The sequence below is a fragment of the Bacillus cereus group sp. MYBK222-1 genome (genome assembly GCF_051916425.1).
GTDB lineage: Bacteria > Bacillota > Bacilli > Bacillales > Bacillaceae_G > Bacillus_A > Bacillus_A paranthracis.
In genome coordinates, this window is sequence record NZ_JBQAGP010000003.1 from 401,281 (window position 1) to 516,623 (window position 115,343).

Sequence of the window (115,343 nt, forward strand, 5' to 3'; positions counted from 1 at the left end):
TACAGGCGAAGGAGTACAAGATTTACAAAAGCAATTTTTACATGACTGGTTTGATGATACAAACCAAAATTTATTGGACGCTTCTCTTTATTTTCCGAAACAGCAACCCGGTACTATCGAACATCAATTTATTCCAACTGATGGTGCCTATTTACAACATACTTTTTTACATTTAATTGAAGGTGCAAAAAAGGAACTCTTTATCGGTACACCCTATTTCATTCCTGGAAGAAAAATTATGAACGCATTATTAGAAGCACGAAAACGCGGGGTTCAAATCACGATTCTCGTTCCAGAAAAAGCGGATCACCCCCTTGTTCGAGAAGCAAAATTCCCATATTGCCGAAAGTTAATACAAGCTGGCTGTAATATTTACGCATTTCAACAAGGTTTTTTTCACGCTAAAGTTATTATAGTTGATGACTATATCTGTGATATCGGAACTGCAAACTTTGATATGAGAAGTTTATATATTAACCATGAAATCAACTGCCTTTTATATGATGAACATTTTATACAAACAGTAAAAAATAAATTCCACGAAGATCTAGAAAATGCGTCATTACTTTCCTTGAAAGATGTTAGTCCGAATTCTCTCATTAATAGAGGCAAAGAATGGATAGGAACAATACTTGCTTTCTTCCTATAGGAAAGATAATGCATAAAGGAGATGTATTCATTATGATTATGCGTTTCGGATATGTCTCACATGCAATGGCACTCTGGGACTGTTCTCCGGCTAAAACGATGACATTTACAAGCTTTCAAAAGCTTAGTAAACAAGAACGAGAAGATAAATTATACGATGTTACGCGGCAGAATCTTGAGCATACAATACGTATTCTTCATTACAATATAGCGCATGAAATTCCATTATATCGCTTATCTTCTTCCATCGTCCCACTTGCAACACATCCCGAAGTCGAGTTTGATTACATCGGATTGTTCACACCGCTTTGGCGTACAATTGGGGCATTAATTAAAGAACATAATTTACGAGTAAGTTTTCATCCGAATCAATTTACACTATTTACAAGCGACAAACCACACATTACGACTAACGCTATTACAGATATGACCTATCATTATAAAGTATTAGATGCAATAGGCATTGCAGATTCTTCTTATATTAACATCCATGTAGGTGGTGCCTACGGAAATAAAGAAAAAGCGGTTGAACGTTTCCATGACAACATAAAAAAACTTCCTGCACATATAAAGAGGCAAATGACACTTGAAAATGATGATAAAACATATACAACTGCTGAAACTTTATCTATTTGCCAAAAAGAAAAGATCCCATTCGTATTTGATTATCACCATCACATGGCAAATCTTTGCGAAGAACCGTTAGAAGAGTTACTTCCTGCAATTTTTGAAACTTGGTCACATACAAATATCGTTCCTAAAGTTCACATTTCCTCTCCTAAATCAAAAAAAGAATTTAGGGCTCACGCGGAATATATTGATTTAGAGTTTATTAAACCTTTCTTACACGTTGCAAAAAAAATCAATCATAATTTCGATATTATGATTGAAAGTAAACAGAAAGATTTAGCGATGCTGCAATTCATACATGAATTATCCTCTATAAGAGGGGTAAAAAGAATAAGTAGCTCAACATTACAATGGTAAATTGTAATGTTGAGCTATTTTTTTCAAAAAAAGTAATTTTTTTAGTAAAAAACACCCTATTTTATATGCTATGATTGGAATTAGCATTTTCCACCTGTGATTCAACTTTATTGAAACGGAGTCATAATATGATTAATCAAAAAAAATACGTACACTTTGTCACGATGTACATAATTATATTTTCTCTTTGGATATTTCTTATCCCTAAGGACTTAAATATAAAAGAAATTGGAATTCTCTTCTTATTTTTTTTCGCTACACTCTTTTCTTGCTATTGCCTATATAAAGCAATTAAGAAAATGAAGCGCGGTGACAAATTATTTTGGGTTTTAGTACTATGCACTTGCCTATGTGGATTGACAATGGAGATAACTCTATTTCTTCATTCACTTTCTATATATGACCAAGTCATATTCTCGTATAAGGCATTGCCCTTTTTTATCGTACAATATATTTTGCTCTTTTCTGGCTTTGCTATAAAGTTCATAAAGCATTACTCTATTAGAGGACTAGCTCAATTTTCATTCGATAGCATCTTTATCGTTATTATGAATATTTATTTTACCTTAACTTTTATTTTGGACATTTCAAGCTTTCGTATGTTAACAACAGATACCTGGGTTTTAATTGGATATTTTATTGCACAATCATTAGTAATCTACGCCGTAATTAGTCTATATAGAAGAGAAGAATATTCTTCTAGCAGAATTTCATTAATTATTGGCTTTACTATTATACTCGTGTACGGATATATACACCTGTTTCAATTAAACGCAGGGATAAAACCTTCTTCTGAAGTCTCTTACTTAATACATACTGCTTCGATTTTATTAATTGGTTTGTCATCCATACTATATATTTTAGATAAACCAATACAGCATGAAACGAAAACAAAATATTATCGGTTTGATTATGTGCGCTTTATATTACCTTATTTTAGTATAATCATTACTTTTTCTTTTATTATCTTTCAACCTTGGGATGATAAGTTCATGTTGATCGGTCTAGTATTATCTCTTATCTTATTATTCTTACGACAACTTTATATGTGGAAAGATAATCAGGCACTAATCGATACATACGAGCAGTTGACTACACAACTAGAAGATAAAGTAGAAGAAGGTGCATCTGCTTTATCAAAAAGTGAACAACGTTATAAATCTTTATTCGAAGATCACCCGGATGCTGTTTTCTCTTTAAATATGTATGGTATTTTCCAGCAGTCTAATACAGCTTGCGAAAGCTTATTTACTGCCTACTATTGTGAAGTAGAAAGCTATTCCCTTTTACACTTTATTGACTCAAAAGACCATGATTTACTAAAGAAAGCTTTACAACTAACGAAAGAAGGTAGACCACAAACTTTAGAAGTTCGCACAAAGGAAAAAGAAGGTTACTACTATTACCTTCACATTACACTCATCCCTACTTTCATAAACAAGGAAGTTGTCGGGATGTTTGGCATAGCACGTGATATTACAACTTTATATGAAAAACAAAAACAAGTAGAACATTTAGCCTTTCATGATGCACTTACCGGATTACCAAATCGCCGTAAATTTGAAAAAGATTTAAAAAACATTTTAAATACCGCTCAGGCTAGCGCAAATGATGTTGCCGTCATATTTCTTGATTTAGATCGATTCAAAAAAATTAACGATAGACTCGGTCATGACGTCGGAGACTTGTTATTAATTGAAGTAGCAAAACGATTACGCAGTTGCCTACGTTCAAAAGATGTCGTTGCTCGCCAAGGCGGAGATGAGTTTACAATTCTATTACCAGATATGTACTCAGAAAAAAGTGCGGCCTTTATAGCTGAACAGATTTTAAATATTTTAAACAAACCATTCTTCATTAAAGATGAAGAACTGTCTATTACACCAAGTATCGGAATTGCAATGTACCCTGATTGTGGAACTGATGTAACAGCATTAATGAAAAATGCTGATATGGCTATGTATCGCGCGAAAGCAAATGGAAAAAACCGATTTGTTTTCTTCTCAAAAGAAATGAGTATCGCTCAAAATGAGAGTAACTTCTTAGAAGGAGAACTTTCAAAAGCATTACAACAAAATGAATTTTTCCTTGAATACCAGCCACAAGTAAGCACAAAAACAAAACAAGTTATTGGTTTTGAAGCATTAATTCGTTGGAAACATCCAAAGCTCGGTATCGTATCCCCAGCCCAATTTATCCCTCTAGCAGAGGAAACTGGATTCATTATTGAACTTGGAAATTGGATTTTACGTACTGCTTGCTTAGAAGCGAAAAGATGGCATAATCAAGGTTTCTCTCACTTAAAAGTCGGTGTAAATTTATCTGTAGTTCAATTTAATCATGCAGATTTAATCCCAACTATTTCAAAAGTTTTAGAAGAAACAGAGTTACAACCAGAAGCACTAGATATCGAAATTACAGAAAGTATCGCCATTAACCAAAATCAATCTGTAGTTGCAAAACTAGAACAACTTCAAAATCTCGGTATTCAAATTTCAATTGATGACTTTGGAACTGGTTATAGTTCTTTAGCTTATTTAACAAAATATCCAATTAACACATTAAAAATTGCTCGAGAATTTATTTGCGGAATTACAACTAGTCCTTTAGAGGAAGCGATTATTTCTTCCATTATTACACTATCAAAAGAACTAAATTTAGAAGTTATCGCAGAAGGTGTAGAAACCGAAGAACAATGGAAGTTTTTATATGAGCAAAACTGTGACCACATTCAAGGATTCTTTATTAGCAAGCCCGTTTCTAGTAAAGACGTTTGGAGGTTACTCCACAAAAAAACAACCGTCTAAGTAAGACGGTTGTTTTTTTAATATTCAAAAGGTAGGTCCGAAGCTAATTGTACCTCTTGATCATTATGAGAAATTACTTGGCTTTTCTCTAAAGCTGTATCTGTTAATGAAATACCCCATGCCATTGCTAACGTTAATAAACTACCAATAAGTAATTTTTTCATATTCCATCACCCACATTTTTTCTTTTAATATATCATGAAAGTTTATCCATGCCGTATGCAATTATGCATATCCATTTTTTAGGGTTATTCATTCATTGATTTTATTTACGATTGCCTCTTTATATGCATGCATTTCTAATATATCAAAAAAGAAACTTGCTTTCTTATATGTATCTTCAATCTCTGCCTCATCATACTCCAACCTTTCTAGACATTCACCTCTTTGATAGTACAGCTGCCCAATTAATGCCATACTATTAATTCGGCAAGATATTTCAATCGCCTTATTCACTTGATATAAGGCTTGTTCATATTGATTATCTAAGTATAGTGCTTTTGCATGATTATATCTTACCTTCACGTCGAATTCTTCATTATCATGCAATGACTCTAATTGTTTCAATATACCTTCAAATAACTCAATACTCTTCTTAAAATAGCCATTTTCAGCATAAATATTTGCGATTGCATTTTCTATATAGAGGTTTTGGTATACATCTATTCCAGCTAGTTGTTGGTTTAACAATTTTTTCAATTCTAAAATACAATATTCGTAATCAATTTTCTTCAACATGTAAGCTGCTACATGATATTGCCATTGAAGAAACTGCTGGAATTCGGGATGATATTCTTCCTTTTTCAGCTCATTCCATACTCTATTATAAATCTCTTTATATTTTTTTTGCTTACATAGCGTAATGACTTGATCTTTAAACTGCTTTTTTCTCTCAATATCTGAATAAATGAGTACCTCATAAAAATGAATAATGGGAACTTGTAACTTTGCTGCAATACCTTGCAATATATCCATACTTGGGTATACTGCGCCTGATTCAATTCGGCTCACTTCCGATTGATGACATATGTTCTCGGATAACTGTTTTTGTGTTAATCCCCGCATTACCCTAATTTTCTTAATTTCACTTCCTAATTTTTCTGCGTGCATACTTACTCACCATCCCATTATAACAATATAATTTGTTAAGTTGTCATACCACTACAATAATGTGAGTTCGACAATTTTTGACATGAAATAATGCATAATATATATAAAATTCGGCAAATTCTTCATACAATTCGTCTCACATATAATAATAGATTAGTAGTTTTATAAATAAATTATAGAAGATTCGTCCGTGCCTTCGTTACATTCGGTCTTCTTTTTCCTTTATTAGCAGTAGCAGAAGTTATTCACACCCAAGAATTAGACAGAAATGAAGTAAAATTTGAAATTACTTAGCCTAATTTAACGCTTAAAAAATTACACAACCTCAAAATGATACGAAAAAAACATACTGAAAAAGTATTTAAAAGGTGAGATAAATGAGGCAGAAGCTCAACAAAAGTGAATGACAACTGAAATGAATATCGATTCCCAACCTACAAATAAAGCAACAAAAGAAAATCAAACCGAAGCTCGCCTTGCACAAACATATAAAAACTATAAAGTATATGGCCAAGATCTCATTGTAAAAGTAGATAAAAATGGAGTAATCACAACTATTAGTGGTAAAGTTGTCCAAAACTTAGATCAACAACCTAATCTTACTATAACAAATTTTTTGTCGAAAAATGAAGTAAAATCTAAATTACACGATATACTTCAAATCCTGAGCGATGCGACTGTGACGAAACTCTCTATTGAAATACTTGTTTATAAGAAAAAAGAAGTTTACCATTCATAGGTAAACTTCTTTTCATATCCATCCCTTTTCTTCCGCAATTGTAATTGCCTCAATTCTATTTTTCGCATCAAGCTTCGTTAATACTTCAGAAATATAATTACGTACTGTACCTGGCGAAAGATAAAGTGCCTTTGCGATTTCATTTGCCGTCTTTCCCTCTTTCGCAAGTAGCAATACTTCTTTTTCACGATCTGATAACGGATTTTGCTCCTGCCATAAGCCGAACATTAAATCTTGAGAAATCTCTCGTTTACCTTTCATTACGTTGCGAATCGATGCAGCTAAATCCTCGCTTGGGCTATCTTTTAATAAATATCCGTGCACACCAGCTTTCATTGCTCGTTCAAAATATCCAGGACGCGCAAATGTCGTTAAAATCATTACCTTGCACGCTGAATTTTCTTTCTTTAACGTTTCCGCAACATCTAATCCACTTTGAATTGGCATTTCAATATCCATAATGCTTACATCAGGCTTTAACGATTCAATTAGTTTTAGCGCCTCTTCCCCGTTTGCAGCCTGCCCAATTACTTCAATATCATCTTCTAGATCGAGTAGGGCTCCTAACGCACCACGAAGCATTCGCTGATCTTCTGCAATAATAATTCGAATCATGCCTTCACCTCATCTTTTCCTGTTCTAATAACAACTGGAACTTTTACTGTTAATAGTGTTCCTGGATTAATCGTACCCAGTTCAACAAATCCATCAATAAGAGCGATTCGCTCCTTCATACCACGAATACCATTCCCATCGTGATTTTGATCCGCTAAACCAATTCCGTTATCTTCTACTGTCAAAATCAATTCACCTTGTAATTCTCGTACAGAAACTATGCACCGCGTCGCCTTACTATGCTTTACAACATTCGTAACAGCTTCACGTAAACACATTCCTAAAATATTTTGTTCAATGGGTGATAGCGAACTTGCACTCGTTTCTTGTTTGATCTCTAATTCAATATTAGCAGCTTGTAAGATCGCTTTTATTTGCTCAAGCTCTTCTTCTACCGTAATCATGCGCATATCAGAAATTAATTCCCTTAGCTGTTTTAAAGCAGTTCGAGATGTTTGTGTAATCTCCTTCGCTTCCGTACTTGCGCGCTCTGGATTTTTGACGATTAGCTTTTCAACAAGCTGACTTTTCAACGTAATAAGAGATAGCGTATGCCCGAGCGTGTCATGAAGATCCCTTGCAATACGCTGCCTCTCTTCACGTTTTACTAAGTCCTTAATTTGCTCATTCGCTTCGTTTAATTGATTTCTTAACATCTTTTTCTGGTTAAAATTGCGCATACCAAATGGTGTAAGAAGCATTAAAATAAACATCGGAACGATATTTACTAAACTTGTCGGTGTTAGTTGATTCATATTTATAAATACAAATACTCCAAGCATTACAACTAACAAACATAGTAATATCCGAAATACTTTCTTACTTGGTGCAAACCCCATTGCACTTGCTGTGAAAAAGCCAAAGAATATCATGAAGGGATTATAAAATAAAGCAAATAAAAGCGTAAGTATCATTTGAATACAAGCCCACAAAATGAACGTCTTCTGAACAAAATAAAGTTGACGGTATGTGATCATGAAAACTATCAACATACCGCTTCCTATTACAAGCTTCCATCCCGATACTTGTGTTAAATTATAAATTGGAAATAACAAATAAACGAGCCACATATACGGAAAGAATCCCATATGTTTCGGAAAAATCTCAATCCTCTTCTTCTCTGTCATTTATACCGCTTCCTGTCTTTTTCTTATATATATTGATACTACAACAAATATAAGGAAATAACCTCCTAGTACCGCGATATTTTCCCATCCAATTGATTTTCCAGCTACAATGTCCCACGCACCACTTCCGAAATGATATGTCGGTGTCCATTCACCAATTGTTCTCAATATTTTTGGAAATACTTCAATCGGCATCCATAGCCCACCAATTACAGCTAAGCTCATATTTAAAATATTCGCTAAGCCAGCAGCTGCATCAGCCTTCTTAATAGAACCTATTACTGTTCCTAATGCTAAAAATGGTGTTACCCCTAACAATAACCATAATCCAGCACCAATCCACTGCCCTACCGTTAACTCCACATGATTAATTAATATCCCTGCAATAAAGATAACTAATATTGAAAAAGCATTTACTACTGTTTGAGCAATGATCTTTGCTGTTAAATATGCACCTTCTGGAAGTGGCGTAATTTTTAAAAGATGTGTCCATCCCTGCCCTTTTTCTTGAGAAATTCTTACACCGAAACTAAACAACGCAGTCCCTACAATACTGAAAGTTGCCATTGAAATTAAATAATGCGCCTTCCATGCATCACCGTTTTGCGGTACTTGAATAACGTTTGTGAAAATGTAATAAAACATAACTGGCATTAATAATGAGAAAAAGATAAATAATTTATTACGGAATGTACGTAAAATTTCTATTTTGCATTGCATCCATAGTGCTTTCATGCTATTTCTCCCTTCTGATTTGCGACAAACTGTTCAAATGCTTCATCAAGCCTTCCACGTTCAACGGAAACGTCTGTTACAGGTAAATTCTTTTTATAAATTGCTTGTAAAGTTGCATCGGTATCCTCAGTTGTTAAGATGAAACGCCCTTCATTTGACTGTACTTCTGTTACATTCGGCAACTCCTTTAGTACACTCTTAGGAATTTTTTCTTTCGAATAAAACGAAATCGTTTTTCGAGAAATCGTTGCTTTCATCTCATCTGGTGTACCGTCTGCGATAATCTTTCCATTCGCAAACAGTAAAATACGATTTGCCAATACATCTGCTTCTTCTAAATAGTGCGTCGTTAAAATAATTGTTTTCCCTTCACTTGCTAACTTTCGAATCGTTTCCCAAAACGTTCTTCGAGACGTAATATCCATTCCAACTGTCGGCTCATCTAAAAATAACAAGTCTGGATTTCCTGCAAGTGCGAGTGCAAAGTTTAACCTTCTCTTTTGACCTCCTGATAATTTCTCACATCTTTGCTTTCGCTCCGATTCTAAATTTGATAACTGTAGTAACGTTTCTTTCGCTACCGGATTCGTATAATAGCTACGGAATAACTCAATTGCTTCTTCCACTGTAATGCTATCAATGACACTTACTTCTTGTAACATCGCACCGAGGCTATTACGAACATCTCTATGCTTTGGACTCTTTCCGAATATAGAAACCGTTCCTTCCGTTGGATCCTTTAATCCAAGCATCATCGACATCGTCGTCGTTTTCCCTGCACCATTCGGTCCAAGCAATGCTACGATTTCTCCTTTATTCACATGAAATGAAACGTTATTTACTGCTTTTTTATGTTTAAATGTTTTAGAAACACTATTTACTTCAATAATCTTTTCCATCTCTCCACCCCCGCTGTTTCTTATATTTACATTGTATTCCTTGGAAAACTTAGGAAACAGTATGATGCGTCATGACATCGATATGACAATTGTCATGTATTCTTTATGAGAGGAATCAATCCACCATACTGCAAGCGAGTAGCAGGACGAAAATAAACATGATACAATCGGGTAAGATATATATTCGAGGAAGGACAGTGGTTTTCATGATTATTCGTAATGAACAAGATTTAGAAGGCTTACGAAAAATCGGCCGCATCGTTGCGCTTGCACGTGAAGAAATGAAAAAAGAAGCGAAGCCAGGTATGACAACGAAAGAGCTTGATTTGATTGGCAAAAAAGTATTAGATGAGCATGGTGCTATTTCTGCGCCTGAAAAAGAATATGATTTCCCTGGCGTAACTTGCATCAGTGTAAATGAAGAAGTTGCTCACGGTATTCCAGGTGATCGTGTATTAAAAGAAGGCGACCTTGTAAATGTCGACGTATCTGCAGCACTTGATGGTTATTATGCAGATACAGGTATTTCATTTGTACTTGGAGAAGATGAAGCAAAAGAAAAGCTTTGCCAAGCAGCTGTTGATGCCTTTTGGGCAGCAATGAAAAAGGTGAAAGCTGGTTCAAAACAAAACCAAATTGGTCGTGCCGTTTCAAACTTTGCACATAAAAATGGATACAATGTTATTCAAAATTTAACTGGTCACGGTATTGGTCTTAGCTTACATGAAGCACCAAACCACATTTTAAGCTATTTTGATCCAATGGATAATGCGCTTCTAAAAGACGGTCTTGTTATCGCTGTAGAGCCATTCATTTCTATGAAAGCTGATCACATTATCGAACGTGGCGATGATGGTTGGACATTCGTTACACCTGATAAAAGCCTTGTTGCACAATGTGAACATACAGTTGTCGTAACACGTGGCGAACCGATTATTTTAACAGAAGTATAAAAAAGAACCGCTTCTTACTAAGAAGCGGTTCTTTTTACATACTTTTTTGAAAAGAAGCAATACGGTTGAACTCTTTTTCATTTACGTATATAATTTTTAACGAAGGTTTGATGATTATCTCTTATAGAAGATAATCAAGGGAGTACCTTCTTTTTTTATTTAACAGCATCGATTAAAGTAATGCGTTCTATTTATTATAAGACGCTGTCTTCACTTTAATCTACGAATTGTATACTCCTTTAGATAGTACATATTTTCTTCATTCTGACCAAATTCAAGCTACATGTTATCACTACCTCAATACGAAAGAACTTTTTACAATGAGATACATTATTTTGGTTAGTATGTATCGTAAAACTCACCTTTATAACGATTCTTTACACATTGCAAGAATACAAATCCTTATAAAATAGTTTAAGCATTTCACTGCATATTTTTTGTATGTACCTATTTTATAAAGAACCACATAACAACTCGCATTCTATAAAGGTCTGATATCATTCCTTATCAGCACTTCATTCGACATTTTTTGTCGAAATTTGTATATTAACTCCCTATATTATTAAAATATACATTTGTTTTACGTTACAAGACATCAATATGAACACTTTTTCTATAAGGGTATACGTAGTAAAGGAGGCATCACATAAAGCACATTGATCTATGACAAATAATCTCTTCATAAAGCATTGTTATGCAATAGAAGGATTCATAAAGGAGGCACAATGAAAAAACTTTTCAATATATGTTTAATTGTATTCGTACTATTTTCGCAACTTGCTAGTTTTCCATACAATCAAGTAAAAGCGGAAACCTTAGCAGGGAATTCATTATTTGACACTGTTGAAATGAAAGATGCAACAAATCATATTATTGACGAAGCATTAAATCCTAAAAACTTAATACAAGTAGGATCAACCATTCACCTAGAATATGCTTGGTCAATAAAAGATCAACAAACAGACTCAGCAGTGCTCCAAATACCTAACGCATTAAAAGTAAAAAGTGACCAACAGGGAAATCTGATGGCAGAGCAACAAATTATTGGTCAATATTTTGTTAAAGCAAACGATAACAAAATGAAACTAGTATTTAACGACCAAGTAAAAGATTCCAAAGGTGCTAACGGAAAAATCAGTATTGATGCAGTATTCAATCCAGATTTAAAATCTGGTGCAAAATCTGTTCAACTCTCTTTCCCTTTAGGTGCAACAGCTAAGCCTATTTCAGTTCCTGTTCAAGTAGATAACCCGGCTTCACCTACTGCGGATAAGGATACTGCTCAACAACCTGCAGAAGAGCAAAAAGATGGTGATGCTCAACAACCTGCAAAAGAGCAAAAGAATGGCGATACTCAACAACCTGCGGAAGAGCAAAAGAACGGTGATGCTCAGCAACCTACGGAAGAGCAAAAAAACGGTGATGCTCAGCAACCTACGGAAGAGCAAAAAAACGGTGATGCTCAGCAACCTACGGAAGAGCAAAAAAACGGTGATGCTCAACAACCTACGGAAGAGCAAAAAAACGGTGATGCTCAGCAACCTACGGAAGAGCAAAAGAACGGCAATGCTCAACAACCTACGGAAGAGCAAAAAAATGGTGATAACACAACAGAACAGCCTGTTGATAATCCAGACCCATCACCTAAGCAAATTACAGAAAATATTTTAACAGGTGTCACACTAACGGACAAAGACGGTAAGCCATTCAATGATACGGATAATCGTCCAAGTCCAGATTCTATTACTAAAATTGATTTTACATGGGAAATTTTAGAGTCCCTAAACGTCAAAAAAGGTGATTACTACACTTTCCAACTCCCAGAATACTTTATTGTCCACAATACCATTACAGAAGATTTAATAGATGGTGAAGGACATACGATTGGATCATTCGTTGTTACGCCTGATGGCAAAGTAACGATGACTTTTAACGAATATGTTGAAGATCATCCTAATATAGCTGGAGATTTAAATATTCGTACGGAGTTTAATGAAGTAAAAATTACAGGGACTACCGAAAAACAAATTCCATTCCCTATTAAAGAAAAAGACGTTATTATTCAGCTTGATTTCAAGCCTAAAGTAACAAAATCTATAGATAAAAAAGGTGTACCTGATAGACCAATTAATACGAATCAAATTAATTGGAAAGTAGAAATGAACAAGACAAAAGATAAGCTTACAAATGCCGTCTTTGAAGATGACATTCCAAATGGGGCTAGTCTCAACGAAGATTCTATTAAGGTCTACTATTTGGAAGTAGATATTAACGGGAAAACAACTCGTGGTGCAGAAGTTCCTAAAGAAGAATATGAACTTACTTCATCCTCTAATAAATTAAATATCGCTTTCAAAAAAGAAACGAATAAAGCATATGAAATTGAATATGCAACAAAGATTACAGATGAAAGTGTTACTAGTTTCAAAAACAACGCAAAAGTATCCAGTGATAATCAAGGTAGTGTAGCTGCGAATGCCACTGTAACTGTTTCACGCGGTACACATCTTGAGAAAACTAGTAAGTACAATCCAAAAACACAAACAATCGAATGGACAATCACTTATAACGGTGATCAGAGAGATATTAAAAAAGCTGATGCGCTTTTAAAAGATGTTTTGGATAAATCTCATAAAGTTGATAAAAATTCTATCGTGGTAAAAAATGCTTCTTATGATGATGCAGGAAAACTTGTTACAGGTGACAACGCCACAAACTTTACTGTAAAAGAAACTGATGAGGGATTTGATTTACAGTTTAATGAAGATATTAATAGTGCCTATGTGATTACTTATACATCGAAAGCTACGAATGATGTCATAAAAGATGGCGAAATCGAAAATAAAATTATTGCAGATGGTAAATGGAATCAAACAAACAAAGTTACGTTAAAACAACAAAATATCATAAAGAAACATAATAAAAAAGATACAGATTACAATAAGAAAACAACAACATGGACAATTATTGTAAATGATAACAACTACGTGTTAAACGATGCTGTTATCAAGGATACGTTTGACTATGGTGGCTTAATGTTACAAAAAGATAGTTTCAAAATTACAGACGGCTCGAGAACGCTTGATCCAAATTTTGATTACACACTTGATGTAACAGATAAGGGATTTGAAGTGAAACTAACTGGTGATTATAAGTCTAATATGGATAAAACTTTAACTATCACATACACAACAGACTTTAATTATGAAAATTTATCCAAAGAGAATGATAATAAATCATTCAAAAATACAGCAAATTTATCATGGATAGACATAAATAATAAAAAGAACAACAGTTCATCTGATGATACATTTGATCCTGATTACTACACAAAAGGAAACGGATTTAAATACGGTTCTTACAATGCCCAAACGAAAGAAATTAAATGGGACATAGGGTTTAACTATAATAATAGACCGATTAAGGATCCTTCTATCGTTGATATATTAAGAGATAACCAAAAATTAATACCGGAATCTATTGAAGTTCGACATATGAAATTAACTGGTGGTGCACATGGATTTGAAGTAGGCGATCCTGTTCCTCCTAGCGAATATACGATAGAAAATCCAACAAAAGATAACAACAATACATTAACGGTGCATTTTAAAAACGAAATTAATTCTGCATATTATATTAGCTTTAAAACTTCACTTGCAGGTGAACAAATTAATAAGCGCTACGATAATTATGCCGATTTAAAAGATGGATCGAAAACTGTTACTACTATCCATGGTGCATTTGAGATCAAAAACGGTGGTAGCGGTGTTACGAAAACAGCAAAACAAAATGACAAGTATATTGATTGGAGTGTTTCCATTAATCCGAGTCAATCAACTATTGAAAATGCTGTCGTAACAGATAACCCAACAGACAATCAAATTCTTGATGAAAAGTCCTTCCACCTATATCCAACAACAGTAGCCGTGGATGGCACTTTAACAAAAGATACAGCAAATGAATTAAAAGAAGGAACAGACTATAAACTCAAAGTAACAACAGACAACGATACAGGAAAACAACAGTTTAAAGTTGAATTTCTTCATACCATTAATCGAGCTTATATTTTAGAATATCGCTCACTCATTAATGCAGACAATAATGAACGAGTAAGTAATAAAGCGACGATTACTGGTCATCGCTTAACATTAGAGAAAGTGGAAGATGTTAAGTTTGTTGAAGTTAAAGTATCTTCTGGATCTGGGGGTGGTTCTGCTAATAAAGGACGCGGAAGTCTTCAAATTATAAAGGTTGATGACAAAGATAGAAAAGCACCATTAGCCGGAGCAGAATTTACTTTATATGATCAGACAGGCACAACCGCTATTCGTTCAATTACAACAGGTGATGACGGCGTCGCCAAGTTTAACAACTTACGACGTGATAAATATTTAATTAAAGAAACAAAAGCACCTCAAGGTTATGTAATTAGTAAAGAATTAAAAGAAGGTATACTTGTCGAGCTAGGTTCTGAAGAAATTACAAAATATACTCTTACAAATAAAAAGTTTGTTGGGAAAGTAGTACTTACAAAAACTGATGCTACGAGTAGAGAGAGACTTGAACATGCTGTTTTCTCTTTACTGGATCAAAACAAACAGGTTATTCCTGAACATAAAGAATTAATAACAAATGATAAAGGACAAATTACTGTAGATCATTTAAAACCAGGAACTTACTACTTACAAGAAACAAAGGCTCCTGAGCATTATAAATTAGATGATCGACTGATTGAGGTTAAAATCGCGGAAGATCAAACAACAGTAATAAACCGCACTGCAACAAACAGCTTGATTCCAGGTTCGGCCATTTTAACAAAAGTCGATAAAGATGGAAAAACTTTAGCAGGTGCGGAGTTCAGTGTACGGGACCGAAAAAACAAAATAATCCCCGGCTATGGAAAATTAACGACAAATGATCAGGGACAAATCGAAGCAACAAATTTACGTCCTGGAGACTATCAATTTGTTGAAGAAAAGGCTCCTAAAGATTACGACATAGATAAAACACCAATTGAGTTTACAATTGTAAAAAGTCAACAGAAGGCAGTTACTGTTACTGCGACGAATCAACTCATTAAAGGTGGCGTCACTTTAACAAAAACTGATGATATCGATGGTACAGCTCTTGCAGGTGCTATATTTAAAATTGTCGATGCTAATGATGAAAAGAAAGTCATTCGCGAAAATGTAACAACTGGTGCGGATGGTAAAGTAACTGTTAAAGACTTAGAGCCTGGTACGTATAAATTTATTGAAACAGAAGCTCCTAAGGATTATGTGTTAAATACAAATCCTATCGAGTTTACAATCGATAAAAGCCAACAGTCTTTTGCTACTGTTACGGCAACTAACAGTTTAAAAACAGGAGAAGTTGAATTATTAAAAGTTGATGAATTCGGTGATAAAAAACCTCTTGCAGGTGCCGTATTTAAAATTGTTGATGTAAATAATAATGATGTTCGTACTGACTTAACTACAGATGCTGATGGAAAAACAAAAGCTGATAAGCTACGTCCTGGTACGTATAAATTTATTGAAACAGCTGCTCCTGAACATTACGTTTTACGAGCAGAACCTATTGAATTTACAATCGATAGAAGTCAGAAAGAAACTCTACTTGTGAAAGCTGAAAATGCTTTAAAACCAGGAGATGTTGAATTAACAAAAGTTGATGATATCGATGGTACAGCTCTTGCAGGTGCTGTATTTAAAATTGTCGATGCTAATGATGAAAAGAAAGTCATTCGCGAAAATATAAAAACTGGTGCGGATGGTAAAGCTATCGCTACTGGCTTACGCCCTGGCGATTATAAATTTATCGAAGTAACAGCACCGAAGTATTACGATAAAAATACAAATCCGATTAAATTTACAATCACAGAAAGTCAAACGACGTCGGCTACTGTTACTGCTAAAAACAGCTTAACAAAAGGCGGTATTGAATTAACAAAAGTGAATGCTGCAGATGAAAAGGAAACACTTGAAGGTGCGGTATTTAAAATTGTTAATAGAGATACAAATGAAGATGTTCGTGCGGAACTTGTTACGAATAGTGAAGGAAAGTTAGTTGTAGACGACTTACGTCCTGGTAACTATAAACTTATCGAAACAAAGGCCCCAACTTATTACGATGTAAATGTAGAACCAATTGAATTTACAATCGAAAAAGGACAACAAAAACTTCTTCCACTTACATTTAAAAATAGTTTAACGAAAGGAAAAGTTAAACTTATTAAAGAAGATGATGTGGAAAGTAGTATCGCTCTTGCTGGAGCAGTGTTCACATTACAAGACGCAACTGGCAAAGAAATTGCGAAAGATTTAAAAACAGATGATTACGGAGTACTAGTTATTCCTGATTTAGCACCAGGAGATTATCAATTTATTGAAACATCAGCTCCTGAACATTATAAATTAGATCAAACACCTATTAAGTTCACAATTAAAAAAGGTAGCAAGGATGATCTTCCAGTCCCTGTCACTGTAACAAATAGTTTACTTACAGGTGGCGTTACTTTAACAAAAGTTGATGACATTGATGGCGTTACTCTTGAAGGCGCAGAATTTATCATTGTTGATGCTCATGATACGAAAAAGGTAGTTCGTAAAGGATTAACTACCGATGAACATGGTAAAGTTTCTGCTTCTGATTTACGTCCAGGTGACTATCAATTTATTGAAGTAAAAGCTCCAAAAGACTATGACTTAAGACAAGATCCTATTCCATTCACTATTGGAAAAAGTCAAAAAGAAAATATTAGCGTTACCGCTACTAACAGCTTAACGAAGGGTGGCGTCATTTTAACCAAAATCGATGACATCGATCGTACAATGCTGAAAGGTGCAATCTTTAAAATTGTTGATATGAATGGTAACGACGTTCGCACAAACCTTGGTACAGATAAAAATGGAAAAATTTCCGTTTCTGATTTACGTCCTGGAGACTATCAGTTCATTGAAACAAAGGCTCCTGAGCACTATGTATTAGACGAAACACCGATTCCATTTACAATTGAAAGAAGTCAAACGAAAAAAATTACTGTTACGGGTAAAAACACGTTGAAAAAAGGTAGCGTGGAATTAACAAAGATTGATGATATCGATACAAACACTAAACTTGCTAATGCTGTATTTGATTTATTAGATGCAGACGGACAGCTAGTTGAAAAAGGTTTAAAAACAAATAATGAAGGGAAAATTGTTGTTGAAAACCTACGTCCTGGCACGTATCAATTCGTTGAGACAATCGCTCCTGAACATTACGATTTAAATAAAAAACCGATCAAATTTACAATTAAGAAAAGCCAAACTGAAACGCTTCATGTTACGGCTAAAAACGCTCTAACAAAAGGTGGCGTTGAACTTTCTAAAGTCGATGACATCGATGATACTAAACTTGAAGGTGCTGTATTTAACATTGTTGATATGAACGGTACTGTAATTCATAAAGATCTTGTTACAAATAATAAAGGAAAAATCGAAATCGATGACCTACGTCCGGGTGATTATCAATTCATCGAAACGAAAGCACCTAAGCATTACGTTTTAGATGAAACGCCAATCCATTTCACTATTGAAAAAGGACAGAAGAAAGCTATTTCTTTAACTGCTAAAAATAGCTTACAACAAGGTAGTATTGAACTACTTAAAGTAGATGATCTAAACGATCAAATGAAACTTTCTGATGCGGTATTTAATTTACTAGACCAAAACGGAAAAGTGCTTAAAACAGATTTAAAAACAAATAATGAAGGAAAGATCGTTGTTGAAAATTTACGTCCTGGTACGTATCAATTTGTCGAAACAACCGCTCCGAAACATTATGATTTAGACAAAAAGCCAATTGTAGTTACAGTTGAAAAAAGCCAAAAAGATATTGCTACTGTTACTATGAAAAATAGTTTAACTAAAGGTGGCGTTGAACTTTCTAAAGTCGATGACGTCGATGGTACTACTCTTGAGGGTGCTGTATTTAACATTGTTGATATGAAGGGTACGGTAATTCATAAAGACCTTGTTACAAATAGTAAAGGAAAAATTGAAATTAACGACCTACGTCCAGGTGATTATCAATTCATCGAGACAAAGGCTCCAAAACATTACGATTTAAATAAAGAACCAATTCCTTTCACTATCGAAAAAGGGCAAGCTGAACCGATTTCTGTTACTGCTAAAAATAGTTTAACAAAAGGTGCGGTAGAACTTTCTAAAATGGATGATATCGACGGTACGGCTCTTGAAGGTGCAGTATTTAAAATTGTTGATATGAACGGCAATGACGTTCGCACTGGCATTACGACAGATGCGAAAGGAAAAGTTTCTATTCCTGATTTACATCCTGGAGACTATCAATTTATTGAAACAACAGCTCCTAAGCACTATAAACTAGATGCTACACCAATTAAATTTACAATTGAGAAAAGCCAAACAGAGAAGTTACAAGTCACTGCTAAGAATAGCTTAATTGAAGGTGCTGTAGAGTTAATTAAAGTGGATGATATAAATCCAGATACAAAACTTTCTGATGCAGTATTTAACATCATTGATGCGAAAGGTAAAATTGTTCGCACGAATTTAACTACTGATAAAGACGGGAAAGTTTCTGCTTCTAATTTAAGACCAGGAGATTATCAATTCGTGGAAACGAAAGCTCCGAAACATTATGATTTAAATAAAACACCGATTCCTTTCACTATCGAGAAAAGCCAAACAACTCACGTTTCTGTTACTGCTAAAAACGGCTTAACTAAGGGTGGCGTTGAATTAACGAAAGTTGACTCTATAGATGCGAAGGACACGCTAGAAGGTGCTGTATTTAAAATCACTGATATGAACGGTAATGATATTCGTACGAATTTAGTTACCAATAAAGACGGAAAAATCATCGCTAAAGACTTACAACCTGGAGACTATCAATTTATTGAAACGAAAGCTCCGAAACATTATGACTTAAATGAAACACCTATTAAGTTCACAATTGAAAGAAGTCAAACAAAACATGTCTTCGTTACAGCTACTAACAGCTTAACGAAAGGTAGTGTGGAGTTAATTAAAGTTGATGATGTTGAAGAAAACACAACACTCGAGGGTGCGGTATTTAAAATTGTTAATAAGGATGGACACGACGTCCGTACTGATTTAACTACTGATAAAAATGGCCGTTTAGTTGTGGATGGATTACCGCCAGGAGACTATGAGTTTATCGAAACAAAAGCTCCTAACCATTATGATTTAAACGAAACACCTATTAAGTTCACAGTTAAAAAAGGACAAGAAAAAATCGCTTCCGTTACTGCTAAGAATAGCTTAACGAAAGGTGCTGCGGAACTTTCTAAAGTGGATGATGTCGATGGTACTGCTCTTAAAGGTGCTGTATTTAAAATCGTTGATATGAACGGCAATGACGTTCGCACTGATTTAACTACTAATAAAGACGGAAAAATTTCTGTTTCTGATTTACGTCCGGGTGACTATCAGTTTATTGAAACGAAAGCTCCTACTCATTACGACTTAAATCAAACTCCTATCAACTTTACTGTTGAAAAGAGTCAAACCGCTACAGCTTCTGTTACCGCTAAAAATAGCTTAACGAAGGGCGCTGTGGAATTAACGAAAGTTGATGACGTCGACGGCGCTACTCTTGAAGGAGCAGTATTTAAAATCGTTGATATGAACGGCAATGACGTTCGTTCTGATTTAACTACTGATAAAGATGGAAAAATTTCTGTTTCTGATTTACGTCCAGGAGACTATCAGTTTATTGAAACGAAAGCTCCTACTGGATACGATTTAAACGCTAAGCCAATTCCTTTCACTATTACGAAAGGACAATCTCATGTTACTTCTGTGACTGCTTTAAATAGTTTAACAACAGGTTCAATGGAGTTAACTAAAGTTGATATGGATCACAATGGAACACTTGAAGGTGCCATTTTCAATATTTTAGATCAAGATGGAAAAGTAGTACGAGAAGGTTTAAAAACAGATGGGCATGGTAAATTAATCGTAAATGATTTGAAACCTGGTAATTATCAATTAGTGGAAACAAAGGCTCCTACAGGCTATCAATTAGATGCATCACCAATAAGCTTTACAATTGAAAAAGCGCAAGCTACACCACTACAAATTACAGTTTCAAATAAAAAAATCGATTCTTCATCAGGTGGAGAGGAAAAACCAGTTACTCCTCCTAATAAAGAAGAGGAAACAGGAAAAGAAACTTCTGAAGAACTAGAGAAAGGAAATCCTGAAGCACACGGTAAAGGAACTTCCGAAGAACTAGAAAAAGGTAACCCTGAAACACAAATAAACAAACAGCAAGATGACCGAAATACAGGTAAAGAACTTCCAAATACAGGTCACAAAAAAGATCCTACTCAAACAGTAGGCATCGTACTTCTACTAGCTGGATTGTTAAGTATTTTAGCTACAAAACGAAAAAAATATTATTAATAGTTTTTCACACCCAATCAAGTGAACATTTGATTGGGTGTTTTTTTATACAAAAAAGAACGATACATAAAGTATCGTCCTTTTAACGGGGTGAGGCTGTCCAAAAGTACGGAAAACCTTTGAACAGCCTCGTATTTTCATATGGATGCCTTACATATATCACTGATGATAATTATGAAATGCGGAAACATATTTATCATCACATGATTCAAACACGAGAAAAGAAACCCTACAGTGGATTCTTTTCTCTACATAATCTAAAGTTTGGGTACACTAGATTCATGCAATGTAGGAGCTTTCCAAATAGAAAGCGAACCTTCGTTTAAAATGATAGCATACATATCTCCGTCAAAAATATGCAAATGTGCATATAGCGTTTTTTATTTCTCAATGTCAGAATATTGAAAAATAATAAAGGTAAGGGTAAAATGAAGTCGTTATCCGTCTTCTTTTGTCAGTCAGAGAGAATAGAAGAATAGGAGAGGAAAAAATGAAAAAATCTTTGAAACAAAAAATAGTAAGCTCTTTGCTTGCTGTATCACTCGCTGTTAGCTTAGCTCCGATTGGACAAGCCAAAGCTGATTCCACTTCAGAAATCACACAGACTTCATCTATTACAAAACAAGTTGATGCAAGCCGCGCTATCGAACACATCCGTTTCTTATCCGAAACAATTGGTCCTCGACCTGGCGGGACAAAATCAGAAGAATGGGCTTCTCGCTACGTCGGTATGCAGCTTAAATCAATGGGCTACGAAGTAGAATATCAACCATTCCAAGTGCCGGATCAATACGTTGGATTTATTGAATCACCATTATCCACAAAGCGTAATTGGCAAGCTGGTGCTGCCCCTAACGCACTAATTTCTACAGAGGCTGTTACAGCTCCTCTTATCTTTGTTCAAGGTGGGACAAAATTAGAGGATATCCCAAATGAAGTAAACGGAAAAATTGTTCTATTCGAAAGAGGAACAACAGTAGCAGACTACAATAAACAAGTTGAAAATGCCGTTAGCAAAGGAGCAAAAGGTGTTCTTTTATACAGTTTAATTGGTGGACGTGGAAACTACGGACAAACTTTCAATCCCCGCCTAACGAAAAAGCAATCTATCCCTGTCTTCGGTCTTGCTTATGCGCAAGGAAATGCATTTAAAGAAGAAATCGCTAAAAAAGGAACAACAATTCTTTCCCTAAAAGCGAGACATGAATCTAATTTAACATCATTAAACGTCATCGCTAAAAAGAAACCAAAAAACAGTACAGGTACTGAAAAAGCTGTCGTCGTAAGTTCACACTACGATAGTGTCGTTGGAGCACCTGGAGCAAATGATAATGCTTCTGGTACAGGGTTAGTATTAGAATTAGCTCGTGCTTTTCAAAATGTAGAAACTGATAAAGAAATTCGTTTTATTGCTTTCGGTTCTGAAGAGACTGGCTTACTTGGCTCCGATTATTACGTTAATAGTTTATCCCAAAAAGAACGCGATCGAATTTTAGGTGTCTTTAACGCAGACATGGTCGCAACAAATTACGATAAAGCAAAGAATTTATATGCTATGACGCCTAACGGTTCTCCAAACCTTGTAACAGATGCAGCCTTGCAAGCAGGTAAACAGTTAAATAATGACCTTGTACTGCAAGGAAAATTCGGCTCTAGTGATCACGTACCATTTGCTGAAGTTGGGATTCCTGCCGCTCTATTTATTTGGATGGGTGTCGATAGTTGGAATCCATTAATCTATCATATCGAAAAGGTATATCACACACCTCAAGATAACGTATTTGAGAACATTTCACCTGAACGTATGAAAATGGCATTAGAGGTTATTGGAACAGGAGTTTATAATACACTTCAAAAACCTGTCACTCAAACTGAACAAAAAGCTGCTTAGTCATTTAAAAGACCACCGATTTTTATCAGTGGTCTTTTATTGAGAAAAAATATATATGCATAAAAGCATATTTTCTCCTACTCATTATCGTATACAATATTAACTGTAACAAAAATGATTACAACAATTAAGGAGGCTTTTCTACTATGAAAAAAATAATTTTAGCCGGTGTATTAACTTTAGCAGGAATTACTGGTGCTACCGCGTTTATTCCTGAAACAAAGGCCGCTGCCGCTACTCAAGAACAAAGCTTTACAAAATTTTATTCTTTGCAAACTGGAAGTAGTTCTGAACAAGAACCTGTTTTCCTTCAAAAGGGACAAGAGTTAACAATTCAACCTAACAGCAAAACCCCTAGTTACAGTGTTTATGACTCAAATCATAACCTTATTGGACGTTATTCTGATGGCTACGGCCGAATTTTCACTGCAAAAACAGATGGGAATATGTACGTTCAATTTCATGCACCTTATGTTTACTATAGTCCTGTTAGCTTTTCGGTTACGTATACAATCCGATAAAATAAAGGGCCCTTCCCAAGGGCCTTTATTTTGTTTCCCAATTCACTTTTACAAAACCATCTTTCACCATTAAACCACTTATACTAAATACATACTTTTCATTCGCTTTCAATGTAGCTTTAAAAGTACCTTTTTTTGATTCACAGATTTCTTTTAACTCCCTTATACCTTCTCCTTTCCTTTCATACAAGCTAAAGCATAAATTCCCACGTTTTGCATCCGTCTCATAAGAAAATGTTACTTCTGTGTCTTTGGCATACTCAAGTTCAATACCTTTCCCAGCAATATCCCATGATGAGAATTTTGCCTCATAGCTTGTCTCTCCTTGTTGCTCACTCTCTAAATATATATCACCAGCTCTCCACATATCATCTAACGTTTGAAGAAAAGCAAAGCCGCTCAGTAATACAAACATCGCACTTGCAAATATGACAACTAATGTTATCTTTTGTTTTTTCACAGCATTCATCGTATGCTCTCCTTCTATTTCCTTGTTACTTCTTCGTATCATATATAACAAAACTCCAATAAAAAAAGGCAATCACAACATCGTGTGATTGCCTTTTACTAAAAGCGAAAATCGACTAGAATACTCGGTGGCTTCGCGCCTTCCCCCTCCTATTCTGAACGAGCCGCTTCCGCTTTTCTTTATGTCTAGCTCTGCCTCCTAGCCCCTTCCGTCTAAGAACCTTCCCCACGAGAAGATAAAATGCATCTTCTGTGGGAAAGAACCTTAGCCTTCGGGACTAAACAGTCGGCTCCGCTTTTCTTAATTACATTTTTTCTGGCGCAGATACTCCTACGATTGCTAATGCGTTTTGAAGTGTAGTGCGTACTGCTTTCATTAACTCGTAGCGAGCTTTACTTAATTCTAAGTTATCTTGGTTTAATACTTTTTCTGCATTGTAGAAACTGTGTAATGTTGCTGCTAATTCAAATGCATAGTTTGTAATACGGTGTGGTAAACGTTTTTGTGCTGCATCTGCAACTACTGCTGGGAATTCACCAAGTTTTTTCAGTAACTCTACTTCTTTCTCAGAAGTAACAAGTTTGTAGTTCACGTCTCCGCCTGTAGCTAATCCTAATTCTTCACCTTGACGAAGGATACTACATACGCGAGCATGAGCGTATTGTGCATAATATACTGGGTTTTCATTAGATTTTGATACAGCTAAGTCCATGTCGAAATCTAAATGAGAATCGCCACTACGCATTGCGAAGAAGTAACGCATTGCGTCCACGCCTACTTCTTCCATAAGCTCACGAAGTGTAACTGCTTTACCTGTACGTTTACTCATCTTCATTTTTTCACCGTTTTGGTACAGTTGTACCATTTGGATGATTTCTACTTCAAGTGTTTCTTTATCGTAACCTAGCGCTTGAATAGCAGCTTTCATACGTGGAATGTAACCGTGGTGGTCAGCACCCCAAATGTTGATTAACTTATCGAAACCACGCTCTAATTTATCACGGTGATACGCGATATCTGGCGTTAAGTACGTGTAAGAACCGTCGTTTTTAATTAATACACGGTTTTTATCATCACCGTAAGTCATTGAGCGGAACCAAGTTGCACCGTCTTCTTCAAAAATCTCGTCGCGCTCTTTTAATACAGCAAGAGCTTGATCGATTTTTCCGTTTTTGTATAATGATGTTTCTGAGAACCATACATCAAATTTAACACGGAAACTTTCTAAGTCTTTTTGAAGTTTTGCTAACTCATATTTTAAACCGTACTCACGGTAAAATTCATAACTTTCTTTTTCATCAGCTTTCGCATAACGATCGCCAAACTCTTCAGCTAAACGCTTACCAATTGCAATGATGTCCGCACCATGGTATCCGTCTTCTGGCATTTCTTTCTCTAAGCCTAAAGCTTGCATGTAACGAGCTTCAACAGAAAGAGCTAAGTTATGGATTTGGTTACCAGCATCATTAATGTAGTACTCACGAGATACATCATATCCTGCTTTTGCTAATAAGTTACATAACGTGTCACCTACTGCTGCACCACGTGCATGTCCTAAGTGAAGGTCACCTGTTGGATTCGCAGATACGAACTCAACTTGTACTTTTTCACCTTTACCAGTATTCGTTTCACCGTAAGCTTCACCAGCATTAACGATCGTTGGGATTAAGTCTGTTAAGTAGCTATTATCCATGTAGAAGTTAATGAAACCAGGACCTGCGATTTCAATCTTTTCAATAGAAGCTTTTGCTTTATCGAAGTTTGCAACTAATTCTTCTGCAATCATACGAGGTGCTTTTTTCGCAACACGTGCAAGTTGCATTGCCATATTTGTAGAGAAGTCACCATTTGTTTTATCTTTTGGAGATTCTAATACTACATTTGGAATCTGTTCTTCTGTCGCTAATTCTGCCTTTAATACAGCAGCTTGAATTTCTTCTTTAATTAATCCTTTTACTTGTTCTAAAGAATTCATTATTTTGCCTCCTTCAAATTAATCGTAATTGTATATCTGCCAGCTTCTTGTTCACTTAGAAGCAATGCGTACGTTAAGAAGAGTTGTCCTTTTTTCTTTTCATCCGACCATTTAAAAAGAACGTTATCAGTCTTTGTTTGCAATGCAAACGTACCAAGTTCACTCGTGTACGTACCAGTTGTCCATTCACCTTTCACATGCGTTTGACGCATCGAAACAGCACCTGAACGCATAATGAGAACTTGTTCATCTTGAATTTTAATAATTGTTTTCACTTCGCCTTGTTCGTTCGGCTCTTGGAATGTTACATATGTACCTTGACCTTTTACATAGTATTGACCATTTGCTTCAAAAGCAACGGTTTCCTTCCTCGCCCCTTCACGGATTTCTGTTACGAAATGAACGTGTACCGGCAAGCCTGCAAGTTGTTTCTCCACGTCTTGCACACCTTTCAAATGTTATAGATATTAAATACTACTTATAATAAATCACTTTTCCTATCATATCAAAAAAAACCTCTGTCTGTCTGCTGAAAAATCAGGAAAACTCCATTTCAAAACATAATTCACTTTCACTTTATTTCATATGATAAAATATTTCTTAAATCTAAATATTCTTTCTTTTGAAGAGGTGAATGAAGTGCTACCAACAAAATTGAAAAAAGGTGATGAAATTAGAGTGATTTCACCATCTTGTAGTTTAAGTATTGTCTCAACTGAAAACAGGAAGCTTGCTGTAAAAAGGTTAACCGAAATGGGCTTTCACGTTACATTTTCAACATATGCTGATGAGATAGACAGATTTGCTTCCTCTTCTATTTCTTCACGCGTTCAAGACCTTCACGAAGCATTTAGAGACCCGAATGTAAAAGCCATTTTGACGACACTTGGCGGATACAATTCTAATGGCTTATTAAAACATCTCGATTACGATTTAATTCGAGAAAACCCGAAATTTTTCTGTGGCTATTCGGATATCACTGCACTAAATAATGCAATTTACACTAAAACAGGACTTGTTACATATTCAGGCCCCCATTTCTCTTCATTTGGAATGGAGAAAGGGCTCGAGTATACAACAGATTACTTTTTAAAATGCGTAACTTCTAATGAGCCGATTGAAGTCCTACCATCTGAAACATGGAGTGATGATTCTTGGTACATTGATCAGGAAAATCGAGAGTTTATTAAGAATGAAGGATACGTTTCGATTCACGAAGGAGAAGCTACGGGAGATATTATCGGTGGTAATATGAGCACATTGAACTTACTGCAAGGTACACCATATATGCCAGACTTAAAGGATAAAATTTTATTTCTTGAAGAGGATAGTTTAACTGGAAGAGCTACTCTTAAAACTTTTGATCGATATTTACATTCTCTTATGCAGCAGCAAGATTTTGAACATGTAAAAGGCATCGTTATAGGAAAGATGCAAAAAGGCGCAGAATGCACGATAGAAGACATTCAAGAAATGATTGCTTCAAAGCCTGAACTTGCACATATCCCTATCATTGCAAATGCAAGTTTCGGTCATACAACCCCGATTTTCACTTTCCCAATTGGCGGACGTGCAACAATCATTTCTAGCAAAGAAAAGACATCTATCACTATTTTAACGCACTAAAAAAGGAGCGAATGAGTCGCTCCTTTTATCGTTTTTCTATTTTTTCCAACGCTTTTTGTGGAATTGATTCTTTCGGGATTTCAGCCCACCCTTTTCCTTGCATACCTTTTGCATAAATTTTTATAAATGCCCCCGTATGCAATTCACGGTTCATCATTCTTTTAATAACCTGTAACTTTCCGTCTTCTGTATACCCTTTAAAAGTATACAAGTATTCTCCGTCTTTTTTCTCACCTTTATCTATAACCGCATAATAATCTTGTATTTCTTTATTTGAAAAGAAGTTGTCTACAAAAGCATGTACACCTTCTGTTTTTGTGTTCAAATAATACGCTGTTCCACCTAGAATGATGGCGAATACAACTAAAACTTTAATTACCAATTTCATACATGCGCCTCCTGTTTGCACTTCTTTTTCCCTAGTCATATATCTATACTTGTATTATACGAAAAATGGCATACTATACTCTATCTAAAAGTCTTACACTTTCCTTACATTATTGTAAGGCATTTTCACCTTATAGCAATTTCCCAAGAAAAAATTTTTCCGTTTCATACACTTTTATATTATTATTGAATGATACAAATTTTTATTACAAAAATCAAAGGAGACAGTTTTCAAATGGCTATCTTGCAAGGTTTAGCACTATTACTTGTTGTACTTTGTCTATTTACACTTTTTAGTTACCGTGCTCCTTACGGCATGAAAGCAATGGGTGCTTTAGCTAATGCAGCAATCGCAAGTTTTCTTATTGAAGCATTTCATCGTTATATAGGTGGAGAAATGTTTCATAATGACTTTTTACAATCAGTAGGAGTAGCTTCCGGTAGTATGAGCGGTGTCGCAGCAGCGATTTTAGTCGCATTAGCAATCGGTGTTTCCCCCGTATATGCTGTTTTAATCGGTATCGCTACTAGTGGATTTGGTATTTTACCAGGATTTTTCGCTGGATACGTTTGTGCCTTCGTCGTAAAATTTCTCGAAAAGAAATTACCGGCTGGTGTAGAGTTTTTAGCAATTTTATTTATCGCTGCACCAATCTCACGCGGAATGGCAATGCTTATGGATCCGCTCGTTAACGCAACACTTGGTAAAATTGGTTCTATGATTTCAGTTGCAACTACAGAAAGCCCTATTATCATGGGTATTATGCTTGGTGGATTAATAACAGTTATTTCTACCTCTCCACTGAGTTCTATGGCACTCACTGCAATGCTTGGATTAACAGGTTTACCAATGGCAATTGGTAGTCTTGCCGTAGCAGCCTCAGCCCCAATGAACTTTATTTTCTTTAAACGACTAAAGATTTGTTCAAAGAAAGACACAATTGCTGTAGCAATCGAGCCTTTAACACAAGCCGATGTTGTTTCAGCAAATCCAATTCCAATTTATGCGACAAACTTCGTTGGCGGTGCACTTGCTGGTATTATTACATCTCTGTTCCAGCTCGTTAATAATGCACCAGGAACAGCATCACCAATCCCAGGACTTCTTGTTTTATTCGGATTTAATGACGTTGTAAAAGTAACAATTGCTGCTATATTATGTGGAATCGTTACCACGATTGTTGGATACATCGGATCAATTGTGTTCCGTAAATATCCAATTCGCTCTGCTGATGACATTCGCGGCATTACTTCGGAAGAGAAGGTTGCATAAGAAAAAGAGCTATTCCCGTTGTTTAGGAATAGCTCTTTTTTGTGTGTTGCGTGACAGTAAATACAATTATATCAGCGGTTTTTCAATTATATCGGCGCAACTCGAATTATATCGGCGATTTTTTAAATATATCAGCGTAACTCGAATTATATCAGCGGTTTTTTAAATATATCGACTTACCGACACATAACGACAAAATAAGAGCCCCCTAATCATAGGAGACTCTTATTTTATCTAGCTGCAGCGGCTAGAATAATCGGTGGCTTCGCTTCTTCCTTCGAGGCAAAAAACGCCTCTATGTCTGAAGCTCCATCCCCCTCACATTCTGGGCGAGCCGATTCCGCTTTTATTACTATCCAGTTACGCCTCCTAGATCCTTGCGTCTAAGAACCTTCCCTGCCAAAAGGTAAAAAGCACCTTTTGCAGGAAAGAACCTTAGTCACCGGGTCTAAACAGTCGGCTTCACTTTTATTTCACCCAACCGAGCAGCATTTCCCGCACGAATTTGCTTGCTGCGACTGGTGTTTGATCACTATGGTCGTAGACAGGAGCTACTTCTACTAAGTCTGCTCCAACTACATTTATATTTGAATTTGCAATTGCTACGATGGAATCTAATAATTCTTTAGATGTGATACCACCAGCTTCTAACGTTCCTGTTCCTGGAGCGTGAGCTGGGTCTAATACATCAATGTCGATTGTGACATAGACTGGGCGTCCTGCAAGTTTCGGTAATACTTCTTTTAACGGTTCTAATACGTCAAATTTATATAAGTTCATACCTACTTCTTTCGCCCATTCAAATTCTTCCTTCATTCCAGAACGAATTCCGAAAGAATATACGTTTTCCGGACCAATTAAATCACACACTTTACGAATTGGTGTAGAGTGGGATAAAGGCTCCCCTTCATACGATTCACGTAAATCAGTATGAGCATCCATATGGATGATTGCTAAATCCGGATATTTTTTTGCCATTGCCTTAAAAATTGGCCAAGACACTAAGTGCTCACCGCCGAGACCTAGTGGAAACTTATCGGCATCTAAAAGTTTTGATACATATTCTTCAATCATGTCTAAGCTGCGCTGTGCGTTTCCGAATGGTAATGGGATATCACCCGCATCAAAATATTTTACCTCTTCTAGTTCACGATCTAAATACGGACTATATTCTTCAAGACCGATTGATACTTCACGAATACGTGCAGGGCCAAAACGAGATCCCGGACGGTAACTTACTGTCCAATCCATAGGCATCCCATAAATAACTACCTTCGACTCTTCAAAACTTGGATGACTTTTAATAAATACTTTACCTGAATAAGCTTCATCAAAACGCATATTCTTTTCCTCCTTATGTGGAACTTAAGGTATCCCAACCTTTCATTATTTCTCAAATTTGGAGCGAGTTGCTCCTCTTTCTCGATTTACCGGGTCTTCTATTTCATACAAAGAAGACAATTTTCTTTACAGAAGTGTAAATAGCTAGCATGTTCAAGTCTTCTGGACAAACACCTTAAATGAGCTATTTACACTTTATTTGTTCCGTGCGATTCTCTTACTTAATTAAATCGCCAACAAATTTCGGTAATGCGAATGCTGCATTGTGTAATTCTTTTGTGTAGTATTTCGTTTCGATTTCGTGGAAACGCTCTTCACTTACTTCTAATGGATCATGTTTTTTAGATCCGATTGTGAACGTCCAAAGACCGCTTGGGTAAGTTGGAATGTTCGCTGTGTATAAACGAGTAATTGGGAAAATCTCTTTTACATCTTTAAACACAGTTGTAATTAGTTCTGGCGTAAACCAAGGGTTGTCCGTTTGTGCAACGAAAATACCATCTTCTTTTAACGCTTTTGAAATTCCAGCGTAGAAGCCTTTTGTAAATAGGTTTACTGCTGGTCCTACTGGCTCAGTAGAATCTACCATAATTACGTCATATTCATTTTCGCTTTCTGCGATATGTAGGAAACCGTCTCCTACTTTTACTTCTACACGCTCATTATCTAATGCACCTGCAATTGATGGTAAGTACTGTTTAGAGTACTCAATTACTTTTCCATCGATTTCAACAAGAGTTGCTTTCTTTACGCTTGGGTGTTTTAACACTTCACGAATAACACCGCCATCGCCGCCACCTACAACTAATACGTTTTCAGGGTTTGGATGTGTAAATAAAGGTACGTGCGCTACCATTTCATGATAAACGAACTCATCTTTTTCTGTTGTCATAACCATGCCATCTAAAATAAGCATGTTTCCGAACTCTTCCGTTTCGACCATATCAAGTTTTTGGAATTCTGTTTGCTCCGTATGTAATGTGCGGTTAATACGCGCCGTAATCCCAAAATGTTTTGTTTGTTTTTCAGTGAACCATAGTTCCATCGTACAATCACGCCTTTCAATGCAAATTTATAATAGGGACATCATTAATGTCCCCTAACAAAAATAAAACAAAACATCCAAAATGTATAGTTAAAAGTACAAAAATACCGAAAATATATTTTAGTCAGAGGGTTCTAACATATACATATAAAGAAAACCCTTTCTTAAGAAAGGGCTTTTCTCTCTACTTCTACCTGTTTTCGAATCGGAATTAAAATCATTACACAACCAACTAATACAACAATCCCACCTACTAAAAATGGACTTTGCGGTGAAACAGCGTGGCCGATAATCCCTGATAAAATGGGAGCAATTGCGCCACCTAACCAACGAACGAAGTTATAAACACCAGATGTAACAGATCTTTCATAAGGTGAAATATCCATTACATAACTTGTAAATAATGCATTATTTAATCCTGATGCTAATCCTGATAGAACAATTAATACAATTTGTAACCACATAATTTTCACGAAGAATAGTGCAATTAAGAATAGCGCAAATACGAGTAAACTGCCTTTCAACAATGTTTTCGGCTCATATTTCCCTTCTAGCTTATGTGCTAAAATTGCAGAACCGTAAGCTAACGCGAGTCCCCATCCACAAAATACAAAACCTAATTGAATAGCAGATAAATGCATAATAAGTGGTGAATATGCTAACACAACGAAAAATCCGTAGTAGTATAACATTCCTGAAATGGCGCCTTGCATAAACGGCTTATACTTCACCAGGTTAAGTAATTCTCCTACGCCTGCCGCTTTACGCTTCACTTTTCGCTCTGGTTCTTTCACAAAGAAGAAAACTAAAATAAATGCTAAGAAAATTAAAATACTCGTCGCAAAAAATGGGTAACGCCAAGAATGTCCACCTAATATCCCACCTAATAATGGTCCACCTGCCATTCCTAGACCGATAGCTGCTTCATATAACCCTACTGCTTCATGAACTTCTTTACTTAATGCAATCAATAAAGTCATCGCCGTTGCGAAGAACATCGCATTCCCTAATCCCCATCCAGCGCGGAAAAGAGATAACTGAGCAATCGTTTGCGATATACCGCATATAAACGCAAATACAGTCACGATCGCAAGACCGATTGTCATCATTCGTTTATCACCAAATCTCGATGCAAATATTCCAGCTGGTAACATCATAATTGCCATCGTTAAAATATACGCTGTAAATAACATCTCTACTTGCCAATGCGATGCACCAATCTTTTCAGCAATAATTGGCAAAATTGGATCGACTACCCCTATACCTGAAAAGGCAAGGAAAGTAGCCAACACTGTAATCAATCTCCCTAGTTTTTGTTTGCTCTCCATTTTGATTACTCTCCTTTTGTATTCTCTAAAAATGTCACTGCACGATGTAAGCTGTCTTCAAGTTCTCCCTTTACACGCTGCATTTGCTCCATTTTCTCGTCTAGCGTTTGCACTTGTTTTTCAAGCATCTCTTTAATTTCTTGAATCACTTCACGATCACGGGGATTCTCACTATTTCTTCTTTGCTCCATTCTTTCTTTTAACGATAAAAAATGTTGCATTTCTTGAAGCGTAATCCCTAACACTTCTTTCGCTTCCACAATTCTTTTAATTCTAGCGATATCTTCGTCTGTATACAGGCGAATGTTCCCCTCACTACGTTCTGGGGGATGAATTAAACCAATTTCCTCATAATAACGAAGTGTACGTTTTGTTAAACCAACTTGCTTTGTAACTTCATCAATCTTATACATGTTTATTCCTCCCTTCACTCGATTATTACATTTTACGTTAACGTTAACTTTTGTGCAACTGTTAGACTTTTGTAAATGTTTGTCATATTAAATTGTATTTTTTCAAAAGCAGTTTCATAATGAAAGAAAAGAAATGATAAGGAGAATTTCACATGAGTAAACCACTTATTTTCGCTCATCGCGGCGTAAAAGGAACACATCCAGAAAATACGATGATTGCCTTCCAAGAAGCTGAACGCATCGGCGCCCATGGCATTGAACTTGATGTCCACCTATCAAAAGATGGTGAACTTGTCGTAATTCACGATGAAACAGTCGATCGTACAACGAATGATGTAGGTCTTGTCTCTGAAAAAACGGTAAAAGAGTTACAAGCTTTAGATGCCGGCAGCCATAAAGATCCTTCTTTCCATGAAGCAAAAATCCCAACGTTACGCGAAGTATTCATTTGGTTATCTACAACAAAGTTACAGCTCAACATTGAGTTAAAGACAGATGTCATTCACTATCCAAACATTGAAGAAAAAGTTGTTGCTCTCGTTCGAGAATATCATCTTTCTAATCAAATTGTATTCTCTTCATTTAATCACGACTCTGTTTCATTATTAGCAGAAATTGCTCCTGAAATCCCAAGAGCAATTTTATATGATACACCACTTGCTGATCCTATCGCTGAAGCGAAAACTAGAGAAGCAACTGGTTTACATCCAAACTTTCAACTACTAACAAAGGAATTTGTTCAACTAGCGCAAAAACAAGGGTACGTTTTCCGCCCTTATACAATTAACGAATACAAAGATTTGCAAACTATGATTGATTATGGCGTAGATGTCATTATTACCGATTGGCCAGCACGTGCATTTGAGCTCCTTTCTTAATTGAAGGAGCTCTTTATTTTCGAAATTTCATTGTTTAAAATAATCGAAAACCCTCAATACTAATACAATAATGTTTGTATGAATGAGGGGCTGAAAAAGATGGATCAAACTATGAATCCAAAACTTAAAAAATATAAACGTCTTTTCTTCACCGTAATGTTTTCTTCTGTTCTTTTTTTCGTTTTCTCCTTTTTTGTTATTATTATAGTTGCAAAAATTATGGGACCTCCTCCTGTTGCTGTCCCGCAAACAAGTGTCTTTTACGCTAATGATGACACTGTTATAGGACAAAGTAATCAGGTACAAAAACGCTACAATGTATCTCTCAATGAAATTTCTCCTTATGTAAAAGAGGCAACACTATCTATCGAAGATCAACGATTCTACAAACATCATGGCTTTGATATGAAGCGTATTGCTGGTGCCATTGTTGCTGATTTAAAAGCGATGGCAAAAGTCCAAGGTGCTAGTACGATTACACAACAGTATGCCCGTAACCTATACTTAGATCATGATAAAACGTGGAAACGTAAACTATTAGAAGCAATGTACACAATCCGTCTTGAAGTGAATTATAATAAAAATCATATTTTAGAAGGATATTTAAATACAATTTATTACGGGCATGGTGCTTATGGAATCGAAGCTGCGTCCCGTCTATATTTTGATAAAACAGCAAAAGAATTAACATTAGCGGAAGCTAGTATGCTCGCGGGTATACCAAAAGGACCTAGTGTCTACTCTCCCTTTTTAAAAAAAGATCGTGCGAAAGAACGACAATCTCTTATATTAGATGAAATGGTAGAACAAGGCTATATTACGAAGAAACAAGCAGCTTCAGCAAAGAAAGAATCACTAACTTTCGCTTCATTAGATACGAAAAAAGTCGCAGAGGTTGCGCCTTATTTCCAAGATGCTGTACAAGCTTCTCTTCTTCGCGATGTCGGATTAGATGAGCAAGCCTTACAAAAAGGCGGCTTGCGTATTTATACAACGCTAGACCCAAAATTACAATCAGTTGCAGAACAAGCTGTAAAAGACCACATACCTGACACGACAAACATACAAACTGCGCTCGTCTCTATGAATCCAAAAACAGGTGAAGTAGCTGCCCTTGTTGGTGGAACTGATTATAATACAAGTCAATTTAACAGGGCTACACAGGCCGCTCGCCAGCCTGGATCTACATTTAAGCCATTTCTATATTATGCGGCATTAGAACGAGGATTCACCCCTGCTACGCGCTTAAAAAGCGAATACACCGTGTTCACTTTAGGTGACGGTGTTTCAAAGTATAAACCGAAAAACTATAAAGACTATTATGCAGACGATTTTGTAACAATGGCGCAAGCTCTTGCGGTCTCTGATAACGTATATGCCGTGAAGACTAATTTATTTTTAGGCGAAGACATTCTTACAAAGACAGCGAAGCAATTCGGCATTAAAAGTGCATTAAAAGATGTCCCTTCCCTCGCGCTCGGTACATCTCCTGTAAAACCAATTGAAATGGTTAACGCTTATAGCATGTTCGCAAACGGGGGAAAAGAAGTAAAACCTATTTTCATTCGCCGCATTATGGATCATGAAGGAAATATTTTATACGATGCTCATTTGGAGAGTAAACAAGTTCTTGATAAGAGCAAAGCATTTGTGATGGAAGAAATGATGACAGGCATGTTTAATAAAAAACTAAGCAGTTATGCTGCTGTAACTGGTCAATCAATGTTATCTAAACTATCAAGAACCTATGCCGGAAAATCTGGTTCTACCGAAACAGATAGTTGGATGATTGGGTTTACCCCGCAACTCGTAACTGGCGTATGGGTTGGATATGATCAACCTAAATCAATTTCAAACGTAGCAGAACAAGGCTATGCGAAAAGAATATGGACTGATACGATGGAGAAAGGCTTAGATGGACAGCCTAAAAAAGAGTTTAAACAACCAAGTGACGTCGTTGCAGTCGATATTAACCCTGAAAACGGGAAAATCGCTACAAAAAATTGTCCAATTTCAGTGAAAATGTATTTTGCAAAAGGTACAGAACCAACTGAATATTGTATGGATCACGTTGATGATAAAGAGGAATTTGAAAAGACAACTGAAGAAAAGAAAAAAACAAGTTGGTGGAAAAAATATCTTCCTTGGTAGAATATCAAGCTATTTCACTGAACGTGGAATAGCCTCCTAGTCGAATCATCGATATATCTTCATACAACAAGCCAAAATAAAAAGGATGTCTCACTAGTCAACAATCGACTAGTGAGACATCCTTTTCTTTTATTCACTTAATAATGCACGGCGCAATTCTTCGCTAGACTCGTTCCAAATCGCTTCATTATGTTCTTTTAAGAATGTACCAAGTACTTTTTTAGATGATTCGTCCATATGTTCAACCATAATGTGACGCTTCAATGATTTATCCATTTTGTTTACGTGCTCTGGAAGTGACTTATATCCGCGGCGAATTTCACGGTCAACTGTCATTTCACAAGCTGTTACACCTGCGTAATACGCACCTGTTGCTGTTCTTTCAATCGTTACCCATACAAGCCAGTATGGTTTTCCGTTTGGAACTTCATCTTTATTTGTTAAAAACTTAATACCTTTTTCTACTGTACTACGTGCATGCATCGCACCGATATCAACAAATGCTGTTTTCTCTAGTACATCGACAAATACAGGTGAAATGTTTTCTAGACTTAATGCCCCAACGCCAAAACCACCATGTCCATCTGTTGAATCATTTTTCACGATATTAAAACCGATTTTTTTCTTTTTCTCTGTCATATGTAAATTCCTCCTCACTTAATGATTATAAAAGGCCAAAGATAGGCGCAATAATACTGTTTAAAAATGCAAATACGTATGGAATGACAACATTAAAAATAGGTTGGATTGTGTAATTGCTAAGCGGTGTAATAACTAGAATTAATAAAGCAATTGCCCCGTATTTTTCATACTGTGTCATTTTCGCACGAATATTTGTTGGTGCTAAATCCTCCACTACGCGATATCCATCAAGTGGCGGGATTGGTAATAAGTTAAAGACAAGTAAAACGATATTCAACATAATAAAAATCTGGAAAAATTGAGCTAGCGTATCTGCTACTGCAAATGGAATTGAGTCTAATACACCAAATGTTAATAAGCTATACCAAATAATTAAACCGATTGCGCTTAAAATTAAGTTACTAATCGGTCCTGCAATTGAAACTAATATACCTGCAAGACGAGGTCTTTTAAAGTTATATGGGTTAACAGGAACTGGTCTCGCCCAACCAAAACCAAGAATTAATACAGCAATCATCCCGATAGGATCTAAATGTGCCATCGGCGATAAAGTTAAGCGCCCTTGTCTCTTTGCTGTATCGTCTCCAAATTTATATGCTACATATGCATGCGCAAATTCATGCACTGATAATGCGATAATAATGGCCATTGCTACCAAAGGAATTTGGTGCAACGGGTATCTAAATAACTGATCCATGCTTCATCTCCTCTTCAATATGTCAAAAAAAGAAATTATTTGTTTTTTGATTGTTCTTCCACATAATCCGCTATAATAAGAGTGTAACTTACATAAAAGGAGCGATTATATATGCCATACGTAACAGTGAAAATGCTAGAAGGACGCACAGAGGAACAAAAGAAAGCTCTTGCTGAGAAAGTAACAGCAGCAGTAAGCGAAACAACTGGTGCTCCTGAAGAAAACATCGTTGTTTTCATCGAAGAAATGTCTAAAAACCATTATGCAGTTGGCGGAAAACGCTTAAGCGACAAATAATTTCAAGTTCTTTCATAAGAAGCAGCTTTTAGCTGCTTCTTATTTTTTGCCTTCGAGTAACTCGATGATTCTCTCTTTATATTTTCCTTTTCTTCCATCTTCATAGATTAAATCATGCGGGTAGAATAGCTTTTGATCCCTTCTCTTCTTACCAGTAATCGCCTCAACAATATCCGATTCACGTGAAAGCTCTCTAAGTTCTCCATTTGGCATAAGAAGTAAGATTGGTAGACGTTCTTCTTCTTCACCAGCACGGTAAAAGTCGTACGGTAAGTCTGATGTTGAATCAACTACTAAATAGTATTCTGGATCGAGTCCAATCTTTTTAAATAAGCTACTTAATTCCATCCAATTATCTAAACCGTGCTTATCTGTAAACTCTACATATTTAAATAGGTTTCGATTCATAAAACGACGGCATAAATCACTTAAAATTGGATCCTCTTCGTCTTGCCATACTTGGAAGTAATAATACATAACGTTCTCGTCTAACTTTAAATAATCCTCTACTGTTACTTCTTCTTCAAATAAAGAATAGAAATGAACCGGATGATTCTTAAATGTATAGTACTTCTCGTGCAATGATTTTGCACGGTGTAAAATCTTCGTTAAAATAACTTCAGCACTGCGTGTTACTGGATGGAAATATACTTGCCAGTACATTTGATAACGACTCATAATATAATGTTCAACAGCATGCATACCACTATTTTTAATAACTACTTGATTTCCGTACGGACGCATAACGCGCAGTATACGTTCCATATCAAAGTTTCCATACTTTACGCCAGTGAAATACGCATCTCTTAATAAATAGTCCATGCGATCTGCATCAATTTGACTGGAAATCATGCTAATCGCTAATTTATTAGTAGATGTTTTCGCAATTACATCGGCTACCTTTTGTGGGAAATCTTTATCCACACGACTTAATACACGATTAATTTCTGTATCTCCAACGATAATCTTTTGCGTAAATTTCTCATGGTCTAATGAAAATACTTTTTCAAACGAATGAGAAAACGGACCGTGACCGACATCATGAAGCAATGCCGCACATAAGCATAACAATCTATCTTCAGCATTCCAATTCGGTCTGCCATCAAACACATCATCAATCATACGACGAATAATTTCATATACACCTAACGAATGAGTAAAGCGACTATGCTCTGCACCGTGAAATGTAAAAAATGTCGTTCCAAGCTGCTTAATACGGCGCAAGCGTTGAAATTCTTTCGTTCCGATTAAATCCCAAATAACACGATCGCGCACGTGCACATATTTATGTACCGGGTCTTTAAACACTTTTGTTTCGCTGAGTTTGTCGTTTAAATATACCACTTTCCGACATCCCCCTTTCTTTACTGCATTCTTACTATATATTATAAACGAAATAGGAAACAGAAAGAAATGAAAGACTATATTAATTGCCCTTATATAAAGAAAAAATCACTTTTACCGGGGTAAAAGTGATCTCTTTTTATATATTATTTCCCTAAAACGAACTCAGCAACTTCATCTAAGATCATTTCTTTACCTAGTGGGAAGTAACCTTTGTTTAATTCTTCGTTTTTAATTGTAAATACGTGGTTGTTTTTAACAGCGTTCATATTTTTCCAAATTGATTCTTCTTGGAATTCTTTTAGGCGCTGAGAACCGTCACCAGTCGTAAATACGAATAAGTAATCTGGGTTGTAATCGATTAAAGCTTCTTTTTGTACTTGTACTAACGGTTTATCAGTTGGTGTACCTTTAACTGCTGGTAATTTTAAATCATTAAAGATTACACTACCGTAACCGTAGTCACCGTATACACGGAAAGCATTTGGATATGCAGCCATTTTCATGAATTTAGCATCGCCAGTTTTCGCAACGATTTTGTCATGTAATTTGCTTGCTTTTTCGTCATACTGTTTGAACCATTCTTTTGTTTCTTTCTCTTTACCGAAGATTTGACCTACTTCTTCGAATTTTGGACGCCATTGGTCTAATGGAGTTTTTAACATAACTGTTGGTGCAATTTTAGATAATTGATCATAAATCTTTTCTTGACGATTATTTACAAGAATTAAGTCTGGTTTTGCAGCAGCTACTGCTTCGATGTTAATTTTATCTCCCCAAGCAGAACCAACTGGTTTTACGTCTTTTAATTTCTTTTCAATATGTGCATCAATTTTTTCTTGAGATGTATTAGCAGTAATAATTGGTTTCATACCAAAGATTAATAATTCTTCTGTTGAACCACTAAGGTCAGCAATTTTCTTGGGATTTGCAGGGATTTTAATTTCCCCTTTTGCATGTTGTACAGTGCGCTCTTCAGTCTTCGCATCCTTCGCATCTGCTTTCTTCTCTTCTTTGTTAGAACAAGCTGCAAATAGTACAGAAGTAACGACTAGTACCATTGCTAATAACGCCATTTTAAAATTCTTCATGTTCCCACTCCTTCTAGCTGTATTTCTCTTATAAGTTACAGTGAACTATAAGAAACAAGGTTAACAATTAATAAATATATATTGATTAATTGTTGCTTATGCCCCCGTTCTAACGGGTGTTCAACTTCCTATTTACTAATAAGAAGCTCAACGTCCATTAGAAGCCCCCCCTCTTTACGAGGGGGATTCTACTTATGCTTTTTTACGCAATTGATTACTAATCATCGCTAAATCATACGTTAAACAAATTGGCTTACAGTTTACTGGACATGGAACAATTTGAGCTTCAATCTCAAATACATTACGAAGTGTTTCACTCGTCATCACTTCATCTGGCGTTCCTTGTTTCATTAACTTACCAGCTTTTAATGCAATCATATGATCTGAGAAACGAGAAGCATGGTTTAAGTCATGGATAACCATAACAATCGTTCTACCTTCTTCTTCATTTAACTTTTTCAATAAGTTTAATACTTCTAATTGATGGGCCATATCTAAGTACGTTGTCGGTTCATCTAATACGAGTAATTCTGTCCCTTGTGCAAGAGCCATCGCAATCCATACGCGTTGATGTTGCCCACCTGATAATGCCTCTGCTGGACGATTTGCGAATTCTGTCATTCCCGTCACTTCAAGTGCCCAATGAATGTAGCGATAATCCTCTTCTTTCAACGTTCCAAATCCTTTTTGATGAGGAAAGCGTCCATATGAAACGAGTTCAAATACAGTAAGGCCAGTTGGTACTTCTGCAGTCTGTGGTAAAATTGCCATTTTCTTTGCGATTTCTTTCGTTGGTTGTTTCTCGATTGCTTTTCCGTCAAGATAAACAGTACCTTTTTTTGCTTTCAAAATACGAGAAGCCGTTTTTAATAATGTGGACTTTCCACAACCATTTGGTCCAATAATTGTTGTAATTTTCCCTTCCGGAATTTCAACTGTTAATCCATCAATAATTAACCCTTCATTATAGCCAACAGATACCGCATCAACTGCTAAAGTTGCCATACAAAAAGCCTCCCTTTACTTTGTCCTCATAAGTAAGTATATAAAATACGGTGCACCAATTACAGAAATAACAAGACCGACCGGTATTTCTGAAGTTGGTAACACACTTCTTGAAATTACGTCTGCGAATAAAAGTAAAAACGTTCCTATTAGTGCAGCTGTAGGCAGCATAATTTGATGTTTCCCACCAACAAGGCGCCTCGCTAAATGGGGAGCCATTAAACCGATAAAACCAATTCCTCCGGCAACAGCGACAGATGCACCTGCTAAACAAACTGCAATAAATAATAATTTACGTCTTTCCTTTTCTACGTTTACACCAAGACCAACTGCTGTAGAGTCGCCTAGGTTCATTACATTTAGTATGTGTGCTTTACTAATAGCTAGTGGCAAGAAAATAACCATCCATGGAAGGACACTTAGCACGAACTTCCAATCTGTGCCCCAAAGACTTCCTGCTAACCAAATCGTAGCAAAGCGGAAATCGTTAGATGTCATCTTCATAGAAAAAATTAAACTAACAGCACCAAACCCGGCTGCAACAGCGATACCCACAAGTATCAATCGAGTAGATGAAACGCCGTCTTTCCATGCTAGTAAATAAATAATAACAGCTGCTAATATCGCTCCAACTAGTGCGAAGAACGGAAGAATGAATACAGATAAAAATGTACCAGTTCCTACTTTCCCGAAGAAAAAGTAGACAAAGATAACAACTGTTAATCCCGCTCCAGCGTTAATACCGATAATACCTGGATCAGCAAGTGGATTTCGTGATAACCCTTGCAAGATCGCACCTGACATAGCTAAAGCAGATCCAACTAATATAGCAATGACCATACGCGGCATACGGAATTCAAATAAAATAACAGACTGATCTTCAGCCCCGAGTCCAACCAATGACTTTAATACGTCCATTGGCGGTATTTTAAATGTCCCTGTATTTAAACTCACTAAAAATACAGTAACGATTAATCCTACTAAAATTGTTAAAACCGAAACGTTCTTTTTTGTTAAGACACTTGTCCTCACATTTTTCCTCTCCCTTCGTTACGTGCTAAGTAGAGGAAGAATGGAACCCCAATTAGCGCTGTAATTGCTCCAATTGGCGTTTCAAACGGCGGATTAATAACGCGAGATAACATATCTGCACATTCAATTAACAGCCCGCCTAAGACCGCAGAACATGGAATAACCCATCTATAGTCTGAGCCTACAAGGAAACGAGTCATATGTGGGATGACAAGACCAACAAATCCAACCGATCCTGCCATAGAAACTGCCGAACCTGTTAACACAAGAACAAGTACTGTCCCGATAAATTTAATTAATGTCGTATTTTGACCAAGTCCAATCGCAATTTCTTCACCGAAGCTTAAAATTGTAATATACCTCGACATCATAATTGCAATGAAGAGACAAACTAGACCAATCGGTACTAACATATTAATACTTTCCCATTTCACTCCAGCAACTCCGCCTGCATTCCACATACTTACCTCTTGGGCAAGATTGAAATATAGCGCAATTCCAGATGAAATGGCCCCTAATAAAGCACTAATCGCGGCACCCGCTAAAGCTAATTTCACAGGCGTTAATCCACCTGGTGAAGAAGATCCAATTCCATATACAATGCTCGCTCCAAACGCAGCACCAATAAAAGATGCGATAACGAACATTAAATAAGGTGAATTAGGGAAGAATGCATACATAATTGCAATTCCAAATACAGCCCCATCTGTAATCCCCATTAACGATGGGGATGCAAGTGGATTTCGCGTCATACCTTGCATAATTGCTCCTGATACCGCTAAAAAGGCACCTGCTACTACGCCCCCTATTGCTCTAGGCATGCGAAGTTCTTGAATTACATTATGATGCGTAATAGAACCGTCAAACTGAAATACAGCTTGCCATACAGTCTTTAAACTAATATCTGCAGCACCAAACGAAATAGACAGTGCCATGCTTAAAGCTAACAAAATTGTACCTGCTACTAAAATAATAGAGGCAATGAGCGGCCTGCTCTTAATCTCTTTAACATTCACATCTTGCTGTTCTATACTCCTTGCGCTCGCTTCCATCCCTCAACCATCCTAACCAACAACATATGTTTAATTTAATGAAATGAAATTTATTCTCAAATAGCAATAAAAAAATTAAATAAATCGGCCCTTTTCTGATAATGATTCTCAGAATCAGACACCTTCTATTCTACCTATCGCTTCAAAAGACTGTCAACCATTATTTTGAAATACAAATTCATATAGGCCGAGACCTTAATAAATAGATAATGCCTATCTATCATGAACTATTATCATCACCAGTTAAGCTTTCTCAGAATAGATTCTTCCTCTTATGGGCATAAAAAAAGAAGAGTAATCTGTTCACTCTTCTTTTCCTTACTTATTTAACTTTGCTTCAATTTTTACAATTAATTCGTCTTCTGTTGGCGCTGCAACTGGACGATTATTTACAAATGCGAATGATTTTTTACGGCCAGGGCCACAGTAAGACTGACATCCAACTTCAATCGTTGCACATGAATCTACTTTTTTTAGCTTTGGAATCAGCGTTTTAACGTTCGTTGCCTGACAATCATCACACACACGAAATTCGTTTCCCATTATATAACACTTCCTCTATTTTAAACTTTTCTCAAGTACATTTAAAAATAAACACTAAATGGTATTTTACCGCTCTTTGAAGCTCGTTGCAAGTTTCCTTTCGACGCTCTTTCCACATATAATGCTACATATGTATATGTTTTCCTACAGCAGCTTCCGTCATTCTTGGCAAAATTTATCCCGCTTTAATGGGCAGTAAGATCCCCACCTTAAAATTCAGCGAAAGCAAAGAAGTTAGGTAGGGGATGAAGAACCTCCCACTGATGAAAGTTTCACTTTATACCTCTCATCGAAATCTACCATATTTTTAAAAGCTTTGTATAAAAGCTCATTTTTTTGCCCATTATAAAAATAGGAAGTTCATAAAAAGAAAGGGAGTTGAATCTATGAAAGTAAGACAAGATGCTTGGACGGATGAGGATGATTTATTACTTGCTGAAACTGTACTTCGTCACGTTCGAGAAGGAAGTACCCAATTAAATGCATTTGAAGAAGTAGGAGACAGATTAAATCGTACATCGGCTGCCTGTGGTTTCCGTTGGAATGCTGTTGTTCGCTATAGCTATGAACAAGCTCTTCAACTAGCAAAAAAACATCGTAAAGATAAAATGCGTGCTGCAAGTGGTGAACAAGCGAAAAAACGTTTACTTTATACACCACCAGCTTCAGATTCGATAACTAATTATGAAGAGTTCGTACAAGAGGAATCAATTGTACAATATAAAGAAGCTACTCCATATCAAGAAACTACCGTTCCTACTGCAAAAGGCTCTATGACAATGCAAGATGTTATTTATTTTTTACAAACAGTCGGATCTTCAAATATAAAAGTGACAGCTCTTGAAAACGAGAATACGAGATTGAAACAAGAAATTAAATCACAAATCCTTCGAAATGAAGAACTAGAAAAGAAACTGGAAAAATTAGAAAAACAATCTCATACTGTACAAGAAGATTACGAAACACTTATGAACATTATGAACCGCGCTCGTAAGTTGGCAGTCATGGATGAAGAAGAACGTTCTCAAACATCTTTCCGAATGGATCGAAACGGTAATTTAGAAAAAATTGCAGAGTAAAAAGGATGCATTACATGCATCCTTTTTGTTATTTCACTTCAACCATATGTGCTTCTTCTACTTTAGAATCCCTCTTTATATCTGGAAAAATCTTTTCCTTTGGATTCTCTTTAAAGGATGCTAAACCAATTGTTTTTACCGGTTCACTTATTTTTGCATATTCTGCATCACTAACAACTGCATACATATCTGTATATTTACGCGCATCACCAATTACTACATTGCCTTCGTACTTCATTTTCTTTCCATCAATTACTACATCTTTTTGTTCCTCTTTAGCAAATACAATTCCAGCTTCATCAGAAATAGCCGGCAATGCTTTAATAGGTTCTACATCTTCTTTCACTACTTTTTTCAGCATGTTTTCCTTTACCATCTTCTCAGCCGTTGTTTTATTCATGATTAAAACCTTTTTCTCATTAACAGTACCTAGTTTAGCTTCAAATTTATTTTGAGATTCAATTTTATCTTTATATTGATCCATTGTTTGTTGAACGCCTGTTTCATCTCCGTACATAACAACACCCGTTGCTTGTGGTGCAATCATATCCATAATAGAACAGCCACTAAATACAGCAGCTGACATAATCGCTACGATTCCTAATTTAACATTTTTCATTTGTATGCCTCCTAAAATCAATAATTACATCTCTTAGTTTAGCCATCTTAGATCATTTAACCAATTCACTTTCCTTACAACAACCTTACAATTCAGTAAGGTTTTCTCTTAAAAACTACTTTCATTATTTTTTGCTATAATAGAGATTGTCATTTTAAAGATAAGGGGTTAGTTATATGAGCAATTCCCGTTCCATTTTATCTCAGCCAGAGTGGCGTATTGTAGATCAGTCTAGTTTAGGACCAACATTCCATGCACTTCAATCATTCGCAATGGATGATACATTATGCACAAGCATTGGAAAGGGCGAATCAGCTGCAACAATGCGCTCTTGGGTTCATCACAATACAATTGTTCTTGGCATTCAAGATTCACGCCTACCACACTTAGAAGAAGGTATTTCCTTTTTAAAAGAAAACGACTTCAATGTTATCGTTCGTAATTCTGGCGGGCTTGCAGTCGTACTTGATGAAGGTGTGTTAAACGTATCACTTTTATTCCAAGAGACGGAAAAAGGTATCGATATTGATCTTGGATACGATACAATGTGGCATTTAATTCAGGAAATGTTAAAGGATTACGATGTTACAATTGAGGCAAAAGAAATCGTTGGTTCTTACTGCCCTGGTAGCTACGATTTAAGTATTCGCGACCAAAAATTTGCTGGTATTTCACAGCGCCGTATTCGCGGTGGTGTCGCTGTCCAAATTTATCTCTGTGCTACAGGAAGTGGCTCTGAACGTGCCGCACTTGTTCGTGATTTCTACAACCTAGCCATTCAAGGAGAAGAAACACGCTTTACTTATCCTGAAATTGTACCGAGTACGATGGCTTCACTTTCAGAATTACTTGGCGAAACCATTACAGTACAAGATTTAATGATGCGCCTTTTAAAAACATTGCAGCAATTCGCTCCAAAGTTAACACCATCTCAATTAACAATAGATGAAATACCTTTATATGAGACGAATTTACAACGTATTATTGATCGTAACAATAAAGCACTTGGCTTAGAAAAATAAAGACCGTCGCTATTTTAGCGACGGTCTTTATTTCAATTCGTTATAGAATTAAAGTGCTTGAGCTGCTGTAATTAAAGCTAACTTGTACACTTCTTCTTCGTTACATCCACGAGATAGGTCGTTTACAGGCATGTTTAAACCTTGTAAGATTGGTCCTACTGCTTCGAAGTTACCTAAACGTTGAGCGATTTTGTAGCCGATATTACCAGCTTCTAAGCTTGGGAATACGAATACGTTAGCATCACCTTTAATTGTAGAACCTGGAGCTTTTTTCTCAGCTACAGATGGTACGAATGCAGCATCGAATTGGAATTCTCCATCTAGAGCTAATTCTGGAGCCATTTCTTTTGCAATGCGAGTTGCTTCTACAACTTTTTCTGTTTCTGGAGATTTCGCAGAACCTTTTGTAGAGAAGCTTAACATAGCAACGCGTGGATCAATGCCGAATAGTTCAGCAGTTTTCGCACTTTCGATACCAATTTCAGCTAAATCTTGGCTATTTGGTGCAATATTAATTGCACAATCAGCGAATACATATTTCTCTTCTTCACGTACCATGATGAATACGCCAGAAGTTTTTGTAACGCCTGGTTTTGTTTTAATGATTTGAAGTGCTGGACGAACTGTATCAGCTGTAGAGTGAGCTGCACCACTTACTAAACCGTGTGCTTTGCCCATGTATACAAGCATTGTACCGAAGTAGTTTTCGTCTTTAAGGATTTTGCGAGCGTCTTCTTCAGTTGCTTTACCTTTACGGCGTTCAACGAAAGATGCTACCATTGCATCCATTTCTTCGTATGTAGCTGGATCGTAAATATCAACGCCTGCTAATGTTAAATTCATGCTAGCAGCTTTTGCGCTAATTTCTTCTTTATTACCAACTAAGATTGGTTTTACTAACTCTTCTTTTGCTAAACGCTCTGCAGCGCCTAAAATTCTTTCATCAGTTCCTTCAGGAAGTACGATAGAAATGCCTTTTCCTTGAACTTTTTCTTTTACTGTTGTAAATAAGTTGCTCACGAATAAACCCTCCTACATATGTTAAAAAACTCTATCTTTAAGAATACTTCTTTTCCTCTATATTTTAAACTTATAGCTCCCAAAAAATAGATAAAATAAAAATGATTATATTTTCATAAAATTCAGCCGTTAAATTCACCTTGCTTAAACACTTAAATGTGACAATTTTATGCGCCAAGGTTTTATATAGATGATTTTAAAACTATATATGCTATAGTTAACGTGTAAAACTATCATTAACTGAGGTGAATAGAATGAGTGAAGCAACAACAACGTTAGATGGCTGGTATTGTTTACATGATTTACGTTCTATTGATTGGGCTGCATGGAAAACATTATCTAGCGACGAACGCGGACAAGCTGTGTCTGAATTTTTAAATGTCGTTGAAAAATGGAACGACGTAGCTGCTGCGAAAAAGGGCAGTCACGCAATGTATACAGTTGTTGGCCAAAAAGCTGATATTATGCTTATGATTTTACGTCCAACAATGGAAGAGTTAAATGAAATTGAAACAGAATTGAATAAAACAACTTTAGCTGAATATATGGTTCCTGCATACTCTTACGTATCTGTTGTTGAACTAAGCAACTACCTTCCAGCTGATGAAGATCCATACCAAAATCCACAAATCTTAGCTCGCTTATATCCTGAGTTACCGAAAGCAAATCATATTTGCTTCTATCCAATGGACAAGCGTCGCCAAGGTGATGACAACTGGTACATGCTTCCAATGGAGGAACGTAAGAAAATGATGTACAGTCATAGTAAAATTGGTCGCCAGTATGCAGGTAAAGTACGCCAAGTTATTTCAGGATCTGTTGGATTCGACGATTTTGAGTGGGGCGTAACATTATTCGCTGACGATGTTCTTCAATTTAAAAAGCTTATATATGAAATGCGCTTCGATGAAGTAAGTGCTCGTTATGGTGAATTCGGAACATTTTTCGTCGGAAACATTTTACCAGACGAAAAGGTAGAGAAATTTTTACACATATAAATCGTGAAAAAGGAACGAAATTCGTTCCTTTTTTTATTCCCCTCTATATTTCTCCTCAAAAAAATTCTTTTTTCCGCAAATTTGAACAAAAATCGACAAATCCTTTTAAATACCTTACAAAATTGTAACCTTTCTATATCCAAATTTATGCTAAAATGGTACGAGCTATATGCTAATAACGATGCGAAGGTGATAATGTATATGAAGAAAATCTTTTCTATTTTACTAGTGTTTCTATTGTCAATTTCTTCCTTAGGAGTAACAACATCCCATGCGGAAGAAAAAATACACATTGAGGCAGCTGCTGCACTTCTATTTGATGCAGATACAGGAAAAATACTGCATGAACAAAATCCAGATGAATTACTAGCTATCGCTAGTATGTCAAAATTAATTGTTGTTTATGCCGTGTTAGAAGCAATTAAAGAAGGAAAAATCACTTGGGATACAAAGGTAAATATTTCTGATTACGCTTATGAAGTTTCACGTAATAATGAATTCTCTAACGTGCCGTTCGAAAAAGGACGTCAATATACTGTAAGAGAACTATATCATTCTATCGTTATCTTCTCTGCAAACGGATCTAGTATTGCCTTAGCAGAACTTCTTGCAGGAAGTGAGAAAAACTTCTTAAATCTTGCAAATGAACATGCAAAAAAACTAGGGTTAAAGAAATATAAATTTGTAAACGCTACTGGTTTAAATAACGCTGACTTAAAAGGAAAACATCCTGAGGGTACTGATCCAAATGCAGAAAACTCTATGTCAGCTCGCGATATGGGTATACTTTCAAAAGCAATGATTACAAAGTATCCAGAAATGCTAGAGGATACAAAACAAAGATTTAGAAACTTCCCAGATAATCATCCGAAACCAATTCGTATGGAAAACTGGAACTGGATGTTACCAGGAGCTGCTTTCGCTTATGAAGGTGCTGATGGTTTAAAAACCGGAAGTTCTGATACAGCTGGATACGGATTTACTATTACTGCTAAACGCGGTGATGTACGTCTTATTTCGGTTATTATTAAAACAAAATCAATGGACGAGCGCTTCACAGAATCTCGTGAGTTAATCGAATACGGGTTTAATAACTTCGAAAAACAAAAACTAAAGGTCGATAAAAACAATACACTCTCTGTAGTACAAGGGAAAGAGGATCAAGTAACTGTTGCACCGGAAAAAGAAATAACCGTAATTGCAAAAAAAGGTAGCAAAGACCCTTATAAAATTGGAACTGAAGTAGATAAATCTCTTGCTGAAGATGGTCATTTAATTGCTCCTATTAAGAAAGATGCAAAAGTAGGATCGATTACTTTAGAATCAACCGATAAATATGGTTTCTTAGACGGTAGTAAAAGTATGAAAGTTACTGCAAAAACGACAGAAGAAGTTGAAAAAGCAAATTGGTTTGTATTAACAATGCGCTCTATCGGTGATTTCTTCTCAAACTTATGGTCTAAAGTTTTTTAATAAAAAAGCTGGCTCACGCTAGCTTTTTTTATTTTCCACTCTCCATGTAAAACTTTGTTTGGTTGTCATATCTGAGTCCTTTTTCTCATACGTATGAACTAGTAATTGTTACACACTTCATCTAGACATAAACCTCTTTCCACAAGGTATTCCAAAAAGAGAGGTGACACATAATGGGCGTTATCGCGTATAACGAAGAAGATGTAAAGTTATTAGCTAGACTGATGCGTGCTGAAGCTGAAGGTGAAGGACAACAGGGGATGTTAATGGTCGGAAACGTTGGAGTAAATCGTGTCCGCGGGAATTGTTTAGACTTTAAAAATATTCGTAATTTACGTCAAATGGTGTATCAAAATCCTGGTGGTTTTGAGGCAACTCAAAAAGGTTATTTTTATCAACGTGCAAGGGAACAAGATATCGCATTAGCAAGGCGAACGATTCAAGGACAACGTTTTTGGCCTGCAAATTTTGCCTTATGGTTTTTTAGGCCTGAAGGTGCATGTCCACCAACTTGGTATAATCAGCAAAACTCTGGTCGCTTCAAAAAGCACTGCTTCTTCCAGCCAAATGCTGGGGATTGCCCTAGCATATATTAAGGAATGAAAACAAGGAGGGATTTTTGAATGGCACAGCAACAAAATCCGTATTACGGAACAGGTTTCTATCAACCATCTGGAACTTACGTACAACCGCAACAAATGACCCCACAGCAACAGCAACAGCAGCAAGCAATGCAACAACAAGTTGCGCAAGCTCAATATGCTGTTTCTCAAGGCATGTTACCTCTAGAACAGTCATATATTGAAAATATTCTTCGCTTGAACAAGGGCAAGCAAGCCACAGTTGTAATGACTTATGAGCGTGGTAGTTCACTCGGTACACAATCCTATACGGGTATTATCGAAGCGGCTGGTCGTGATCATATCGTAATTAGTGAGCCACAATCAGGGAAACGTTATTTATTATTAATGATTTACTTAGATTATGTAGAATTCCCAGAAGAAATTACGTATTTGCCTAGTCAACAAGCAACTTATGCTCCAAGACCATAAAAAAAGCTGGCGTATGCCAGCTTTTGTTTTTTATAATCCTTTTACAACTGCAGTTCCAACTAAGATCCATGCCACAATAAACGCTACACCACCAAGAGGTGTAATTGGACCAAAGAACTTAATACCTGTTGTACTTAATGCATACAGACTACCCGAGAACATAATGATCCCAGCTACCATAAGCCAACCAGCAGTAGTTAAGAGTGATGATTGAATTTTATCCATCAATAAAGCAACTACAAATAGTCCACCTGCATGAAACATTTGATATGTAACACCTGTTTTCCAAACCTCTAACATTTTTGCAGAAACTTTATTTTCTAAACCGTGTGCTCCGAAAGCCCCTAACGCAACAGATAGCCCCGCTGCAATACAACCTAGTAAAAAGAAAATTTTCATCTTAATTCCCCTTTTTTACTTTTATCATAAGCAATTTTTTCATATAAGCCAAACGATTTATCCTCTAAAAATCAAATAAAGAATTACCGTTTGCATCACTTTCTTTTATATATACTGGCTCATTAGAAACCGGTGCAATTGGTTGCATCGTGATTGGTTGTGATCCAATTATTTGTGATTGAACTTGTGGCTCTCTATACGTAGAAGATTCAACTTGCTCATCTAATAATAAATCACATAAAGCACGCACAACTAATACATGTTCTTTTGATTTTTGTCCTTCACTACTTTTTGCCTTTGCAATTTCATTCGCCATTTTATTTAAAATCTTATCGCTTGATATTTGCATCCCTTATCACCTCGTACTTTGTAGTTCTTTCTCAAATTGTCCCAGCTTCTCTACTGAACCAAATACTATTATCATATCATGTTCTTGCAACTTTTCCTGCCCCGTTGGATTATGTATAACATTCCCATTTCTCAAAATCGCTAAAATTGTTACATCAAATTGATTTCTAACATCACTCTCTAATAATGATTTATTAGCTAAAATAGAGCCCTTACCTACTGCAATTTCTTCAATTACAAATGACTGCTCCACGCCATACAGTACTGTATCAATATAATGAACTGTTAACGGATTCGCAATACCTTTTGCAATATGAATCCCTGCCATACTAGATGGATTAATCACCTTATTTGCACCAGCCCTCTTTAATTTGTCTTCGGTTTCTGGTTTTTCTGCTCTTGCCACAATTTTAATTGCATCGTTTAATCCTCTTGCAGTTAACGTAATAAATACATTTTCAGCGTCATTTGCTACGATAGCAACTAAACCAGCTGCCTTTGAAATCCCAGCATGTTGTAACACTTTGTCTTCTGTTGCATCTCCATGTACATATAAAAGCTTTTCCTTCTCTAATATGCTTTCATCTTTATCCACGACGACAAATGGGATCTTCTTTTCTTGCAATTCATGTACAACTTGTAGCCCTACTCTACCGCAACCACATACGATAATATGATTTTGTAACTGTGCTATTTGTTTATCCATCTTCTTCCTCCGTACTGCATGAAATAAATTCCCTTCAATAATCATAGCTGCCACTACACCAATTGCATACGTAACAATACCGACTCCAACCGGTATGATAAGGAGCGCAAAAACTTTTCCTGCATGTGTTACAGGAATGGCGTCTCCGTATCCCACCGTTAATACGGTAATCATCGTCATCCAAAATGCTTGAAATAAGCTAATCTCTTCAATTGTCATAAATCCTAATGTTCCTAGAATTACAACAAAAGTCATACATATAACTGCTATCCATAATTGCTTACGTGCATTCATATCATGTTTCAACTCTTTTCTCTATCTACAATCTTTGCCAGTGGAAATGAAATACATATATACTAGATACGGAATCTATGAAAGAGGTTGATATAATGAAAACATTTCTTTCCGCCTTACAATGGGCACTATTTATTTTAGCTGGGAGTCTTATTGTACCAATTAGCGTCGCAACTAGTTATGGTCTTGATGGCGCTGAAGCTATCGCATTCGTACAAAGAACATTATTTGTTCTAGGCTTTGCTGGTCTCTTACAAGCTATATTTGGGCATAAACTTCCTATTCAAGAAGGTCCTGCTGGCCTTTGGTGGGGAATTTTCTCCCTATATGCAAGTTTAGGTGTCGTATTATTTGGATCAAACAATGAGACACTTAAAGTTCTTCAATATGCTTTCTTATTAAGCGGTATCATTTGTATTATTCTTAGCGTTTTTGGACTTATTGATAAACTCGTTCGCTATTTTACACCGACAGTCATTGGAACGTACTTATTTCTTCTTGTTGCACAACTTAGTGGTTCCTTCTTAAAAGGAATGTTCGGCCTGGATGGAAAACATACAGAAGTACAACCTAATGTATTTATTCTTTCACTCATTGTTATTTTACTATCCTTTTTCATCATGAAGCTACCTATTATCGGACAATATTCTGTTCTTTTCAGTATCGTTTGCGGCTGGATATTATTCGCATGCTTTGGATTATCCAATCCAATAACACCAGTGACAGACATAATCCGTTTTCCATCCTTATTTGTTTTCGGAATGCCTCGTGTTGAATGGAACATGGTAATTACGGTCATTTTCGTTACACTCTTACTTCTAACAAATATGTTAGCAAGTATTCGCGTTGTACAAAAGGTTGTCTCTAAATATGAAGAAAATGCTGCATCAGATCGTTTTAAACAGGCCGGTATTATAACAGGAATCAATCAATTACTAGGCGGCCTGTTTTCGGCTATCGGACCTGTCGCTATTTCTGGATCAGCAGGTTTTATTGCAACGACTAATATTTATAAACGCCTCCCATTTATATTAGGGTCAAGCTTTATTATTGTCGTTAGTATATTCCCAAAGATCACTTCATTCTTTGCGGCAATCCCAGTTGCAGTTGGTTATGCTGCCATTTATCCTGTATTTGCAAGCATGATCGGTCTCGCCTTTCGAGAATACGAAACAGTACAGGATAAAGAACGATTATTTAAAGTAGCAGGTCTGTCAATCTTCACAGGAATTGGGGTTATGTTCGTTCCAGCAGGAGCATATTCCACGCTTCCACCATTTCTAGCTTCATTCCTAAGTAATGGTCTCGTTCTTGGGGCTGTAATGGCAATCTTACTAGAAATACTATTTTCTCGTTCGACAATAAAACAAGTATCGTAAATTGGAAAACTTCCATTATTGCACTCTACCTTTAGAGTTGTTACGATAAAATAAACATTTAATCATTGGGGTTTTGTCCATCCCCAATGATTATTAATTAATATGATGAGAAAAACACTCATAAAAATGAATCTACTTCTTTTTAAAGAGGTTCGATGTCTTACTATTATTTCTTACATCTCCATGAACATATATTTGATTTAAATAAAGAAGGGAATTTTCAATATGACTTATAAAATGATTGTTTTAGATTTAGATGATACTTTATTACGTGACGACCATACTATTTCACCTCGTACGAAAGAAGCTCTAATGACTGCACAAGAACAAGGTGTAAAAGTTGTACTTGCTTCTGGACGTCCAACGTTTGGTATGCGCAATGTAGCGAAAGAACTTCGTTTAGAAGAATACGGCAGTTTCATTCTATCTTTTAATGGCGCAAAAATTATTAACTGTAAAACAAACGAAGAAATCTTTAGTAGTACGCTTTCTCCTGAAATCGTTCACAACTTATTTGAAATTAGTAAAACTGAAGATGTATGGATTCATACTTATATTGGCGATGATATCGTAACGGAAGAAAATAATCCTTATACTGAAATTGAGGGCGATATTACTGGTATGCCTATCGTTGTAGTAGATGACTTTAAAGCTGCTGTTAAAGAGCCTGTAGTAAAAGTATTAATGAATAAAGAAGCTGAACGCCTTGTTGAAGTAGAAAAGAAATTACAAAAACAACTAGAAGGACAATTAAGCGTTATGCGTTCTAAACCATTCTTCTTAGAATTTACTGAATCCGGTGTTACAAAAGGAACGAGCTTAAACCAATTAATCCAAAAACTTGGCATTAAGCGCGAAGAAGTTATCGCAATGGGCGATAGCTATAACGATCAGGCGATGATTGAATTCGCCGGTCTTGGTGTCGCAATGGGCAATGCACCTGATGATATTAAGGAAATTGCAAACTATGTAACAGATACAAATATGAATGACGGTGTAGCAAAGGTTGTAGAGAAGTTCGTACTAAAAAAAGAAGCACTTGTTTAATATTTCCACTCATAAAACCTATTTGAAGTCAAACACTTCAAATAGGTTTTTATTTAAATTACCATGCTTTTGTGACTATATTTTGAACTTTGCACTATTCTCGTAGTGTAAACTTTCTTTTTGTATATAATGAAACAAAATAGACTATTTTATTTTAAAAAAGAATACAAATTTACTATAAACAAGCATACGTTAAGGGAGGCTATTTTACATGTTATCTACACCAATCGGACGATTAAGAGCAATTGGACTTATTGAGGGGATTTCTTTCCTACTACTATTATTTGTAGCAATGCCATTAAAATATTTCGCAGGATTTGCAACAGCTGTTAAAATTACAGGCATGGCTCACGGTGTTTTATTTATTTTATTTATCTTCGCAGTAATTCAAGTAACAATCGTACACCGTAAATCAATTTTATGGGCACTTGGGGCATTCGTTTCATCAGTTATCCCATTTGGCACGTTTGTACTAGATGCAAAATTAAAGAACGAGCAACAATAATGAAAAGGTAGTTAACGACTGTTAACTACCTTTTCTATTTATAAATTTGGAATTTCCCAATCAATTTCTCTCTCGCCCATATTAGCTAAAATCGTATTTACTTTAGAGTATGGCTTACTCCCAAAGAAACCTCGTCTTGCTGATAGTGGGCTTGGATGTACAGATTCGATAATATGATGATTTGAATTTGTAATTAACTTCTTCTTCGCCTGTGCATGGCGTCCCCACAATATGAAAATAACTGGCTTTTCACGTTCATTCAACAGCTCAATTACACGATCAGTGAAATGCTCCCATCCTTTTCCCTTATGAGAATTTGCTTCGCCTTGTCGAACTGTTAATACAGTATTTAGTAGTAATACTCCTTGCTCTGCCCATTTCACTAAATAACCGTTATTCGGAATGTCATACCCATATTCATCTCGAAGCTCTTTATACATATTTAACAATGACGGTGGCGTTTTAACACCAGGTTGTACAGAAAAGCTTAAACCATGCGCTTGATTCGGCCCATGATATGGGTCTTGTCCTAAAATAACGACCTTTGTATTTTCATAACTTGTATACTCTAGAGCGTTAAAAATATCTTCTTTCTTTGGGTAAACAACATGTGTACTGTACTCTTCTTTCAAAAAATCAGCTAGCTTACGATAATATTCTTTCTCGAATTCTGGTGCCAATAGTGGCTCCCAATCATTCTTTAAAACATTTTCCATACTGTCACTTCCCGTCCAATTAATTCACCATATCCTGCTTTGTAAATACTACAAATGAAATGATAAGAGACACAACTCCCCAAACAGTTAAGTTCATCAAAGAAAACCCCATCGATAAACCTTGTAATGCAGGTAGTTTCCCTGATAGATAATCTGTTAATGATAAATTCACACTAAAAATATATTTCGCACCTTCCCAAGATGTTGCGAACGAGCTTAAAATACCGCCTGCAATTAATGCAGCTAGCATAACGCCCATACCAGCTGGTGTATTACGAATTAAAACAGAGACCATAAATGATATAGTTCCGACAACGATAGCAACAAACCAAGCTAATCCATACGCCATCAAGATATATTGCCATTGCGGAATAAGATGTACAAAATTCGTATTTAACGTTTCCTTATCAATAACAAATCCAGTTAACACAGGTAAATTCCATCCCGAGTATCCAAATACAAGCCCTGATAATATGTATGCAAACACACCTACAAGGAGCAGTATGAGCGAAATGAAAAATAACATCGTTACGTATTTACTAAGGAGTATTTTCCAGCGCCTAATCGGCCGCGTAAGTAACATCTTCATCGTTCCATCACTTCGTTCTCCTGAAACAATATCAATGGCGACAATCATTACGAGAAGTGGAATAAATAATGTAATTCCTTGCTCAATAAACGCCCTTACAAAAGTTGGTGCGCCCGGTGCCATCGGGTTAATATCATGATCTAAATAATATTGTTGCTGCTCAACTCTTACCTTTAACCAATCACGCCATTCTTCTGGCAACCTAGAATTGTTCAACCGGTTCTGGGAATCAACAATTTGCTGTTGCAATGAAACCTTCCAATCAGTTGTACCGAGTCTTTTTTGTGTCGTTTCTATTTCACGATACTGCGCATACACAAAAAGCGGGATCAAGATTGCTAAAATAAGCATAACAACAAAAATACGCTTCTTACGATAAATCTTCTCCGATTCGTTTAAAACTAGATTCGCAAATTCACGCATGCTGCTCACCCCTTGTGAGTTCAATAAATAAATCTTCTAGCGTAAATACAAGTTCCTTAACACTATGTACATCTATCCCGTTTTCTACAAAATGTTTATTCCAATTACTTATAGATGCGATATTCATGCGGCATAGTAATCGATCACCTTCTATACTCACTTCTCTTACTTCCTCAGCATCTTCTAGCATATCTTTTGCCTTCCCAATCGGCGTAACAATCCATTCTACGCGGTCACTTGCTGTTTTAATTAATTCTTCAACTTTGGCAACTGTTATCATCTTTCCTTTATGAATAATAGCAACGCGATCGCATATCATTTGCACCTCACTTAGCAAGTGACTTGAAATAAACACGCTCATATTTTCTTCTTTTACAAGCTTATGTATAAATTCCCTAAGTTCTCTAATCCCTGCTGGATCTAAACCATTCGTTGGCTCATCTAATATGAGCAATTTTGGATTCCCAAGGAGCGCCTGCGCAATTCCAAGCCGTTGTTTCATACCAAGTGAGTACGTTTTTACCTTGTCATGAATTCTTTCATCTAAATGAACCATTTCAGCAATTTCAATAATACGTTCATCTGATATATCACCTAACATACGAGCAAATTGCTTTAAATTTTCCCATCCCGTTAAATATGTATACAACTCTGGGTTTTCAACGATACTTCCAATTTGACGCATCGCTTCTCTAAAATTTTCCTTAATCGAATAACCACCGATAGAAATCGTACCTTCTGTCGCCTTAATTAATCCGACTAACATTCGAATGGTAGTCGTCTTTCCAGCACCATTTGGTCCTAAGAACCCGAACACTTCTCCTTGCTTTACATCAAAGGAAATATTCTCTACAAGAGTCTTCTTTCCAATTACCTTCTTCAAGTCTCGTACGGAAAGTATCGTCGTCATTTTACCCCTCCTTGTTCTAGTTTTAATTTACTTACAACATTTTGAACTAAACGTTCTGCCATATACGTATAACCTACTTCATTCGGATGGAAATGATCGGAGTATAATAAATCTTTCCCACGATTTTGGAATAAATCAAATGTCGGTGTAATATACACATTTTTATTATTTATCGCTAATTTTTCTAAAGATGCATTCCAGTCTACAACAATGTTTGAAGACCCCTTTAAATCTTCTACATCTTCAAAAGGATTATATAAACCTAGCCAAAAAATAGGGCTATCTGTATTTAATTTACGAATTTCTTCTATAATTTTCTTCGCTTCATTCTGGAATGTTTCCGTATCCGGACGATATGTTTCTAAATCTATCTTTCCAAGCGATTCCCAGCCCGGAAATAAATCATTTCCTCCAATCGTTAAAACGATTACATCTGCTTGTTTAATTGAATATTGAGCGCCATTACTCTCAATTTGTTTTAATAAGTCAGGCATTTTCGCACCACTAACAGCTAAGTTCGTTAAAGCAACCTTTTGCTTATAATCTTTTTGTAAATCTTCTTTCATTCGTCCAATATAGCCAATTCCTTCTTTATCACCAACGCCACGCGTTAATGAATCACCTAAACTGACGATTTGTAACGTTCCCGTTTTCTTTTTCTCTTTTGCCACTACATCGGTCTTTTTAATTAAATTTGAAGCTTTCGGATTTAATACATCATTTACACCTGAAACAAAGCCATATGCAAATAAACAGAAAGATGCAATTGTAATGAGTAGAATTACTTTTACCACTTTTGATCTCATATCAAAACCCCTTTTAGCCCTCATAGATTGTCCATAATTATACCAAACGCAATTTTGAAAAGCGATTTTCATACCTTATCTATTATGTTGTTTCCCTTTGTACGAATTCTGGCAATAACTCTACGTGCTTTACATCTATTTGCTCATCATTAATCTTTTCATATAATAATTCAAATGCCTTCACACCAACATTTTTACTAGAATATGAAATCGTCGTAATGCCTAAAATGTCTGCTACATCTTGATCATCACAACCGATAATCGTAATATCTTCTGGAATACGAATTCTTTGTTTTTTCGCCTCCGTTACCATTCCCGCTGCAATATGGTTACAAGATACAAGAAACGCAGTTGGCTTTACTGACATAGAGGCCCACTCCCTAATTACATTACGCCCATCTTCCACCGTAAAACAGCCTTCAAACTTCCAAGTTCCTATCGGTTTTTCAGCAATCTGTTGAAGTGAATCCGCATATGCTTGTTTTCTTCTCTGGCTATTAATGCTATTACTTCTTCCAATGCAATACCCAATACGTGTATGACCAGCATCTATTAAGTTTTTCATCCCTTGTGAAAACACTTTATAGTAATCAACATGTACACTTGAAATGCATTTTGAATCTATTTCTTCACACATAACAATCGGGCCGAATTTCGTATATTCTTCGAGCTTCTCCTTACTATTTGCCCGAGAACATATAATAACCCCATCAAGCTTTTTCATTTTTAACATATTCAAAATTTCTAATTCTCTTTCCTCGCTATAATTCGTCTGACAAAGCATCATATTATAATTATTTTTTGCTGTTTCCTTTGATATTCCCTCAATAATGGCACTATAATATTGATCATTAACGTGCGGTAATAAAACGCCAATTACATTCGTTTTTCCTTTCACTAAATGAATTGCATTCACATTTTGCGTATAGTTTAATTCTTCTATAATTGCTAAAATTTCTTTTCGCTTCTGTTCATTCACATATGGATGATTATTTAGTACACGTGAAACAGTTGAAACAGATACCCCAGCAAGTTCAGCAATCTTTCTTATATTCGTCATCTCATTTTCCCCTTCCCTGCAAAAATTCTCCCTTGACCTGGTAAGCTTTCCACAATATATCCTTTCCTAGCAAATACATTTTGAAAGGATATACAACTATGCTTCGATTCAAATTAGAATATATATTTTTCATTGGTGGTCTACTCATTCTCGCCATCGGTATTAATATGATGACGACCATTACTTCCTTTGGACTTAGCCCTTATGATTCCTTCTTTATTGCACTATATCAAAATTTCGGGATAAGTATCGGTTTTTGGATTTTCATGATTAATTTTGCCTTTACCCTTATCGTCCTCTTTTGGAATAAAAGACAAATTACAATCGGTACAATCGTAACAATGGTTCTTATCTCTCTTTTTGTTGATTGGATTGGTTCCATTACAACTATTATGGACGCTGTCCGTTCTCTTCCAAAATATATAACACTTATTTGCGGAAATCTATTCGTTGGAGCCGGAATTGGTCTTTATGTCTCTACAAACCTTTGTGCAGCACCGCAAGAAGCTTTCGTTTTAACAGTTGCTGAGAAAAAGAAATGGACATTTAGAAGAACAGAAATTTCGTTAGCATTCTTATTTTTAACATTAAGCTTTTTATTAGATGGACCTATCTATTTTGGAACAATCATCTTATCTTTTACAACAGGCTGGATTATCCAAGCATTTATTCAAGTTGGTACGAAGATTTTAAATAGAAAAAAACCTATTAAGCAAGCCGCTTAATAGGTTTTTTCTTAGAGGAGATACTACTTTGCATCCCCTTCAATTCGATAGTTTGCTTTCAAACAATCTATTTCTTCATACCCTTGCAACGTATGTAGAATATAATCATAATCAGCAAGAGAAGCACGATGCGTTACAATTACAATTTCAGCTTTTCCTTTCTCTTCAAGTGGCATTTGAATAATTTTTTCAAAGCTAACGCCACGCTCAGAGAATAACGAAGTAATTTTTGCAAATACACCAATTTCATCTTTCACATGAAGTCTTAAAAATTTCTTCACAACAATTTCGTCTGGCTCTTTTAATACTTTTTGATATTGCGGGACTACAGCACTATTTCCTGTTACCCCTAATCTAATATTTTGCATTACAGCTACTAAATCGGAAACAACAGCTGTTGCTGTCGGTAAACTTCCTGCACCTGGTCCATAAAACATCGTTTCTCCAACTGCTTCACCATACACATATACAGCGTTATATTCATTTTGCACGGCCGCAAGAGGATGTGTATTTGGAAGTAAAGTCGGTTCAACTGTAACCTCTAATTTTTCACCATCTCGCTTCGCAAGACCGATTAGTTTAATCGTGTAACCTAAACTCTTACTGTATTCGATATCTTCCTCTGTAATAGAAGTAATCCCTTTTACCTTCACATCTCCAAGCTCTACATTTGTAGAGAAACCAAGGGTAGCCAAAATTGTCATTTTTCTTGCTGCATCTAAACCTTCTACATCTGATGTTGGATCCGCTTCTGCAAATCCAAGTTGCTGGGCTTCTTTTAACACGTCGTTATATGCTCTCCCTTCATCTGACATTTTCGTCAAAATAAAATTTGTCGTTCCATTTACAATTCCCATTACTTTCGTAATAAGATCTGAAGAAAGTCCCTCTACAATACTTCGTAAAATCGGAATCCCTCCGGCTACACTTGCTTCATAAAACAAATCTGCTTTATTATCTTTTGCTACCGCTAATAGTTCCGCCCCATGTAACGCCATTAAATCTTTATTGGCAGTCACAACATGCTTCCCGCTTTGTAAAGCTTGCAAAATATATGCTTTTGCATCATCAATGCCACCCATTACTTCGATGACAACGTCGATGTTTGGATTGTCTAAAATTTCATGTGCATCTTGTGTTAATAGAGTAGAAGGTACCTCTACTTCTCTCTCTTTTTCAATATTTTGTACTAGTACTTTCGTTACTTTTACAGGACAACCTACTTGGTGTATAAGTCGCTCTTGGTGATCTGTAATGATACGAACTACTCCGCTACCAACTGTCCCAAGACCTAATAAGCCAACTTGAATTTCTTTCATAATACTGTCCACCCCTCAAAAATTGTGTTTAGATGAAATTATATGAATAAAAAATCTGAAAAACAATGTTTTTTGAACATTCGGAAAAATATAGATTAATCTTTACAAAGAAAACGTTGCCACGTGTGACACAATCTTTTTTTATAATACATAAGGGGTTTCTTGATACACGTAATAATTCAGCCAATTAGAGAATAATAGATTCCCATGGCTTCTCCACCTTACAAGCGGCTTCTCATTTGGATTATTATGCTTAAAATAGTTTTTCGGCACATCAATATTTAACCCTTTTTGGCGGTCCCGTTCGTATTCTTGCTTTAACGTATCACAACTATATTCACTATGCCCGAGCGCAAACACTTGTCTTCCTTCTTGCCCAATAACAAGGTGAACACCTGCTTCCTCAGAGTTTGCTAATAATGTTAATTCTTTCACCTCTCTAATATCACTCTCTCGTACTTCTGTATGACGCGAATGCGGGGCGAAAAACAATTCATCAAAACCTTGTAACAGTTTCACATGTTGCTCACGGACTTCATGTTCAAATACACCAAACATTTTTTCCTTAAGAGGATACTTTGGAACGCCATAATGATGATACAAACCAGCCTGTGCCCCCCAGCAAATATGAAGCGTAGATGTTACATTCGTTTTTGAATACTCCATAATACGTTTAAGCTCTTCCCAATAATCTACCTCTTCAAAAGAAAGGGTTTCAACTGGTGCTCCTGTAATAATGAGTCCATCAAATTTCTCATTCTCAATATCACGGAATGTTTTATAGAAACTCGTTAAATGTTCCTGTGCAACATTACGAGACAAATGCGATTCCATATGAAGTAAATGAACATCTAATTGCAACGGTGTATTTCCAATTAAACGAAGTAATTGCGCTTCTGTTTCTTGCTTTGTAGGCATTAAATTTAATATAGCAATTTTCAATGCCCGAATATCTTGTGTTTCTGCTCGCTCTTTTGTCATTACAAAAATATTTTCCTCCTGCAACACTTTGCGAGCTGGCAAATCTTTATCAATTATGATCGGCATGTTGTTTGCCTCCGACTAGCGCTGCTTCTAAATCTGCAATAATATCCGAAACATCTTCTATACCAACTGATAAACGAATTAAATCTGATGTGACGCCAGCTAAGCGCTGATTTTCGGCACTTAATTGTCTATGCGTTGTACTAGCAGGATGTATAACGCAAGTTCGTGCATCAGCTACATGCGTTACGAGAGTTGCTAGTTTTACATTTGCGATAAATTCTTTTGCTGCTTCTAATCCTCCCTTAATGCCGAATGTTAAAACACCACTCGCACCTTTTTTCAAATACTTTTGTGCTAACGAATAATTTTCATTACTATTTAATCCCGGATAATTCACCCATTCAATACGTTCATGATCAGCAAGCCATTTAGCAACTGCAAGAGCATTTTCACTATGACGCTCCATTCGTAAATGCAATGTTTCTAAGCCGATATTGCTAATATACGCATTAAATGGGCTCATACAGTTTCCGTAGTCTCTTAATAATTGAACACGTGCCTTCACAATATAAGCTGCTGCACCAAAATTTTGAACGTAACTTACGCCGTGATAACTTGGATCCGGTTCAACTAGTTCAGGATATTTCCCGTTTGTCCAATCGAAGTTCCCTCCGTCAATTACAATGCCACCTAACGAACTTGCATGACCATCAATATATTTCGTCGTAGAATGAACGATAATATTTGCTCCATGTTCAAATGCTTGGCATAAATAAGGAGTTGCCAATGTATTATCCACGATAAAAGGTACTTCCAACTCTTTCGCTGCATCTGAAAGTTCTTTGAAATTTAAAACGTTCATCGCCGGATTTCCTAGCGATTCTGCATAAACAAGTTTCGTCTTATCATTAGCAAGGGCCACAATTTCATCAGCAGTTAAATTCGGATTAAAGAATGTAACATCGATACCAAGTTTACGCAAACTCACTCCAAATAAATTAAACGTCCCGCCATAAACTGTGGAAGAACAAAGCAAGTGGTCTCCGCTACTACAAATATTTAAAACAGCAAGCATAATAGCAGCTTGCCCAGAAGCTGTTGCAACAGCACCTACACCACCCTCTAAATCCGCTAACTTTTGCTCAAATGCAGCTAAAGTAGGATTTCCAATACGCGTGTAGATATATCCTTCTGCCTCTAAATTAAATAGCGCTGCTAAATCATCTGAAGTATCGTATTTATACGTTGTACTTTGATAAAGCGGTAAAACACGCGGTTCACCATTCTTTGGCGTATAGCCACCTTGCACACAAATCGTTCCTTTCCCCCATGATTCTCCCATTTCTTATTCTCCTTTCTTTTATACAAAATAAAAAACTGCCCCTTTCCTGAAAACAAGAAAGGAGCAGTTTGAAAACACGCTCTAAAGGCTCTTTCTTATCTCTCAGGGTTATTACCTGCAGGATTTGGCACAATTCCGTTATACGGCTGTTGCCAAGGTTTCATCGGGCCTGTCCCTCCACCTTTTCTTGATAAGACTATGCAATTACCGTTGATTTTATAGCAATAATTTCCTCATGTCAATTAGTTTTTCTGAATGTTCTAAATTAAATACAAAGAACTTAATGTACATAACAAAAGAAATATATTCTATATCCATTTGAAAAAGACCTTTTAAAACCTCCGCTTAATTTACTATTACCAATGCTTGGGGCAGCTACTATCGGAAATGCATTTCCACTTCCAAAACATAACGAAACTACAAATAAAAAAATAGGCAGTGTGGACAAAAGTTCCACTGCCTATTCTCATTACACATGTTGCTTCAATAATGCATATAACTCCTCAAAATTATGCACTTCATATGTCGGTATAATCCCACTATCATTTAATTTCCTTTCTGGATTAAACCAACAAGTATCAATTCCCGCTACATATCCACCTTTCATATCAGCGCTTAACGAATCCCCAATAATGAGCCCTTCTTCAGGCACAAAGTTAGGAATCCTTTCAAAAACATAATCAAAATACTCTTTCATCGGCTTTTGATAACCTGTATCTTCAGAAACGAAAATATCTTGAAACAAGGCATGTAACCCTGCATTACGTAATCGTTTATCTTGCGTCTTAGAAATACCGTTTGTCACTATATATAAATCGTACTCACTTTGAATTTGATTTATAAATTGTAAGGCACCTTCCATGAGCTGATTTCCTTCTTCTAAGTAACTGCGATAATTATTTTCGAATAATATCCCATCTACTTCTTCCCCGTATTCTTTAAACAAAATTGAAAATCGTGTATTTACAACTTCATCACGATTTATTTCACCTTCTTCAAAAGCAGTCCAAAGACTTTTATTAATTTTTTTATATTGCGCTTCAATCTCGCTAGTGAGAGACATTCCTTTCTCTTCAAAAAGCATACGTAATGCCGATTTTTCTGCCTTTTGAAAATCCAACAATGTATCATCTACATCGAATAATAATGTTTTATATTTTTTCATAAGCCCTTCACACTCTCTTTTCTACAAAAACAAATTTACGTAAATCGTATCATTCTTTCTTGTAAAAATAATAGGAGATATCTCATACTAAACATGAGGTGAAAACATGAAAGTCAGCAGAAATAGCGAAGAAATCTCTCATTACATACAAACTTACAATTTCCATACTCTTTTTTCTTTTGATATCTTACCGTATGCTGAACTACATTCCTTTCAGAAGAGAGAAAAGATATGTAATGAAGGGGTCGATGTTCCTTATCTTTATTACTTAATTTCTGGGAAAGCAAAAATATATATGAGTCACAAAAACGGAAAGGTCTCCTTGATTAACTTTATTCAGGCACCTTCGTTCATTGGGGAATTAGGATTAATTGGCGTAGAATCTGTTACGAAAACGGTGGAAGTAATGGAAGATTGTATATGCTTAGCGCTTCCTCTTAAAGATTGTCAGCATCTTTTGTTACAAGATGCTACCTTTCTACAGAAACTATGCAAATTTATCGGTGAGAAAACCATTACCCGAACAGAAAGTTATGCTAAAAATAATAGTTATCCGTTCGAAAATCGATTAGCGGCGTTTATTCTATTAACAGAACAAAATAACAGTTATATAGAAAAACATACTGAGGTTTCGGAATACTTAAATGTTAGCTACCGTCACCTTTTATATGTATTAAACCAATTTTGCCAACAAAATTACTTAAAGAAAGATGGAAGAACCTATTACATACAAGATCGAATTCAGTTAGAAAAACTAGCTGACGAACTTAAAATATAAAAAAGTAGCATTAACGTTTATCTGTTAATGCTACTTTTTTGAGTGACGATTCTATTTTCAATTAAAATTTACTTGCTACTTTAGCTGCTTCTTCAAGACCAGCTGTAATGATTTCTTCTGCTTTATCTGGGAATTGGTTATGTCCTTCAATAACTACTGTTTCCATGTTTGTTGCGCCGAAGAAGCCCATCATGCTTGCTACATATTTAACAGCCATTTCTACTTCTGCTGCGGGACCTTCAGAGTATACACCGCCGCGCGCGTTTAATAATGCAATCTTCTTATCTCCAATTAGACCAACTGGACCTTCTGGCGTATATTTAAACGTTTTACCAGCACGGTTTAAATAATCAATATATGTGTGTAACACTGCTGGAATCGTTAAGTTCCATAATGGGAAACCGAAAACGACTTTATCAGCTTCTAGGAATTGATTTAAATACTTATCAGCAACTGCTACTGCTTTTGCTTCCTCTTCAGTTAAATCAAACCCTTTACCAGCTTTGAATGTACCATTAATCATATCTACGCCTACATATGGTAATTCTTCTTTATATAAATCAAGTTCTACTACTGTATCGTTTGGATGCGCTTCTTTGTAACTTGCTAAAAACGCTTCATATAATTTTACACTAACTGCTTGTTCCGCTGGACGGTTGTTTGCTTTTACGAATAAAACTTTTGTCATTATGTTTTCCTCCTAGTACTAACTCTTCTGTTGTTATATGCTTTCAAAAAAGGTATCCCTTGTAATTTTTGTTTTGTTGCTTACAAACATATTTTATCTTTATATCAAGACAATTTCGTCCTCACATAGACGTATTTTTCCATAAAAAAAGTCCACCTTCTAAAGGCGAACTAGGTCTTACGACTTTCGTCTTATACAATTCCATTTTTTACTGCATATAATGCTGCTTGCGTACGATCAGATAAATTCAACTTACTCAAAATACTACTTACATGAGCTTTTACCGTTTTTTCCGTAATAACTAAAACAGAAGCGATTTCTTTATTACTCATCCCTTTCGCTAATAGCTGCAATACTTCATTTTCTCTCGCTGTTAACACATCCACTTGAATAGAAGGCTCTTCTTCCTTTTCTTCTACAGGTAATGTTTGAGAGAGAAGAGCATTTGCTATATCAGGATGTAATTGAATATTACCTTTATATGCACTTCGAATAGCCTCAACAAGCTGATCCGGTTCTACATCTTTTAAAATATACCCGCTTGCTCCAGCCCTTAATGCTGGTAACACATGCGCCTGATCAGAAAAGCTAGTTAATACAATTACTTTCACATCCGGATATTCTTTTTTAATACACGCTGTCGCCTCAACACCATCCATTTCGGGCATATATAAATCCATTAGTACAACATCAGGATTCGTCTCCCCTACTTTCATTAGTGCCTCTTTCCCATTACTTGCTTCTCCAACTAACTCTATATCTTCCTGTGTACTTAAGAAAAATGCTAATCCTTTTAAAACGACTGTATGATCATCAACTAACAATACTTTTATTTTCACAAACTTCCCTCATTTTCACATCATAATGGTACGTTTATTTTTACACTTGTCCTTTTCTTATCACTTACAATTTTAATTGTTCCACCGACTAATTCTACTCTTTCTCGCATCGTAGTCATGCCAAGTGATTTCTTCTCTTTTATATCCTTTTCTACGAAGCCGGTTCCTTGATCGACTATTTCTAATGATACATTCTTCTCCGTCACTTTGAAATAAATCGTCGCTTCTCTAACATTTGCATGCTTACTTACATTATTTAAAGCTTCTTGTCCAATTCTCCATAGCGCTTCCTCTACTACGCGTGGCAAATCACGGACACCTGTAACTTGTTCTCGAATTTTCAATCCCAAACTTTCACCATATTGCTTTAAAGCTGGTAATAATCCTTTCTCCAAACCCGCTGGACGTAATTGCCAAATTAACGTCCTCATTTCTTTTAAAGCTCCTTGCGCTAGTTCACGCATATCATGCAAAGATCGATCCACTTTTTCGTTTTGACCTTTTAAAACCGCCTCAGCGCCTTTTGTCATAAAGGTTAACGAAAATAGCTTTTGTGAAACAGAGTCATGTAAGTCCCTTGCTAATCGATTTCTTTCTTCCATTCGTACGAGTTCACGTCGTTGCTCATTTAACCTTAAATTTTCTATCACGAAAGAAATATGAGTTGTTATTGCTTGAAGTACATCTAACGTATTTACATCAAATTCACCATTATTTGAACTAACACATAAAACACCAAATATGTGAGTTTGAATCTGTATTGGGGTGGCGATAACCGTCCTATTAGAGGCAATCTTATGACTGATTTGATCGTTTAATAAAATAGGTTCACCTTTTTCTAACGCTTCTTTCGCTGCTTCTTTTATATCCTCCTGCCATTCTTCCTGGCAATAAGATGCCCGCAAGGATAATTCTTTCTCTTCCCTAATAAAGAATGCGACTTGATTCCACTGAAACACTTCACCTAATTGACCTACAACTTTTTCAGGCAATATATTAAATTGATGAATCGTTCTTAAAACTTGAATGAACCGTTCTAATTTCACATAATAATGTGCTCTTCGCTTTTCATTTTCATATAACTTTGCTCGTTTTAAAGCCGTTCCAATTTGGAAAGCAACTGATTGAAGCAATACTAATTCTTCTTCTGAAAAATGTGTTTTACCTGGGCTTGCCACATTTAACAAACCAAATTTTTCTCCTCCAGCCTTTAAAGGAACCGTAGCATGATGAAGAATTCCTTCTGTATCTCCCCAATTATATTCAATTGCATTATTAATTCTTTTACATTCAATAATATTAACAGCTCGTTCTAATTTTCCATCCACAAAGCCACGTAAACACCAACATTCTCCTTCACACATCGGACGTTTGTTTTCATATGTAAGTGCCTCTGGTAATTGATAATCAATTAATTTTGTATACCTACCATTTTCATCCGCAAGAAATATCCATCCTGTCGTTAAACCTGTTACACTCAGCAATTTTTCTAGTACTGCTTGCAATACATGATATGTATCATTTGATGTATTTAGTGTTTCTGCAATCTCTTTTAATATAACTAATTCATTTGTACGATTCTCTTGAAACATAATTCGTCTCCTACATACAAGATTTTACATAGTTCCTAACATAAATCATCTACTTTTCACTTTGTACTTATTCGTAACATTGATATAATGGTGAAAACATAGTTTTCATTATATCACCTGAGGGGGCTTTTCATAATGACATTAAATAAAGCACTTACTATCGCTGGTTCTGACACAAGTGGCGGTGCTGGTATACAAGCAGATTTAAAAACATTCCAAGAACTTGGTGTGTACGGAATGACATCTCTTACGACAATCGTAACGATGGATCCACATAACGGTTGGGCACATAACGTATTCCCAATCCCAGCTTCTACATTAAAACCACAATTAGAAACGACAATTGAGGGCGTTGGCGTAGATGCTTTAAAAACAGGTATGCTTGGATCGGTAGAAATTATTGAAATGGTTGCTGAAACAATCGAAAAACATAATTTCAAAAATGTAGTAGTTGACCCTGTTATGGTATGTAAAGGTGCTGATGAAGCATTACATCCTGAAACGAATGATTGCTTACGTGACGTTCTTGTTCCAAAGGCATTAGTTGTCACACCAAACTTATTTGAAGCTTACCAATTAAGTGGCGTAAAGATTAATTCTCTTGAAGACATGAAAGAAGCAGCGAAAAAAATCCATGCTTTAGGTGCGAAATATGTCCTAATTAAAGGCGGTAGCAAGCTTGGTACCGAAACTGCAATCGACGTCCTATATGATGGAGAGACATTCGACATTCTAGAATCAGAAAAAATTGATACGACAAATACACACGGCGCAGGTTGCACATATTCTGCTGCAATTACAGCAGAACTTGCAAAAGGAAAACCTGTGAAAGAAGCAGTAAAAACTGCTAAAGAATTTATCACAGCTGCTATCCGTTATTCATTCAAGATCAACGAATACGTAGGCCCAACACATCACGGTGCATATCGTAAATTCGTTGTATCAAAAGAGCTTGTCTAACCTATAAATAAAAACACCCACAGAGTGTGTATTTCCCCTCTCTGTGGGTGTTTTTATTTATAAGCTCTTCTGGTCATCTTATCTTTAAGATGCAGAACTGACCTGATTTCTACCATTTCTTTTGGAGTAATATAATGCATCATCAGCAGCTTGAATAAATTGCTCTGGTGATTGTTCATATACTGAAATTCCTACTGAAACTGTAATTTTTATTTTTGTTCCATCTAACAATTGGAATGAATGTTTTTCAACAGCTGCGCGAACTTGTTCCCCCTTACGCATTCCGTAAGCTAATCCCTTCTGTGGTATAAGAAGCGCGAACTCCTCTCCGCCCTTTCGAAAAACCAAATCTGGAAACGTTGAAACTTCTCGTAAAATACGCCCTATTTGTTTTAATACTTCATCTCCTGCAGGATGCCCGTACGTATCGTTTACAGACTTAAAATGATCAATATCTATAAGTAGTAAACAAAGTGAATCATTTTTCATGCGCTTATTACCAATATGATGATTCATTTCTAAATCAAACTGCCTTACGTTTCCTAACCCTGTCAATGCATCTATCGTTGCATATTGCTTCATCTTTTGAAATAACTCATTGGATTGCAATACATAATTCGCGCTTATAAATGTGATATATGCTGCAACACTACTACAAGCTAAATATAATGCTACTATAGACATATCCTTAAACAGCATAGAAAGTGGCACCGCTAAAATAAATAAACTATATACATTAAACCAGATCCATCTTGTAAACATAGAAACTTTCATCCGCCAAATGAAAGTAACCCCAATACCTATCAATACAATAGTATAACAAGCCAATTCAGAGGCTAAAGAGTACTCGGTTAAAAATAATCGGGTAATTAAAATAATCGTAACTGTTATACTACTAGCTATCGGACCTCCAATTATAATTGCCAAAATAACAGCTAAATAGCGTAGATCTAACATAATATCCCCAATATGTACGCCAAAGTACATCAACAGTACACTTAATATTCCAGTAAAAATACCTACTACACATTTCTGCCAAAAAGAGAACTCTTCTTTTAACGGTTTATCTCTTAAAAGCTGACCTCCAATAAAAATAAAGGAAAGAATAATGGTTGTGTTTACAAATAAGTCCCTTAACATAAAATAATCTCCCTACTTTTCTATCTATCCCTTTCCTTATTTTATTGTATACGAAATCCCTATAATTCCCAAAGATTTTTATTTATTTTTTGCTGTTCCACGTGAAACAGCAAAAAATAAAAAGGACGAAAATTCGTCCTTTTCACTAACAACAGCGCGAGATTTTTCCGCCCTTTGCATTAAATCTTGCTTCTTGCGCTTCTGCAAAAAATTGTTTTTGACATACAACTTCTTTTTCTGGATGATGCTTTTTCATATGCTCTACATATGTTTCATAGCTTGGTACCCCAACAAGTAAGCTAATAAAGTGTTTCCTTTGTCCCCATACTTGCCGTAGTCTTTTAAGCATAGTTCCTCGACTCACTTTCATCTTTAGGGATATATGGTGCCTCTTTTAGCGGCATCGGCTTATTTCTTAATACTTGAATCCAAATTCGAATTGCAGAAATTAATACAGCGATTACAACTATCATAAAAATTCCACAAAGTGCCGCATCAATATAATCATTGAAAATAATTTGCTTCATTTGAGCCACATTTTTAGCTGGCGCTAACACTTTCCCCTCATCTAATGCTCCTTGAAACACCTTTGCGTGGGATAGAAATCCTATTTTAGGGTTTTCATGAAATAGCTTTTGATAACCCGCCGTCATCGTTACAATAAGCAATCCGACAGTTGGAATAAGCGTCACCCAAACATATGCCTTTTTTCCCATTTTGAACAAAATTGTCGTTCCAAGTAATAACGCAATACCTGCTAACATTTGATTTGCAATACCGAAAAGTGGCCATAATGTATTAATTCCACCAAGTGGATCAACTACCCCTTGATATAAGAAATAGCCCCATCCTAACACACATAACGTTGTAGCTATTACATTCGCTAATGTAGAATCCGTTTTCCCAAATGGCTTATATACATGCCCTAAAATATCTTGAATCATAAATCGACCTACGCGCGTTCCAGCATCAATCGTTGTTAAAATGAATAACGCTTCAAAGAGAATCGCAAAATGATACCAAAATGCCATCATGGCCGTTCCACCTATTACTTTTGAGAAAATATATGCCATACCTATCGCTAACGTTGGTGCACCACCTGTACGTGATAAAATCGTTTGCTCTCCAACGTTTACAGCGAGATCTTTTAGTTCATTTGGTGTAATAGCAAATCCCCATGAGGAAATAACTTGAGCTGCCTGCGAGACATCTGTACCGATAAGTGCTGCAGGACTATTAATTGCAAAGTACGTTCCCGGTGTTAATACACAAGCTGCAATCATCGCCATGGCTGCTACAAACGACTCCATTAACATTGCTCCATAACCGATTGGCTGTGCGTGTCCCTCTTGCTCAATCATCTTCGGCGTCGTACCTGATGAAACAAGAGCATGGAATCCAGACACTGCACCACAGGCAATAGTAATAAATAAGAACGGGAATAAATTTCCAGAGAACACAGGACCAGTTCCATCAATAAATTTCGAAACTGCTGGCATTTGTAAATCTGGTGCTACAATTAAAATACCGATTGCTAATCCTACAATTGTTCCGACTTTTAAAAATGTACTTAAATAATCACGTGGTGCTAAAAGCATCCAAACTGGTAATGCCGATGCGATAAATCCATATACAATAAGCATTATAGCAATTGTTTCTCCGCTAAACGTGAACATGCTTGCAAGCGCTGGATTTTCCGCTACATACTGCCCTCCAATAAGAGAAAGTATAAGTAGGATAATTCCAATTACTGACCCTTCACCAACCCGTCCAGGCCTAATGTAGCGCATATATACTCCCATTAAAATAGCAATAGGAATCGTTGCTGCTATCGTAAACATTCCCCAAGGGCTTCCGACAAGCGCCTTTACTACTACTAATGCTAATACTGCTAATAAAATAATCATAATGCCTAAAATACCAATCATTGCAATAAGTCCTGTAACAGGACCAATCTCATCTTTAATCATTTCACCGAGAGATTTACCATTACGTCTCATCGAAGCAAATAAAATGACAAAATCCTGCACAGCTCCAGCGACAACTACCCCTACAATAATCCATATTGTCCCTGGCAAATATCCCATTTGTGCTGCCAAAATCGGTCCTACTAAAGGACCAGCCCCAGCGATTGCTGCAAAATGATGCCCAAATAATACCCATTTATTTGTCGGAACATAATCTTTTCCATCATTTAATGTATGAGCTGGCGTTTGTCGATTATTATCTAAACCGAATACCTTTCTCGCTATAAATCTACTATAAAAGCGATAAGCAACTGCATACACACATACCGCAGCTACTAAGAGCCATACAGCATTAATAGTTTCACCTTGTGATAAAGCTATTACACCAAAAGCCCCGGCTCCTACTGCTGCAATAACTCCCCAAAGTAAAATCGACTTCAATGTTCTCACATACAATCCCCCCAATACTATTTCTTAGTGGGATTGTACTAAATTTTCTGAATATTTAACTTGAATCCTCCCTATCATGAAGGATTTTTAGTTTATCATGTTAAAAAATTCGCATTATCTGCTATAATTCAATTTTATTTCGAAGTCGTTTCACATAATTACGACTTACTGGAATCGGTTGCTCATCATATTTATCTAAATACAGATTATATGTGCCATTATAGTAAGGCTTTAACTCTTGTACATATGACATATTAATTAAATAACTTTTATGCACACGTAAAAAATCATATGCATTTAGCTTATTTTCTAGCTCCTGGAGTGTATATGTTGAAATATACTGATTATTTGTTGTATAAATTGAAACTGTTTTGTTTTCCTTATTTTTGCTTACATATACAATATCTTCAGGGAAAATATACCGAATCCCCTCTTGACCTTCTATCGGTAGTTTACGCAAATAGCTCTTTGCTTTCTCACCTTGCTCTTTAGCCATTCTATATAAAAGGAATTGCAAATCTTCCTCGCGAAATGGGCGTAGTAAATAATAAACTGCTTGAAAACGAAATGCTGTAATGGACTCTTCTATATCTTCACCCATAAAAATAAATTTCGTATAACAATTTACTTCCCGTAATAAACTTGCATATTCAAAACCCGTTCCATCTAGTAATTTTGAATTTAAAAAAACAAAATCTGGTGTATGCTTCTTCATCATAAATAATGATTCTGTTCCTGTATTTGCTTCAAAACATTCTACATTCCTTATATTTTCAGTAAATTTTTCAACTAAACTTCTTCGCTCTTCTGCATCTTCCATGATCAGTAAAATTTTCATTTCTTCAACCACCTAATTCTTTTGTCCGTATGTCCTGTTGTATACATTCGCTTTTATAAGGAACATTCCCTTTTTCTTACTATACCATTATTTATCTAAAAAAACAGAAAAAAGGGAACCATCATGGTTCCCCCTGCCCTTTTTTCCGTTATTTGTAGGCAGTAAAACCCACTGAATGAGAAAACATGGGCTCTTAGTTTTACTACTCTAAAACATAATTGGTACGGACTAATAATTGAGATCACTTACCGATTAAAGTTTTACCTTATACTAATTCTCGTTGTTTCGTTTCTTGCCCAAGTATAATTACAGCAAATACGCCTATTAAAATTGATCCACAGAAAATCGTAAATATTAGTGATAGTGAAGCCTGTAAAGCAACTAAATATCCTACTAATAACGGTCCAAGAATACCACCAATACGACCGAATGCTGCCGCCATCCCTGCACCTGTACCACGAATAACTGTTGGGTATTGTTCAGGTGTATAAGCATATAATGCACCCCAAGCACCTAAATTAAAGAATGATAGTAACATGCCTGCTACGATTAATACCGTTAATGACTCTGCCACTCCAAATAAGTAAGCACTGCAAGCTGTACCAATTAAATACGTAACTAAAACAAACTTACGACCAAGACGTTCAATAAACCAAGCAGCTGTGAAATAACCTGGTAATTGAGCTAACGTCATAATAAGTACGTATTGGAAACTTTTTATTAAACTAAATCCTTTTAATACCATTACACTAGGTAACCAAAGGAACATGCCATAATAGGAGAAGACAACAGAAAACCATAAAATCCATAACATAATTGTTGCCTTACGATATTCTCCAGACCAAACTGACTTTATATTTTCGATAACGGATGGCCTTTTTTCAACCTTTTGGAATCTTGGAGAATCCGGTAAATTCCACCTTAAATATAAAGCATATAGTGCCGGAACCGCACTCAATATCATCGCAACTTCCCAACCATATTTCGGTATAACAAAATACGAGATAAGAGCTGCGATTAGCCATCCACCTGCCCAAAAACTTTCTAATAGCACAACTATTTTGCCACGTTCATGTGCTTCAACACTCTCCGATACTAATGTAGAAGCAACTGGAAGTTCTCCACCAAGCCCCATACCAATTAAAAATCGTAAAACAAGGAACATAGCAAGTGTCGTCGTTAAAGCCGTTAAACCACTACCGATAGAAAATAATAATAATGTAATAATAAAGACTGATTTCCGCCCTATTTTATCTGATAGTATTCCAAAAACGAGCGCCCCGACCGCCATACCAATTGAATTAATACTGCCTATCCAGCCCATTTCTTGGGTACTTAATCCCCAATCTTTTTGCAGCGCTACCATTACAAATGAAAGCATTCCAACATCCATTGCATCAAATAACCATCCAAGCCCCGCTATACCAAGTAGCTTTCGCTTCGAAATTTCTTTCACCTTGCCCACAAGAAGTCCTCCTTACACAGCTGTCTTTACACATCATTTTACATGTGTGAATTGTATAAGTAAAATACTTTCGGTAAAAAATTCTCCTTCATCATTCCCAAAAAGTAAAATACTTATCCGACTATTTGAGGGCAGTAAGACCCCTCACCTCAAAATTCAGCTGAAGCAAAGAGAGATAGATAAAAAAACCATGGCCATTAAACACCCGATTAGTGAGTGTCCGCAATCGGTAGTAGATGAATAAAAACGCACTTTATTAAAAATGGACAAATAAAAAAGTAGCGATAGAACGCTACTTTTTTGAACGCATGACTTCTTTTAAAAATTCCGCTAATACTAACTGACGACGCCAACGCGTTGGATTGCTACACAATCTATAAAACCACTCTAAATGGATCGCTTGAATCCATTTTGGTGCACGTTTTACCTCTCCAGCCCATACATCTAAACTTCCGCCTACTCCAACGGCCATTTTCGTTTCTAAACGATGTTTATTCGTTTGGATAAAGTTCTCTTGTCTCGGGAAGCCAAGTGCAACAAGCAATAAGTCTGGTTTTGCCTTTTGAATACGAGAAACAATATTCTCTTCTTCTTCTTGTTTAAAATACCCATCTTGTATACCCACAATAGATACAGCTGAATACGTCTTCGTTAAATGATCTGCTGCAGCTTGTACAACATGCGGTTTTGCACCTAATAAGAAAACTGATACTGGTTTATTGTCTTCTGATAACGCCGCAAGTAAATTACACATTAAATCAAAACCTGCTACACGTTCCTTTACAGGTGTACCTAACATACCACTTGCTTTTACGACTCCAATACCATCAGGTGTAATTAAATCTGCATTTAATAATGTTTGATGGAATGCTTCATCCTTTTTTGCACACATAACAATTTCAGGATTTGCTGTTACTACCTGAAAAGTATGTGTTCGCTCCACTTCTAGTTGTTCTTTTAAATATTGGATCGTTTCATCCATTGTCATTGTAGAAAAAGGAACGCCTAGAATATCAACTGTTTGTACTGCCATAGTTAACTATCCTCTCTATCATTACAAGTTTTTCGCTATTAATTGCTTATATGTTTCCTTTGTATCTTCATATAGTTTTTGAAGTGAGAAGTTCATAATAGCATGCTCATAAATATGTTTCCCCATTGCTGCTAATTCTCCAGTTTTCCACTTATCATACGCTTCTTCTAAAGCTAATGCTAATGCCCTTCCATCATCTGTTGGCACAATCCATCCATACGTTTCATCTACAATTAATGGTTCAATTTCTCCAGCCCTAGTCACAATTGATGGTACGCGTTGATTTGCCGCTTCTAATAAAACTAGTGGAAATCCTTCACTATGGGAGGTTAATAAATTCACATGTGACGACGCAAATAATTGTTTTACATCTTGACGATGCCCTAAAAACTCGACTTTATTATTAATCCCTTTTTCAGTAGCCAATGACTTTAGATTTTCTTCTAACGGGCCATCGCCAACTAACAATACTTTAATTTTCTCTAATTTTGTTCGTTGTAACGCATCGAATAGAACTTCATGTCCTTTCACAGGATGCAATCGTGCTACTTGGATTGCCGTAAATACATCTTCATCAATATTGAACATTTCTTTTTTATTATAACCTTCTGCTTTTTCCTTATCGTATTCAATTCCATTATAAATAACATGCATCTTTTCATTAGAAATACCTAAAGCAGCTAAACTTTTCTTTAATCTATTTGTTACAACAAAAAATAAATCTATATTTTTTAAGGCTTTCAAATTCAATTTCGTAAAAATCCAACCTTTTAAGCCTTGTTTAGTAAAGTCTTCAAATGGATCACTATGAATAGTCGTTACCCATTTTGCCGTTATTCTCTTTTTCATTAAAGAAACATAGAAATTAGCCCTAGGACCATGCGTATGAACTATATCAAATTTTTCATTATTAATGAATTCGCTTATATTCTTTAAAATAGATAAATCATAGCGGGATTTTTGTGAAAACACATGGACTTTTATCCCTAACTCTCTTGCTTCTTTCGCAACAATTCCATCTTCAAATACCGCTAATTCTACTTCACCAGTTGGAAACTGATCGAGAAGTGAAATAATATGTGTTTTCCCTCCCCCATCTTCTGCTCCTGCATTCATATGCAATATTCTCATATTTTTTCCTCCTTTAAATCCTCGCCACATTTCCATCTATCTTTATTTTACTGTACTAAAAAATAAAAGCTAACAAAAGTTAGCTTTTATTTTAATCATTCAATTTCTAAGTCTACAATTAGATAAGCTAACACCACTACAAAGTAGATCCCAACTCCTGGTGCTGTTAAAATATGTCCTGCAATATAAGCAATACCTAATGCTAACAATAAGCTTGCTGCAATCATTCCATATTTTATATTAAATATCTCTTTAAACCTTGTAATAAATACTAGTAGGATTCTTAAGCCGTAATAAATAAATGGAATCATTAGTAATGCAAAACCAATAATCCCAAAGTCATAAAACCAATCATGGAAGTCCATTTCAATTAGCTTTGGATCTGGCTGCTTTTGTTCATTATATTTAAAATTACCTGCATAACCCATTCCTAATAACTTTTGTGACGTTGGCGCTTCTTTAAAGAACTGCTTATGTCTTTCTTCATATACTTGACGTCCGCTGAAAATAAGATTTTCTTGATTTTCTTTCTTTTGCTCTTTCTCAAGCTCTTTCTTAACTTCCTCTTCTATCTTTGCCTTTTCTTCTGGCTTTTCAACTTTATGATGGTTTTCTTCTTTTGCTTTAAGTTCTTGCTCTTTTTTCAGCTTCTCTTTAATTTCTTTTTCTTTTTGACCTTGCTGTGCCACATTTTGCTCTGATAAATAGTTATTGTGAATGCCCATATTTTGTGCTAATGGCGTTTGTTTAAACGTTCCAACTACACCAGCTAATAGGACAATAGCAATTACTGCATTAAACGCAAGGGATTTTTTGTTCGGATTTTTTCTATCAAATAATAATTGTAGTACAATGATCCCGATTGCTGCCGCTAACGTAGCACCAATTGAGCCCATTCCTACTTTCGTACCGACCTGAATTAATGAGTAAATCATTAAAAGCGATGGAATCCAATATAAAACGTGTTTCCAGCTCTTTGTTTTTTGAATAGAATATAGTACCACAATAGGGAAAATAATAGCTAAGATTGAACCTAGTTCATTCCCTGCATAGAACCAACCTCGAGAACCTACCTTCATCCATTCATAACTACCAAAGTCAGTAGATGTTGAAATAGAAATAACCATAATTGCGTTAATGATTAATGTAGAATATACAATACTATTTCGAACCTTATCACTAATATTAACTTTCTTTTTCAATGATTTTAAAGCTAAAATGTATGACCCCAGCATGATATATATATATAATGCTTTCGCAACGAATTTAACTTCTTCACCAAGTACAATAGGATCCTTAACTAGTTTGTTATTAATAAATCCTACCCCTAAAACTCCGGCTAATAATATCAGATAAATTAAAAACTTTCTATTTCCCTTCTCTTTTGCCTGAATTAAAATATAAATGCTACCAACAGCCATAATAAGGAATCTTACTAAAATTCCAACGGTAGCACTTGACTTTAATAAAGTGATGCTAAGAGACGTTAATAAATCTAAAACAGGCTGTAAAATAATAAAAAAGAGCAAAAAACGCTCAAATCTAACCCTAGCTTGATTTGCTAACATTCCAAGACCTCCATACAAAATCTTAACATTATCTTTTAATCATAATTTTTTATCATTCAAACACACCTAGCAATTATAACATAACTCATATTCAAATCGAGAACTATTTTTCCAGCTAAAACTAGCCAGGACAAGTATTAATCAGTAATAGAAATTACTGTTCTTTCGCTATACTCCTTATTTTTACAAAAGCTATCTAACAACCATCCCCTTATTTTTGTCAGTATATACATATTTTCTTATCATTTTATACAGATGTAAACAACATACCTACCATTGTAACATTTTACCAAGTAGGTAACACCAAAAAATGTAAAATTAATCTTTTCATATCTTTATCAAATTACTTTATAGCTATTTTCCAAACATTTTCAAACGCTTTCTTTATGTATTTTATCCATTTTTCTACATGTAGCGAAAAGTAATTGTTATTTCCAATACTTTAGTGTATATTTTTTCTCTGGAACATCTTTAAGAGGAAGGGATTAAGGCCATGTTATTAATCGATATATTTACGTTTCTTGGCATTATCGCCGCTGCCATTTCTGGTACATTAGTTGGTTTAAAAAAAGATTTAGATTTATTCGGTGTCCTTTGTTTAGCTGTAGCTACTGCGCTCGGCGGCGGTATTATTCGTGATATTATGATCGGTAACCTGCCTCCCGTCGCATTTGTTAAACCCATTTACTTTTTCGTAAGCGTATTATCAGCATTATTTACTTGTATGTTTTTTGAGCGTATCAATAAACTTCAAGTTGTTATTATGCTTTCTGACGCTGTTGGCTTAGGCGTTTTTACAGCTATTGGTGCAAATGCGGCAATGTCACATCATGTTGACGCCTCATTTTTAGTTGTTTCAATGGGAGTTATTACAGGTATTGGAGGCGGTATTTTGCGTGACATTTGCGCTCAAGATATCCCCTACGTCTTCCGAAAAGAAATTTACGCCATCGCTTCTATTTTAGGGGCAATTAGTTTCCTAATCACATATGCAATGGGGGCACACGTATTGGCTTTCTATGTTTGTTTATTAGTAACATTCATTATTCGTGTTGTCACTGTCATATATAATGTACATTTCCCAGTTTTCTTTAAAACACATGCTAAAATTAATAAAGGTCATTAAGAGAATTCTATATGGAATTCTCTTAATTTATATACTATTCTACACACTAATATAGAGTAATTGTATATAAAAATATATAATTATATTAGAACCAAAAATGAAAACGCTTTACAAATAGGGGGAAGAACGATGCTTGGGGTTTTTAAAAAACATAACAATAAAACAAACGTAAGTATACTTGAATTAAGTAAGAATCAACAAATCACTTTTAACGTTCCTACTAATTCTGAACTGAAAATTCAGATGGATATGCTACATATTTCAAAAGAAGATTTACAAATCGTAAAGGTACTACAGCCTTTTATTTATGAAGAAATTGATTGGATTACTGAAAAATTCTATTCCAATATTACAAAACAGCCTAATTTAATTACGATTATCGAACGTTATAGCTCTATTCCAAAACTAAAGCAAACTTTAAAAACACATATAAAAGAATTATTTAGTGGAGATATGCATGAAGACTTTATTGAACAACGTGTTAGAATTGCAAAAAGACATGTACAAATTGGGTTACATAGAAAATGGTATACTGCCGCTTATCAAGAATTATTCCGCTCTATCATGAAGATTTTAAAAACGAAAATTACAACAATTGACGATTTTTCTTATTCTATAAACGTAATAAACAAATTACTTACTCTTGAACAAGAACTCGTTATTGCGTCTTATGAATCTGAATATGAAAGAATGCAAAAAGAACTTGAAAAAGAAAAAGAAATAACAGCTATGACCATTACGCACATTGCAACAGAACTAGCATCTGTATCTGAAAAAACAAGCGCTTCTATTCAGCAGTTAACCGCTAAATCTGAAACGATTGTAGAAATTGCTAAAACAGGTACGTCATTAGCTACAACATCAGAAGAAAAAGCAAATAAAGGTAAAGAACAATTAAATGAGCAAAATAAACGAATGGAATACATTCAAACGAACATGGAAACGATTATTACAGATACACATGAACTTCTCGATATTTCTAACAAAATTAACGAAATTATAGATATTGTAAAATCAATTGCCGAGCAAACAAATTTACTCGCACTAAACGCTGCAATTGAATCTGCGCGTGCTGGGGAATTTGGCAAAGGCTTTTCTGTTGTAGCTGGAGAAATTAGAAAGTTATCAGAGCAAACGAAAGAATCTATATTTAATGTTACAAAGCTCGTTGAAAAAACAAATGAACAGATTGTTCGTGTCTCTTCTTCCGTGAAACAAATTAGCTCTCTCGTATCTGAAGGAACTGATAGTATGTCTGCAACGGATCAATACTTCCAAGAAATCGTAAAAGACATGTCTAACTCGAAAGAACAGAATAAAAAAATTGAGAATGAGTTAGAAACCATTTCACAAGTAATGAAAGGAATTCAAGACGATTCCTCAAAAATGGCTCTAACAGCCGATAGTTTACAACTGGAATTAAATCGATAGAGTGAAGTTTATGTCAGTAGAGATATTTTATTCCTGCTGACTCTTAGCTTTCATCTTCTATCCATAAAAAAAGAATCCAAACTGGATTCTTTTTATTTTCTGAAAAATATTTTTTGACAATACACATAACTCATATAAACACCAAAGCTTTGCAAAATAAACAATGCTGGCACAATAAGATTATAATATGCCATATCGACTTGGAAGAGCTTTAACAATACGTATCCGCTAATTAACAATAAGAACAACATATATCCCTCATTTTGTTGTTTCTTAATAAGAAAGTGTAATAGAGCTATAGTCATAAACAATGTTACCGCTATATATATCAGTTTTTCACATTTGAAAAGAGTAGAATTTATCCCCTCATCTGAAAACTGATTTATCACCGGTTCTAAAAGTTTAAATCTTTCTCCCTCAATCTCTTTTAACTTCTGATCAATATGCTCTGTTACACTTTGATTTTTCGATACTTTTTCCTCACGTTGCGCTTTTCCAATTAAGACAGATTGAACATACGTCTCATTCGAAATCGTATATTGTGACAGTCCCATTGTCTTAATTCCATAATTCACACTAAAATGAGCACTATAAAACAGAATAAGTATCCCTATCGTCTTTAGTAACACTTTTTGTTTCGTTGCTGATTGAAGCGCTTCAATTAATAATACATATATCGTGATAAAAATAGGAAGAAATAATCCCATTGGGAAAATCATATTACTACATGCAAATAAAATCGCTGAAAACACCCACATATAAGGATGATCTAATCCTTTATATAAAAGTATGTAACAAGCAAAATAAAATAAAAATATTGCAAGTGACTCAGGAGTTAATACGGAACTCATGAATATATTTGGAATATACAGAGCATAAAATGTGGAAGCAATACGACCGCATTCTTCTCCAAAAACCATTGCCGCAATACGATAAATAAAAAATGCAGTTCCTGCGCAAAATAACACATTAAATAGTTGTAAAGCAAATAATGTATCACCAAATATACGAATAATTACTGACTCATATATAATAAACGGCAAATGAGTTATAGTCCCTATATTATTACCAATTGCAATCTCCTTTGCAGACTCATACATCATTTTCATATCACCAATTATTGGAGCGTCTACAAATAACAGCATACTAAGCCTCACAACTATAGATATACTTATAAGAAAAATAAGAAATTGTTTGTCTGTAAAACGATATTGTAGAATTGTTGCCACTAACAAAATGAGTATGACGAAAATTGCCAATATGATTGTTACACTTGTTGTACTTCCTCCAAAAAATTGCTTACTTGTCTCAAATGCTGTCCAACAACTATAAACAAAAAATGCGAGCATCGCACCAATCGTAATTTTATTGAAGAAAGATGAAAAATTTGTTTGTATATGATTCATATGTCCATTGCACCTCTATTTCCATTCATAACAAAACGATTCTATCATGAATGGGTACACGGCTGATAGGGAATTTCTATGACAAATACATAGTCATTACTTTTTACTTGCAATGTAAGCGAATCCTCTTTTACACTACATTTTAGATAAAATAAATTTTCTTTCAGTTACATGAATACAAATACAGAAGTTTAAATAATCCTCTTTTGGAATACGCTTTACTTTATTAAATATCTAATATGAGTAATCCACTTACACATATTATTCTGATTGAAAACAGACTATAGGGGCTGAATATATGGAAAAGAAATTCATGCGAGAATCAAAAGCAATTAAAACAACACGTGTTTTTCCTAACGATTTAAATAATCACCAAACACTTTTTGGAGGGAAATTATTAGCAGAAATTGATAGTATTGCTTCAATTGCGGCTGCAAGACATAGTCGTAAACATTGCGTAACAGCATCTATTGATTCAGTTGATTTTTTAACTCCAATTCACCAAGCTGATTCTGTTTGTTATGAAGCATTTGTATGTTATACAGGGAAATCTTCAATGGAAGTTTTCGTAAAGGTAATCGCAGAAAATTTATTAGCAGGCGAGCGTAGAATTGCTGCCACTTGCTTCATTACATTTGTGGCAATAAAAGATGGAAAACCTTCGTCCGTACCACAAGTACTTCCTGAAACTGAAGAAGAACATTGGTTACACACAACCGGTTCAGAACGCGCGGAAAATAGAAAAAAAGGACGTTTAAAAAGTAAAGAAATGGCTGAGGTTTTAACTTTAAATAAACCTTGGAATATTTAATACGATACTCTTCCATATACATGCATAGGTTCTTTCTTCCTTGCATGTATTTTTTATGCAAAATATTCCCCCTTATCCTTTTATTCTCAATCTGTCCTCTTAAATCATGCACCAGCTTTTCCTTTATTTTGTTATACTGTTAATGGTATATTAAAGAAAGTTCGTTTAAAAATAACCATAATATGATTAAGTATATAAGGGATGGTGCGGTAATGACTATTGAAGTACCAATTTCAATACCAAAAACGTTAATTATTATTCCAGCGTATAACGAGGAAGAGGCAATTGCAGATACATTAACAAGATTATTAAAACTAAAACAGCATTTTACTGGATTAAGCATTTGCGTTATTAATGATGGATCACACGATAAAACAGCTCAAATCGTAAAAGAATTTCCTGTTCACCTTGTGAATTTACCATATAATCTAGGTATTGGCTCAGCTGTACAAACTGGATATAAATACGCATATGAGAATGGATATGATATTGCGATTCAGTTCGATGCTGATGGACAACATAACCCAGATGATTTATATAAAATTATAAAGCCTATCGCTGAAGATGAATGCGATATGGTACTAGGGTCACGTTTTACAGAAAAAACAGCATATAAAGGTAGTATTTCCAGAAGAATCGGTATTTTTTATTTTACTGCCCTATTGAAAGTACTAACAAAACAAACATTTATGGATCCAACTTCTGGATATCGTGCTATCAATCGAGAAGTAATTACAATTTTTGCACACAATTATCCAAAAGATTATCCAGAACCAGAAGTTCTTATTCATTTAAAAAAGAAAAAACTTCGCATTAATGAAATATCTGTAAATATGCAAGAGCGACAAGGTGGACAATCTTCTATCACACCTTTTAAATCTGCATATTACATGATTAAGGTAAGTCTTGCTATATTGATGCAAAAAATCGTGAAAGGTTGATAATAAATGCCTATAATTACCTTTTCATTCATCTTTATTTTATTATTATTATTATTAATTATTAATTCTATTCGTCGCGGAACTTTAGAAACGAAATATGCTGTTTTGTGGATTTTTGTTTGTATTGCAATGGCTATTTTAAGTTCTACCGATAAAATTATAAACTGGATTGGAAAACTACTAAAAGTAGAATATCCCCCTTCCATTTTATTTTTATTTGGATTATTATTCTGTTTCATCTTAATTTTTGATCTAACAAGAAAAATTTCTAAACAACATCATCAACTTGTAACATTAACGCAAGATTATGCGTTACTAAAGCAAAAACTACATGCAACTGAGCCAGACAAAGATTAACCTATCATTTCAATTCTTAATACAAAAGCCTCTTACTTTCATATTAAGAGTTGAAGGGCACTCCACTTGTTAGACATATTCTAACAAGTGGAGTGCATTTTTTATGGCTCAATTTTCTTCAACAGAAAAAATCCAAGTAGTGAAACAATATTTGGATGATACAGAAAGCGAAAAAATAATTGTTAAATCTATAGGAGTTACTCCATATAGCGATATAAATAATCAATAATTATATTTCTTAATCAAAACCTCCCATAATAGACTACCTATTATTCCAAGTATACAGCTCCAAACAGAATAACTATCTTTTATACACATTATAAATAATATAAAAAGTTGATTTACAAAGTTTATATGCGGTAAACTTATACAGATGTTCTTGTTCTTACTTTTAAAATTTTAGAATAAATATTTTGGTGCATTACAAAATTAAAAATATATTTAGAAGGGTTCTATTATGCAAAAATCAATTGCTAAAAATATTATATACAAAATTTTATTAAACATTTTCAATGTCATACTTCCAATTCTTGTTGGCCCCTATGCTTATCGTACACTAGGTGCCTCTTCGATGGGGAAAGTGAACTTCTCTGAAACAATTTTTACTTACTTCTTCATTTTTGCTGTATTTGGCATCCATCAATATGGATTAAGAGAAATTAGTGCCATTAAGGATAATAAAAAGAAATCTGAACAATTATTTACTAGTTTATTTATATTAAGTATCTTCACGAATTTATTAACATTTGGAGCATATTTACTATTTAGTTACTTCGGATATGCGGAAAAAGGTTTATTTTATATCCTCCTCATATTTGGATTTAACTTTATTGCAAATATTTTTTATGTAGAGTGGCTAAATGAAGCCTACGAAAATTTCGACTTTATTACATTAAAGACCATCATTGTAAAATTAATTTATGTCGTAATGCTTTTTATCTTTGTACAAACTGCTCAAGATTTTTATCAATTTACAGGACTATTAGTACTTTCTAATTTCTTAAATAATATTATTAGTTATATATATATAAGACGCACTGTAAAATTCGATTTTTCAAATATTACTATCAAAAAACATTTAAAACCATTATTATTAATCGCCATCTTCTCAAATGCGCATATACTTTATACTCACTTGGATCGCTTCTTCCTTGGAGAATACGTAGGCGAAAAATATGTTTCTTTCTATGTAATGGCTTTTCAAATTATGTCTATTATTAACTTACTCATGTTAAGCGTTATACAAGTAACCTTACCAAGGCTTTCTTACTTATCCGAAGGTGATGATGAAACAGCATATGATAAATTATTAAATACAATATCTCAACTTTATTTCATCACCTTATTCCCAGCAGCTATAGGAATTATCATTGTCTCGAATTTAATTGTTGTAATCTATGGCGGCGCACAATATGCTGCTGCTGGACCTACATTGGCTATTTTTTCTGTTTACATGGTTATATTAGGTATCCAATCCATTCTTGGAAATCAAATTATGTACATTAAACGTAAAGAACATATATTGGTACGTGCGCTATTAGTATTTGGGGTTATAAATATTATACTTAAAGTAATACTGCTAAAGATCAATTTATTTACACCAACGACAGCAACTTTGACAACAACAATTGCAACGCTATTACTTGTTGTGTATATATATTTTTATATCAAAAAATCTTTAAAGGTAAACTATCACCTATTTACGATGGCCAACTTTAAATATTTATTCTATTCCCTTACATTCTTTCCAATTTCTTATGTAGTTCAACTATACGTGTCAGGAACAATTCCTTTATTTCTAGCATTAGTTGTCACAAATGGACTTGCATATACTCTATTGCTATTCCTGACAAAAGATGAAATCTTATTCATGGCTCTTTCTAAGTTAACATCTAAATTTAAAAAATCTTAAAGACGTAATAAAAAGAGACGTACCATTCACTTTTGAATAGCACGTCTCTTTTCTTATTTTTAAACTTATAAAAACTGTTCTCATTATAATATTTCAACATTGAGTTGATTCCAATTACTTCTTCAGTAAACTCTTCGCAATTATACGTGTCAGGAGACCTTTATCCATCAATAAAATAGAACAAAATTTAGGGGAAAATAACATTTTTATATTCCATAAACCATGCTTCGTTCCTTTAAGAATCATATCAAGCCATAGAAATTGGAATATTTGCTTAATATTTTCATCCTCTTTGTTAGCCTTATGATATTGTTCTTCTAATTGGCGTTTTACTTCTAATAATTCTTCTTTCGTTAATGTACCCCTTGCAAATGGTACGCGATTAAATTCAATTCCAATACGAGATAAAGCCTCTGTAGAAATCTTTGCGGCCATAACCTCTTGATCGGAAGCATTAAGACTACTTACACTTGTTTCTGACCAACGATAATTCAATAGTGGCTCCTCTAAGTTAATTACTTTATACTTCTCACTTAATCTCTGGAACAACTCATAATCTTCAGCATGTAAGTAATTCAAATCATAATAAATATTGTGTTCTTTTAAAAATTCCGTGCGCATCATCACAGATGGATGAATCATACAGCTTCGAACATATAAACAATTTCTAATTAATTCCGAAGAACCTGAAATTTGCCACGGTTTTCGATTCTGACCTATAACTTTAACACCCGTTCCACAAACTGCAACATCAGGATGCTTCTCCATATACTGCAATTGAATTTCTAAACGTTTTGGATCTGCTATATCATCACAATCCATCCTAGCAATATATTCCCCTGTTGCTAAATCAATTCCCTTATTTAATGTCTTAATCAACCTTAAATTCACTTCATTTGTCACTATTCTTATTCGTGAATCACTATAGGAATTCAAAATCTCCATACTACTATCTGTTGATCCATCGTTTATAATTAATAATTCAAAATCTGTAAAAGTTTGGTTCAAAATACTATCAACAGACTCTCTTAAATATTTTTCACCATTATATACAGGCATTAGTACCGTAATTTTTGGCATTGTTGACCTCCATAAAAAAGAATTTAAAATTGTTTCATATTATATAATATATACTTTAGACTCACCTTTCCATTTAAACCAGATATGTCTATTTTCCACATATATAACGATATCCGGTAAAGCACTAATATAATTTTTTATTTTTTCTAGTGTATATTTCATATTTCTCTTCACTTAGTATAGCAGGTTCCCCTATTAAATATAGTACCTCTACAAATTATACAGTAACCTAATTAACTTCAACATATTTATACCTTAATTATCATTTGTTCATTTAAATTAAAAAATACCCAATAATATACATATAAAAACATAATAATCCATCCGATTTTCTGTATTTCATCTATAAAAATCCGGAAAATGAATAATGTACCTTTTTGAAATAATAGCATTATATCACAGAATTTAGTATCATGATTCAAGGTACTATTTCAAGTTGGACGGAGGATACTATGAGCTTATTAACAGTTGAAAAATTAGGACATACATTTGGCGATCGTACATTATTTAAAGATGTATCTATGCGATTACTAGCAGGTGAACACGTTGGATTAGTTGGTGCAAACGGCGTTGGTAAATCAACATTTATGAATATCATTACTGGTCAACTTATTCATGACCAAGGTCGTGTAGAATGGACACCGGGCACACATTACGGCTACTTAGATCAGCATACTGTTTTAACGCCTGGACGTACAATTCGTGACGTACTAGCGGATGCATTTTTACCGTTATTCGAAAAGGAAAAAGCTTTAAATGAAGTTACAGAAAAAATGGGAACTGCTACACCAGAAGAGCTAGAAGAACTTCTTGAGCAAATGGCAGAAATACAAGATGCACTTGAAGCAGGTGGTTTCTATTTACTAGATATGAAAATTGAAGAGGCTGCACGTGGTCTTGGAATTGATGCAATTGGTTTAGATCGTGATGTTTCAGCACTAAGTGGTGGACAACGTACAAAAGTATTGCTTGCAAAGCTATTACTTGAACAACCAGAAGTATTATTACTTGATGAACCTACTAACTATTTAGACGTTGAACATATTCATTGGTTAACAAATTATTTAAAAGAATACCCACATGCATTCTTATTAATTTCTCATGATACGGAATTTATGAACAAATGTGTTGATGTTATTTTCCATCTAGAATTCACAAAAATGACACGCTATACAGCGACATATGAAAAATTCCTAGAACTAGCAGAAATCAATAAAAATCAACATATAAACGCTTATGAAAAGCAGCGCGAGTTTATCAAAAAGCAAGAAGATTTCATTGCAAAGAACAAAGCCCGTTATTCAACAACAGGTCGTGCAAAGAGTCGTCAAAAACAACTTGACCGCATGGAACTTATTGATCGCCCGGAAACAGCAATTAAACCTGAATTCTCATTTAAAGAAAGTCGTGCAAGTAGTCGCTTCGTCTTTGAAGGTGAAAATGTAGAAATTGGATATACACATCCACTACTACCAAAGCTATCAATGACAATTGAACGCGGTGAAAAAATTGCTATCGTTGGATGTAATGGTGTTGGTAAATCAACGTTACTAAAAACAATCTTAGGTAAAATTAAACCTCTAAGCGGTAAAACAAGCCTTGGGGACTTCTTAGAGCCTGCATACTTTGAGCAAGAGGTTAAAGCTGACAATATAACACCAATTGATGATGTATGGAATACATTCCCTGGCTTAGACCAGCATCAAATTCGTGCGATGTTAGCAAAATGCGGATTAAAAAATGAACATATTTCTCGCCCGTTAAGTCAATTAAGTGGTGGAGAACAAGCAAAAGTTCGTTTATGTAAACTAATGGGTGAAGAAAGTAACTGGCTACTATTTGATGAGCCGACAAACCATCTTGATGTTACAGCAAAAGCAGAACTTAAGAAGGCTATGAAAGCATATAAAGGAACAATCCTCCTTGTATGTCACGAACCAGACTTCTATGAAGATTGGATTACAAAAGTTTGGAATGTAGAAGAATGGTCTCAAAATAAAAATTAATAGATATAAGATTTTCATCCATATTTTATGCTATACTATACTTTGCGTGACAACATCTTGCTCTGTTGTCACGTTTTTTATAGAGTAAGATTTTATTAATGCTGGGGGCTATATTATGCTTTTTAATTCTTTTGAATTTATGCTTTTATTCTTGCCTATAGCAGTAATTGGATATTTCCTATTGCAAAAAGTTAACAAAAATTTCGCGAAACTTTTTTTAGTAGGTATGTCCCTTTACTTTTATGCATATTTTGAGGTGAAATACCTATTGCTAATAGGAGTTTCATTATTTACAAACGCATTTATAGGCCAACAAATTATACAAAAAATCAATCAAAAAACCCGAAAAGTATTTTTAATAGTTGGTTTAGTATTTAACATCTCATTACTGGGATACTTTAAATACTCTGATTTCTTCTTAGATAATATAAATACCCTATTTGGAACTGATGTACCTTTATTAAAGTTATTACTGCCTTTAGGCATTAGTTTTATTACCTTCCAAAAGATAGGTTTTTTAGTAGATTGTTATAAGAGGGAATTAACAAAGTTTAATTTTATTGATTTTTGCTTGTTCGTAACGTTTTTCCCGCAACTTATTGCAGGACCCATTGTCCATCATAGTAAGGTCCTCCCTCAATTTCAAGATGAATCTAAAAGAAGGCCGAATATTGAAAACATTACAAAAGGACTTTACATATTCGGAATTGGTCTTACTAAAAAAGTAGTAATTGCTGATTCACTAGCACAATGGGCTGATTTTGGCTTTAGCAATGTAAATCAACTATCTACGACCGATGCATGGGTTTCATCACTTGCGTATACATTACAACTGTATTTTGATTTTAGTGGATATTGTGATATGGCAATAGGTGCAGCGTTGTTATTCAACATTATACTACCAATTAACTTCTTCTCTCCTTATAAATCTTTAAGTATTCAAGATTTTTGGAGACGTTGGCATATGACATTAGGACGATTTTTCACCCAATATGTATATATTCCATTGGGTGGGAGTCGAAAAGGGCAAATTCGTACTTATTTAAATTTATTTACAATTTTTCTTATAAGTGGAATTTGGCATGGCGCTGGATGGACGTTTGTCATTTGGGGCGTTTTACACGGATTAGCTATTGTAATACATCGATTATTTAAAAACTTAGGTGGAAAAATGCCTAAATTTATTGCTTGGATTTTAACAATGGGATTTGTACATGTAACATGGGTGTTCTTCAGAGCTACTTCTGTAGAAGATGCATTAACTATGTTAAATCGCATGTTCAACGTAAATTACTTACACATCCAAACAGCACTTATTCAATTCCGTCCAGAAACATTAACTGGTGTGTCTATAATGGATAATTTAATTTATTCAATTTGTAATTTATTCCCGTTCCAAGTGACTGGTGATCATTTTAACTTCCAAACTATTTTATACCTAGCAATTGGAATCGCTATTGTATTATTTACAAAAAATTCTATAGAAAAATTAGAATCTTTCCGTCCAAAACCGATTTATGCTCTTGCATTAGCTAGCATGTTTATACTTTCTTTGATGTATTTAAATCGTGTAAGTTCATTCTTATACTTTAATTTCTAATAACCGTAGGTGAAAAATATGTATAAACGTTTTATATGTTGGTTTATTATATTCCTTTTCATTTTATCTGGAATAGTTTGCTCTATTGTTTATAAGCTTGACCCATTGTATGTATATAAATTTAAGAAGAACGATTATTTTTATGCTACTGAACGCTATCAAATGCCTGGACTTATTAAACATATGGATTATGATACCTTATTTGTAGGAACTTCTATGGGAAGAAACTTCCTTGAACCTGACGCTAATAAATTACTTCATACTACCAGCTTTAATGGCTCTCTTCCAGGTTCAACAGCTAGGGAACAAAATATGACAGCCCAGTTAGCTACGCATTCAAAAACTGTTAAAAATATTATTTGGGAGCTTAATTTATATTCATTCTCTGGAAAACCTGAATGGGTATCAGAAGGTGCTTCACCATTTCCAACTTACATGTATGATACAAATAAGTTGAATGATATCCAATATTTAATTAGCCCGTATTCTCGAAAAATAGCATTGCAGAATATGAAGTTAAAACTAGATCCAACAAAGTCTCCACAGGATCCCCACTGGCTATACAAATTTGGAGATGACGAGCCAAATTTCTCAGTAGATATAGCTAAAAGGGTTGTTGACGGAACACCTCATCAATCAATCAGCGATGGTTGGTATCATGAACAAATGCTTAAATCTTTTGATTCTAATATTATTGAATTTGTAAAACAAAACCCGGAAGTACAGTTTACATTTTTCTATGCGCCATATCCAGTAACATATCACGTAGTTATGGATAAAAACGACTCAAAGCATACAAAGGAAAATATGTTATTTAAAAAAGAAGTATACACTAAATTAGCACAACTAAAAAATGTAAAACTCTATGATTTCCAAGATCAAAAAGAAGTTACGTATAATCTTTCTAATTATATGTCTGACCAAACGCATTATTACAGATATATAAATGATTGGATTGTAAAACAATTAGCTACAACTGAACCGATTACTAATAAACGAGATTACGAACAAAGATTAACTAACTTCTCTAATGAAATACGGAATTTCGATACTTCTAAGCTAGTGAATTCAGATGAAAGACCTAAATAATAAAAAGGTAACAATGAAAACTATCATTGTTACCTTTTTATATTGTAATAGCCCATAAGCCTCAAACGAAATTCTTTTAAAGTTGGATATGCCTCTAAATTAAACAACATCCCTTGGATAACCGGAATTCTTGGATTTTGCATCCTCATTTCTGCCTCCAAAACATCTAATGTAACAAGCAATTCCTCATCTTCTAATTGATCCGCTAAAGTACGTTTAAACACAATAATTTCTTTTAGAAAATGTTCCTTAACCTGTTCCTTAATAAGCTCTGATTTACAAAGAAATTCTCCAAGCTTTTCTTCATGTAATACAGGTTCTTCTGAAGATTCTACCAATCCATCTACTAAATGATCCACTCTTTTCAAAATAAAAGCAGAGACGTAAGATAAGTCTATTTCTGGTGCTTGTAAAATAATTAGTTCTAAATATCCACGGCATATGCCTTCTACCATAATGACTAAATCTAATAAATATGGCATAACCTTATCACCATAAATAGACAGTAAACTATTCCGATAAAATGCGTGAGACTCTAACTTCATCCGCATCATAAATTCTTCTACTTCTTTATTAAAAGGAATCGCATTTTCCCTTGCATGCATAATAATAAATTCTTTATGCTTTTGTATATCATTAAACTGGCAATGCAATTGTTTTGCAAATTTTTCACGTGGCAATAACGACTCTTTTTCAATATCCATCATTTTGTTTTGAATCTTGTCATAGTAATATCGAAGTGTCGCTAATAAAAGTTCCTCTTTTGATTTAAAGTATAAATAAAAGGCTCCCTTAGATATGCCACAAGCTGTCACAATTTCCTGCACTGATGTCGCATTTACACCCTTAGTCGCAAATAACTTCATAGCCATCTCTATAATTAAGCGCTCTTTTTCTTTCATATCATGTCTCTCCTAAATTTAATCTCGCATCTTATTATGAATGTATTATACCATCCCTTTTCATTGACGGCTGACCAATCAGTCAGTTATATTATGTATTAGACTGACCAGTTGGTCAATATAATACAAAGGGAGCGCAAACATGAACAAAATTATTAATTTTTCGTTAAAAAATAAGTTCGCAGTTTGGCTACTAACCATTATCGTTACCATTGCAGGTATTTATTCTGGGCTGAATATGAAGCTGGAAACAATTCCTGATATTACAACACCTGTTGTAACAGTAACCACGGTTTATCCTGGTGCTACACCAGAAGAAGTAGCTGATAAAGTTTCAAAACCGATGGAAGAGCAACTGCAAAATTTAAGTGGTGTAAACGTTGTTAGTTCATCATCTTTTCAAAATGCATCTTCCATTCAGGTAGAATATGATTTTGATAAAAATATGGAAAAGGCTGAAACAGAAATAAAAGAAGCTCTCGCAAATGTGAAACTGCCAGAAGGCGTAAAGGACCCGAAAGTTTCACGTGTGAACTTCAATGCCTTTCCTGTAATTTCATTAAGCGTAGCAAGTAAAAATGAATCTTTAGCTACCTTAACTGAAAATGTAGAAAAAAATGTTGTTCCAGGATTAAAAGGACTTGATGGGGTCGCATCTGTTCAAATTTCAGGTCAACAAGTAGATGAAGTACAACTTGTCTTCAAAAAAGATAAGATGAAAGAATTAGGTTTAAGTGAAGATACTGTAAAAAATGTAATTAAAGGATCGGACGTATCTTTACCACTTGGTTTATATACATTTAAAGACACAGAAAAGTCAGTTGTTGTAGATGGAAATATTACAACAATGAAAGCATTAAAAGAATTAAAAATCCCTGCTGTTCCTTCATCAGCAAGCGGTCAAGGTAGTCAAAATGCCGGAGCTGGTACACAAGTGCCGCAAATGAATCCAGCCGCTATGAACAACGGGATTCCGACAGTTACATTAGACGAAATTGCTGATATTAAAGAAGTCGGAAAAGCGGAATCTATTTCTCGAACAAATGGAAAAGAAGCAATTGGAATTCAAATTGTCAAAGCTGCTGACGCGAACACAGTTGATGTTGTAAATGCTGTTAAAGATAAAGTAAAAGAACTTGAGAAAAAATATAAAGACTTAGAGATTATTTCAACATTCGACCAAGGTGCACCTATTGAGAAATCAGTAGAAACAATGCTGAGCAAAGCCATTTTTGGTGCTATTTTTGCGATTGTTATTATTATGCTGTTCCTACGAAATATCCGAACAACATTAATCTCTGTCGTTTCCATACCACTTTCTTTATTAATTGCTGTATTAGTCATAAAGCAAATGGATATTACACTTAACATTATGACGCTTGGAGCAATGACAGTCGCTATCGGGCGCGTTGTGGATGACTCCATTGTTGTTATCGAAAATATTTACCGACGTATGTCGTTATCAGGAGAGAAACTACGCGGGAAAGATTTAATTCGTGAAGCTACAAAAGAAATGTTTATTCCGATTATGTCTTCTACCATTGTAACAATTGCTGTATTTTTACCGCTTGGACTAGTAAAAGGTATGATTGGTGAAATGTTCTTACCATTCGCTTTAACTATCGTCTTCGCTTTATTAGCATCGTTGCTAGTAGCAGTTACAATCGTACCGATGCTAGCTCACTCTTTATTTAAGAAAGAGAGCATGAGAGAAAAAGAAGTACATCATGAAGAAAAACCAAGTAAATTAGCAAATATTTATAAACGCATACTTACATGGGCTTTAAATCACAAAATTATTACATCAAGTATCGCTATCCTTCTATTAGTTGGTAGTCTTGCACTTGTTCCAATTATCGGTGTAAGTTTCTTACCATCTGAAGAAGAAAAAATGATTATTGCAACGTACAACCCTGAACCAGGTCAAACGTTAGAAGACGTTGAAAAAATTGCAACGAAAGCTGAGAAGCACTTCCAAGATAATAAAGACGTCAAAACAATTCAATTCTCATTAGGTGGCGAAAACCCAATGAGTCCTGGTCAATCAAATCAGGCAATGTTCTTCGTACAATATGATAACGACACGAAAAACTTCGAAAAAGAGAAAGAACAAGTCGTTAAAGATTTACAGAAAATGTCTGGAAAAGGCGAATGGAAAAACCAAGACTTCGGAGCAAGTGGCGGTAGTAACGAAATCAAGTTATACGTTTACGGAGATAGCTCAGAAGACATTAAGCCTGTCGTAAAAGATATTCAAAACATAATGAAGAAAAACAAAGACTTAAAAGATATAGACTCTAGTATTGCAAAAACATACGCAGAATACACTTTAGTCGCAGATCAAGAAAAGCTAAGTAAAATGGGTCTAACGGCTGCACAAATTGGAATGGGACTTTCTAATCAACATGATCGCCCTGTTCTGACAACAATTAAAAAAGACGGTAAAGATATCAATGTATATGTAGAAGCTGAAAAACAAAATTATGAAACAATCGATGACTTAACAAATCGTAAAATTACAACGCCGCTTGGTAGTGAAGTGGCTGTAAAAGATGTGATGACTGTAAAAGAAGGAGAAACTTCGAATACAGTGAAACACCGCGATGGCCGTGTTTATGCGGAAGTAAGTGCAAAACTAACATCTGATGACGTTTCAAAAGCATCCGCCGCGGTTCAAAAAGAAGTAGATAAAATGGATCTTCCTTCTGGCGTAGATGTTTCTATGGGAGGCGTTACAAAAGATATTGAAGAATCATTCAAGCAACTTGGCTTAGCGATGTTAGCTGCGATTGCTATTGTATACTTCGTTCTTGTCGTGACATTTGGCGGTGCTCTTGCACCATTCGCAATTTTATTCTCGCTACCATTTACAATCATTGGAGCCCTTGTTGCCTTATTAATCTCTGGTGAAACGTTAAGTGTCTCTGCAATGATCGGTGCCCTTATGTTAATCGGTATCGTTGTAACAAACGCAATCGTGCTTATCGACCGCGTTATTCATAAAGAAAATGAAGGTCTATCAACACGTGAAGCTTTATTAGAAGCTGGTGCAACACGCCTTCGCCCGATTTTAATGACTGCAATTGCAACAATCGGTGCTCTTATCCCGCTCGCATTAGGATTTGAAGGTAGCGGCTTAATTTCTAAAGGACTTGGTGTAACAGTAATTGGTGGATTAACAAGTTCAACATTATTAACACTTCTTATTGTTCCAATCGTTTATGAAGTATTAAGCAAGTTTAAAAAGAAAAAAGTAAAGTAACAAAAAAATAACCTCGCTAACTGCGAGGTTATTTTTTATTTCCAAACAAGATTAGGAAATCACCATAGCCTTCTTTTTCTAATTCCTCTGTTGGAATAAATCGAAGAGCTGCTGAATTTATACAATAGCGAAGTCCATTTGGTCCTGGACCATCTGGAAATACGTGGCCGAGATGTGAATCTCCTTCCTTACTTCTCACTTCTGTACGCGTCATATTATGACTCACATCCATTTTTTCCTTCACACTAGCTGACATAACTGGCTTCGTAAAACTAGGCCATCCACATCCACTATCAAATTTATCTAGAGAAGTAAACAAAGGTTCACCTGAAACGATATCTACATAAAGACCTTCTTCTTTATGATTCCAATACTCATTTCGAAATGGTGGTTCTGTACCATTTTCCTGTGTTACATAAAATTGCATCTCACTGAGTTTTTCCTTTAAATGAGCATTATCCTTTGGCCAATGTTGCTTAATAAACGCATCTCGCCCTGAGCCCTTACGGTATAACTCGTAGCGGAATTCATTTTTCTTATGATATCCTTGGTGATATTCCTCTGCGGGATAAAACGTAGCAGCTGGCAATATTTTTGTCGCAATCGGCTTTGAAAAGCGCCCACTCCTTGCAAGCTCTTCTTTTGAAGCCTCTGCTTTTTTATGTTGTTCTTCATTATGATAAAAAATCACTGTTTCGTAAGACTGTCCACGGTCATGGAATTGCCCGCCTACATCAGTCGGATCAATTTGTCTCCAATATATATTTAATAACTCCTCATACGGCATTTTATTTGCATCAAATGTAATTTGTACTGCCTCATAATGTCCCGTCGTTTCTGAACATACTTCTTTATATGTTGGATTCTCTTTATGACCACCTGTATAGCCAGAAATAACCTTTATAATTCCTTCCATCTCTTCAAATGGCGAAACCATACACCAGAAGCACCCTCCAGCAAATGTAGCTAATTCTACCTTTTCATTTACAACCATTCTTTCACCCCTATTCTATCTTCTCCTTACAGTATGGCATAAGAAACATCATGTTATAAAAGAAAAAGCATCGAACATCGATGCTTTTTTAATCTGTCTCCTTTGTAACGGACAGTAAAACCTCCAATGATTAAAGTTTGACTTTATTTACGAGGTTTTAAGGAATCTTGAAAATGAAAAGTATTATTTATTAGTAGCAAAATAAATATTTATATATTTGCCTTAAAATCTAATTCTAATAATATGGAATTACAAATACATTTGTTGAAAATAAAATCATAAAGTGTATTAATTTACTTTAAAAGGAGAATTTGTGAAATGAAAAAGTTACTAGTATTACCAGCAATCGCTTTATCTTTAATTGGAACAGGGACAGCTGCAGCATCAGTACCAGAAACGCACATGAATAAAACTCCTGAAGTAACAGAAATTCAGCTAGGAAATGGCGATGATTCAATCATCATGTATTCATCATCAATATTACTAGGGAGTCAAACAGTCTCCTTTGATCATGGCTCTGGGTCCGGTTATTTTTGGAATAAATCTGACGATGACCTTACATTTTGGATTCAAAACACAGGGCCAAGTACTTTACGCTATAAACTTATAAATTCAGCAGGCCATACGCTTTATCAAGAAAGTATAAGTCCAGGGGCACAAAAAACTCTTTACTTTAGTACTAGTTGGTCAGATTGGGTATCAAGTGGAAAATATACCATCTCTGCATATACTGATCATGGCGGTGTTGATTCATTTAAATTTGCGGCAAGGGCATTTCCAGAAGGGTTTTAAGATCACAAAATATATTTATTTAATTATATATAAATATATATAATTATTAATTAAATTGTCTTTACGTTAATAATAAATAAACCCCCAAATCATGGACACTAAAAAAGTCTATGATTTGGGGGTTTGGTGCATTTTCACGCTCATTCCTCATTAATAATGGAAACGATGATAAAAGTGAGATACAGGAAATGAGCAAAATTATTTTTAATGAAATACAAAGGAGAATTCTTTTGTTAAATTATCCACTTTATAGGGTACAGTTCATTTCTTACTTCACTTTATTTTTTCCCAGCGTCCTTCTCCATTTCATCACTTGTCACATCTAAGACATCTAATAAGAAAATGAAGATTGGAATACCGATAATTAATCCCCATACACCTAAGAAGTGTTCCGAGAAGATTAATACCATAAACGTATAGAAAATTGGTAAGTTTGTTTTTTGTGACATAAACTTCGGATTTAACACGTAACTTTCAAGCGCATGAATGACTGTTACGATAACTAAAATATAAACAACGTACATAATACCGCCGATATTGTAAGCAATCATACAAAGCGGGAATAACGAAATGATAACCCCAGCTACTGGAATTAAACCAAGTAAGAAGATCATTAACGCTAAACCTAATAATTGTGGGAATCCTAATATCCATAATGCAATAACGGATAAAACGCAGTTAACAACTGCAATTAAAAATTGTGCCTCAATTACTTTTCCGAATGAACGTGCAAATTTCTTACCGAAGTACTCGATTTCAGTATAGAAAATTGCAAGTCTGCTCTCTTTAAATTTTGCAGTAAAAGCAACGATACGAGCTTTCTCCAATAAGAAAAATAAACTTAAAATTAAAGAAAGTAACACTTGAAGGCCAAATTTCCCAACATTCGTAATCGATTTATACAAAATGTCAACGCCTTGTCCTACATACTTCGAAAGTTCCATATGATTAACAGCATTAACTGCATACTTAATTAATTCACTGTCCGGTGGGTTTCTTAAAAATACGTTAAATTGATAAATCAATTGTGAAATTTGTATCGTTAATACTGGTAAATATTTAAATAGCGTAATAGCAATTCCACCAATTAACATGACATATAGAAATGCTATAATGAGTTTTCGATTAATGGGCATGAAATGATCTAATTTGCGGGAAATAAACTTTTGGAATCGATCCATTAAATACGTAAGAATAAACGTAATTAAAATTAAATTCAACATACTTTGCAGCCCGTATAACACGAGGGCAAGTATTACTAATACGAGTAACCTCTGAAATCCTTTGCTTTGAAACAGGTTTTTTATTTGCATAATCGACGAGTACTCTCTCCTGTCCTATAAAGTAAAACGTTAATAAGTAGATTTTTCTCTCTTTTCTACTTTTAATTATTCATTCATATTAAGATTTTTATAAGCTCATTATACGCCTACCTTAGCAGATCTATAGTAGCTTACTTCTTATTTTACAATACAATGACCTAATTCAAAACGTATTCTACACAGTATTAATGAAGATTTAAGGAAACTTACATTTTGTCACAATAGGTCTTACCACTACTGTAACATAAAAAGCAAGCTATCAGTAGAAATCTGTCCTACAAATAGCTTGCTTTTCTCATTTTTTAAGTAAGTTTTACTATCCAATGAATGGCATGAACATCGGTATGACAACTACCGTTACAACTCCAACTACTGTTACAGCAATACTTGCCATAGCTGCCTCTACTTCACCCATTTCAATTCCTACTGCCACTCCTAATGCATGACCTGCTGTTCCAAGTGCTAAACCTTTTGCAATTGGATGTTTCACTCTAAATGTTTTTAAGAATAACGCTCCTAATGCGTATACGATGACTGCGTTAAAGATTACTGCAAATGATGTAATTGCTGGTATACCACCAATACTTTCAGAGATTGGTAATGCAATTGCTGTTGTTGCCGCTTGTGGTAACATTGAATTCATTACTGCTGTATCTAGGCCAATTGCTTTTGCAACAATGAACACGACAATTACTGAACAAATAGATCCAACCACGATAGCTGATAAAATTTGCCACCAATATTTTTTCAACTTATCCACTTGTTTATATAATGGAATTGCAAACGCGATTGTTGCTGGCTCTAAGAAAAAGCTAATCATTTTTCCACCAGTATTATATTCTTCGAAAGTAAAGTTACCTACTTTTAAAAAGACAATCCCTAATACCATCGCTACGAATAATGGTGTGAATAAGAAGAACCCTTTTGAATGCTTGAATAATAATGTTCCGATTCCGTATGCGATTAATGAAACGACGATTCCGAAATATGGAGTCATTGTGCTTGCCATGTTCATTCCCTCCTAACAATATATACTAAAATGGTTACGCAACTTTTCCGTGCTTGCGTCCTTTATTTACTACTTTCAATTCTTTTGTATCTTCTGTTTCTTTTTTATCTTTTCCTAAAATAAATTGTGCAAATAATCCTGTTACAGCGAGTAAAATAACTGTTGCAACAACAATTACAGTTAAAATTTGTACAAAATATTGTCCCATTACACCAAGAGAATTAATAACCGAAATACCTGATGGGACGAAAAGGAATCCGATAATACCTGTTAAAGCTGTTCCAAGTGATTCAACTTGTTCCAATTTAATAACCTTTAAACATAATAGACTAAATAAAATGACTAACCCGATTACCGATGAAGGCATCGGAATTGGTAAATGTGTTGCAATAATATTAGAAATTAACATAATAGCTGAGAATATGAAGGCTTGTGATAAGAAACTATATACTTTTTTCGTACTCATTTTTGCCACCTCTTTCGATTTGGTACCTTTATTGTATAGGATATAACCGCCTTAGTAAGCGTTTACATAACAGAACGTCAAATATACAGAATCAGTTACAAATATAAAAGGATGAAATACAAAAGCTGCTTCTTAAATACGAAGCAGCTTCTTGAGTTCTTTTGCATATGTACGACTAACAGGTACTTTTGATCCTTCTTTCATAATTAAATTATAAGTAGAATTGAACCATGGCTGAATTTCAGTAATGTGATTAATATTTGCAATAAAACTACGATGAACACGCATAAAACTTGCTTGTGGCAACTTCTTTTCCAAAATCACAAGTGTATCGTGTGTTATATATGTGTCCCTCATTGTTTTTACTGTTACTTTTCCATCCACAAGTCCTACATATATAATATCTTCAATATTCACAAGTACGATTGATTCTTCAATTGGTAATGCTAATTTATGCATATCTGCCGTTACATCTGCCCCTTTTATTTCTTGCTTCGTTTCTATTTGCGACTGCTTTTGTTTTTTATACTTCTTTAATGTTTGTACAATACGTTCTTCATCAAATGGCTTTAAAATATAGTCTAACGCATCTACTTCAAATGCTTGCAACGCGTATTGATCATAGGCAGTCGCAAATACAATGGCAGGTGGATTTTTCATCTTCTTTAATATATTCGCGATTTCAAATCCGTTATCATCAGATAACTGAATGTCTAGGAAAACAATATCTGGTTTGTTTTTCATTAACTCTTCTAATGCGTCCTCTACACAATCAGCCTCACCAATTATCTCAACTTCCTTCGTTCTCTCTAATAAATACTTTAGTTCATCACGTGCTAACATTTCATCATCAACTACTAGTACTTTTAACAATCTGCTCTTCCTCCCCTACTTTTTTCGGAATAACAAAAGTAACCTCTGTCCCCTCATTTAATTCACTTTCAATATGAAGCATCGTTTCTTTCCCAAATAACCCAATAAGACGTTCATTAATATTATATAAAGCTGTTCCAGTCCCTTTCTTTGACGAAACTACCATCTTTCCTAATTGTTCTAAACGTTCTTCCTCAATTCCCTGCCCATTATCTTTTACTTCAAAATGAACCATACCCTCTTTTTCAAAAACATGCACTTCCACTTCGCATACTGGTTGCTTCTTCGGAAAGGCGTGTCGCAACGCATTTTCAACCAATAGTTGAAGAACAAATGGTGGTACTAAAGTTGTCTTTAGCTCATCCTCAATATACACCTTTACTTCATACTTATTTGGAAACCTTGCTTGTTCTAGCGATAAGTATGCTTGTACATGGTTTAATTCTTGTTCTAGTGGAATCAATAACTGACGTGCCCCTTGTAAATTACAACGGAAATACACACTAAGCTGTAATAATAACTTCCTTGCTTTTTCTACATCTGTTCGGCATAAAGCTGATACTGTATTAATCGCATTAAATAAAAAGTGTGGGTTAATTTGTGCTTGTAATGCCTTTATTTCCGCATCTTGCAATAATTTACTTTGCAACTCAGCTTCCCCTAATTCAAGTTGTGTAGAGAATATTTTTGCTAACCCTTCTGCTAATTCCTCTTCCACACGACTTAACTGGTTAGGATTTTTGAAATACAGTTTTAATGTCCCTATCGTATTTCCATGTGAAGTTAGTGGAATAACAATCGCCGCTTGCAAAGGGCATCCTTTATGTTGACAATTAATGACCTCATGTGATTTTGCTTTCATTATTTTTCCTGTGTGTAACACTTCTTTCGACAAACCAGTTATTAAACTATGTGAAGGAATATGGTGATCTGATGCTAATCCAACATGAGCTAATATTTTCTCTGTATCTGTTAAGGATACCGCATCAGTTCCTGTAAAGCGGTGAATAATTTGTGCCACATGCTTACACGATTCTTCTGTTAACCCTTGGCGAAAATACGGTAACGTTTTATCTGCAATACGTAATACCTTATGAGTCTGAAGTGCCTTTGCATTCTCTTCCTGGCGCAAAATAGCTTGTATCATAGAAAGTAAAATAAAACTTCCAAAGCTATTTACAAGGATCATTGGTATCGCAATTGTCTTCACAATACTCATTCCATCCTCTACAATCAATAAGATCATAATCATTTCTAAAGAAACGATAAACACACTTAAAACCGCTGAAAATTTAGGCGTAATTGTACGATTATACTTTTTGAAAATGTATCCAATATAACCTGTTATAACCCCCGCTAAAATTGAAGAGATTGCACAACTTAGTGCAGTCGTCCCGCCAAGCATATAACGGTGAATACCAGCAATCGATCCTACTCCAATTCCAACGATAGGTCCGCCAAGCAATCCACTAATTCCAACACCCATAATACGTGTATTCGCGATTGTGCTCGATGAAGAAACACCCTGTAGCCAATTTTCATTCATAATCGTATTACCCGCTATTTCAATCCCAGTGTAATTGCTTACAATTGTAAACACCGAAAAAATACAAATAAGCTTAAGCTTATCTACATAACCATCTTGCTTATGAAGGAGGCGCCTAAATGTTTTAATATGCGAAAGTAAAAATCCTAAAATAACAATAAGTCCGACGCGTTCAATCATCATAAGTACTAAATTTAGCATCTGTGATTCATTCCTTTTTATAGTAGTTAGTTTTATTATCGGAAAATAGTGAAGTGGGCGTCAAGAAGAATGAAATACCTTTTGCAATATTTTACACATAACAATTCCCTCTTTATTTGACAATCTAATAGAAGAGTGCTAAAAATAAAGTAATATAATACAGTCCTTTAACCCAACCCCGTGAGGTTGAGAAGGAAGTCGGAATACAATATACGTATGTTCTTTTCTAGGAATACGTATGCTTTTTTGGCCTTCTCATCATATCAGGTGAGAAGGCCTTTTGTTATTCTTCCATAGCGACTGTAGAAGAAAATAAGGAGGAATAATGATGAACGTCACTACTGATGTACAATCAACAACAGAGGAGACGAAAGGGAAAAGATATAAAACATTATTTGGGTCTGCGCTAGGATATGCAGCAGAAGGCTTAGATATGTTGCTCTTATCTTTCGTACTCGTCTACATTTTAAAAGAATTTCATTTAAGCCCTGTTGAAGGTGGGAACTTAACTTTAGCTACTACAATAGGAATGCTAATTGGGTCTTATTTATTTGGATTTATTGCTGATTTATTTGGGCGTATCCGTACGATGGCCTTCACAATCTTACTATTTTCACTCGCGACAGCACTTATTTATTTCGCAACAGATTATTGGCAATTATTAATTCTTCGCTTTTTAGTAGGAATGGGAGTTGGTGGTGAATTCGGAATTGGGATGGCCATCGTAACTGAAACATGGTCGAAAGAAATGCGCGCAAAGGCAACATCCGTTGTGGCACTTGGATGGCAATTCGGCGTACTAGTCGCTTCACTCCTACCAGCATTTATCGTTCCACACTTTGGATGGAGAGCCGTTTTCTTATTTGGACTCATTCCCGCACTACTAGCTGTCTATGTCCGAAAAAGTTTAAGTGAACCGAAAATATGGGAACAAAAACAACGATACAAAAAAGAATTGTTACAAAAAGAAGCTGAAGGTAATTTAACAACTACTGAGGCAGAGCAATTAAAACAAATGAAAAAGTTCCCACTTCGAAAGCTATTTGCAAATAAAAAAGTAACGCTAACAACAATTGGTCTTATTATTATGTCATTCATCCAGAACTTCGGATACTATGGAATCTTTACATGGATGCCAACTATTTTGGCGAATAAATATAACTACACATTAGCAAAAGCGAGCGGTTGGATGTTCATCTCTACGATTGGCATGCTCATTGGAATTGCAACTTTTGGTATTCTAGCCGATAAAATTGGTCGCCGTAAAACTTTTACAATCTATTATGTTGGTGGTACTATATACTGTCTCATTTACTTCTTCTTATTCACAGATTCAACATTATTGCTATGGGGAAGTGCATTGCTTGGATTCTTTGCAAATGGCATGATGGGAGGATTCGGAGCAATTTTAGCTGAAAACTATCCCGCTGAAGCTCGTTCTACAGCAGAAAACTTTATTTTCGGTACTGGACGTGGTTTAGCTGGCTTTGGACCTGTTATTATCGGATTACTTGCTGCAGGTGGTAATGTAATGGGAGCATTATCTCTTATCTTCATTATCTATCCAATCGGTTTAGTTACAATGCTATTATTTGTCCCAGAGACGAAGGATAAAGTATTAGAATAGATTGAAACTACACAGTGTACGATCTTCCTTCAAGAAAGATAGTTATATAAATAGCAAAGAGGAAGCATCTCTAATGAAATGCTTCCTCTTTTGATATAAAATATACAATTATTTATTTTGATCTACTAGCTTTTTGGAACAAGAAAGAAGTTTGCTCTTCTTCTTTTACAATACCTTGTTTTAATGCTAGTTCCCCTGCCACTTTAGGGGCTAGCCATAGCATTGGGAACAACAGAACAGATACTGGGACAGCTGTTACTACGATGAATGATTGCAATGCATTAATACTTCCCTCACCCATGTATAAAAGAATTGCCGCAATTGCTCCCATAATAAGCGACCAAAAAATTCGTAAGCTAATTCTAGGATCCCCGTCTCCAGTCACTGCCATCGAAATCGAATAAGCCATTGAATCTCCTGTTGTCACCACAAATAAAATTGTTAATAAAAGAAATGCCGGTCCAATAATATGAGAGAGCGGCAGTTGCTCTGTAATTGCAATCATAGCAGCTGGCATACCAGATGCACTTAATGCGGTCGATATAGAACCAGGATTCATTAACTCATAAAACACACCTGATCCCCCTAGTATAGTAAACCAAAACGTTGTAATAATAGGTGCAATAATTCCAATTGCAACGATGATTTCTCGAATTGTTCTTCCTCTTGAAATGCGGCTCACTAAAATTGCCATCATCGGTCCATATCCAATAAACCATCCCCAGAAAAAGATTGTCCACGATCCTAACCAACCTGTATCACCGCGGTATGTGCTCATTGGAATAAATTCATTTATATAAAATCCAAACGAAGATACAAACGAATCAATAATAAATCCACCTGGTCCACATAATAATACAAATACCATTAATAAAATCGCTAATTTAACATTTAAATCGCTTATAATTTGAATCCCTTTATTAATTCCTGTTACTGCAGATATAGTAGAAACCGCAACTACACAAATAATAATTGCTAATTGAGTAGTAAAAACATCAGGAATATTAAACAATGCTTGTAGGCCATAACTTGCTTGTAAGCCTAAAAATCCGATTGGTCCAATCGTCCCTGCAGCTACCGCAATAATGGCAAATGCATCAATCATTGTTCCAAGCAAACTCTTTCGCAATTTCTCACCAAAAATAGGATATAAAAGCGTTCGAGGTTTTAACGGCATACCTTTATGATAATGCCCATACATCATAACTACCGCACTGATTGTACCTAAAATCGTCCACGCCAGGAAACCCCAGTGCATATAACTTTGTGCTAAAGCAGGCATTACTGCTTCTTTCGTTCCAGCAGATATACCTTCATGTATCGGCGGCACCGTCATCAAGTGGTACATTGGCTCTGCAGCTGCCCAAAAAACGCCACCTCCGGCAAGTAATGTCGACATAATAATAGCAAGCCACTTTGCCGTACTAATCTCAGGTTTTTCTAATCCCCCAAGTTTAACTCTTCCATATTTCGAGAACGCCATACACATTGCAACAATAAATGTACCAATTAATAAAACTTGCCAGAAGGCACCAAAATATTTAATTGAAGCTGCAAAACTGCTATTAATGACTCCCTCTACATAATTTTTATTTAAGAAAACCGCAATTACAAATAATAAAAGCGAACCACCACTAATAAGAAATACAGGCCAATCCGTTTTTCGACTCTTCATCCTCATTTACACTTCCTCCTTCCTCAGCAATCTAAAAAAACAACTTTATTATGTTTTATTGTTTACACCCAAAACACAATGATTATATAAGCATAATAATTTATCTATTTACTACACACTTATGTTGTCCCTAAAAATATGCTAAATCCCTTATTTAAAAGAAAATTTCTATTCCTCTTACATAAAAAAGCAAAATAAAAGACCTTATATTTCTATAAGGTCTTCGAAACAGAAATTTGATTATAACATAAGGAACTCCTTGGTTCAAAAAGCTCCTTCCAAAAATAACCGAGGGTAAAGGCTTCCATTTGCTACGTAACAGTAGTTAAAAAAAATTATATTTTTACAGAAAATGCCCTATACTACAAACTATTTATGAAAAAAATTCGGCTTCAAAATTTCATTCGGATACGGTTTATGATAAATATGAGTGGTAGCTGGAGATAATGGCGGAATGAGCCACACCCAATTGCCCGTTACAACACGACCGGAAGCAGCTTCTTGCTTCTCAAATTGCTGAAATTGTTGCGCCGCAGTATGATGGTCAACAATACTGACTCCTTGTTTTTTAAAGGAATGTAAAACAGCCACGTTTAATTCAACTAATGCCTTATCTTTCCATAACGTACCGTTTCTTGATGTATCCAAATCCATCATTTCCGCAACTGCTGGAAGTAAATTATAGCGATCATGATCCGCTAAGTTACGTGCCCCAATCTCTGTTCCCATATACCATCCATTAAACGGAGCTGCTGTATAGGAAATACCGCCAATTTCTAAGCGCATATCTGAAATCATTGGAACCCCGTACCATTTTACTCCAAGTGACGAAATTGGGTATTCTGGGTGTTCAATTGGCACCTCTTTTACTTCTTCTTTCGGAATTTCTTTATATATCGGCGCTTTTCCATCTATAGAAAACACAAGTGGCAATACATCGAAATTCGTACCTTCTCCTTGCCAGCCAAGTTCTTGACAAAAATCTGTAAACACAGCGGAATGAGAGTCACCAATCACTCCCATTTCTGTTTTATATCCTGCATACCGAATCAATTGGTGATTATAAATTCGTATATTATTTTCTTCACCTTGATATTGCTTAAAAATTGTAATGGTCGGTTTCACTTTTCCGTCGTTCGTTGCATATTGAATATGATGAATTAATGCATTATATACACCTTCCTCATCATTTACTTCACGTGCATCTAATATGTGCATCTTACTCCAAAATAGTCTTCCGATACATCGATTACTATTGCGCCATGCCATTCGCGATCCGTGAACAAGTTCTTCAAATGTATGTTCATACGTCCCCGTCTTCTCTATTTCAACTCGAATTTCTTTCATGCGTTCTTCTATGAATTGTTCTTTATTAAGCTCTTTATAGCAAATCGTAATAAAATGACTCGCTTCCTCTATTAATTGCTTCGTTTTACTCATAAGCGATCTCCTTCTATTTCAACAAAACGTTATTACTTTACAGTATAAGCAAAAAGAATAAGAGTCACAAACGAAAGTCGAAGTGTTACTTTTATTGTACTATCTTTCAGAAAATTAAGAGATTACTATTGACTTTCATGAAAAATAGGTGTATTTTTTACTCAGGTAAATTATTTTTACCTAGACCAACTTTTAGAGAGAAAGGAGGAAATGTCATGTCTTCATTTCAATTGCCAAAGCTTTCATATGACTATGATGAACTAGAGCCATATATCGATAGCAATACACTTTCTATTCATCATGGAAAGCACCATGCGACATACGTAAATAATTTGAATGCCGCATTAGAAAACTATTCGGAATTACATAATAAATCTTTAGAAGAGTTACTATGTAATTTAGAAGCTTTACCAAAGGAAATTGTTACAGCTGTCAGAAATAACGGTGGTGGACATTATTGTCATAGTCTTTTTTGGGAAGTAATGAGCCCACGGGGTGGCGGCGAGCCTAATGGAGACGTTGCAAAAGTAATTGATTATTATTTCAATACCTTTGACAACTTAAAAGATCAACTGTCTAAAGCAGCAATTAGCCGTTTTGGAAGTGGTTATGGATGGCTTGTCCTTGATGGTGAAGAACTTACTGTAATGAGTACACCTAATCAAGATACACCTTTGCAAGAAGGAAAAATTCCATTACTTGTCATTGATGTATGGGAACATGCCTATTATTTAAAGTACCAAAATCGTCGCCCAGAATTTGTTACCAACTGGTGGCATACAGTGAACTGGGACCGGGTAAATGAAAAATATTTACAAGCAATTCAATCACAAAAACATTAGTCGTGCGTATAAGGTAAGTTTGGTAATGTAAAATTAGTATTGTCGAAATCCTCCAGAATCCCCCGGATTGCCACCGGGGGATTTATGATCATTTCATTGCATGTATGTAATAACGTAATACTTTTTCTATTTCTATTTTCAACCCTCGGAACGGGAATCCTAATTCATTAGCTTTTCCATTATGTAATGTACAATTAGTCAATTCATTATAAGGTGCTACATGATCTCCTACTTCTTGAATGAGTGATTTTATTCCCGTATTTTCTTCTATAAAATGAATAATTTCCCGAGTAGAAACTACCCCGTTGCTACAAGCATTAATTGGCCCTTCTATATCTTTCATCCCACACCAAGCTAAAAATTCCCCGGCTTCTTCTTCATGTATAAACGACAATTTTCCATCTAGATCATTCACTGCGACAGGTTCTTCTCTCACAATATGTTCAACGTAAAATTGTAACCTTTTCGTATAATCGTTTTCTCCAATAACAACCGGAAAACGAGCTGCAACAACTGGGAATGTTGCTTGTTGAAATACAACGGCTTCGGCTAATCTCTTTCCTTCACCATAATTGAAGTCATTCCTATCTCCATACGCGATTGCATACTCGTACGGATTAAAGTCTTCTTCTGATAAGCTTAGTGCAGGTTCATAGACAGCCATTGAAGATGTCATAACATACTTCTTCGTTTTCCCTCGTAACACTTCACATATTATCTTCGCTGCATTCGAGCTATAGCATAAATTATCGTATACAATATCATAACTTTTATCTGTTAGACGCTCTGTTAGTTGTTTTTCATCTTCTCTATCTACAATAAGTCTTTTTACTCTACTCCCAAAAAAATCTTCCGTAATTCCTCTCGTCGCAATCGTTACATCGTGCCCGTCTTGCAAAAGTGCTTCTACTAAATGTTTACCAAAAAATCTAGTTCCCCCTAGCACCAATACTTTTTTCAACTTTATCATCCCCATTTCGATAAATTGTAAAATACTACCTCTCTATTATAAATGCTAACATATAAAAAGCATGGAACACGTTTAACGATTCCATGCTTTTCTACAAAAAATATATTAACGTACTCGATATTTATAAATACAATAACAGAAGTATAAAATAGAAATTACAGATACATAAACCCATAATTCATATACGAATCCCTCTCCCCATACTCCCATAAAATAAAAGAGTGAAGGTAACGTCAATGTTACCCATGATTGTACGAAGGCAATCCTTCCAAGATATTGATTGATGTTCTTTTTTTGTGTATTTAATACAAAGAATAAATACCAAAGTAATGCCCACATAAACCACGTTAACGCATTCACAACATCGTGGAATTGAACAAATGAAACAACCATATAGAATAAAGCAATAATTGCTACCCAAATGCAGAACCAACCTAAACCGCTACTATCCATTCCTTTTATAAAAGTAACACCTACATATAAATAGGTTAATCCGAATAAGAAAGTAGCTGCATATGAATATACCGTCCAATTACTTTGATCAGAAATCATGATTAAATAGAACGGAATAATAATTTGTAGTGCACCCACAAATAAATTAAAAACACCTGCACTTTTCATCTCTGCTTTTCCTAATATAACGAGACTATTTAAAAATAAAGCTGCACCCGAAAGTAATAATCCTACGTAACCCATATGTATTCGTGTGAAAGTCTTTCCCTTTCACACTTTTAACCTCCCCACAATATAAAGTAATTCTTTATTATTTTTCTTCCTATTTAAAACTACATACATAATTTTTAATCCAAATAGGTCAGACTTCCTACCTTGAAGAACACCGAATTTAAAACGCTTTCAATCATAAATAACCCTATCAGAACATTAATAGGATTCCTTGATTATAAACGTACTCTAACCATGACACAAGTATTGATGTTATTTTAAATATTACGTTTTTTATTTCTATAAAAGTTAATAGGATAATGCACTTTTTCTATCTTATTCTACTAATTTCTAACATGGAATATTATAAAATGAGCTAGTCAGTAATACATTCATCTTTATAAGATAATCGTATACTGACCTAAACTTTCATATTCAATATTGATAGTTTCTCATCCCTAATAATTGCTATTTATCATAAATATCATTCGGATTAATTGTAGGAATAAATCCATTTATAGAACTATATTTTTTAGATACGGTATTTGGAGTAACGGTAAACGTTACAATCTTATTACTTTGTTGTTTAAAATAGTGCATCCAATTTTGACTCCATTCATCTTTCGTAATAACTTGTTTATTGAAGTCCTCCCACAATACACCATGTATAAAATTCAAGGATGTATTTTTGATTGTGTCAAATCCCCAATTCTGTATAAGAAGCAAATCAGAATTAACACCTTTTATTTCTTTTAATAAATTTACATATGCTTCGCGAAATTTCCCTTGTGTAACTGGCTGATCATAAAAATAGTCGTCAATATCACCAGCGGTATCTAAAAACACACCGTCTATTCCTTTTCCAATAATTTGCTGTTTCACCTTATTTACAACAATCCGTCGGTAATGTTCATCAGCTAAATTCATAATATATGTATCCCACTGCTCAATCTTCATTTTCTTACCGTCTCGATAATAATAGTCTGATTCAACTACTTGCGATTTATGCCACGATTCTAATTCTAAAACACTAACATACCCAAGGACTACTGTTCCTGATTTTTTTAATTGCTGAACTTGCTCTTTCGAAAATGCATATGGCTCTATAATGACCATGTCATACTTTGAAAGTCCCTCAATTACTTGCTCATTTGCTTCACCATAATAAATTTTATAACTTCGTACATTTTTTAAAACTGGTTCCACGACATTTGCTTGGGTGGATGTACTTGAGGAAAAAATAAAAGAAAATATAGCTAAAAAGCATATGGAACGTTTCCACTCCATAATAATATTCCCCCCCTATAAAACTGTAATTTTTTATCATTTTAAATATTAATACAAGTATAGTAATACAATAACATTTTACATTTTTTCAAGCTCGATATTTAATAAAAATCCCAATAAATACAATACATTAACAAAAATTAGAATTTATTTCACTTGAATTTACTACATCTCTGTTGATAAAATGATTTGGGCTTTATATATTTTAAAATAATTCTTTTAAATTATGTATTTTATTTCAGTGTACTATTCCTCAAAATTAAATTTGCAAACGAAAGAAGGGATTTTTTATGCACTATAGACAATCTAATTTATTACAAAAAATGATTGAACCTACGATTCTCTTTATTGCTCTATTTTTTCTCTCAATACTAACTGATTTTCTAACACCAACGTATGAATACTTCTTACTCTTATTTATTACATTAATTATTTCTAGCCGGTATGGCATATCTATCGCCCTTTTCACCTTTCTAGAAGCAATGATTTATATTTTTGTAAGCGGTATATATAAGGAAGATGATATATTACTGTACTTTTATTCATTAGATTACTGGATTAATTGGATTTTCTTACTTGTTATTAGTTTATGTTGTGGACTAATGAGTACTGCACAAAAGGAACGGTATGAAGATGTACATATGATAAATAATGAGCTAAAAGCCGAAAATAAAGAATTAAAATATGTTGTGAAACAATTGGATGAAACACGTATTACACTACGTTCTCGTGTACTTGAATCAAATAATCACTTATCTAAAATGTATCATATGTTTAAAGCTTTAAATCATACACATCCTGAAATTGTACTCGATGAGGGGATAAATGTATTAAAAATGTATTTCGGAGCAAAAAAAATTGGTATCTATCACGTCGATAACAATAAACAATCACTTCGTATTAAATTAAGAGCAGAAACTGGTAAAAATACCTTACCTCAATCCATTTTTGTTAAAAATGCTTCGCTAGTCATCAAAAATGCTCTAGCACATAATCGACCTTTTTTCCGTACAGAAGAGGATTTTCAAGACGCTCCACTTTTAGTTGGTCCCGTCCTATTCCAAGATGATGTACAATATGTCATTATATTAGACGAAATTGAATTTTCAAAAGTAACTTCTGAGCAATTCGAACTTTTCACATGGTATTTACGCTGGATGGGTGATCGTTTACAAAACGCTTCTAATCTTTGGCTATCAAGTCAAG

Annotated in this window: 101 protein-coding genes, 1 pseudogene and 1 riboswitch (2 of these 103 only partly in view); of the genes and pseudogenes, 41 read left to right on the forward strand and 61 right to left on the reverse strand. The window is 35.1% G+C overall.

Annotation, left to right across the window (positions count from 1 at the left end; all coding sequences use genetic code 11):
* The 3 genes from cls to ACTFR9_RS18015 all read left to right on the forward strand — a co-directional run.
* A protein-coding gene (cls, locus tag ACTFR9_RS18005) for a cardiolipin synthase (protein WP_000465816.1) crosses the window boundary here: on the forward strand, positions 1–649 show its 3' portion. The gene continues 545 nt to the left of window position 1, outside the view; only the last 649 of its 1,194 coding nucleotides appear in the window; the start codon falls outside the window, past its left edge; it ends in the stop codon at positions 647–649.
* A 32-nt stretch (positions 650–681) separates the two neighbouring features.
* Positions 682–1,635, forward strand: coding sequence for a UV DNA damage repair endonuclease UvsE (gene uvsE, locus ACTFR9_RS18010; RefSeq protein WP_000605890.1), 954 nt, complete (start codon positions 682–684; stop codon positions 1,633–1,635).
* Between the two features lie 128 nt (positions 1,636–1,763).
* Positions 1,764–4,442: a DUF4084 domain-containing protein gene (locus ACTFR9_RS18015; RefSeq protein WP_002163455.1), complete on the forward strand. Its 2,679-nt coding sequence runs from the start codon at positions 1,764–1,766 to the stop codon at positions 4,440–4,442.
* 17 nt (positions 4,443–4,459) lie between these two features.
* Here the strand turns inward: ACTFR9_RS18015 and papR are convergent, their stop codons facing one another.
* Together papR and plcR are read right to left on the reverse strand one after the other, a co-directional pair.
* On the reverse strand, positions 4,460–4,606 hold the full coding sequence (gene papR, locus ACTFR9_RS18020; RefSeq protein WP_000734741.1) for a quorum-sensing peptide PapR: 147 nt from the start codon (positions 4,604–4,606) through the stop codon (positions 4,460–4,462).
* Between the two features lie 88 nt (positions 4,607–4,694).
* Entirely contained in the window at positions 4,695–5,552 is an 858-nt protein-coding gene (plcR, locus tag ACTFR9_RS18025) for a transcriptional regulator PlcR (RefSeq protein WP_000542921.1), read from the reverse strand.
* Positions 5,553–5,967: 415 nt separating this feature from the next.
* Between plcR and ACTFR9_RS18030 the strand changes: the two genes are divergently transcribed.
* Entirely contained in the window at positions 5,968–6,291 is a 324-nt protein-coding gene (locus ACTFR9_RS18030) for a bacillolysin (protein WP_033671088.1), read from the forward strand.
* A gap of 12 nt (positions 6,292–6,303) precedes the next feature.
* Here the strand turns inward: ACTFR9_RS18030 and ACTFR9_RS18035 are convergent, their stop codons facing one another.
* Genes ACTFR9_RS18035 through ACTFR9_RS18050 form a run of 4 tightly spaced genes read right to left on the reverse strand, consistent with a single transcriptional unit; the run spans position 6,304 to position 9,667 of the window.
* Complete coding sequence (locus tag ACTFR9_RS18035) at positions 6,304–6,906, reverse strand: response regulator transcription factor (RefSeq protein WP_000619261.1); 603 nt, start codon at positions 6,904–6,906, stop codon at positions 6,304–6,306.
* Positions 6,903–8,033 (reverse strand): sensor histidine kinase, encoded by a 1,131-nt coding sequence (locus tag ACTFR9_RS18040; RefSeq protein ID WP_000136743.1) that lies wholly within the window; start codon positions 8,031–8,033, stop codon positions 6,903–6,905. Before ACTFR9_RS18040 ends, ACTFR9_RS18035 begins: the two co-directional genes overlap by 4 nt.
* Positions 8,034–8,768, reverse strand: coding sequence for an ABC transporter permease (locus ACTFR9_RS18045; protein WP_000646285.1), 735 nt, complete (start codon positions 8,766–8,768; stop codon positions 8,034–8,036). It lies immediately after the preceding gene.
* Positions 8,765–9,667 carry an ABC transporter ATP-binding protein gene (locus ACTFR9_RS18050; protein ID WP_000411152.1) on the reverse strand — a complete coding sequence of 301 codons (903 nt, stop codon included), beginning with the start codon at positions 9,665–9,667 and terminating at the stop codon, positions 8,765–8,767. Before ACTFR9_RS18050 ends, ACTFR9_RS18045 begins: the two co-directional genes overlap by 4 nt.
* A gap of 158 nt (positions 9,668–9,825) precedes the next feature.
* Here ACTFR9_RS18050 and map point away from each other — a divergent pair, with 158 nt between their 5' ends.
* The 4 genes from map to ACTFR9_RS18070 all read left to right on the forward strand — a co-directional run bounded on the left by map (position 9,826) and on the right by ACTFR9_RS18070 (position 23,486).
* Entirely contained in the window at positions 9,826–10,620 is a 795-nt protein-coding gene (map, locus tag ACTFR9_RS18055; RefSeq protein ID WP_002081265.1) for a type I methionyl aminopeptidase, read from the forward strand.
* 725 nt (positions 10,621–11,345) lie between these two features.
* Positions 11,346–21,074, forward strand: coding sequence for a SpaA isopeptide-forming pilin-related protein (locus tag ACTFR9_RS18060; RefSeq protein ID WP_440049007.1), 9,729 nt, complete (start codon positions 11,346–11,348; stop codon positions 21,072–21,074).
* A gap of 490 nt (positions 21,075–21,564) precedes the next feature.
* The gene (locus tag ACTFR9_RS18065; protein ID WP_229136594.1) at positions 21,565–22,965 is read left to right on the forward strand and encodes a M28 family metallopeptidase; all 1,401 of its coding nucleotides are present in this window, start codon (positions 21,565–21,567) and stop codon (positions 22,963–22,965) included.
* Between the two features lie 146 nt (positions 22,966–23,111).
* On the forward strand, positions 23,112–23,486 hold the full coding sequence (locus ACTFR9_RS18070; RefSeq protein WP_229136592.1) for a hypothetical protein: 375 nt from the start codon (positions 23,112–23,114) through the stop codon (positions 23,484–23,486).
* A gap of 25 nt (positions 23,487–23,511) precedes the next feature.
* On the opposite strand, the gene ACTFR9_RS18075 is transcribed toward ACTFR9_RS18070, so the two are convergent.
* The 3 genes from ACTFR9_RS18075 to ACTFR9_RS18085 form a co-directional block, all read right to left on the reverse strand.
* Positions 23,512–24,027, reverse strand: coding sequence for an anti-sigma factor (locus ACTFR9_RS18075; protein ID WP_101218618.1), 516 nt, complete (start codon positions 24,025–24,027; stop codon positions 23,512–23,514).
* A gap of 232 nt (positions 24,028–24,259) precedes the next feature.
* Positions 24,260–25,930, reverse strand: coding sequence for an arginine--tRNA ligase (gene argS, locus ACTFR9_RS18080; protein ID WP_001086449.1), 1,671 nt, complete (start codon positions 25,928–25,930; stop codon positions 24,260–24,262).
* A complete protein-coding gene (locus ACTFR9_RS18085) occupies positions 25,930–26,367 on the reverse strand; it encodes a DUF1934 domain-containing protein (protein WP_000414867.1) in 438 nt (145 codons plus the stop codon). Before ACTFR9_RS18085 ends, argS begins: the two co-directional genes overlap by 1 nt.
* Before the next feature lie 202 nt (positions 26,368–26,569).
* Between ACTFR9_RS18085 and ACTFR9_RS18090 the strand changes: the two genes are divergently transcribed.
* Positions 26,570–27,556 (forward strand): S66 family peptidase, encoded by a 987-nt coding sequence (locus ACTFR9_RS18090; protein ID WP_000938067.1) that lies wholly within the window; start codon positions 26,570–26,572, stop codon positions 27,554–27,556.
* Positions 27,557–27,581: 25 nt separating this feature from the next.
* On the opposite strand, the gene ACTFR9_RS18095 is transcribed toward ACTFR9_RS18090, so the two are convergent.
* Complete coding sequence (locus tag ACTFR9_RS18095) at positions 27,582–27,944, reverse strand: YxeA family protein (protein WP_000779936.1); 363 nt, start codon at positions 27,942–27,944, stop codon at positions 27,582–27,584.
* A gap of 234 nt (positions 27,945–28,178) precedes the next feature.
* Between ACTFR9_RS18095 and ACTFR9_RS18100 the strand changes: the two genes are divergently transcribed.
* Positions 28,179–29,216, forward strand: coding sequence for a PTS sugar transporter subunit IIC (locus ACTFR9_RS18100; protein WP_073536083.1), 1,038 nt, complete (start codon positions 28,179–28,181; stop codon positions 29,214–29,216).
* A 468-nt stretch (positions 29,217–29,684) separates the two neighbouring features.
* Here the strand turns inward: ACTFR9_RS18100 and speB are convergent, their stop codons facing one another.
* The 4 genes from speB to ACTFR9_RS18120 form a co-directional block, all read right to left on the reverse strand.
* Positions 29,685–30,557: an agmatinase gene (gene speB / locus ACTFR9_RS18105; protein ID WP_001209831.1), complete on the reverse strand. Its 873-nt coding sequence runs from the start codon at positions 30,555–30,557 to the stop codon at positions 29,685–29,687.
* A gap of 217 nt (positions 30,558–30,774) precedes the next feature.
* Positions 30,775–31,602, reverse strand: coding sequence for a polyamine aminopropyltransferase (gene speE, locus ACTFR9_RS18110; protein ID WP_000424696.1), 828 nt, complete (start codon positions 31,600–31,602; stop codon positions 30,775–30,777).
* Between the two features lie 164 nt (positions 31,603–31,766).
* On the reverse strand, positions 31,767–32,930 hold the full coding sequence (locus ACTFR9_RS18115; RefSeq protein WP_000444218.1) for an MFS transporter: 1,164 nt from the start codon (positions 32,928–32,930) through the stop codon (positions 31,767–31,769).
* 5 nt (positions 32,931–32,935) lie between these two features.
* Positions 32,936–33,343 carry a MerR family transcriptional regulator gene (locus ACTFR9_RS18120; RefSeq protein ID WP_000276568.1) on the reverse strand — a complete coding sequence of 136 codons (408 nt, stop codon included), beginning with the start codon at positions 33,341–33,343 and terminating at the stop codon, positions 32,936–32,938.
* 152 nt (positions 33,344–33,495) lie between these two features.
* On the opposite strand from ACTFR9_RS18120, the gene ACTFR9_RS18125 reads away from it, so the two are divergent.
* Both ACTFR9_RS18125 and ACTFR9_RS18130 read left to right on the forward strand, forming a co-directional pair.
* On the forward strand, positions 33,496–34,221 hold the full coding sequence (locus ACTFR9_RS18125) for a glycerophosphodiester phosphodiesterase (RefSeq protein WP_000042763.1): 726 nt from the start codon (positions 33,496–33,498) through the stop codon (positions 34,219–34,221).
* 99 nt (positions 34,222–34,320) lie between these two features.
* On the forward strand, positions 34,321–36,372 hold the full coding sequence (locus tag ACTFR9_RS18130) for a transglycosylase domain-containing protein (protein WP_000372994.1): 2,052 nt from the start codon (positions 34,321–34,323) through the stop codon (positions 36,370–36,372).
* Between the two features lie 129 nt (positions 36,373–36,501).
* On the opposite strand, the gene ACTFR9_RS18135 is transcribed toward ACTFR9_RS18130, so the two are convergent.
* Together ACTFR9_RS18135 and ACTFR9_RS18140 are read right to left on the reverse strand one after the other, a co-directional pair.
* The gene (locus tag ACTFR9_RS18135) at positions 36,502–37,011 is read right to left on the reverse strand and encodes a YwhD family protein (protein WP_000136688.1); all 510 of its coding nucleotides are present in this window, start codon (positions 37,009–37,011) and stop codon (positions 36,502–36,504) included.
* A gap of 25 nt (positions 37,012–37,036) precedes the next feature.
* Positions 37,037–37,711 (reverse strand): site-2 protease family protein, encoded by a 675-nt coding sequence (locus ACTFR9_RS18140; RefSeq protein WP_000372461.1) that lies wholly within the window; start codon positions 37,709–37,711, stop codon positions 37,037–37,039.
* A 111-nt stretch (positions 37,712–37,822) separates the two neighbouring features.
* On the opposite strand from ACTFR9_RS18140, the gene ACTFR9_RS18145 reads away from it, so the two are divergent.
* Positions 37,823–38,008, forward strand: coding sequence for a 2-hydroxymuconate tautomerase (locus tag ACTFR9_RS18145; protein ID WP_001147171.1), 186 nt, complete (start codon positions 37,823–37,825; stop codon positions 38,006–38,008).
* Positions 38,009–38,047: 39 nt separating this feature from the next.
* Here ACTFR9_RS18145 and ACTFR9_RS18150 read toward each other — a convergent pair whose 3' ends face one another.
* From ACTFR9_RS18150 to ACTFR9_RS18175, 6 genes are all read right to left on the reverse strand, one after another.
* Entirely contained in the window at positions 38,048–39,352 is a 1,305-nt protein-coding gene (locus tag ACTFR9_RS18150) for an HD domain-containing protein (protein ID WP_000262739.1), read from the reverse strand.
* 146 nt (positions 39,353–39,498) lie between these two features.
* On the reverse strand, positions 39,499–40,443 hold the full coding sequence (locus ACTFR9_RS18155; RefSeq protein ID WP_000787743.1) for an ABC transporter substrate-binding protein: 945 nt from the start codon (positions 40,441–40,443) through the stop codon (positions 39,499–39,501).
* A gap of 192 nt (positions 40,444–40,635) precedes the next feature.
* Positions 40,636–41,448 carry an ABC transporter ATP-binding protein gene (locus ACTFR9_RS18160; protein WP_440049008.1) on the reverse strand — a complete coding sequence of 271 codons (813 nt, stop codon included), beginning with the start codon at positions 41,446–41,448 and terminating at the stop codon, positions 40,636–40,638.
* 15 nt (positions 41,449–41,463) lie between these two features.
* On the reverse strand, positions 41,464–42,480 hold the full coding sequence (locus tag ACTFR9_RS18165) for a FecCD family ABC transporter permease (RefSeq protein ID WP_001260776.1): 1,017 nt from the start codon (positions 42,478–42,480) through the stop codon (positions 41,464–41,466).
* Positions 42,477–43,532 carry a FecCD family ABC transporter permease gene (locus ACTFR9_RS18170; RefSeq protein ID WP_000388276.1) on the reverse strand — a complete coding sequence of 352 codons (1,056 nt, stop codon included), beginning with the start codon at positions 43,530–43,532 and terminating at the stop codon, positions 42,477–42,479. Before ACTFR9_RS18170 ends, ACTFR9_RS18165 begins: the two co-directional genes overlap by 4 nt.
* Positions 43,533–43,850: 318 nt before the next feature.
* On the reverse strand, positions 43,851–44,075 hold the full coding sequence (locus tag ACTFR9_RS18175) for a DUF1450 domain-containing protein (protein WP_000526077.1): 225 nt from the start codon (positions 44,073–44,075) through the stop codon (positions 43,851–43,853).
* Between the two features lie 386 nt (positions 44,076–44,461).
* Between ACTFR9_RS18175 and ACTFR9_RS18180 the strand changes: the two genes are divergently transcribed.
* Positions 44,462–45,154, forward strand: coding sequence for an RsfA family transcriptional regulator (locus ACTFR9_RS18180; RefSeq protein ID WP_000868375.1), 693 nt, complete (start codon positions 44,462–44,464; stop codon positions 45,152–45,154).
* 28 nt (positions 45,155–45,182) lie between these two features.
* Here the strand turns inward: ACTFR9_RS18180 and ACTFR9_RS18185 are convergent, their stop codons facing one another.
* Positions 45,183–45,773 carry a lipoprotein BA_5634 family protein gene (locus ACTFR9_RS18185; RefSeq protein ID WP_000800129.1) on the reverse strand — a complete coding sequence of 197 codons (591 nt, stop codon included), beginning with the start codon at positions 45,771–45,773 and terminating at the stop codon, positions 45,183–45,185.
* 176 nt (positions 45,774–45,949) lie between these two features.
* Between ACTFR9_RS18185 and ACTFR9_RS18190 the strand changes: the two genes are divergently transcribed.
* Positions 45,950–46,795, forward strand: coding sequence for a lipoate--protein ligase family protein (locus ACTFR9_RS18190; protein ID WP_000071927.1), 846 nt, complete (start codon positions 45,950–45,952; stop codon positions 46,793–46,795).
* Positions 46,796–46,843: 48 nt separating this feature from the next.
* On the opposite strand, the gene pta is transcribed toward ACTFR9_RS18190, so the two are convergent.
* Positions 46,844–47,815, reverse strand: a complete 972-nt coding sequence (pta, locus tag ACTFR9_RS18195) for a phosphate acetyltransferase (RefSeq protein WP_000067214.1) — start codon at positions 47,813–47,815, stop codon at positions 46,844–46,846.
* 254 nt (positions 47,816–48,069) lie between these two features.
* Here pta and hemQ point away from each other — a divergent pair, with 254 nt between their 5' ends.
* The 4 genes from hemQ to gerQ all read left to right on the forward strand — a co-directional run bounded on the left by hemQ (position 48,070) and on the right by gerQ (position 51,338).
* On the forward strand, positions 48,070–48,813 hold the full coding sequence (gene hemQ / locus ACTFR9_RS18200) for a hydrogen peroxide-dependent heme synthase (RefSeq protein ID WP_001287585.1): 744 nt from the start codon (positions 48,070–48,072) through the stop codon (positions 48,811–48,813).
* Positions 48,814–49,008: 195 nt separating this feature from the next.
* Positions 49,009–50,286 carry a serine hydrolase gene (locus ACTFR9_RS18205; RefSeq protein ID WP_001998707.1) on the forward strand — a complete coding sequence of 426 codons (1,278 nt, stop codon included), beginning with the start codon at positions 49,009–49,011 and terminating at the stop codon, positions 50,284–50,286.
* A 173-nt stretch (positions 50,287–50,459) separates the two neighbouring features.
* Positions 50,460–50,882: a cell wall hydrolase CwlJ gene (gene cwlJ, locus ACTFR9_RS18210; RefSeq protein WP_000538165.1), complete on the forward strand. Its 423-nt coding sequence runs from the start codon at positions 50,460–50,462 to the stop codon at positions 50,880–50,882.
* A 27-nt stretch (positions 50,883–50,909) separates the two neighbouring features.
* Positions 50,910–51,338: a spore coat protein GerQ gene (gene gerQ, locus ACTFR9_RS18215; protein ID WP_000068649.1), complete on the forward strand. Its 429-nt coding sequence runs from the start codon at positions 50,910–50,912 to the stop codon at positions 51,336–51,338.
* 30 nt (positions 51,339–51,368) lie between these two features.
* On the opposite strand, the gene ACTFR9_RS18220 is transcribed toward gerQ, so the two are convergent.
* The 3 genes from ACTFR9_RS18220 to ACTFR9_RS18230 form a co-directional block, all read right to left on the reverse strand.
* Positions 51,369–51,737 (reverse strand): DUF423 domain-containing protein, encoded by a 369-nt coding sequence (locus tag ACTFR9_RS18220; protein WP_000688322.1) that lies wholly within the window; start codon positions 51,735–51,737, stop codon positions 51,369–51,371.
* Between the two features lie 64 nt (positions 51,738–51,801).
* Positions 51,802–52,086 (reverse strand): YwdI family protein, encoded by a 285-nt coding sequence (locus ACTFR9_RS18225; protein ID WP_001167357.1) that lies wholly within the window; start codon positions 52,084–52,086, stop codon positions 51,802–51,804.
* 6 nt (positions 52,087–52,092) lie between these two features.
* Positions 52,093–53,085, reverse strand: a complete 993-nt coding sequence (locus ACTFR9_RS18230) for a potassium channel family protein (RefSeq protein WP_000993997.1) — start codon at positions 53,083–53,085, stop codon at positions 52,093–52,095.
* 95 nt (positions 53,086–53,180) lie between these two features.
* Between ACTFR9_RS18230 and ACTFR9_RS18235 the strand changes: the two genes are divergently transcribed.
* The 3 genes from ACTFR9_RS18235 (at position 53,181) to ACTFR9_RS18245 (ending at position 56,016) form a co-directional block, all read left to right on the forward strand.
* Positions 53,181–54,464, forward strand: a complete 1,284-nt coding sequence (locus ACTFR9_RS18235; RefSeq protein WP_000847023.1) for a purine/pyrimidine permease — start codon at positions 53,181–53,183, stop codon at positions 54,462–54,464.
* 225 nt (positions 54,465–54,689) lie between these two features.
* Positions 54,690–55,511, forward strand: coding sequence for a Cof-type HAD-IIB family hydrolase (locus tag ACTFR9_RS18240; protein WP_229136590.1), 822 nt, complete (start codon positions 54,690–54,692; stop codon positions 55,509–55,511).
* Between the two features lie 211 nt (positions 55,512–55,722).
* Positions 55,723–56,016, forward strand: a complete 294-nt coding sequence (locus tag ACTFR9_RS18245; protein ID WP_000953390.1) for a DUF3817 domain-containing protein — start codon at positions 55,723–55,725, stop codon at positions 56,014–56,016.
* Positions 56,017–56,054: 38 nt separating this feature from the next.
* On the opposite strand, the gene ACTFR9_RS18250 is transcribed toward ACTFR9_RS18245, so the two are convergent.
* From ACTFR9_RS18250 to ACTFR9_RS18270, 5 genes are read right to left on the reverse strand one after another with little or no spacing between them, the layout of a single operon-like run.
* Positions 56,055–56,732: a uracil-DNA glycosylase gene (locus ACTFR9_RS18250; RefSeq protein ID WP_000432522.1), complete on the reverse strand. Its 678-nt coding sequence runs from the start codon at positions 56,730–56,732 to the stop codon at positions 56,055–56,057.
* Positions 56,733–56,751: 19 nt separating this feature from the next.
* Positions 56,752–57,744 carry an ABC transporter permease subunit gene (locus ACTFR9_RS18255; RefSeq protein WP_001206493.1) on the reverse strand — a complete coding sequence of 331 codons (993 nt, stop codon included), beginning with the start codon at positions 57,742–57,744 and terminating at the stop codon, positions 56,752–56,754.
* Positions 57,737–58,654 (reverse strand): ABC transporter ATP-binding protein, encoded by a 918-nt coding sequence (locus tag ACTFR9_RS18260; protein WP_000207715.1) that lies wholly within the window; start codon positions 58,652–58,654, stop codon positions 57,737–57,739. The genes ACTFR9_RS18255 and ACTFR9_RS18260 overlap by 8 nt, the downstream gene beginning before the upstream one ends.
* A complete protein-coding gene (locus tag ACTFR9_RS18265) occupies positions 58,651–59,532 on the reverse strand; it encodes an SGNH/GDSL hydrolase family protein (protein ID WP_117611421.1) in 882 nt (293 codons plus the stop codon). The genes ACTFR9_RS18260 and ACTFR9_RS18265 overlap by 4 nt, the downstream gene beginning before the upstream one ends.
* 10 nt (positions 59,533–59,542) lie before the next feature.
* Positions 59,543–60,520, reverse strand: a complete 978-nt coding sequence (locus ACTFR9_RS18270) for a LacI family DNA-binding transcriptional regulator (protein ID WP_000181965.1) — start codon at positions 60,518–60,520, stop codon at positions 59,543–59,545.
* A gap of 98 nt (positions 60,521–60,618) precedes the next feature.
* Between ACTFR9_RS18270 and ACTFR9_RS18275 the strand changes: the two genes are divergently transcribed.
* A complete protein-coding gene (locus ACTFR9_RS18275) occupies positions 60,619–61,245 on the forward strand; it encodes a YczE/YyaS/YitT family protein (RefSeq protein ID WP_000943413.1) in 627 nt (208 codons plus the stop codon).
* Positions 61,246–61,268: 23 nt separating this feature from the next.
* On the opposite strand, the gene ACTFR9_RS18280 is transcribed toward ACTFR9_RS18275, so the two are convergent.
* From ACTFR9_RS18280 to ACTFR9_RS18295, 4 genes are all read right to left on the reverse strand, one after another.
* Entirely contained in the window at positions 61,269–62,564 is a 1,296-nt protein-coding gene (locus ACTFR9_RS18280; RefSeq protein ID WP_000659098.1) for a homoserine dehydrogenase, read from the reverse strand.
* A gap of 141 nt (positions 62,565–62,705) precedes the next feature.
* Positions 62,706–63,611: a homoserine O-acetyltransferase MetA gene (gene metA / locus ACTFR9_RS18285; RefSeq protein WP_001121520.1), complete on the reverse strand. Its 906-nt coding sequence runs from the start codon at positions 63,609–63,611 to the stop codon at positions 62,706–62,708.
* Complete coding sequence (locus tag ACTFR9_RS18290; protein WP_061535961.1) at positions 63,595–64,893, reverse strand: bifunctional O-acetylhomoserine aminocarboxypropyltransferase/cysteine synthase; 1,299 nt, start codon at positions 64,891–64,893, stop codon at positions 63,595–63,597. Before ACTFR9_RS18290 ends, metA begins: the two co-directional genes overlap by 17 nt.
* Positions 64,894–64,985: 92 nt before the next feature.
* A riboswitch (SAM riboswitch) is annotated at positions 64,986–65,090 on the reverse strand.
* A 272-nt stretch (positions 65,091–65,362) separates the two neighbouring features.
* On the reverse strand, positions 65,363–66,058 hold the full coding sequence (locus tag ACTFR9_RS18295) for a YjjG family noncanonical pyrimidine nucleotidase (RefSeq protein WP_000760172.1): 696 nt from the start codon (positions 66,056–66,058) through the stop codon (positions 65,363–65,365).
* Between the two features lie 106 nt (positions 66,059–66,164).
* Between ACTFR9_RS18295 and ACTFR9_RS18300 the strand changes: the two genes are divergently transcribed.
* A complete protein-coding gene (locus ACTFR9_RS18300; protein WP_000868836.1) occupies positions 66,165–66,836 on the forward strand; it encodes a transcriptional regulator YeiL in 672 nt (223 codons plus the stop codon).
* A 61-nt stretch (positions 66,837–66,897) separates the two neighbouring features.
* Here ACTFR9_RS18300 and ACTFR9_RS18305 read toward each other — a convergent pair whose 3' ends face one another.
* From ACTFR9_RS18305 to ACTFR9_RS18315, 3 genes are all read right to left on the reverse strand, one after another.
* Complete coding sequence (locus ACTFR9_RS18305) at positions 66,898–67,524, reverse strand: FMN-dependent NADH-azoreductase (protein WP_000170050.1); 627 nt, start codon at positions 67,522–67,524, stop codon at positions 66,898–66,900.
* Between the two features lie 191 nt (positions 67,525–67,715).
* Positions 67,716–68,363 carry a response regulator gene (locus tag ACTFR9_RS18310; RefSeq protein ID WP_000695784.1) on the reverse strand — a complete coding sequence of 216 codons (648 nt, stop codon included), beginning with the start codon at positions 68,361–68,363 and terminating at the stop codon, positions 67,716–67,718.
* Positions 68,364–68,383: 20 nt separating this feature from the next.
* The gene (locus ACTFR9_RS18315) at positions 68,384–69,955 is read right to left on the reverse strand and encodes a GAF domain-containing sensor histidine kinase (RefSeq protein WP_000485091.1); all 1,572 of its coding nucleotides are present in this window, start codon (positions 69,953–69,955) and stop codon (positions 68,384–68,386) included.
* Between the two features lie 135 nt (positions 69,956–70,090).
* Between ACTFR9_RS18315 and pdxK the strand changes: the two genes are divergently transcribed.
* Positions 70,091–70,915, forward strand: coding sequence for a pyridoxine/pyridoxal/pyridoxamine kinase (pdxK, locus tag ACTFR9_RS18320; protein WP_000174249.1), 825 nt, complete (start codon positions 70,091–70,093; stop codon positions 70,913–70,915).
* A gap of 84 nt (positions 70,916–70,999) precedes the next feature.
* On the opposite strand, the gene ACTFR9_RS18325 is transcribed toward pdxK, so the two are convergent.
* The 8 genes from ACTFR9_RS18325 to ACTFR9_RS18360 form a co-directional block, all read right to left on the reverse strand.
* Entirely contained in the window at positions 71,000–72,055 is a 1,056-nt protein-coding gene (locus ACTFR9_RS18325; protein WP_000942885.1) for a GGDEF domain-containing protein, read from the reverse strand.
* 145 nt (positions 72,056–72,200) lie between these two features.
* Positions 72,201–72,404, reverse strand: coding sequence for a YbdD/YjiX family protein (locus ACTFR9_RS18330; RefSeq protein ID WP_000919826.1), 204 nt, complete (start codon positions 72,402–72,404; stop codon positions 72,201–72,203).
* Positions 72,397–74,472, reverse strand: a complete 2,076-nt coding sequence (cstA, locus tag ACTFR9_RS18335) for a carbon starvation protein CstA (protein WP_001259567.1) — start codon at positions 74,470–74,472, stop codon at positions 72,397–72,399. Before cstA ends, ACTFR9_RS18330 begins: the two co-directional genes overlap by 8 nt.
* 121 nt (positions 74,473–74,593) lie before the next feature.
* Complete coding sequence (locus ACTFR9_RS18340; protein ID WP_000698252.1) at positions 74,594–75,310, reverse strand: LytR/AlgR family response regulator transcription factor; 717 nt, start codon at positions 75,308–75,310, stop codon at positions 74,594–74,596.
* A gap of 265 nt (positions 75,311–75,575) precedes the next feature.
* Positions 75,576–76,775, reverse strand: a complete 1,200-nt coding sequence (locus tag ACTFR9_RS18345; RefSeq protein ID WP_000521096.1) for an MFS transporter — start codon at positions 76,773–76,775, stop codon at positions 75,576–75,578.
* Positions 76,776–77,067: 292 nt separating this feature from the next.
* Positions 77,068–77,808, reverse strand: coding sequence for a WecB/TagA/CpsF family glycosyltransferase (locus tag ACTFR9_RS18350; protein ID WP_000290741.1), 741 nt, complete (start codon positions 77,806–77,808; stop codon positions 77,068–77,070).
* Between the two features lie 21 nt (positions 77,809–77,829).
* Positions 77,830–78,939, reverse strand: coding sequence for a glycosyltransferase family 4 protein (locus ACTFR9_RS18355; protein ID WP_001221233.1), 1,110 nt, complete (start codon positions 78,937–78,939; stop codon positions 77,830–77,832).
* Positions 78,940–79,034: 95 nt separating this feature from the next.
* Entirely contained in the window at positions 79,035–80,507 is a 1,473-nt protein-coding gene (locus ACTFR9_RS18360; protein WP_000880772.1) for an O-antigen ligase family protein, read from the reverse strand.
* A 493-nt stretch (positions 80,508–81,000) separates the two neighbouring features.
* On the opposite strand from ACTFR9_RS18360, the gene ACTFR9_RS18365 reads away from it, so the two are divergent.
* The 3 genes and pseudogenes from ACTFR9_RS18365 to ACTFR9_RS18375 all read left to right on the forward strand — a co-directional run bounded on the left by ACTFR9_RS18365 (position 81,001) and on the right by ACTFR9_RS18375 (position 83,064).
* A complete protein-coding gene (locus ACTFR9_RS18365; protein ID WP_000924376.1) occupies positions 81,001–81,633 on the forward strand; it encodes a trimeric intracellular cation channel family protein in 633 nt (210 codons plus the stop codon).
* Between the two features lie 249 nt (positions 81,634–81,882).
* Positions 81,883–82,260: pseudogene (locus ACTFR9_RS18370) on the forward strand (protoglobin family protein); the annotation flags it as partial.
* Positions 82,258–83,064 carry a methyl-accepting chemotaxis protein gene (locus ACTFR9_RS18375; RefSeq protein ID WP_369805093.1) on the forward strand — a complete coding sequence of 269 codons (807 nt, stop codon included), beginning with the start codon at positions 82,258–82,260 and terminating at the stop codon, positions 83,062–83,064. The pseudogene ACTFR9_RS18370 and the gene ACTFR9_RS18375, both read left to right, overlap by 3 nt.
* 92 nt (positions 83,065–83,156) lie before the next feature.
* Here ACTFR9_RS18375 and ACTFR9_RS18380 read toward each other — a convergent pair whose 3' ends face one another.
* Entirely contained in the window at positions 83,157–84,470 is a 1,314-nt protein-coding gene (locus ACTFR9_RS18380) for an ArnT family glycosyltransferase (RefSeq protein WP_001015645.1), read from the reverse strand.
* 298 nt (positions 84,471–84,768) lie between these two features.
* On the opposite strand from ACTFR9_RS18380, the gene ACTFR9_RS18385 reads away from it, so the two are divergent.
* The 5 genes from ACTFR9_RS18385 (at position 84,769) to ACTFR9_RS18405 (ending at position 88,491) form a co-directional block, all read left to right on the forward strand.
* Positions 84,769–85,281, forward strand: a complete 513-nt coding sequence (locus ACTFR9_RS18385; RefSeq protein WP_000412121.1) for an acyl-CoA thioesterase — start codon at positions 84,769–84,771, stop codon at positions 85,279–85,281.
* 212 nt (positions 85,282–85,493) lie between these two features.
* A complete protein-coding gene (locus tag ACTFR9_RS18390) occupies positions 85,494–86,222 on the forward strand; it encodes a glycosyltransferase family 2 protein (RefSeq protein ID WP_000151538.1) in 729 nt (242 codons plus the stop codon).
* 6 nt (positions 86,223–86,228) lie between these two features.
* Complete coding sequence (locus ACTFR9_RS18395) at positions 86,229–86,579, forward strand: DUF2304 domain-containing protein (RefSeq protein WP_001121772.1); 351 nt, start codon at positions 86,229–86,231, stop codon at positions 86,577–86,579.
* A gap of 103 nt (positions 86,580–86,682) precedes the next feature.
* Positions 86,683–86,808, forward strand: coding sequence for a hypothetical protein (locus ACTFR9_RS18400; protein WP_000046732.1), 126 nt, complete (start codon positions 86,683–86,685; stop codon positions 86,806–86,808).
* 228 nt (positions 86,809–87,036) lie between these two features.
* Positions 87,037–88,491 (forward strand): oligosaccharide flippase family protein, encoded by a 1,455-nt coding sequence (locus ACTFR9_RS18405; RefSeq protein ID WP_001172390.1) that lies wholly within the window; start codon positions 87,037–87,039, stop codon positions 88,489–88,491.
* 114 nt (positions 88,492–88,605) lie between these two features.
* Here ACTFR9_RS18405 and ACTFR9_RS18410 read toward each other — a convergent pair whose 3' ends face one another.
* Positions 88,606–89,571, reverse strand: a complete 966-nt coding sequence (locus tag ACTFR9_RS18410; protein WP_001124449.1) for a glycosyltransferase family 2 protein — start codon at positions 89,569–89,571, stop codon at positions 88,606–88,608.
* Positions 89,572–90,023: 452 nt separating this feature from the next.
* On the opposite strand from ACTFR9_RS18410, the gene ACTFR9_RS18415 reads away from it, so the two are divergent.
* The 3 genes from ACTFR9_RS18415 to ACTFR9_RS18425 all read left to right on the forward strand — a co-directional run bounded on the left by ACTFR9_RS18415 (position 90,024) and on the right by ACTFR9_RS18425 (position 94,266).
* Positions 90,024–91,577, forward strand: coding sequence for an ABC-F family ATP-binding cassette domain-containing protein (locus ACTFR9_RS18415; RefSeq protein WP_000055411.1), 1,554 nt, complete (start codon positions 90,024–90,026; stop codon positions 91,575–91,577).
* A 115-nt stretch (positions 91,578–91,692) separates the two neighbouring features.
* A complete protein-coding gene (locus ACTFR9_RS18420) occupies positions 91,693–93,177 on the forward strand; it encodes an MBOAT family O-acyltransferase (protein WP_000898525.1) in 1,485 nt (494 codons plus the stop codon).
* An 18-nt stretch (positions 93,178–93,195) separates the two neighbouring features.
* Complete coding sequence (locus tag ACTFR9_RS18425; protein WP_000278073.1) at positions 93,196–94,266, forward strand: hypothetical protein; 1,071 nt, start codon at positions 93,196–93,198, stop codon at positions 94,264–94,266.
* Positions 94,267–94,295: 29 nt separating this feature from the next.
* Here the strand turns inward: ACTFR9_RS18425 and ACTFR9_RS18430 are convergent, their stop codons facing one another.
* Positions 94,296–95,168: a TetR/AcrR family transcriptional regulator gene (locus tag ACTFR9_RS18430; RefSeq protein ID WP_044791879.1), complete on the reverse strand. Its 873-nt coding sequence runs from the start codon at positions 95,166–95,168 to the stop codon at positions 94,296–94,298.
* A gap of 142 nt (positions 95,169–95,310) precedes the next feature.
* Here ACTFR9_RS18430 and ACTFR9_RS18435 point away from each other — a divergent pair, with 142 nt between their 5' ends.
* Positions 95,311–98,430, forward strand: coding sequence for an efflux RND transporter permease subunit (locus ACTFR9_RS18435; RefSeq protein ID WP_061535964.1), 3,120 nt, complete (start codon positions 95,311–95,313; stop codon positions 98,428–98,430).
* A 28-nt stretch (positions 98,431–98,458) separates the two neighbouring features.
* On the opposite strand, the gene msrB is transcribed toward ACTFR9_RS18435, so the two are convergent.
* Positions 98,459–99,424, reverse strand: coding sequence for a peptide-methionine (R)-S-oxide reductase MsrB (gene msrB / locus ACTFR9_RS18440; RefSeq protein ID WP_000261258.1), 966 nt, complete (start codon positions 99,422–99,424; stop codon positions 98,459–98,461).
* A gap of 318 nt (positions 99,425–99,742) precedes the next feature.
* On the opposite strand from msrB, the gene ACTFR9_RS18445 reads away from it, so the two are divergent.
* On the forward strand, positions 99,743–100,216 hold the full coding sequence (locus tag ACTFR9_RS18445; RefSeq protein WP_000735636.1) for a hypothetical protein: 474 nt from the start codon (positions 99,743–99,745) through the stop codon (positions 100,214–100,216).
* Positions 100,217–100,494: 278 nt separating this feature from the next.
* Here the strand turns inward: ACTFR9_RS18445 and ACTFR9_RS18450 are convergent, their stop codons facing one another.
* The 5 genes from ACTFR9_RS18450 to lytS form a co-directional block, all read right to left on the reverse strand.
* The gene (locus ACTFR9_RS18450) at positions 100,495–101,529 is read right to left on the reverse strand and encodes an AI-2E family transporter (RefSeq protein ID WP_001166015.1); all 1,035 of its coding nucleotides are present in this window, start codon (positions 101,527–101,529) and stop codon (positions 100,495–100,497) included.
* Between the two features lie 325 nt (positions 101,530–101,854).
* Positions 101,855–102,547, reverse strand: coding sequence for an antiholin-like protein LrgB (lrgB, locus tag ACTFR9_RS18455; RefSeq protein WP_000168869.1), 693 nt, complete (start codon positions 102,545–102,547; stop codon positions 101,855–101,857).
* A 34-nt stretch (positions 102,548–102,581) separates the two neighbouring features.
* Positions 102,582–103,013 carry an antiholin-like murein hydrolase modulator LrgA gene (gene lrgA / locus ACTFR9_RS18460; protein WP_000104902.1) on the reverse strand — a complete coding sequence of 144 codons (432 nt, stop codon included), beginning with the start codon at positions 103,011–103,013 and terminating at the stop codon, positions 102,582–102,584.
* A gap of 132 nt (positions 103,014–103,145) precedes the next feature.
* Entirely contained in the window at positions 103,146–103,886 is a 741-nt protein-coding gene (locus tag ACTFR9_RS18465) for a LytR/AlgR family response regulator transcription factor (protein WP_000921833.1), read from the reverse strand.
* On the reverse strand, positions 103,864–105,633 hold the full coding sequence (gene lytS, locus ACTFR9_RS18470) for a two-component system sensor histidine kinase LytS (protein ID WP_229136586.1): 1,770 nt from the start codon (positions 105,631–105,633) through the stop codon (positions 103,864–103,866). The genes ACTFR9_RS18465 and lytS overlap by 23 nt, the downstream gene beginning before the upstream one ends.
* 328 nt (positions 105,634–105,961) lie before the next feature.
* Between lytS and ACTFR9_RS18475 the strand changes: the two genes are divergently transcribed.
* Positions 105,962–107,260, forward strand: a complete 1,299-nt coding sequence (locus ACTFR9_RS18475; RefSeq protein WP_001103440.1) for an MFS transporter — start codon at positions 105,962–105,964, stop codon at positions 107,258–107,260.
* Between the two features lie 112 nt (positions 107,261–107,372).
* Here the strand turns inward: ACTFR9_RS18475 and ACTFR9_RS18480 are convergent, their stop codons facing one another.
* Positions 107,373–108,941: a BCCT family transporter gene (locus ACTFR9_RS18480; RefSeq protein WP_229136584.1), complete on the reverse strand. Its 1,569-nt coding sequence runs from the start codon at positions 108,939–108,941 to the stop codon at positions 107,373–107,375.
* A gap of 363 nt (positions 108,942–109,304) precedes the next feature.
* Positions 109,305–110,375, reverse strand: a complete 1,071-nt coding sequence (locus ACTFR9_RS18485; RefSeq protein WP_000047608.1) for a nitric oxide synthase oxygenase — start codon at positions 110,373–110,375, stop codon at positions 109,305–109,307.
* A 215-nt stretch (positions 110,376–110,590) separates the two neighbouring features.
* On the opposite strand from ACTFR9_RS18485, the gene sodA reads away from it, so the two are divergent.
* Positions 110,591–111,217, forward strand: coding sequence for a superoxide dismutase [Mn] (gene sodA / locus ACTFR9_RS18490; RefSeq protein WP_000094046.1), 627 nt, complete (start codon positions 110,591–110,593; stop codon positions 111,215–111,217).
* A gap of 88 nt (positions 111,218–111,305) precedes the next feature.
* Here sodA and ACTFR9_RS18495 read toward each other — a convergent pair whose 3' ends face one another.
* From ACTFR9_RS18495 to ACTFR9_RS18505, 3 genes are all read right to left on the reverse strand, one after another.
* Entirely contained in the window at positions 111,306–112,187 is an 882-nt protein-coding gene (locus ACTFR9_RS18495; RefSeq protein WP_061131964.1) for an NAD-dependent epimerase/dehydratase family protein, read from the reverse strand.
* A 105-nt stretch (positions 112,188–112,292) separates the two neighbouring features.
* On the reverse strand, positions 112,293–112,883 hold the full coding sequence (locus tag ACTFR9_RS18500; RefSeq protein ID WP_000542569.1) for an AmiS/UreI family transporter: 591 nt from the start codon (positions 112,881–112,883) through the stop codon (positions 112,293–112,295).
* Positions 112,884–113,318: 435 nt separating this feature from the next.
* Complete coding sequence (locus tag ACTFR9_RS18505) at positions 113,319–114,137, reverse strand: endo alpha-1,4 polygalactosaminidase (protein ID WP_000454997.1); 819 nt, start codon at positions 114,135–114,137, stop codon at positions 113,319–113,321.
* A 290-nt stretch (positions 114,138–114,427) separates the two neighbouring features.
* Between ACTFR9_RS18505 and ACTFR9_RS18510 the strand changes: the two genes are divergently transcribed.
* Positions 114,428–115,343 carry the 5' portion of a hypothetical protein gene (locus tag ACTFR9_RS18510; protein ID WP_000559346.1) on the forward strand. The gene runs 308 nt beyond the window's last position, so only the first 916 of its 1,224 coding nucleotides appear in the window; it begins with the start codon at positions 114,428–114,430; the stop codon falls past the right edge of the window.

Bases quoted from the DNA above. Each gene is read 5' to 3' on its own strand.
- uvsE (WP_000605890.1), top strand. From the start codon at position 682: ATGATTATGCGTTTCGGATATGTCTCACATGCAATGGCACTCTGGGAC.
- ACTFR9_RS18015 (WP_002163455.1), top strand. From the start codon at position 1,764: ATGATTAATCAAAAAAAATACGTACACTTTGTCACGATGTACATAATT.
- papR (WP_000734741.1), bottom strand. From the start codon at position 4,606: ATGAAAAAATTACTTATTGGTAGTTTATTAACGTTAGCAATGGCATGG.
- plcR (WP_000542921.1), bottom strand. From the start codon at position 5,552: ATGCACGCAGAAAAATTAGGAAGTGAAATTAAGAAAATTAGGGTAATG.
- ACTFR9_RS18030 (WP_033671088.1), top strand. From the start codon at position 5,968: ATGAATATCGATTCCCAACCTACAAATAAAGCAACAAAAGAAAATCAA.
- ACTFR9_RS18035 (WP_000619261.1), bottom strand. From the start codon at position 6,906: ATGATTCGAATTATTATTGCAGAAGATCAGCGAATGCTTCGTGGTGCG.
- ACTFR9_RS18040 (WP_000136743.1), bottom strand. From the start codon at position 8,033: ATGACAGAGAAGAAGAGGATTGAGATTTTTCCGAAACATATGGGATTC.
- ACTFR9_RS18045 (WP_000646285.1), bottom strand. From the start codon at position 8,768: ATGAAAGCACTATGGATGCAATGCAAAATAGAAATTTTACGTACATTC.
- ACTFR9_RS18050 (WP_000411152.1), bottom strand. From the start codon at position 9,667: ATGGAAAAGATTATTGAAGTAAATAGTGTTTCTAAAACATTTAAACAT.
- map (WP_002081265.1), top strand. From the start codon at position 9,826: ATGATACAATCGGGTAAGATATATATTCGAGGAAGGACAGTGGTTTTC.
- ACTFR9_RS18060 (WP_440049007.1), top strand. From the start codon at position 11,346: ATGAAAAAACTTTTCAATATATGTTTAATTGTATTCGTACTATTTTCG.
- ACTFR9_RS18065 (WP_229136594.1), top strand. From the start codon at position 21,565: ATGAAAAAATCTTTGAAACAAAAAATAGTAAGCTCTTTGCTTGCTGTA.
- ACTFR9_RS18070 (WP_229136592.1), top strand. From the start codon at position 23,112: ATGAAAAAAATAATTTTAGCCGGTGTATTAACTTTAGCAGGAATTACT.
- argS (WP_001086449.1), bottom strand. From the start codon at position 25,930: ATGAATTCTTTAGAACAAGTAAAAGGATTAATTAAAGAAGAAATTCAA.
- ACTFR9_RS18095 (WP_000779936.1), bottom strand. From the start codon at position 27,944: ATGAAATTGGTAATTAAAGTTTTAGTTGTATTCGCCATCATTCTAGGT.
- ACTFR9_RS18100 (WP_073536083.1), top strand. From the start codon at position 28,179: ATGGCTATCTTGCAAGGTTTAGCACTATTACTTGTTGTACTTTGTCTA.
- speB (WP_001209831.1), bottom strand. From the start codon at position 30,557: ATGCGTTTTGATGAAGCTTATTCAGGTAAAGTATTTATTAAAAGTCAT.
- speE (WP_000424696.1), bottom strand. From the start codon at position 31,602: ATGGAACTATGGTTCACTGAAAAACAAACAAAACATTTTGGGATTACG.
- ACTFR9_RS18115 (WP_000444218.1), bottom strand. From the start codon at position 32,930: ATGGAGAGCAAACAAAAACTAGGGAGATTGATTACAGTGTTGGCTACT.
- ACTFR9_RS18120 (WP_000276568.1), bottom strand. From the start codon at position 33,343: ATGTATAAGATTGATGAAGTTACAAAGCAAGTTGGTTTAACAAAACGT.
- ACTFR9_RS18125 (WP_000042763.1), top strand. From the start codon at position 33,496: ATGAGTAAACCACTTATTTTCGCTCATCGCGGCGTAAAAGGAACACAT.
- ACTFR9_RS18130 (WP_000372994.1), top strand. From the start codon at position 34,321: ATGGATCAAACTATGAATCCAAAACTTAAAAAATATAAACGTCTTTTC.
- ACTFR9_RS18135 (WP_000136688.1), bottom strand. From the start codon at position 37,011: ATGACAGAGAAAAAGAAAAAAATCGGTTTTAATATCGTGAAAAATGAT.
- ACTFR9_RS18140 (WP_000372461.1), bottom strand. From the start codon at position 37,711: ATGGATCAGTTATTTAGATACCCGTTGCACCAAATTCCTTTGGTAGCA.
- ACTFR9_RS18145 (WP_001147171.1), top strand. From the start codon at position 37,823: ATGCCATACGTAACAGTGAAAATGCTAGAAGGACGCACAGAGGAACAA.
- ACTFR9_RS18155 (WP_000787743.1), bottom strand. From the start codon at position 40,443: ATGAAGAATTTTAAAATGGCGTTATTAGCAATGGTACTAGTCGTTACT.
- ACTFR9_RS18160 (WP_440049008.1), bottom strand. From the start codon at position 41,448: ATGGCAACTTTAGCAGTTGATGCGGTATCTGTTGGCTATAATGAAGGG.
- ACTFR9_RS18170 (WP_000388276.1), bottom strand. From the start codon at position 43,532: ATGGAAGCGAGCGCAAGGAGTATAGAACAGCAAGATGTGAATGTTAAA.
- ACTFR9_RS18175 (WP_000526077.1), bottom strand. From the start codon at position 44,075: ATGGGAAACGAATTTCGTGTGTGTGATGATTGTCAGGCAACGAACGTT.
- ACTFR9_RS18180 (WP_000868375.1), top strand. From the start codon at position 44,462: ATGAAAGTAAGACAAGATGCTTGGACGGATGAGGATGATTTATTACTT.
- ACTFR9_RS18185 (WP_000800129.1), bottom strand. From the start codon at position 45,773: ATGAAAAATGTTAAATTAGGAATCGTAGCGATTATGTCAGCTGCTGTA.
- ACTFR9_RS18190 (WP_000071927.1), top strand. From the start codon at position 45,950: ATGAGCAATTCCCGTTCCATTTTATCTCAGCCAGAGTGGCGTATTGTA.
- hemQ (WP_001287585.1), top strand. From the start codon at position 48,070: ATGAGTGAAGCAACAACAACGTTAGATGGCTGGTATTGTTTACATGAT.
- ACTFR9_RS18205 (WP_001998707.1), top strand. From the start codon at position 49,009: ATGTATATGAAGAAAATCTTTTCTATTTTACTAGTGTTTCTATTGTCA.
- cwlJ (WP_000538165.1), top strand. From the start codon at position 50,460: ATGGGCGTTATCGCGTATAACGAAGAAGATGTAAAGTTATTAGCTAGA.
- gerQ (WP_000068649.1), top strand. From the start codon at position 50,910: ATGGCACAGCAACAAAATCCGTATTACGGAACAGGTTTCTATCAACCA.
- ACTFR9_RS18220 (WP_000688322.1), bottom strand. From the start codon at position 51,737: ATGAAAATTTTCTTTTTACTAGGTTGTATTGCAGCGGGGCTATCTGTT.
- ACTFR9_RS18225 (WP_001167357.1), bottom strand. From the start codon at position 52,086: ATGCAAATATCAAGCGATAAGATTTTAAATAAAATGGCGAATGAAATT.
- ACTFR9_RS18230 (WP_000993997.1), bottom strand. From the start codon at position 53,085: ATGAATGCACGTAAGCAATTATGGATAGCAGTTATATGTATGACTTTT.
- ACTFR9_RS18235 (WP_000847023.1), top strand. From the start codon at position 53,181: ATGAAAACATTTCTTTCCGCCTTACAATGGGCACTATTTATTTTAGCT.
- ACTFR9_RS18240 (WP_229136590.1), top strand. From the start codon at position 54,690: ATGACTTATAAAATGATTGTTTTAGATTTAGATGATACTTTATTACGT.
- ACTFR9_RS18245 (WP_000953390.1), top strand. From the start codon at position 55,723: ATGTTATCTACACCAATCGGACGATTAAGAGCAATTGGACTTATTGAG.
- ACTFR9_RS18250 (WP_000432522.1), bottom strand. From the start codon at position 56,732: ATGGAAAATGTTTTAAAGAATGATTGGGAGCCACTATTGGCACCAGAA.
- ACTFR9_RS18255 (WP_001206493.1), bottom strand. From the start codon at position 57,744: ATGCGTGAATTTGCGAATCTAGTTTTAAACGAATCGGAGAAGATTTAT.
- ACTFR9_RS18260 (WP_000207715.1), bottom strand. From the start codon at position 58,654: ATGACGACGATACTTTCCGTACGAGACTTGAAGAAGGTAATTGGAAAG.
- ACTFR9_RS18265 (WP_117611421.1), bottom strand. From the start codon at position 59,532: ATGAAAATCGCTTTTCAAAATTGCGTTTGGTATAATTATGGACAATCT.
- ACTFR9_RS18270 (WP_000181965.1), bottom strand. From the start codon at position 60,520: ATGACGAATATAAGAAAGATTGCTGAACTTGCTGGGGTATCTGTTTCA.
- ACTFR9_RS18275 (WP_000943413.1), top strand. From the start codon at position 60,619: ATGCTTCGATTCAAATTAGAATATATATTTTTCATTGGTGGTCTACTC.
- ACTFR9_RS18280 (WP_000659098.1), bottom strand. From the start codon at position 62,564: ATGAAAGAAATTCAAGTTGGCTTATTAGGTCTTGGGACAGTTGGTAGC.
- metA (WP_001121520.1), bottom strand. From the start codon at position 63,611: ATGCCGATCATAATTGATAAAGATTTGCCAGCTCGCAAAGTGTTGCAG.
- ACTFR9_RS18290 (WP_061535961.1), bottom strand. From the start codon at position 64,893: ATGGGAGAATCATGGGGGAAAGGAACGATTTGTGTGCAAGGTGGCTAT.
- ACTFR9_RS18295 (WP_000760172.1), bottom strand. From the start codon at position 66,058: ATGAAAAAATATAAAACATTATTATTCGATGTAGATGATACATTGTTG.
- ACTFR9_RS18300 (WP_000868836.1), top strand. From the start codon at position 66,165: ATGAAAGTCAGCAGAAATAGCGAAGAAATCTCTCATTACATACAAACT.
- ACTFR9_RS18305 (WP_000170050.1), bottom strand. From the start codon at position 67,524: ATGACAAAAGTTTTATTCGTAAAAGCAAACAACCGTCCAGCGGAACAA.
- ACTFR9_RS18315 (WP_000485091.1), bottom strand. From the start codon at position 69,955: ATGTTTCAAGAGAATCGTACAAATGAATTAGTTATATTAAAAGAGATT.
- pdxK (WP_000174249.1), top strand. From the start codon at position 70,091: ATGACATTAAATAAAGCACTTACTATCGCTGGTTCTGACACAAGTGGC.
- ACTFR9_RS18325 (WP_000942885.1), bottom strand. From the start codon at position 72,055: ATGTTAAGGGACTTATTTGTAAACACAACCATTATTCTTTCCTTTATT.
- ACTFR9_RS18330 (WP_000919826.1), bottom strand. From the start codon at position 72,404: ATGCTTAAAAGACTACGGCAAGTATGGGGACAAAGGAAACACTTTATT.
- ACTFR9_RS18340 (WP_000698252.1), bottom strand. From the start codon at position 75,310: ATGAAAATTTTACTGATCATGGAAGATGCAGAAGAGCGAAGAAGTTTA.
- ACTFR9_RS18350 (WP_000290741.1), bottom strand. From the start codon at position 77,808: ATGGCAGTACAAACAGTTGATATTCTAGGCGTTCCTTTTTCTACAATG.
- ACTFR9_RS18355 (WP_001221233.1), bottom strand. From the start codon at position 78,939: ATGAGAATATTGCATATGAATGCAGGAGCAGAAGATGGGGGAGGGAAA.
- ACTFR9_RS18360 (WP_000880772.1), bottom strand. From the start codon at position 80,507: ATGTTAGCAAATCAAGCTAGGGTTAGATTTGAGCGTTTTTTGCTCTTT.
- ACTFR9_RS18365 (WP_000924376.1), top strand. From the start codon at position 81,001: ATGTTATTAATCGATATATTTACGTTTCTTGGCATTATCGCCGCTGCC.
- ACTFR9_RS18380 (WP_001015645.1), bottom strand. From the start codon at position 84,470: ATGAATCATATACAAACAAATTTTTCATCTTTCTTCAATAAAATTACG.
- ACTFR9_RS18385 (WP_000412121.1), top strand. From the start codon at position 84,769: ATGGAAAAGAAATTCATGCGAGAATCAAAAGCAATTAAAACAACACGT.
- ACTFR9_RS18390 (WP_000151538.1), top strand. From the start codon at position 85,494: ATGACTATTGAAGTACCAATTTCAATACCAAAAACGTTAATTATTATT.
- ACTFR9_RS18395 (WP_001121772.1), top strand. From the start codon at position 86,229: ATGCCTATAATTACCTTTTCATTCATCTTTATTTTATTATTATTATTA.
- ACTFR9_RS18400 (WP_000046732.1), top strand. From the start codon at position 86,683: ATGGCTCAATTTTCTTCAACAGAAAAAATCCAAGTAGTGAAACAATAT.
- ACTFR9_RS18405 (WP_001172390.1), top strand. From the start codon at position 87,037: ATGCAAAAATCAATTGCTAAAAATATTATATACAAAATTTTATTAAAC.
- ACTFR9_RS18410 (WP_001124449.1), bottom strand. From the start codon at position 89,571: ATGCCAAAAATTACGGTACTAATGCCTGTATATAATGGTGAAAAATAT.
- ACTFR9_RS18415 (WP_000055411.1), top strand. From the start codon at position 90,024: ATGAGCTTATTAACAGTTGAAAAATTAGGACATACATTTGGCGATCGT.
- ACTFR9_RS18420 (WP_000898525.1), top strand. From the start codon at position 91,693: ATGCTTTTTAATTCTTTTGAATTTATGCTTTTATTCTTGCCTATAGCA.
- ACTFR9_RS18425 (WP_000278073.1), top strand. From the start codon at position 93,196: ATGTATAAACGTTTTATATGTTGGTTTATTATATTCCTTTTCATTTTA.
- ACTFR9_RS18430 (WP_044791879.1), bottom strand. From the start codon at position 95,168: ATGAAAGAAAAAGAGCGCTTAATTATAGAGATGGCTATGAAGTTATTT.
- ACTFR9_RS18435 (WP_061535964.1), top strand. From the start codon at position 95,311: ATGAACAAAATTATTAATTTTTCGTTAAAAAATAAGTTCGCAGTTTGG.
- msrB (WP_000261258.1), bottom strand. From the start codon at position 99,424: ATGGTTGTAAATGAAAAGGTAGAATTAGCTACATTTGCTGGAGGGTGC.
- ACTFR9_RS18445 (WP_000735636.1), top strand. From the start codon at position 99,743: ATGAAAAAGTTACTAGTATTACCAGCAATCGCTTTATCTTTAATTGGA.
- ACTFR9_RS18450 (WP_001166015.1), bottom strand. From the start codon at position 101,529: ATGCAAATAAAAAACCTGTTTCAAAGCAAAGGATTTCAGAGGTTACTC.
- lrgB (WP_000168869.1), bottom strand. From the start codon at position 102,547: ATGGCAAGCACAATGACTCCATATTTCGGAATCGTCGTTTCATTAATC.
- lrgA (WP_000104902.1), bottom strand. From the start codon at position 103,013: ATGAGTACGAAAAAAGTATATAGTTTCTTATCACAAGCCTTCATATTC.
- lytS (WP_229136586.1), bottom strand. From the start codon at position 105,633: ATGCTAAATTTAGTACTTATGATGATTGAACGCGTCGGACTTATTGTT.
- ACTFR9_RS18475 (WP_001103440.1), top strand. From the start codon at position 105,962: ATGAACGTCACTACTGATGTACAATCAACAACAGAGGAGACGAAAGGG.
- ACTFR9_RS18480 (WP_229136584.1), bottom strand. From the start codon at position 108,941: ATGAGGATGAAGAGTCGAAAAACGGATTGGCCTGTATTTCTTATTAGT.
- ACTFR9_RS18485 (WP_000047608.1), bottom strand. From the start codon at position 110,375: ATGAGTAAAACGAAGCAATTAATAGAGGAAGCGAGTCATTTTATTACG.
- sodA (WP_000094046.1), top strand. From the start codon at position 110,591: ATGTCTTCATTTCAATTGCCAAAGCTTTCATATGACTATGATGAACTA.
- ACTFR9_RS18495 (WP_061131964.1), bottom strand. From the start codon at position 112,187: ATGATAAAGTTGAAAAAAGTATTGGTGCTAGGGGGAACTAGATTTTTT.
- ACTFR9_RS18500 (WP_000542569.1), bottom strand. From the start codon at position 112,883: ATGGGTTACGTAGGATTATTACTTTCGGGTGCAGCTTTATTTTTAAAT.
- ACTFR9_RS18505 (WP_000454997.1), bottom strand. From the start codon at position 114,137: ATGGAGTGGAAACGTTCCATATGCTTTTTAGCTATATTTTCTTTTATT.